Genomic DNA, 115,343 nt, shown 5'->3' on the forward strand with positions numbered 1-115,343 from the left:
GCTGCCTGGTGGCAACCTGCAATTTATGGGGCGTACCGATCAACAGGTGAAAATCCGTGGATACCGGATTGAGCTTGGCGAGATCGAGCAACAACTGCTGAAACATCCGGCCATCCGGGAAACAGCAGTTCTGGCTCATCAGGACCCGCAGGGAAATGGGGCGCTGTGCGCCTATGTTGTAGCCGAAGGTGAAACAGTGTGGACAGCTGCTACTGTTCGGGACTGGCTGGAAGCGGAACTGCCGGATTATATGATCCCGGCCTATGTGGTGCAGCTGGAGCAGCTGCCGCTGACGTCCCATGGCAAGCTGGACCGCAAGGCGTTGCCAGAGCCGGACCACCATCTGCCTGCCGGGCCGGAGACGGAAGCACCGCGCAGCGAGGTGGAGCGCATACTGGTGGACGTTTGGCGTGATGTACTGAATATGGAGGAGCTGGGCATCAATCACCAGTTCTTTGTCTCCGGGGGGGACTCCATCAAGGCACTCCAGATCGGATCACGTCTGGCTCGGGCGGGGCTGCGGATGGAGGTTCGGGATTTGTTTGCCTATCCGAAGATTCGGGATCTCTCCCCATATGTGAAATGGGATCAGCGTGAGCGTCGGAGCCAGGAGCCTGTGGAAGGGGAAGTGCAGCTGACCCCGATTCAGCAGTGGTTTTTTGCGAACAATACAGCGGAACGAAACCACTTCACCCAGTCCTTTATGCTGCACCGGGCGGCCGGATTCAAGCTAGGCGTGCTGGAACAGGTGCTGGACCGATTGCTGGAGCATCATGATGCGCTGCGGATGAGGTATGAGGTGCAAGCGGATGGCAGCATCCGCCAAATCAACTGTCCAGCGCACACGGGAGAGCGGATGTATACCCTGCATCGGTTTGATATCCGGGGCTGGGATGAACCGGAGCGTCAGGTCTATGAGGCGGCTACCCGGGTGCAGCAGGCATGTAACCTGGAAGAGGGCAAGCTGGTGCAGGTCGGGTGGTTTGAAGCCGAGGACGGTGACCATCTGCTGCTGGCGATTCATCACCTGGTCGTGGACGGGGTATCCTGGCGAATCCTGTTGGAGGATATGGAAGTGCTGTATCAGCAGGCGGAGCGGGGAGAAGCGCTGGATGCGGACGAGAAGACGGACTCTTACCAACGCTTCGCAGAAGCCGTGCAGGAGTACGCGAACAGCCCACAGGCTACGAAGGAGCGAGCCTACTGGAGCAGGCTTGCCGCGGAGGGAGCTGGACTGAACCTGGGAGAACGGGAGGAAGCGGCAGGGCCGGATCGATTTGCGGACAGCCAAACCCTGCAAAGCACTCTGAGTGCGGAAGTCACCCAGCAGTTGCTGCGTGGGAGCAACCGGGCTTACCAGACGGAGATCAATGATCTGCTGCTCAGTGCGCTGTACCTTGCGGTGCGGAAGCTGACAGGCGAGCTGAAGCTGAAAGTGAACCTGGAAGGCCATGGCCGGGAAAATGTGCTGGAGGGGATCGATGTCAGTCGCACCGTGGGCTGGTTTACGACGCTGTACCCGGTTCTGTTGGAGGGAGAAGCGGAGGACGAACTTTCGACCACCATCAAACGGGTGAAAGAGGGATTAAGGAAGGTACCGCATAAAGGCTTTAGCTATGGAGCGCTGAAATATGTGGCCCGGATGCCAGAGCTGCAGACGGAGCGTCCAGCATCCATTTCGTTTAACTATCTCGGTGAAATGGACGGAGGCATGATTGGGGAAGCCATGTTCCGGGAGTCCCGTTTCTCCACGGGACAAACGATTGGTAGCCATATCGCCCGAAATAACCCGATTGAACTGAACACCTTCGTATCTGGTGGGAAGTTACATCTCAACGTAACAGCAAACCAAACTGCGGTGGACATGCCGCTTGTAAGTCGATTTGCAGAGACGTTTTTGGAGCAATTAACGGAAATTGTAGACCATTGCTTATGTCAGCGTGAAACGACATATACGCCTTCCGACTATGGTGATCCAAGTCTGGCACTGGAGGAGCTGGATCTTATCAGATCTGCCTGTCCGGGCGTGATCATTGAACGGATTTATCCGTTAACCAATATGCAGCAAGGCATGCTCTTTCACGCAATGGAAGATGAGACATCAGCTGCGTATTTTCAGCAAACGGTCATGGAGATTCGCGGGGAAGTGAACCCGGATTACTTGCAATCCAGTTTCAATGAGCTCATGAACAGACATGAGGCATTGAGAGCTTCATTTATGCATCATGATTTGGAAGAACCGAGACAGGTCATTATGCAAAACCTCACCATTGAATTTGAATTTCAAGACTGGACAGCTTTGGAAGCACATCATTCAGCAGCTCAGTTGGAAACTTTTACTCAGCAGGATAAGGCTCGCAGTTTCCGTTTGGATACACAGCCACTTATGCGTGCAGCTCTTTTTCGCACCACAGATCAATCCTACACCCTTGTATGGAGCCATCATCATATTTTGCTGGATGGATGGTGTCTGGGAATTATATTATCGGAGCTGTTCCAGATCTATAAGGCCAAACTTGAGAATAAGGCGCACAACCTGAAGGACCCGAAACGATATCATCATTACATTGAATGGCTCATTCGTCAGGACAAGGATGAGGCCCAAGCATATTGGAGACGTTATCTAGAAAATTATGATACGCAGTCGAGTGTTCCAGGGTTACTTCTTACAGAGCATGATGTTCCATATTTGCGAAAAGAACAGATGATATCTTTGGGTCAGGAGGTAACCCATCAATTAAATGAAATAGGTGTTCGTTATGGTGTGACGTTGAATACCGTCATTCAATGTATCTGGGGTCTGGTGCTGGCCAGATACAATGATACGGAGGACGTCATATTTGGAACCGTAGTCTCTGGCAGAGAAGCGCCAGTTGAAGGCATAGAAGAGATGATAGGGTTGTTCATCAATACGATTCCTGTTCGGATTGGTTATCCGCATCAAAAGCATTTTGGCGATGTACTTCAGGCCGTTCAGAAACAAGCCGTTGAAAGTCAGCGATTCAATTATTTGAATCTGGCTGAGGTTCAGGCATTGAGTGATCTCAACAAGGAATTAATGGATCACGTCTTTGTATTTGAGAACTATGCCCTGGATCATGGAGCTGTTCATCAATCCAGCACGGGGGTTGGTTTTGAAATCACCGGACTGCATGCGGAGGAACAGAGCAACTACGGATTCCTGATTTCGGCAACACCTGGTGACAGCCTGACCCTTGTGATTACGTATGATGGTAATAAATATGATTCATCCATTATCGAGCATATGGATCAACATTTTAGGAGTGTGGCAGAACAAGTTACTTCAGCTGATCATCAGCAGCTTGCTGACATTCAACTTGTAGGTGGTGCAGAGCGTGAGGTGCTTCTGAATTCTTTCAATAACTCTGATGCGGATTACCCGCGAAATATGACCATTCATGAGCTGTTCCAGCAGCAAGTTAGACGTACGCCTGATCGAATTGCTGTCCGGGATGAGCATCGTCACATGACGTACATGGAGCTGAATAAGCGTTCCAATCAACTGGCCCGTACGTTGTTATCTCTTACAGGAGGAACAGAGCAATTTATTGGAATTATGGCGGATCGGTCAGTCGATATGATCGTTGGTATCATGGCAGTGTTAAAAGCGGGAGCTGCATATATACCTGTTGATCCCACCTATCCCGATGACCGTATTAGCTATATGCTGGAGGATTCGGGCATCCACCTGCTGATGGTCTCTGAAAAAGGAATGGATCGCGGACTTCACCGGGGTTTATGCGTTGTATTGGAGGAAGAGAACTCGTATCACCTGAATGCAGGAAATCTGGAGACATCCGTTCAATCCCATGACCTCGCCTATGTCATTTATACCTCAGGTACAACCGGGAATCCGAAGGGAACATTGATTGAACATAAAAATGTCGTGCGTTTGTTGATCAATGACCGTAATTGTTTTGATTTCAGCGAGAACGATGTATGGACGATGTTCCATTCCTTCTGTTTTGATTTCTCGGTGTGGGAGATGTATGGAGCGCTGTTGTACGGGGGGACATTACTTATTGTTCCACATCTGGTCGCCCAACAGCCTGGAGAATTCCTGCAATGGTTAATCCGTGAAAAGGTAACTATTCTGAATCAGACGCCATCTTACTTCTACCGATTGATGCATGAGGAGGCAAAACGTCCGAGGAAGGAATTGAGTTTGCGAAAAGTCATTTTTGGTGGAGAAGCGTTAAGTCCGTCTTTATTGGCAAAATGGTACAAGCGTTATCCGTCTACAAAGTTAATTAATATGTACGGCATTACAGAGACTACGGTTCATGTTACCTACAAGGAGATTACGTTGTCTGATATAGAAATGGGCAGAAGTAATATAGGTCAGCCCATCCCTACACTCAGGGCATATGTACTGAACCAGTATCGTCAATTGCAGCCTGTAGGATGTGCAGGTGAGCTATATGTTGCAGGAGAAGGGCTAGCCAGAGGATACCTCAATCGATCCAGTCTTACGGAAGAACGATTTGTCGAAGATCCGTTCTATCCTGGTGAGAAAATGTATCGTTCAGGCGACTTGGCCAGATGGCGTGCAGATGGCAACATGGAGTACTTGGGCCGGATGGATCATCAGGTCAAAATTCGGGGATATCGAATTGAATTGGGTGAAATCGAACATCAATTGCTTCAGCTTTATATCGTAAAGGATGCATTCGTTGTAGCCAGGGCGGATGAAGAGCATACACAATTTATATGTGCATATATCACCCTGAACGAGGTAGCAGATGGTGCGGTTACGCAACAGATCAGACAACAGCTGTCTCTGCAATTGCCGGATTATATGATGCCCGCCTACATTGTGAAGATGGATCAATTGCCACTAACCTCCAACGGGAAAGTGGATCGCAAAGCGCTGCCAGCCCCGGAAGCGGGCATGTCTGCACTTAGGGGTTATGAAGCTCCGGGTAGCAGGATGGAAGCGGAATTGCTTGCACTCTGGCATCAGCTTCTAAATAATGACCGTATTGGCGTAAACCACAATTTCTTTGAAGTGGGAGGACACTCGCTGAAGGCTTCGGCTCTCGTATCTCGTGTCCACAAGGCATTCGGTGTGGCCGTACCATTGAGACAAGTATTTGCAACGCCAACGGTCAGAGCCTTGTCCCAGTGGATTGAGTCTGCTCGTTCCAGCAGCTATGAGACCATAACCAAAGCGGAAACCAAGGAGTTCTACCCGCTCTCGTCCGCACAAAAAAGACTTTTTATTATGCATCAGCTGGAAGATTCGAGCCTGGCCTACAATATGCCTTATGCTATGAAAATATCTGGCAATCTGGATGTACGCCAATTGGAAAGAGCTTTTCAGGATCTGATCAAGCGTCATGAATCGTTCAGGACCTCCTTCCATATGGTTGATGGACAGCCTGTTCAACGAATTGATCAACAGGTGGAATTCAGGATCACCTCTCGCAAGCTGGATGAACAGACTTTAGAAGCGTGGCAGGCGGGATTTGTACGTCCATTCAATCTGACTCAGGCTCCGTTGCTGCGGGTTGAACTTGTGCAGATGGGGCCTGCGGAATACAGTCTGATTATGGATATGCATCACATTATTGCGGACGGTGTATCCATGGGCGTTTTGACCAGGGAGCTGAGCGCCCTGTATGAAGGACAAACGCTTGAACCACTACAATTGCAATACAGGGATTATGCCGAGTGGCAAGCACTGTCCAGAACAACGGATGTGATTCAGGCACAGAAGGACTACTGGCTAAGGGCCTATCAAGAAGAAGTCCCGCTACTGGATATGCCAATCGATTATGCAAGACCACAACACCGCAATTATGAAGGTGAACTGTTCCCATTCGAGTTATCTGAGGGTGTGTCGCAACGGTTGTCTCAATTGGCTCATCGAGAGAGCGTAACCTTATTTATGCTTCTCCTTGCTGGCTATACAGCACTGTTACATCGATACACCGGGCAAGAAGATATCATCGTGGGGACACCGGTAGCAGGTAATTCACAGCCGGAGCTGCAAAATGTAATCGGTTTGTTCATTAATACACTGGCACTTCGGAATCGTCCGGTAGGCACGTTTACGTTCAAGGAGTATCTGAACAAGATCAAGGAGAATACACTTCAAGCCTATGAAAACCAGGATTATGCATTTGATGAACTGGTTGAACAGCTTGCCTTGACAAGAGATATGAGCAGAAGTGCCTTGTTCGATACGATGCTGGTATTCCAGAATTATGACAGTGAGGAGCTTGCAATCGAGGGTGTGCAATTCAGTTCACTTCCTCCAAGTAACATCCGATCCAAATTTGATCTCACCTTAACCGCAATGGAAGCTGAGGGCCGGATCAAATGTGTGTTTACGTACTCTACGGAGTTGTTTAAGCCTGAAACAATAAAGCGTATGGCAGGCCACTTGACTGAATTGTTGGATAATATCAGTAATGATGCCACGTTGCGGTTGCAGGATATTCAATTCATCCCATCAGAAGAGACAAAGTCCATTATGCAGCTATCCTGTGGTCAGCCTGTGCAATACAGAACAGATGCAGCCCTGATCGAACTATTTGAGGAGCAAGTAAGGAAGTCATCCGGGCAACGGGCAGTGGTGTCAGGGGAAAACGAATTATCTTACGAAGAGTTGAATCGCAGAGCTAATCAACTGGCTCGCTCGCTGAGATCAAGAGGTGCTGCACCGAATTCGGTTATCGCAGTAAGCATGAATCCATCTGTGGACTTGATTATAAGCATGCTGGCCGTTCTTAAAACGGGAGCCATCTATTTACCGATTGATCCTGAGCAGACTGTGAACAGGACCAATGTTATTTTGAATGATAGCCAGGCTATCCTTGTGTTGACGGATCATCCGTTGTCCAAGGAGTTATCTTTCAGTGGGGATGTGTGTCAGGTTAACGACAGCAGTATCGAAAGCTTTGACTACACGGATCTATCTCTGCCGATTTCGCCTGAACAGCAGGTCTATATGATCTATACTTCAGGTTCAACAGGTACTCCGAAAGGGGTAATGGTTCGCAACCGAAATATTGTTAATTACACACAATGGTTCATCCGTGAAGCGGGAGTTTCTGCGGCAGATCGAACGATGCTGATGTCTTCCAGTGCTTTTGATCTTGGATACACAGGTGTATTTTCATCCTTGTTGCAAGGCGGTGAGCTTCACGTTCCAAGCAAGGAAGACTACACCAATCCGGCTAGAGTATTACAAATGCTGACTCAACAGCGTATCACTTTCATCAAACTGACCCCTTCATTATTCAATCTGCTGCTCCATGATGCTGCATTTGCAGAATGGCAGCCTGTGCTGAGGCTGGTTGTGCTTGGTGGGGAGAAGACAAATACAACGGATGTGGAAAAGTACCTTCAAGAGTTTCCAAACAGCCGGATCATGAATCATTATGGTCCAACTGAAACGACGATTGGTGTAGTTTTTCATAACATATCGTCTGTGAATGTTCGTTCCTTTATAGATCATCCGGTTATTGGCAGACCGATTGATAACACTGTGGTATACGTGCTAGATAAGCATAACCATCTGGTGCCCCGGGGGGTATTCGGTGAAATTTGTGTTTCGGGTGAAGCAGTGTCCAGCGGGTATTTCAATCAGGTTGAAATGACCCGGGAGAAGTTTGTTGAAGATCCATTCCAGCCGGGGCAGATCATGTACAAAACAGGAGATCTTGCCCGTTGGACACATGATGATGAGCTGGAACTGGCAGGTCGGAAGGATAATCAGGTGAAAGTGCGTGGTTATCGGATTGAGCTGGATGAAATCAAAAAACAAATGCTGCTTCTGGAAGGTGTACGGGAGGCCGTTATCGTACCTGGAGCAAACCAGGAACAGGCTACCGTGCTCTGTGCCTATTTCACCGCAAACAGATCGATACCATTGGACGAAATTCGCGTTCATCTAGGTGTCGAATTGCCTGAATATATGATTCCTACGCATTTTATGCAATTGGATACCCTGCCGCTGACCGGCAATGGGAAATTGGATGTACGTGCACTTCCCGAACCGGATGCAAGCATGGGTGGAGAGATGGTCTATGAGCCCCCGAGAAACGAGGCAGAGAGCCTGCTCGTTTCCATCTGGGAAGAGGTGCTTGGCTTCAAGCCAATCGGCATCAACCATCACTTCTTTGCTTCCGGTGGTGATTCCATCAAAGCATTGCAAATTATATCCAGACTGTCCAGAGCTGGCAAAAAGCTTACCATGAAAGAGCTATTTGCTAATCCACAGATCAAGCTGCTGGGGCGTTATGTTAGAGAAGATTCCCATGTAGACCGGATGAAGCAGCGTGTGACGGGTCCGGTTGATCTTACACCCATCCAGAAGTCTTATTTCTTGCAGCATCAACGTACAGGAATGAACCACTTTAATCAGTCCTTGATGTTGTACCGCGAGGAGGGATTCAATCCAGAGATAGTCCGGCAGATCATGGAAGGGTTAATGATGCATCACGATGTCTTGCGGATGTCCTATCGTGAGGAACAAGGTAAGGTGGTGCAGACCCATCTCGATTATGAAGCAGGTCTTTTCCAGTTGGACGTACAGGACATGAACGGTCTTGATGAGCAGGAACTGTACACAAGGGTGCAGCAGGCAGCCTCCAAGATACAGGAATCCATCGAAATTTTCGAGGGACCTCTGGTGCGAGCCGTCATTTTCAGGACCGATCAGGGAGATCATCTGGTCATTGTAATCCATCATATACTGATTGATGGGGTATCTTGGAAAATTCTGTTGGAAGACTTGGCCATAGGATACCAGCAGCTTCTGGAAGGACAAGATCTTTCTTTTTATCCGGTTACAGATTCGTACCCCTTCTATGCAGCTTTCCTGAGTGACTATGCGAAGGGAGGTCGTCTCGCCAAGGAGCGTGCGTATTGGATCAAGACGGATCAAGAAGAAGCCGGCTTTCTTCCTCGGAATGAAGTTCATCTGAACGAATATCGATACGGAGACAATCGAATGAGCAGCGTATCGCTGGACCGAGAGATGACAACTCAGCTTTTGAGAGAGACAAACCAGGCCTACTATACTGAAATTAATGACATTCTGCTGGCTGCTCTAGCTCTCTCCATCAAGGAATGTGCAGGAGCGAGCAAAGTTAAGGTAACGATGGAAGGTCACGGTCGTGAGCTTATGGGAGACGAATTGGATATCAGTCGTACGGTTGGCTGGTTTACAAGCAAATATCCAGTATGTATCGATCTCGGGAATGAGGAAGGGATTGGTACAACGATCAAGGAGGTAAAAGAGCAGCTAAGAAGGGTTCCAGCGAAAGGAATTGGTTACGGAATATTGAAATATATGACTACTGAATTGCCAAAGTTGAAAGAGCAGACACCACTCCTGTTGTTTAATTATTTGGGACAAATGGATCAGGATATCAACAGTGGTCTGTTTCGTTCGTCCTGGTTGCCAGCGGGCAATTCGGTTGGTGATGATGTCATTCGTGCCAATCCAATGGAAGTTATTGCCTATGTGGCTGAAGGTCAATTGATGATTAACATCACCTATAACCACAAGTTGTTTGATAACTCCATCGTAGAGAACTTTGCGACATCCTACCAAAAAATGCTCCAGTTGATCATTGAACATTGTGTGCAGCAACAGCAGGCCGAAAAAACGCCATCCGATTATGGAGATCCATATGTAACACTGCAAAATTTGAAAGTGATTACGCAAAAGTTCGGCCCAGATCGAATTGAAAAAATATATCCTTTGGCCAACATGCAGCGAGGTATGCTGTACCATGCACTTGAGAATCGCGGAGACAGGGTTTATTTTGAGCAGTTGATCATGAACATCAGAGGAAATCTTGACATTGACCGGCTTCAGGAGAGTCTGAACCTGTTGATGCAACGTCACGAAATGCTTCGTGCGTCCATTGAGTACCAAGTTACAGAAGAGCCGCGGAATATTATTTGTCAAAAACGAGAAGTTGCTTTTGTATACCGGGATCTTCGAGGTTTGCCAGAACAGGACAGAGGCGCTCGTGTATTGTCAATTGCTAGGGAGGACAAAAGAAAAGGCTTTGATCTTGGAAAAGATACACTGGTTCGATTTGAATTGTTGCAGACCAATGAGGAGCAATACTCGTTAATCTGGAGTAACCATCATATCTTGCTTGATGGCTGGGCAAGAGGCATCATTCTTGCAGAGCTGGTCCATCTCTATGAATGCAAACGTACTGGGAAAAACATTCAGCTCCACGAGCCTGTACCTTACAGTGAATATGTGGAATGGTTGCAGGCGTTGAACAAGGATGAAGCCATCTCGTACTGGAAGAATGTTCTGGGCGGATATGAGAACAAGGTTCAGTTGCCAGCAGGAATTTCTCGTTCATTGAACGATGGGGTCACTCCACAGGAGCATCAATTCCGCATTTCCAGACAGCTCACGAAGCAAATGAATGACCTTGCCAACCGGAACCATGTCACATTTTATACGGTTATGCAGTGTGTCTGGGGAATCATGCTTGCCAAGTACAACGATACTTCGGATGTCGTATTTGGAACGGTGGTATCCGGGAGAGAAGCGCAGGTAAGAGGGATCGAAAACATGGTTGGTTTATTTATCAACACCATTCCTGCACGGATTCAATGGGATGAGGGACATACCTTCAAACAACTGGTTGGAGATATGCAGGCCTTATCGATTGAAGGGAGTCAGCATCACCATCTGGGTCTGGCTGAAATTGCGTCTTTGAGCAGTCTAAAAAGAGATTTGATCGATCATATTATGGTTTTTGAAAATTACTCGGTGGATTCAAGTCTCGTTGAACAAGGCTCGAATGATATTGGGTTTGTCATTGAGGACGTCCATAGTCAGGAACAGACGAATTATGGATTCAATCTCATTGCAATACCTGGTGAAGAGCTTGTAATCAAGTTTGCTTATGATTCGGGCAAATATGATGAAGCCCTGATGAAAGTCATGGAAGACCATATGCTTACGCTGTTGAATCAAATCGTGACAGATGAAAACTTGCGGGTTGATGAGATTCAAATCATGACCAAACAAGAGCAAATCATCCTGTTGGATCAGTACAACGATACCGCATCAGCCTATCCAAAGGGCAAAATGATGCATCAGTTGGTCAGTGAACAAGTCCTCAAAACCCCTGAACATGTCGCCGTAGCGTTGGGCTCAGATGTGCTGACCTACAGACAGCTTGAAATAAAATCGAATCAGTTGGCAAGACATTTAAAGGCTATCCATGTTGGTCCAGGTTCCATGGTTGGTATTATGGTTGAACGCTCACCCGAGATGATTGTTGGCATTCTGGCTATTATGAAGGCGGGCGGAGCGTATGTGCCCATTGACCCGGAATATCCCGCAGAACGGATTGCATTTATTCTGGAGGATAGCGGTTCATCGATCATATTGGAAAGGGAAGAAGGCCATACCGGGTCGTGCAGAACATCCGTAGCGATTGATGCGGATTATAGCCATTATTCAGCAGAACCATTGGAGCAGCATGCTGGACCAGAGGATGTAGCGTATATGATCTATACCTCAGGATCGACCGGGAAACCAAAAGGCACAATGATTCCGCACAGCGGTCTGATCAACTATATTTTCTGGGCGAAGGACGTTTATTTGCAGAATCGGGAGCTTGATTTTGCCCTGTACTCCTCGTTTGCGTTTGATTTGACGATCACTTCGATCTTTACACCGTTGGTTACTGGAAATAAAATAGTGGTATATCCAACCAGCGGAGATGAACCGGTGATCCTGAATGTATTCAGGGATCGGCAAGCAGGCGTGGTTAAATTGACACCATCACATCTGAATCTGATTAAGGATATGGACAACACTCGATCTAGTATCAAGTGCCTGATTGTAGGCGGTGAGGACCTGAAATCGGAATTGGCTCGGGAAGTATATGAGAGTTTTGGAGGCAAGGTTCAGATCTTTAATGAATACGGGCCAACGGAAACGGTTGTAGGCTGCATGATCCATCCGTACAATCCCGAGACGGACACGAGAATCTCAGTACCTATTGGGAAACCTGCTGCAAATGTGCAGTTATATGTGCTGAATAAACATCAGCAACTGCTTCCGGCTGGTTCGCCAGGGGAACTATACATTGGAGGTGACGGAGTATCCCGAGGATACTTCGGACGTCCGGAACTAACGATGCAGAAGTTTGTACCCAATCCGTTCAAAGAAGGGACTACCCTATACCGGACAGGTGATCTGGTGCAATGGTTGCCAAATGGAGACATGGAGTTCCTCGGTCGAATTGATCATCAGGTGAAAATTAGAGGCTACCGTATTGAGCCGGGAGAAATTGAGTATCGTTTGCTGCAACAACCGGAAGTTAAGGATGCAATTGTGACCTCGCGGCAAGATGATGCTCAGCAAAGCTATCTCTGTGCGTACATCGTACCTGTGGACCTGAGTAAAAAGATGGACATCGTTCAACTGAAACAGGGATTGCTTGACGAGCTTCCTGCATATATGATACCTGCATTCTTTGTTGTGATGGATCAGCTTCCATTGACGGTGAACGGAAAAGTGGACTTGAAGGCATTGCCTGAGCCCGAGGGCAGTGTGACAGCTCTGCAATCCTACACACCACCGGAAACGGAACTGGAACGACAGATGACAGATATTTGGGAGGACGTTCTTCCAGTGAAGCCGATTAGCATACATGCAAATCTGTTTGAGCTGGGTGCGAATTCGTTAAATGTGATGTCTTTTGTATCCCGATTGTACAGTCTGTTGAATTTTAGAATCCCGTTTAAGGATATTTTTGAAAAACCGACCATTGCTGATCTGGCGGCCTTTGTTGAGAAAGCCAAAGATCTGCTGGAGGACTACACCGAAGATTGCATGCAGCTAACCCGGACAAGTGAGGAAAATCGGATCGTTTTCTGTTTTCCTCCCGCTGCTTCCATGGGGATTGCCTACATGACACTTGCTCAGCATCTGGACTCGTTCGGAGTTTACAGCTTTAATTTCATCACTTCAGAAGATCGGATTGCTCGTTACGCTCAAATGATGATTGATATTCAAAAGGAGGGCCCATTCACGCTGATGGGTTACTCCTCGGGTGGAGTGCTGGCCTTCGATGTAGCCAAAGAGCTTAACCGCAGAGGATATGAAGTGCGTGACCTGATTATACTGGACTCAAAATACCGAACAGAAGTGGAAGAGCATCGTCTGACTGAAGAAGAGATTAGGCAGGAGATTCAGCAAAAGTTCAACATGAGTCAATATCAGGACCTTGAGAAATTGGCGAATGACTATTTGCTGGAGCTGATTACGAAGTCTTACCTGTATGTTCATGAAGCCATAACCTTTGGTACGATTGATGGTAACATCAGTTATGTGACTTCAGGACTTTTGGATGCCAATGCTTCGATTGCATTGTGGGCCCAATCCACCACAGGACAATTCAGACAAGTGAAAGGTTACGGCAAACATATGGAGATGATTGACAAAAATTATCCGGAGATTGTGAAACAGAATGCAACGCTCATCAACGAACTCTTGCTGACAAGCACTAAATAATATTTCAAGGTTGGCGTTTCGTGAGTCAGAAACGCCAACCTTTTTTTTAGAAAGAAGGTTGAAATCATGCAAAATATTCGTGTACTCATTGCTGATGACGATAAGGAGATTCGAGACCTGATCCGAAAATACCTGGAGCGGGAGATGTATACCGTAGATACTGCCGCAGATGGTGAACAAGCGCTGCAGCTGTTTCAACAGCACAAATATAATATGGTCATTCTTGACCTGATGATGCCTCAGATGGACGGTACGGAGGCTTGTCGAAGAATTCGCAGTATCAGTAATGTACCCATCATGATGGTGACAGCCAAAGACCACGAAACAGATAAAATTATAGGTCTTGGCATCGGTGCAGATGATTACATTACCAAACCATTTAGCATTCATGAACTGGTTGCTAGAATTAAGGCACTCATGCGTAGATTTATGGTTCTTGGGACGGAGGTTCCTGACCATAGTGAGGTCATTCGCTTCAAAGGATTGATGATGAATTTGAAAACATACACAGTTGATGTCCAGGGAAAAGAGACCGATCTGACTGGCAAAGAAACGGAATTGCTCAAATTTATGATGTCCAATCCTGGCCAGGTGTTCACCAAAGCCCAATTATTCAGGAATGTATGGGATAATGGGTATTTGGATGATGACAATACCGTCATGGTACATATCCGAAAGCTACGAATGAAGATTGAATCCGATCCTTCGAATCCACAGTTTATAAAAACCGTTTGGGGTATCGGTTATAAATTTGTAGGTGAACGGGATGAATAGAGATGCCATCTTGATTTTATCCGGTCTACAGTTGATCATCGGAGCTGGGGCTCTTGCTCTGGAATACTACACGAGCTTGACGCATGGTTCACGAATGTGGTTGTTTGCAGCGTTTGTTTTCACCAGCATCTGGGTACTCGTTAATCAATATCAGATTCGAAGCAAGCAGCAATCGATTGCTTCTGAACTGCATCGGGCGGTCAATGGAGAAGGAAAAAGAAGAATATTAAGCAAAGGGAATGTACTGCTGGATGAGATCGTTTTTGCAGCAAATGACCTGATGGAGCAGCTTGAAGGCGTAAAGATCGAGGCCCAGCGCTCTCAGGCAGTAAGAAAGAGTCTGCTTTCCAGCATTTCTCATGATATTCGCACACCTCTGACTTCGATGATTGGTTATGTGGATGCGCTCAAGGATGACATTGCTTCTACAGAAGAAGAGAGAAGAGACTATATGGATATTTTGTCGCGAAAATCGAAGGACTTGAAAAAAATGATAGATGAGATGTTCACCATGGCCAAACTGGATGCAGACGAGATGCCCATGCAGGCTGAGCCGTTGGATCTGGCCGAATTGACCAGGGAGATTTTGATTGAATTTATACCCAGTCTCAAAAAAGCAGAAATGGATCTAAAGATTCAGATCCCGGATTATCCTTGTTTCGTTATGGCAGACAGGTTGAGTATCAATCGCCTCATCAGTAATCTGATTCAAAATTCTATCCAGTATGGACATGAAGGGGGCGTTCTGGGAATTGAGATAACATGTTATCATCTTAATTTCCAATTAACCGTATGGGATCAGGGACCAGGGATATCAGAGAAAGAGCTAAATCTAGTGTTTGAACGTATGTATCGCAGTGACCACTCACGTAGCCCTGTCTTTGGGGCAAGCGGGCTTGGGCTTTCAATTGCCCGGACATTGGCTGAGAAAAATGAGGGGTATTTGAAGGCAGAGAGCAAACCTGGCGTGAAAACATCCTTTATATTCACAATCCCCAAGTATAAGCGGCTGTCAAAGTCACAGCACAATTAAGAGATAGTTAAGATTTGGATAAGCGCTATTTAAAATCTGAAACCTAGAATGAAATTATCAGTTCTTGGAAGGAAGGTGCGCTAGACGTGAGTGTAATTATCAAAACAACAAATCTTACCAAACAATACGGGACTCAAAAATCAGTTAATTCACTGAACATGACCGTTCAACAAGGTGGGATATACGGCTTTCTTGGACGCAACGGGGCAGGGAAAACGACGACAATCCGTATGCTGCTCGGTCTAATCAAACCAACGCATGGTGAGATTGAGATATTTGGAGAGAACCTATTTACCAATCAAAAAGAAATATTAAGAAGGACCGGTTCGATTGTAGAGGTACCCGGGTTTTATGAGAATCTGACTGCCCGCGAAAATTTATCCATCAACGCTCGAATTATGGGGATATACAAAAAGAATGCCATTGAGGACTCGCTCGAAATCGTAGGTCTGCAAAATGAAACCAAAAAATTGGTTGGCAAATATTCTTTGGGAATGAAACAAAGGTTAGGCATTGCCCGAGCCCTGTTGCACTATCCAGAATTGCTGATTCTTGATGAACCTACCAATGGACTTGATCCGATTGGGATCAAAGAAATTCGCAGGCTGATTAAAAATTTGGCCACCGAGAGAAATATTACCATCTTGATCTCAAGCCATATTTTATCGGAAATTGAACAACTGGTTGATTACATGGGCATTATTCATGAAGGGAACCTGCTGGAGGAAATTTCATTTGAGCAGCTTCGGAAAAGGAACCGTAAATACACCGAATTTCAAGTTTCAGATGATAATAAGGCTGCGGTCATTCTCGACGGTTTGGATCAGGCTGAATATGAAATTCATGATGAACGCAATATCCGGGTGTATTCCCATTTGGGACAACAAGGTAAGTTAAACAGAATCTTTATGGAGAATGACATCAATGTAACCAAAATTATGGTGAGTGAGGATCGTTTGGAAGATTATTTCACCAAGCTGGTTGGAGGTGGAACCATTGGTTAATTTGCTTTACACTGAACTTCTCAAGCTGAAACGCTCCAAAATGTTTCTGCTTAGTATCATCGGAGCGGCCGTTGCCCCTTTGATGGTAGCTGCAGCCATGTTTGTGCAAATGAAAACAAAGGAGCCTTATCTTGTCGCACAATTCAGTGTGCTTATGTCCAACACAAGCATATATGCTGTACTGGTCATTGGAGTTCCGTTGTATGGTGTCATTACCGCTTATCTGTATAACAGGGAATATGCGGAGGATACAATGAAGAATCTGCTGACCATTCCAGTTTCCAGAGTCGCTCTGCTAATGTCCAAATGGATTATGTTGCTGGGATGGATTATGTTGCTTACATTATCAGCGTGGGCGCTGGCGATCATTTTTGGTTCACTGGGTCAATTTGCAGGTCTTACTCCACAGTTTGTGCTTAACTCGCTCAGCAATTATGTAGTGGCAGGACTGCTGTTGTTTCTGTTGTCGACCCCGATCATTCTGATTACGCTCGTATTAAAAAGTTTTGTGCCAGCGATTATCGTAACCATTATTATTACACTGGTGAATGTGATGCTGGCTACAAGTGAACATCGCGGACTATTTCCATGGACCGCAGCACTGGATATTGCGAATGGAACACTGGAGGCCAAATATCCTCCAGAGTATTCATATATTTCGATCGCTGCGACGTTCATCATCTGTCTTGGACTGGCCATTGGTTATTTTAAGAAAATAGATATTCATTAGATCTTGTCTTCAAACTCATCCAAACCTTCTCCGAAACATGCAAAATCCTAATCAATTCGGTCGCATATGACTGCGAAAAACATAATGGAGAAGCCCTGATCAGTATGGATCAGGGCTTTTTTTTCAATGATCAGGTTAACCCGTAGTTACGGGTTGGCCTTTTTTGTTCTCGTTTTACGATAGGGGAAGCTGGGTTGAAAAGCATAACGTCCACTGCCTGTTCCCCACTATCACTTAATGATGATATACTTACCTGATGGAATATGATATTGATTATCAATATCAATTATCAATCTCAATTAATGAGTGATGTATACATTGGAAAAAGTGAAACGAGGGGCGCGTATAGATGCAAGAGAAAGAAGCGACACAAGGATTTACACCGGAGATGATTGATACAATGGCCAGTATCTGGACACGTTCGATCATTACAATAATAGATGTACGTTTTCAGAATATAGCGTCACAATACCCGTTGGAGCAATACAAAATGCCTAGTAGCATGTTTATCTATGCATATGGGGGAGAAGCGCAAATCCAACTGAATGAAACCACATTTGCAATGGAACGCTTCGGTTTAGTTCACGGCGGGAAGGGGAGCCTGCTCAGTATTACGCCTAAAGAGGAGATGGTGAAGACCTTTATGGTGTTTTATAGAGCAGAATCACCTCTCTTTTTCAAGAAACATCTGCAGCAATTACTGGAGCAAGTCAATCCATTTGTTCAACATTTTGGATATACGCCAAGTAATCCCATCTTGCTACGCGATTGGTTCCAACGGATGATGAATGGCTGGAAACGTGGCAAAGCAATGGATCAGCTACAGGCCAAAAGTTTTTTATATCAATTGATTCATGAGGTGTACAGGGATTTGGAGGGTGGTGAGATTCGGTATCTCCAGCCTGATCCAGCCTCTTCTGCCAAGATATATCTCGATAAACATTACAGGGAGCCGATTATGTTTCAACAAATTGCCGATATGTTTGGGATCAGTGGTGGACAATTGACGCGGTTGTTCAAAAAAAGGGAAGGGATGAACTTACAGGAGTATCTCATTCAGAAAAGGATTGAAGCTGCCTGTCATGATTTGAAACATACAGAAGCAACGGTTAAAGAAATCGCAACAGGAGCTGGGTTCGCAGATGAGAAAAACCTGTTCCGCATGTTTAAGAAGCATTACAAGATGACGCCAAGTGATTATCGGAAAATAAACGCACTATCCATGCAGGTTGATGGTATTGATAATGATTCTCATCTCACTTACGATGAGAGGAAACTAGTGAGTCTAGTCAAGTCTTATAGAGATGGGGAATCAACGATGTTTGGATCATTAAGAAGTAAAGAAATGATTTTGGCGGCAGCGATAAGCATGATGCTCTTATTGACAGCATGTACGTCAGGGACGCCAGCGAATAATGGGGGAACGGCGAATACACCACCTGCGCAGACACAACAGGAAGGGTCGGAGACAAAAGCTTCAGAAGCAGTCACGCAGACCAGAACGATATCCACAATAAAGGGTGATGTTGAGGTGCCTAACAACCCTCAGCGAGTTGTAGTTGATTATTTGGTTGGTGATGTGGTAGCCCTAGGTGTAACTCCTTTAGGTGTGGCTAGAGCTGCACGGGGAGAGACAGAGCCAGTTTATGCTAACCAGATTACAGACTCCATAAAAGTAGCCATGGAGCCGGAAGATATCATGACGCTTGAGCCTGATCTTATCATTTTGGCATGGAGCGATGAGTCGTATGATGATTTATCCAAAATTGCCCCGACCATTTATGTTCCCTATGGTGATATGACTACAGAAGAGCGGATACAATTTATTAGCGATGTTTTGAACAAACAGGAAGAGGCTAAGGATGTTTTGAATGCTTATACCGGAAAAATCGAAGAAGCAAAGCTAGCCTTTCAGAATGCGGGCCTATCCGATGTAACGATTACGGTTGGAGAATTCAGTGATAAAAGTAACTACATAGCTGGAGCCAAGCATGCCGTTGGCGAGCTTGTTTACGATGAACTTCAATTGCAGGCACCTTCAAAAGTCCAAACGGATATTATCGATGCAGATAAATATTGGGGCGATGTCTCCATGGAAGTATTACCCGCTTACTCGGGGGATTATATGATCTTCTTAGGAGATGGAACAGTTGCTGGTGATAATGCAGTGTGGAATGCCATACCTGCTGTTCAACATGATCGGATCGTAAAGGTAGATTCTTCGCTATCTTGGTCCACCGACGTAATGACTTCCAGTGCATTGATTGATTATATTGTTAGTCAATTGCTGGCATTAGCTAAATAAGAGTTAGAACGAAATTTTAATTGAGCACTCCAAATTTTCAAACATGACCAGTCGAATTTATGGACGTTAATATCCATATTCGTTTGGATTGTCAATAGGTGATGAAAGGGAAATGAGATGAAAAGCAAGCCTGAACAAAAACGCCGTGGGGCGATGAACTTCACCATGTACATGGTAGTAGGGCTTGGATTAACGGTTCTCATGTCGGCGGCATCAATTATGTTTGGTGCTGCTGATATGAGGTTAGCAACGGTATGGGATGCTATTTTCCGATTTGATCCAATGCTCACTGAACATCAAATTATTCAAACCATGCGTCTCCCGCGTACCGTAGCTGATCTGATCGTTGGGTGCAGCCTTGCGGTATGTGGCGCTATCATGCAGGGGACGACGCGCAATCCGCTGGCTGACTCCGGGCTCATGGGGATTAGCTCTGGCGCAGCATTTGCAATTGCACTTTGCCTGGCCTTTCTGCCGGGTTATTCGTATTGGCAGATGATGTTGTTCGCTTGTCTGGGAGCAGCGATCGCCACTGGTATGACTTACTTTACCGCGTCACTGGGAAATCGCGGAATGACGCCTCAGCGGCTTGTGCTGGCAGGTCTGTCCATTTCAATGTTGTTTGGCGCACTCAGTCAGTACTTGGCGATCAATTATAACCTGGGCCGAGCATTAACATTCTGGACAGCGGGGGTCAAATGGGGTGAACTGCTGATTATCTCACCGCTCTTTGTTGGTGGTATAATGCTGGCACTGGCGCTGTCCCCTTCCGTTACATTGCTCAGTTTGGGAGATGATGTGGCAAGTGGACTCGGCATTCGTAGCGGATTGGTCAAGATTTTATCGACAATTATTGTACTCGTGCTGACTGGATTGGCTGTTGTTGTGGTTGGCCCGGTTGGTTTTGTGGGTCTGATTACCCCGCATATTGTGCGATATATGGTAGGTGTCGACTATCGATACATTATTCCGGCAGCGGCGTTATATGGTGCGTTGCTGACCGTATCGGCCGATTTGGCTGGACGTTTGATCAATAAACCGTTCGAAACGCCGATTGCCATTATATTTTCTATCATTGGTGTGCCGTATTTTCTCTTCTTGGCTCGAAGAAGACAAAGGAGGGAATATGAATGACCAAGCGGCGTTATACGGTGAAACGAGGTATTATCATCAATGTAGTGCTTATGGTGCTCATTCTTGTGTTTGCTATCATTAGTATGAATTCTGGCAAGATGAATCTTTCACCGCTAGAAGTGCTGAACGTTCTCGTGGGAAACGGTACCGATAAGCAAAATCTGATTGTGTTTGATTTTCGTCTGCCACGAATTGTACTTTCGATCTTGGTAGGTCTGGGAATGGGAGCGGCCGGGGTCGTGATGCAGAGTTTGCTGCGTAATGACATGGCTAGTCCGGGGACACTGGGAATTAGTTCGGGATCGGGTTTGTTTGTCCTGTTCTTCGTTGTATTCATTGCATCCACAGGAAAGAGTTCCTTTATTGCTCTGCCTCTGTTGGCTTTTGTTGGCGGACTATTGGCGGCGGGTTTGATCTTCTTATTATCGTATCGCCGCGGACGAGACATCTCACCAATCGGTTTGATCTTGACTGGGGTCGCGCTAGGAAGCGGGTATGGGGCGCTGACGACTTTCTTGACACTCAAGCTGGATGATTCGCAGATGAACTTCATGCTGTATTGGCTGGCGGGGATCCTATGGGGCGATGATTGGGGCTATATTTCCATACTGACACCATGGGTCTTGATCTTACTCGGCTATATTTTTTACAAGGCTCGCATACTGAATGCCCTCCATCTGGGCAATCAGACAGCACAGGGGCTTGGTGTTTCCGTGAAACGGCAGTTCTTGGGGTTATCAATCGCTGCTGTTGCTTTATCCTCTGGCAGTGTAGCCGTGGGGGGAAGCTTCTTTTTTGTTGGCTTGATCGCTCCGCATATGGCCAGAAAACTGGTCGGTCCCGATCACAAATTGCTCATTCCGGCTGCCAGCTTGGCCGGTGGACTAGTCGTGGTGTTGGCTGACACGATTACGCGCACGGTTAGCCTCATAGGAGATGTGCCGACAGGAATCGTTATTACAGTCATTAGTGTTCCATATTTTCTTTATTTACTAGCAAAAGCCAAATAACACAATCAATGATATGGTCTGAATATTTTGTAGAAAACGGTTGGTAGAACTGTGCGCTGCGTTTTAAAGCAGAATGCAAGATATGAAGTTCAACGATCGAAGCTAGCCTGCATTACCGCTATGCATCTTAATCAAATGCATATAAAAAAAGATGCCATTACGAAGATTCGTATTGGCATCTTTTGATTTTTACTCATTATTTTGATAGTCAAGTTGATTACTGGGAAATTATATCAGGATTTATATGGCAGGCTCATCCGACAGCTGGAACCGGGAAACGAAATACCAGATGAGCTCGCGACGTGAGGATACTTTGGTTTTGGCGAAAATGGATTTCAGATGATCCTGAACCGTGTACACAGAAATATGCATCGCGGCAGCAATCTCTTTGGAAGAATAGCTGCGCAGTACATAACCGAGCAGTTCCCGTTCTCGACTGGATAATCCATGGCTCTCGGCGAGCAAGGGCAGCAAATCCTGCGGCATTGCCTGCTCCAGGCGGATGGCTATCTGGTCCGGTCCCGCGAGCTGTTGCATGAGACTGGCATGAAGTATGAGGTAACGCCCATCCGGAAGTTGGATGCAAACTTTGGATGGTGAGTCGGGAGTGATCTGAGTGTCGTCAGCCCGTTCTGCCTGATTCTTGCGCTGCAAGTGGGAACTCACTGCACGTACCGGACGGGGCAGGACGTCTGGCCCTACATGTTCCAGCATACGTAACTGGGACAGCCAATAGTCAGCCGGGGAGTTCAAGGATATGAGTTGGAACGTATCCGTGGTGATCAGAATGCCTGGTTCCTCGGGACTGCTGCTCGTGATCTCATCCATCAGTGTCAGACTGGTGGACCGCAGCATGGATGCAATAGAAGCGGTCCAGGTCTGAATCATCAGCCGTTCCTCCTCTGTAAAGACAGGGTTTTCTGTCTTTCGATACAGGGTCAGGAATCCCCAACAAGCGTCTCCATTAACCAATACAGCGCGCAGTTCATCACCGAACCCCGCTGGCTGAAGAATGTTGATATAACGTGGGCTTTGTTCAGGCTGTGCGTTCACGGATGTGTGGAGTGTAGCTGTATGTTCACCGCTGCGAACTAATTCAGCGTATTTATGTATATCTTCTTCCATATATTCATTGATGAATAACCGATCATGAATGGCCTCAATGCCATCTTCTGTCACAGCTCCTGTGGAGAGAAGAGTCAGAGGATCAACGGTAGTGAAACAGTATGCGTCGTAAGATATAACCGTATGGATCTGCTTGAGAACAGCTCCCCGATAGGTACGTGAGGTCCAGGTTCCTTTTTCAAGAGAAGTGATAAGTCTGTGGTTCCGATCAATACGTGATGTCAACAAGATTACTCCTCTCTCTGTGCGCATATCCCAATGTTCTGGGATTGTAGGCTCGCCGTATCCTTCTATAATGAAATTAGACGAACAACGAGTCAAGTCTAACTTCAATTCAAGAGGAGTGCGGTGTCCATGAATCACAATCTATCACCGATGAGCTGGGAAACAGCAGATGTTCATCGTTACGAACAATCGATAGCCCTGAAAATTCCGGGTTATTCTCATATGCATGATCTAATGGAACGGCTGCTTGCAGCATCTTTTGCCGATAACAACGATATTCATATCCTTGTTGCCGGAGCGGGAGGGGGAAAAGAGATTGCTCTGCTCGGATCACGTAATGCCGCTTGGACATTAACTGGAGTAGATCCTTCACAGCCCATGCTGCAACTTGCTGAGAAACGAGTCGCGGAAGCAGGCATCGGTTCCAGAGTGAAGCTGCAACCTGTCACGGTTGAAGAATTGCCGGAGGATATTGTATATGATGGGGCGACAAGCATGCTCATGTTACATTTCCTTCAGGGGATGGAGGCCAAGAGAACGTTTCTGACCAGTCTCGCAGCAAGACTTAAACCGGGTGCACCACTGATCATTGCGGCTGTAAATGCTGATCTTCGTTCACCTGCACATCCAATCATGATGCAAGCTTGGAAGGATCACATGTTGAGTGTGGGCGTCCTTCCTGAAGAGTGGGAGCGCTTTGCTGCTTCCCTGGGCCGTGAATCCGATCCCATATGCTCTGAAGAGATGACTCAGCTACTGACCGAATGCGGTTTCTCACATATTACACGTTACTTCGGGGCGTTCTGGGTGGAGGGGTATTATGCAATTCGAAACTAACGTGAAGCCTATGAAAGATCAGATCTGGGTGGTTGGCGGTTATGGTCAAGTGGGGCAGATGATATGTACTCAACTGAGGAAATTGTTCCCGGGTAAAGTATGGGCTGCGGGTACACGCATGAACCGTGCGGAAGAATTCAGCAGGTCTACTGGTGGTGCTGTGCTGCCACTTCAACTGGATGTAACACGACCTGTAGAGCCATCCATGTTAAGGCCTGTGAAGCTGGTCATTATGTGTGTGGATCAGAGCGATACACGGTTTGTTGAAGCTTGCGCACAAGCCGGAACGGATTATATTGATATTTCTGCAAAATATGATTTTCTCGCCCAGGTGGAACAACTGCACACCAAAATGCAACGTTCCCAATCGACCGCGATCCTCAGCGTTGGCTTATCACCCGGAGTGACTAATTTGCTTGTACGCGAAGCGACCATGCATATGGATCAGGTGGAGGAAGCAGATATTACCGTAATGCTGGGACTTGGAGAGAAGCACGGGAAAGCTGCCGTGGAGTGGACCGTTGATCAGATGAATGCCACCTACCAAGTGATGCAAAAGGGCAAACTTGCTGAGGTACAAAGTTTTGGAGATGGCAAAAGGATTGATTTTGGAGCGGAATTGGGAAACCGGAAGGCCTATCGATTTAACTTTTCGGATCAGCATGTAGTTGCTCGGACGTTACGTATTCCAACCGTATCTACCAGACTCTGTCTGGACTCCCGCTGGATTACAGGTTCCATGGCGCTTTCCAAAAGTATAGGATTGTTTTCCTTGCTCCGTATCCCGTCTATTCGGAATGGAACAGTCAAGTCATTTGGCCTTATTCCCGGAGGAGAGCCAATGTATGCGGTCAAGGTCGATGCCGTAGGATGGGAAAATGGTGAGCAAATCCGCGTCGAACAACTACTGGTTGGCGCAAAGGAAGCAGATGCAACAGCGGCCGTGGCAGCAGCCGTGGCGGAACGCGTATATAGAACAAAGTCAGAGTTACCTCATGGTGTGTTTCATATTGAACAGTGTCTCTCTTTGCAGGACATTCAGGATGCACTTCCTACGCCGCTAAGCGTGATGACCACGATTACCTGAGTTCATGTTCTTTTGTTAGGACCCTCCGATCTGCTATGATGGAACAATAATCATGGCATGAATGGAGGGAGATCATGAACTGCGTTGCTGTATTACCTTATTACAAAGTGCAGAGGAAAGTGACGGGTCTCGCCCAAGAGATTGAGATGAATGCCCGCTCCATGATGCTGTATTCCGATAAAATCGTGACCAAATACCGCGAGTTCAACATCACGGAAGTGTTTGACATGTCATTTCGCCGTATGGGTGATGAAGGTGGATTTTTCTATCTGCACACAAGCACAGGAGTATATCCCTATATGGTCGAAATCGATCCTAAACCCTTTATACAAAGTTTCAGAAAGATGACGATCCAAAAATTAAAATGACTTGACCTTGCCGTTACGTAAAGGCTTACCCTCGGATAGGGAATGAACGACAACCAATCCAGAGGAGCCGTGAACGTCATGAGTATATTGATTCAGCAAGCTACGATTCTAACGATGAAAGATGCCGATGCCCCCTTTATGGGGGATATTCGTGTTGAGGGAGATCGCATTGTACAGATTGCGAACCACATTCCTCCTCAACCTGAAGATGAGATTATCGATGGCCGCAATAAGGTTGCCATGCCGGGCCTCATCAATGCACACCAACATACACCAATGAGCCTGCTCCGGGGATTCTCGGATGATCTGAAGCTGATGGACTGGCTCGAACGTAAAATGTTGCCTGCCGAAGCACGGATGAACCCGGAAGACATCTATTGGGGTGCCAAGTTATCCATCGCAGAGATGATCCGTTCGGGTACCACTGCTTTTGCGGATATGTATATCCATATGAATGAGATTGCAGATGCGGTTAAGCAAACGGGTATGCGGGCATCGCTTACACGTGGGATGGTATTCATGGAGGATGATGGGGGACGCAGATTGCAGGAGGCAATTGATCTTGTACAACGTTGGTCTGGAGCGGCCGATGGGCGGATTACAACCATGTATGGACCCCACTCACCCTATACATGTCCTGTAGAGCCGCTACGTGAAGTCATTGCTCTGGCTGTCAAGGAGGATATCCCGCTACATATTCATTTGGCTGAGACAAAGGAAGAAGTTGTGAAGATTCGTGAGCGCTATGGCATGACACCGACAGAGTATCTGGAAGAGGCGGGTATGTTCGAACAGGCACATGTGTTGCTTGCGCATGGTGTACACCTCAATCGCAGGGACATCGGCAGATTGAAGGGCATGCGCGGCGGTGTAGCACACAATCCAGTCAGCAATCTGAAGCTAGGGTGTGGAATTGCTCCAATTACTGAGATGTTGGCTCAGGGAATTAACGTGGGAATCGGAACGGATGGAGCGGGAAGTGCCACAACCGTGGATATGTTCGAGGAGATCAAAGCCGCGACTTGGCTGCAAAAGCTGGACTATGGCGATCCCACTCGCTTGCCAGCCAAGGACGTACTAAGCATGGCTACACGTGGAAGTGCTAGTCTGCTTGGTCTACAGGATGAAGTGGGTATGCTTGAGGTGGGTCGCAAAGCTGATCTGATCCTGATCGATCTGGTGAAACCACATCTTCAACCGGTACATGAGGTAGAATCGTTACTGGCTTACAGCGTAAATGGGGCGGACGTGGACACCACGATTGTGAATGGTCAGATCCTCATGAGAGGCAGAAAGCTGCTCACGATTGATGAGGATGAACTTTACCGTGAGGTGAAGGTTAGAGCCAAGCGGATTGTTGAGGGAATTTAATTTTAGGTGAATATGATCCGAACTGGAAAATGATTTGTGTTCAAAACGCTATGGAGGCTTACTCCATGGCGTTTTTTGTCGAATCAAAACTGGAAATAGTTCCATGGTCCTGTTCAGAATCGGTTCAGAATGGCTCGTTATACTGAGCATGTAGTTGTTCAAATTTGAAATGTACACGAGGAGGAACATGAATTGAAGGGGAAACAAAACAAAAAACGGCTTAAGCCGATATTGAAAAAAAGCATGTTGACTGCACTCGGGTTGGGCATTGCGTTGCCTATAGGTGGAGCGCTTCCTCAAGCTAACGCAGGAGAAATTGGCCCAGAGATTAACATTTCACGGCCTGTGCTCAACGACGGCATCCATTGGTTAAATTATTCATCGGAACAAAACGATCCTTCTTTTGTGTCCGGTGTACCCATCGAGGTAACGAACAATAGAGTTAGAATTGATTTGAGTACCCATTTACGATCTGATGAGTTTAGTATGCTCACAGCCAACTCAAGTGATAACAGTATAGCTAGGGTGTATGTAGAAACGATAGAAAATGAAAATATATTGGTTGTTATTCCTTACAAGAGCGGCAAAATCAACATCGAATTGAAAGCTCAATATACTGTATCTGATGTACCGGAAACGGTTACGGATAACTTTGAACTTAACATTAGTAAAAAAGGGGATGTAAATGCAGACGGAAAAGTGAATTCTGCGGATGCAGCAGAACTTTTGACTTATCTTCGTAATATGGTCAGTCGCCGCGGTTATTCTTATGTAGAGATGAACCGAATGGACGTGGATCGTAATGCGGAACCCACTTTGGGGGATATGAATGCGTTGTTAAACGGATATGCCAATAAAACACTTGGCGCAAAAAACAATGACTATGTGTTGACCTTTCAACAAGTGGACGATGCACCGTATGTGCTGAATGGTCAATTGAAGAATTACATGGAGAACGCAATTGCCACAGATTATGATTTAATGGATGTTGATGGTGATGTTATTGCTACTCCTTCTTATCAGTGGTATCGCGCAACAGACCCTTCAGGAGAAGATATGGTTCCAATAGAAGGGGAGACACGAGAACAGCATACCGTTACATCTGAGGACGAGGATCATTATCTTGTGCTCGAAGTGACTGCTCATTCCACTTCGGACGCGAATACGGAGCCTAGACGAGTATTCATTGTTGGAAAAGAAAAAATACAACGCCCTGATTAATTCATATTTTTTACTCTAGATAACAGTAACAATACTTTTCTATCTATACCAAACGATCTATCAATTGATACAGACATGGAGGCTAATACATGTTTCAACCGAAAAAGAAACGTCCAAGAATCAGAAGAACAATGTCAGGTCTCATCGCACTGACGTTACTCTCGTCTCTCGTATTCCCGAGTATAGCTGGGGCCGAGCCGGCAGAACCATCACAGGTGCAATTTGCAAATGTTAGTGTACAGGCGGGGCAGACGGTCCATGTCCCTGTTACATTAAAGCAGTCCTATTCTCAGGTTAGCGCTTATAATATGCAGATTGATTATGATACATCTGCCCTGGAAGTTGTCCGTATCACGCCTAAATCTGTCAGCACCATTAGCACATCTCCAGAAGAAACCGGTACAGGAGACTTCCAGTACGTAATTAATAACGAAGAAGGCTGGGTACGGATCATCTGGGTTGATTTCAATGCAGGTGAACGTTTGATTTCAGACGAACAGCAATTATTTGATATTGAGGTCAAAGCCAAAAGTAATGCGACTCCTGGAACAAAACAGCTCACAGTGGTGCAAAGCGATTCAGAACATTGGCTTTTTACAAATGTAGAACACAATAGTGGTGCTCAGTTGTCCGGTGGAACAATCACAATTACAGCAGCAAACTCAGGTGGCGACAATTCTGGCTCGACACCTACGCCGAATCCTGGTAACTCTTCAGGTGGAGGAGGAGGAAGTGTATCACCAACTTCACCAGTCGTTACCCCTGTTCCATCGACTCCGGCGGTAACCAAAGGCGTAGACATCTATGTGAACGGACAGAAACAGGAACAATCAGCGACAGCTACCACTTCAACGGTAAATAACCAGGTTACCACCACGGTTCATGTGGATAATGACAAAGTCATCAATCAGATTGGAAGTGGACTAAGAACGCTTTTGCTGCCGATTACAGGTACTGGTAAAGGTGCAGTTGTTGGTGAACTGAACGGCAAGTTGGTCAAAACAATGGAAGGAAGTAATGCCGAAGTTGTCATTCAGACTGACAGTGGTACGTACACCCTCCCAGCTAATCAGATTCAGGTAGATCAGGTTCTGAACCAATTCGGAAGCACCGTTCCATTGGAAGATATCACAATTCAAATCGCTATTGCGCCTAGTGCCACATCCAAGCAAACAGCAATTCAGGCCGCAGCGGATAAGCTGGAGAACACAACGGTGATCGCAGCTCCGATTGATTTTGAGGTAAAAGCGATCTGGAATGGACAGCAAGTTAATGTGCATCGTTTCAACTCTTATGTAGAGCGCTCGATTACTTTGCCAGAGGGTGTCGATGGTTCAAAGATCACGACAGGGGTTGTGCTTCAGTCAGATGGCAGCCTTCTGCATGTACCGACCAAGGTTATCAAAGGTAACGTGCAAGATTCTGCTATTATTAACAGCTTGACGAACAGTACTTATGCGCTGATCTATCATCCGGCAACATTCAGCGATGTATCAAGTCACTGGAGTCGTGATGACGTACAGGATCTGGCATCCCGTCTGATCGTACAAGGTACTGGTGAGAACGTGTTTGCGCCAGACCGGAGTATTACGCGGGCAGAGTTTACGGCTGTTTTGTTAAGAGGTTTGGGTCTGCACGCACCGCGCAGTGCAGAAACGGCATCGTTCACGGATGTGAAGACGGGCAGCTGGTATGAGGATGAGGTTGAGACGGCAGTGTCCTACGGACTGATCTCAGGTTATACTGACGAGAGCTTCCGTCCGAACAGCGAAATTTCTCGTGCTGAAGCGCTGACCATTGTGTCACGTGCGATGAAACTGGTCGGTCTGGCACAGGCCGACGCGTCAGAGACAACAAGTCTGCTGAGCACATACAGCGATAGCGCTAAAGTACAGGCATGGGCAGCAGAGCCGGTTGCATCGGCGATTAAACAAGAGCTGGTACAAGGTGCTGATGGCAAACTGATGTCAGATGCAGACATTAGTCGTGCACAGTCGGCGGCGATTGTGAAAAGGTTACTTGCAAAAGCTGGACTAATCTAATCAAATTTCTGGACACCTACACTTACTTGAAATGATTTATTTCAAGCAAGCTGTAGGTATTTTTTTTACATATAACTTGTGTTCGAACTTCCTCTTATAGGTACAATGGTCCAGTTCATTATCAGTTCATACTGATTTGTTACGATATGAACATCAAATAGATAGATATTGTGCATGATCAGGAGAGGAAGAGATCCATATGAAAATACTTGAAGTTAAAAATGTGAAGAAATCATACACGTTATATGGAAAAGAAAAAGTTCCAGTACTCCACGGTTTGAACCTGAGTTTTGAGACGGGAGAGTTCGTCTCGATCCTTGGCGAATCTGGGTGCGGTAAGTCGACCCTGATGAATATCATTGGTGGCATGGACTCCGACTATGAAGGGGACGTCCTTGTTCGTGGCAAGAACTTAAGTTCCATGACGGAGAAGGAAATGGATGATTATCGGAAGAATAATATCGGCTTTGTCTTTCAAAATTTCAATCTGATCCCGCATCTGTCTGTCCTCGAAAATGTAACGATTGCGATGCAAATGACAGATACGAATGAGAAGGATCGCAATAAACGTGCCGTTGATATTTTGACAGAGGTCGGACTGAAGGATCATCTGAACAAACGTCCCAACCAGTTATCTGGCGGTCAGAAGCAACGGGTTTCCATCGCACGGGCATTATCCAACAATCCGGACATTATTCTTGCTGATGAACCGACGGGTGCTCTGGATAGGGAAAACGGAGATCAAATTCTCGCTCTGCTGGACAGTATAGCCAAGAAGGGAATGCTGGTGATTGCTGTAACTCACTCGCAGAAAGTTGCTGACTCCGGTACACGTATTGTGAAGGTTGAAGAGGGGCGCATTAGTGACGATATTCACCTGAAAGATCCTTCTACGGCTGTTTACGAGAGTGGGAAGGATTCTTCCCGGAGCCTGAGCTTGCTTGCTTCATTCAAGATGGCACTTAAAAATATGAAACTCAACGGCAAGCGTAATGTACTGGTCGCTTTGGGTGGATCTATAGGTATATTAAGTGTACTCCTGATGCTCTCCTTGGGGAACGGGATAACAACGTATATGAATGACGAAATCAATTCAAGTATGGACCCTTTGCTCGTGGATATAACAAAGCCGAGTGAAGAAGCCAAGGATATGCAAGGTCCTGAGGCCTTGATGGCACCAGGTGAACCGTTCACCGAAGCTGATGTTGAGACGATTCGCAATTTTCCTAATGTGGATCATGTAGAAACAATTACAACTATTACAGGCAAATCCACGATGGTGAATGAAAAACAAAGTGTAGGACTTACACAGTTAACAACGTTAACGGATTCTTTTGATCCAGCATTGATGACAACAGGGGTCCTTCCTGTAGAAAATGAGATGTTGTTACCTCTCGATACGGCGAAACAATTAAGCGGAAATGACCAAGCTGAATCCATGATCGGCAAGTCCGTGTTTCTATATATCAATGAGATGGATGGCAATAATAAACCAGTGACTTTGGAGAAAGAAGTAACGATCTCAGGGATCTACGAAGCGGCAGATCCGCAATCTCCAATGCAACAATCCCCAGGATACATTTCATCAGAAACGCTGGAGCAAATGTATACAGACAAAGGAATAACGATCGGGCCGATTCAGGTAAACGCCTATGCTACCGATATGAAATATGTAAATGAAATCAATGAAGCTGCTGTTGACGCTGGTTTCGCAGGCTCCCAAATGGCCAAAATCATGGAGAATATCACGACATATGTAAGTATGGCTTCCATTGTACTCGCAGGTATTGCAGGCATTTCGTTGATCGTATCCGGTATTATGATATTGGTTGTACTCTATATTAGTGTCGTGGAACGGACAAAGGAGATCGGCATTCTTCGGGCGATTGGAGCAAGAAAGAAAGATATCAAGCGAATATTCTTCTCCGAATCTGCCTTATTAGGCGTATTTAGTGGTATTATTGCGGTAATCTTTGCAGTGATCATCAGTTATGTATTAAACATTCTTTTGGACAATGCGTTTGGAGCCAAACTCATTAATCTCTCGGGATATTATATCTTGTTTGGTATCGTGGTAAGTACAGCGATTAGTATTGTTGCGGGTTTGATGCCATCATCAAAAGCGGCGAAGCTGGACCCGATGGAATCCTTACGATACGAATAAAACCAATTGCGGAAAGGATAATGGCTACATGAACACAATTCTGGTGGTGGACGATGATTCCCATATCCGCAAATTAATCCGAATCTATCTTGAAAAGAATCAATTCTCCGTGCTGGAAGCACCAGACGGTCAAGAGGCGTTAGATATCCTCTCGCATACGAAAGTTGATCTGGCGATTGTGGATGTGATGATGCCACGAATAGACGGTATTGAACTGACGGAAGATATTCGGTCTTATCTGGATATCCCAATTCTGATGGTGACTGCCAAGGGAGAATCCAAGGACAAAGTCAGAGGATTTAATGCCGGGTCAGACGATTACCTGGTTAAACCGTTTGATCCTGTGGAGTTAATCCTGCGTGTAAAATCATTACTGAAACGATATAACAAAAGTTCATCAAACATGATTCAGGTCAGCGGTGTAACGATTGATTTGGGCAATCTGATGGTCATTGCGGACGGACAAACTATCGAATTGAAAAAGAAGGAATGTGAATTGTTATTTTCTCTGGCGAGTTCGCCAGGGAAAATATTCACACGTACACAGCTTATAGATGACATATGGGGCATCGATTACGAAGGAGATGAGCGTACAGTTGATGTACATATCAAGCGGTTAAGGGAGCGACTTGAACCTGTACCTGAGTTAGTGATCTCAACTATCAGAGGACTCGGTTATCGCTTGGATCGGGCATGAAAATGTTTAGGAAAAGCCTGCGACTTCGCATCGTAGCTACGTTTATCGGGATTGTTCTGGTAAGTTTAATTCTCTCCTTTATGATAAATAACGGGTCCCAGGAAAAGACACCGAATCGTTTTATGGTTACTTTTGCTGAAGACCTCGCTACACTGATTAACCTGATCGATGATCCGGAAAAAGTGAAATCAAGCTTGGATATTTTTGCTCGCTACGGCTTGAATATCACTCCCGTGAATGAACAAAGTGAAGTGTTATCTTCCTTGCCAGAGGACAAAGTTCATTCGTTATTTGATTCGGGTACAACGGATGCCATTTTTCTGTCCAGTAAAGATGGAGTCGCGACCATAGGTGTTCCTGGAACAAAAGAGGGGATTGGCACATTTCTGATTCAAAGTGATTTCTCCTCTCTTTTTCATACACTGAGAAACACGCTCTTAACCTCACTGTTAACGGTTCTGGTCATTGGCAGCTTATTAATCCTGTTCATGTCTGGGTATATTGTGAAACCGATTAAGAGATTAACGGTTGCGGCGAAGGAGATGTCATCAGGTGACCTGTCGGTCCGCCTGAAACACAATAATAAGGATGAGTTTGGGGAACTGATGGAGAGTTTTAATCATATGGCCAGTGAGTTGCAAAAAATCGATTCGGTTCGTGATGACTTTGTCAGCAACGTCTCTCATGAAATGCAGTCTCCGCTCACATCAATTAGAGGATTTACCAGAGCACTACAAGATGGTGTTATACCATTAGAAGAGCAGAAAGAGCATCTGGATATTATCTATGAGGAAACGCTGCGCTTATCAAGGCTCAGTGATAATCTGCTTCGGCTAGCCTCGCTGGATTCGGAGCATCATCCGGTTCATTTCACCACATTCCAGTTGGATGAACAATTAAGAAGGGCGATTTTACTGGCAGAGCCGCAGTGGTCACAGAAGGACATACAGATCGAACTGGATTTGTTGCCCTGCGAGATCACAGTGGACAAAGATTTGTTTGATCAGGTCTGGCAAAATTTAATAAACAATGCGATCAAATACACAGGTCCTAAAGGTACCATTCATGTCGAAATTGAGACGTCTTCTTCACATGTGAAGATATTGATTAGAGATTCAGGACAAGGTATACCTGAGGACGCCCTTCCGTATATCTTTGATCGATTCTACATGGTGGACAAAGCACGGAGCAGCTCGCTTCGAGGGAATGGATTAGGGTTGTCCATTGTGATTAAAATATTGAAGTTGCATCAATGTAAAATTGATGTAGAGAGCGAAGTAGGAAAAGGAACGCAGTTTATTGTCACGATTCCCAGATCGACCATTACACCTTAAGGCAAGTCAGAACAGAGAGAGCAATATGGAAACAATCGGTCCCTGTACGTTCAGGATTCAGATTGCTGCCATATTGCTTTTTTTGATATCTGTATTCGCGACAAAATTTCACATATAGTTTTGTTTAGCAGAGGATCATTTGTTAAAATAGAAGAGACGTTATGTGAATCTATGAACTTAATCAATTTATCATACACAGAATGGAGCCATCCAATGAAATATCGCAACATGGAAGATTGTATTAACGATCTGGAGCAGCACGGTCATTTGATTCGGGTCAAAGAAGAGGTTGATCCTCATCTGGAGATGGCAGCGATCCACATGAAAGTGCACGAGGCTAAAGGCCCGGCATTGTTATTCGAAAATGTAAAAGGCTCAAAGTTCCAGGCCGTATCGAATCTGTTCGGCACGGTGGAACGAAGCAAGTTCATGTTCCGCGGTACGCTGGAAGGCGTACAACGGGTCATGGCTGTTCGTGACGATCCCATGAAGGCGCTTAAGACGCCATTTCAGCATGTCCGTACAGGTCTTGCTGCGTGGCAGGCGCTGCCAAAACAGAAATCTATCAGCCTACCCGTGTCGGCGCAAGAGATTCAAATCTCGGACTTGCCGCTCATCAAACACTGGCCTATGGACGGTGGGGCATTTGTGACGCTACCACAGGTTTATTCGGAAGATCCGGACAAACCAGGAATCATGAATTCAAACTTGGGGATGTACCGGGTTCAACTGGATGGTAATGATTTTGAAATGAACAAGGAAATAGGGTTACACTATCAGATTCATCGCGGAATCGGTATACATCAAGCCAAAGCGGTCAAAAAGGGAGAACCACTGAAAGTGAGTATTTTCATTGGGGGTCCACCTGCACATACACTTTCAGCAGTTATGCCTTTGCCTGAAGGACTTAGTGAGATGACATTTGCCGGTCTGCTCGCTGGACGTCGCTTCCGGTACAGTTACAAGGACGGATATTGTATCAGTAATGATGCTGATTTTGTCATCACGGGTGATATCTATCCAGGCGAGACAAAACCCGAAGGTCCGTTCGGGGATCATCTGGGCTATTACAGTCTGACACATGAATTCCCGTTAATGCGTGTGCATAAAGTCTATGCCAAACCGAATGCCATCTGGCCGTTTACGGTTGTTGGTCGTCCGCCGCAAGAGGATACGGCGTTTGGCGATTTAATTCATGAGATTACGGGAGACGCGATTAAACAGGAGATTCCTGGTGTCAAAGAAGTGCATGCGGTCGATGCGGCAGGGGTCCATCCATTGCTGTTTGCAATCGGCAGTGAACGTTACACGCCGTATCAGGCGGTGAAGCAGCCGACAGAGTTGCTCACGATTGCCAATCGCATTTTGGGTACGGGTCAGCTCAGTCTGGCAAAGTACCTGTTTATTACCGCTGAGGATCAGCAGCCTCTGGACACCCATAAGGAAGTTGAATTCCTGACCTATATCTTGGAACGTATGGACATGCAGCGGGATATTCATTTCCATACCCATACTACGATTGATACACTCGATTATTCGGGTACAGGACTGAACAGCGGCAGCAAGGTCGTTTTTGCAGCATATGGCGACAAGGTTCGAGAGTTGTGCACGGAGGTTCCGGAGTCTTTGAAAAACATTCGTGGTTATGAGAATCCACAGCTCATCATGCCGGGTATCGTTTCGATCCAGACATCGGCCTTTACGAGTTATGCGGATACAGCACAGGAGATGCAAGCATTCACGTCTCTATTGAAGGAACAGGGAGGTCTGAACTCGTGTCCAATGATCATTCTATGTGACGACAGTTCGTTCCTGAGTGCTAACCTCAGCAACTTCTTATGGGCAACCTTTACTCGCAGCAACCCTTCACATGACATGTATGGGGTTAATAGCGGATATGACCACAAGCATTGGGGCTGTGATCAGGTGATTATTGATGCACGTACCAAACCTCACCAGGCACCGCCGCTGATTCCTGATCCTTCGGTGGAAAAGAGCATTGAACGTTTATTTGTAAAAGGTGCTAGTCTGGGTTCGATCAAATTCTAATTTGAGATGTCTTGAAGAAGTTCAAACGTAGCGTTTGAACTTCTTTGGCTTACTCTGGTACGGCAATGAGGCACAAAAGTGTGCAAAAGTTTAAAACCGGGACTAATTTGGATATTGGAGTGAGGATAAAGTCTTAGGTGTTCGTATTTACCATTATGATTAAGGTCGTTTGAACTATGTATGAAATGAAGAATTATAACGATATAAAGAAGTATAGGTATTTTTGTGGCCCCGTTCCGTTGGGTGCTGTTACTATAATGAATTGTTCAGGGGGAATACCGATTTGAGAATCCATATTATGAACCTGCAAGACGGAGACCGTCTAACTGCAGATACATTCAGCGATGCAGGATTACACGTTCTCGGGAAGGGAACTGTGATCAAAGGTGAGGATATCACCTTGCTTATGCAGCACCGTGTAGATTATGTAGATATTGAATCACGCGAAGAAGAAATCACTGAAGCAGAATTTTTTGCTGCAGCGGCAAAACATGCTTCCGGGATAACTACGAAGGAAGAACCGCCTGAAGAAGAGCTGAAGTCCCAATTTATTCAGACTGTACATAATTATCAAAATGCTTTTCTCGAAGCTCTGACCGTTGGCAAGTTCAACGCCACCATGGTGGATGATGCACTGCAACCGATGGTTGAGGGACTGGATGAGCAGAAAGATGTCGTTCATCTCCTGATGATGCTGGAGCGGGATGACGTTAATAACTATACACATTCAATCCAGGTAGGATTGTTGTCCTTCTACCTTGCGAACTGGCTTGGATATTCTCAGAAGGAGAGTTATCAGATTAGTCGCGGTGGTTATCTGCATGACATTGGAAAGTGCAAAGTATCCCACCGGATTCGGAACAAAACAGAACCGTTGACGGTGGATGAGCAGCTTGAAATGCAGCGTCACACCATATATGGCCATGAAATTATCAAAAATTCGATGACGGATGAAGTGACAGCGCTGGTTGCTCTGCAACATCACGAGCGGGAAGATGGTTCGGGTTATCCGATGCAACTGGAGAAAAGTGAAATTCATCCCTATACCCAGATTGTATCTGTAGCGGATATCTATATAGGTATGAGATCCGGGAATCACGGAGGAAGCAATCCAAATCTGATCAACAACCTTAGAGATATCTATGGAATGGGATTTGGTAAATTGAATGAAAAACCGGTTCAGGCATTGATGCAGCATTTGCTTCCTAATTTCATCGGGAAACAGGTTCTGCTCAGCAATGGAGAAAAAGGTGTGATTGTCATGAACAATACATCTGATATTTTCAAACCGCTCATCAAAGTGGAGTCTGAAGAATATCGCGATCTCTCCAAAGAGCGTACGCTTGCCATTGATGAATTGCTTATTTAATCTAAATATGATCTGTATTCCTTACTTATATTGAGAACGGGCCTCCTGTACGAAGACAGGGGACCCGTTTTTTGTTATATCATCCTAGATGTGTTGTTCGACCAAGGAAGCAAGCGTATACTTTGCAAAGACCTTATTTTTCCTGCCAAGGAGCGATCGCCATGATTGAAGTTTCAACCGAGATTACGATACATGCCTCGATTGAACGGTGCTTTGACTATGCCCGGGATATTGATGTACATACTCAGACCGTCTGGCAACATACGAGAGAGCGAGCAGTTGCAGGGGTAACCACAGGAAGAATTGGAGCAGGGGATACAGTTACATTTCAGGCTACTCATTTTGGGGCCAAGCAGAAGCTGAAGTCCCGAATTGTGCTGTTTGAACGACCTTTCCTCTTTGTGGATCAGATGGAGAAAGGGGCTTTTAAGAGCATGCGACATGAACATCATTTTAGCGTAATTGGGGATCAGATGACTTGCATGAGAGACACACTTCGATTCGAAGCCCCACTTGGATTGCTGGGATGGGCAACGGAGCGACTAGTGCTGAAGAGATACATGCAGGCATTTCTGGAGGATCGTAATCGTAAGCTCAAAGATATGCTTGAGCAGTAGCCAGAATTGAAGGGATAGAGGAGAGAAGACATTTGATGGATAATGAATATTTTGTAGGTTGGGGCACACTTGCCTTGATTAATGCGGGACTGGCTCAGGGAAAAAACAGAAGTGGCCGGAACTGGTTTCTGATTTCCCTGTTGTTTGGTCCGTTGGCAACTCTCTTTATTGTGGTGTGGAATAAACTGGACTAATTCAACGATCGAGATTCCGATGCATATAACGATCGATCATCCAGAATACAAGGGCTACTGCACTAACGCCAGCACCTAACCAGCATACGGCTGTCCAGCCCGCCCATGCATACACTTGGGTAGAAACGATGGAGCCAATCGCACTGCCGATGGAATAAAAGATCATATAAGCTGCCGTCAAGCGGCTCTGTGCTTCGGGGCGAACTTCGTAGATCAGGCTCTGGTTGGTAACATGTACGGCCTGCACGGCGAGATCGAGCAGGATAACACCTAGGATCAGGAACCAGAGAGAATGATGGACATAACCGATGGGCAGCCAGGATAAGAGCAGAATGACAAGGGCGACACCGGTTGTTTTCTGCCCAAGGCCCCGATCGGCGAGTTTACCTGCACGGGCAGCGGCCATTGCTCCAGCCGCTCCTGCAAGACCGAATGCACCTATGACCGTATGAGACAGGGACAGTGGAGGGCTACTTAGTGGCAGTACCATGGCAGTCCACAAGATGCTGAAGGCTGTAAAAATCAGCATGGCGAGCACACCTCGTACTCGTAACACGCGCAACTCACGGTACAGTTGCAAGACAGAACCGAGTAACTGGATATAACTTTGTTTTACTTGTGGGGATTGTTGCCTTGGGAGAACAAAAAATAAGGCGACAATTCCGAGTAATGTAAGGCTGGCAGAGAATAGATATACCGACCTCCACCCGAGCATATCGTTCAGCGTACCTGCAACCGTTCGTGCAAGTAAAATGCCAATGACGATTCCGCTGGTTACCAACCCGACAATGCGACCACGTTCGGAAGGGGCTGCCAAGTGTGCAGCAAAGGCAACGAGCGTTTGCGTAATGACGGCTAATAAACCAACGACAGCCATCCCCATGAACAACAGGGAACTGGATTGTGCGGTTCCTACGAGAACCAATGCAAGTACGGATAAGAGCATTTGAATGATGATCAGCTTGCGGCGATTTAAGAGGTCACCAAGCGGAACAAGAAGGAACAGCCCCAAGGCATAACAGATTTGAGTCACTGTGATGACAATCCCTATGGATGATGGCGAGAGACTGAATTCTTGAGCGATGGAGTCCAGCAGAGGCTGAGCATAATAAATATTGGCGACCGCAAGTCCGCTGCACACGGCAAAAAGAAGAGCAACTAACCGTGACATGGCAGGACGATCCTTATTGGATAATTGTGCATCTGGAGAAGAAGTTTGCATGAGTATTTGTCACCTTTCTATTATGTACTGATCGGTATGTTATGTTTCGGAATAACCATACTTTATTTGCGTGAATTCTGTCAACAGAGATTTAGTTGAGGGTTAAACTGAAGATTATTTACTCAGAGAATACGACAATAAAATAACCATGCGATCGCTTCTATTCCTAATTTTTCGATTCACTTATAGCTAAAAACTCCTTTTCCGGTTATTAGGTTTTGACTTTGTAATAAGAGTGAGGTTAAAATATATAAACATACTGATCGATACATAAAGAGGTGAATTGTATGGTTAGACAACGGGAATTTGATACGGATAAAGCACTCGATGCAGCGATGCATACGTTTTGGGACAAAGGGTTCGAAGCGGCATCTTTAAATGATTTGACGACCGCAATGGGCATACAACGTCCCAGTCTGTATGCGGCTTTTGGAGATAAAAAGGAATTATTTGAAACAGCACTTCGCAGGTATACCACTCAGCATGCGGCCCAAGTCAGAGTCAGACTTCAACAGGGCTCCTCCGTGCGGGAAGCCTTTCGTGGATTGTTTGAACATATTGGAGCAGAGGGGAGTGTGACCGAGCCTAGTCACGGCTGTTTTTGCATTAATACGATGGTTGAGCTGGCTCCCCATGATCCCAAATTCGCTGTCCTTACACGGGAGCATCAGATGTACCTGGGTGTACTTTTCAAAGAAACGATAGAACGAGGGCAACGGAGCGGGGAGTTGTCTACTGACATGAACGCGAGTGCGGTCGCACAGTCTCTGGTAGTATCCATGATTGGATTAACTGTATTGATGAAATCGGGGCCTGAGCGTTTGTTTGTAGAGCAGAGCATCCAGGTTACGCTGTCTTTGTTACAGTAATAGGGAATTATTCTGTTTAAAGTGATGCGGAGTTGCTACAATATGTTTAAATTGAACTTTACATTTACACAAAACGGAGAGGACAGAAATAAGCTGAGGAAGCGGAGCTAAAAGCTTTCTGAAAGAAAGCTACATCGGAAGCATAAGCTTATCCCCGGAATTTCCCTCTAGAAAATGAAATGAAAAAAATCTGGGGATAACAGCGATCAGAAGGTTGTTCTGTCATTGGAGTGACTAGTGTAAATATTCTTTAGTTTAATTTATATAGACAATAATTTAGCAGATATAGGAGGAGATCAGAAATGAATACGAAGTTGCGCTGTGCCGTTTTGGATGACTATCAGAACGTTGCGCTGACGTCGGCGGACTGGAGTTCGTTGATGGATCAGGTGGAGATTCAGACATTCAACAACTATATGGGCTCGGAAGAAAAAGTCATTCAGGAATTGCAGGATTTCGATATCGTGGTGCTGATGCGGGAGCGTACACCGTTTCCGGAGAAGGTCATTTCGCAGCTCCCTAAGCTAAAACTTCTGATTACAAGTGGTATGCGCAACGCGTCGATAGATCTCAAGGCTGCAGAGAAGAACGGGATTATTGTGTGTGGAACCGAGGGAAGCTCTAATCCGCCGACGGAGCTTACATGGGCACTGATTTTGGGGCTGTCCAGACAACTGGTTACGGAAAATAATGCACTTCGCTCCAATCGAAACTGGCAGAGTACGGTCGGGTTGGATCTGCATGGGAGAACACTTGGACTGCTTGGTTTGGGCAAAATAGGTACTCGCATGGCTGAGATCGCACAAGCATTTGGCATGAATGTGATGGCCTGGAGCGAGAATCTAACACCAGAAAAAGCCGAAAAACATGGTGTGATCTGGGCCGAGACCAAGGAGAAATTGCTTGCAGAGAGCGACATCGTATCCATACATCTGGTATTAAGTGATCGTACGCGGAATCTGATCGGACAAGCCGAATTTCAACTAATGAAATCAAGTGCGCTACTCATCAATACATCGCGAGCGGGCATTGTCGATCAGGAAGCCATGGTGGAGGCATTGCAGAGTGGTGTGATTGCTGGTGCAGGTCTGGATGTATATGAACAGGAACCGCTACCAGTTAACCATGTGATGCGAACATTACCCAACGTCCTTGCAACACCGCATCTGGGTTATGTGACTCGTGGCAATTATGAGATCTATTATAATCATACCGTAGAGAATATAGCGATGTTCCTGAAGGGAACGCCGATCAGGCAACTGCTTTCTTAGAATGAACGTATGCGGAGTATGACTCTACTATACTTATATAGAATCAACGACAAATAAGGTGCTGCCAGGAAAGAGTTAGACCTGAGCAACACCTTTTTAGTATATCTGTCTAGCAGAACAAATGAAGGGATGGAGGTAAAATACATCCTATCCTGCTGACCCATCCCTCTCATCAAACTTAACTGTGTGGTCCTCGCTGGGAGGAATGAATCATGGCGACGCTTGATTCACGAACGATTAAGCGCGGTTCAAATTGGATGTGTTCGTAATCGGTCGTGCTCATCTCCCGAATTCGTTTTAACAACAGCTCGGTAGCAAGTCTGGCGACTTCTTCGCCCATAATGGAGACGGAACTAATCTGAGGAGACGTGACGGTTGTCCATTGATTGTTATCCACACCCACAACTGCCACATCTTCAGGTACACGAACCCCTAACTCCTTGAACCGATTAACCAATCCGATAGCAACCATATCATTAATGGCATAGACAGCATCTGGCATATGCGTAAGTCCATAGAAATAATCTGCAGCATTGGCACCTGTATTTAATGAAAAGTCCTCACCAAAGTAGACGAGAGAAATGTCCACATGGCCTACAGCTTGCTCATAAGCACGGAAGCGCTCTTCAATAATGTCTTTGGGTGCACCGGCATATGCGATTCGAGTCCGGCCGATTTTGAACAGATGTTCCATCACCAGTTTGCCTTCAGGTTGAGACAAAGAGACGATATCTGCCTTCATGCCCGGTTCCAGTTTTTTGCCGTAATTAATCATGGAGATAGGGAGCGGCGCTTTATCAATCAGTCCGGGTAACGTTTTGGGGTACGCAAGAGGCATGAAAATCAGTCCGTCCACATGCAATTTTTTGACATTACGAATGGTTTCCAGCTCCGTTCTGGCATTGCCTGCCGTATTGATCTGCACGACATGGTACCCATGCTGCTTCGCCGTTTGCTCTACAGACCAGGAGATTTCCGGAATGATGGCGTTACGTATGTCAGGTACCACAAGCGCGATCTGGTGCGTTTGCCGGATTTTTAGACTCTGTGCCGAGGTGTTGGGTACAAACCCCAGTTCTTCAATGGCCTGCATCACTTTATCCCGTGTTTTACTACTGATGCCTTCTGAATTGTTGATGGCCCGGGATACGGTAGCGATGCCCACGCCGGCACGCTCTGCAACGTCCTTGATCGTAAGTTTCTGTTCTTTCCTCAATGTACGGTTACCTCACTTTATCGGAAACGATTCCGAATTATTAGGAATATGTATGAACTTCACGATAGTTATATAACTTGATTATAACATTTGAACAATGAAGTAACCCGTGAAAGGACCAGATTTATGGCGAGACCTGATTAAATTTTAATAGATCTACAATATAACAAGGATTACATCGTTTGTAATACCGCTAAGATCACTTTAATTAAAGTATAAGCATTCTTAAAGTAACTCGATATGATCACGAAATAGACATATTAGTGGAGAAATATGTTTGACAGCGTATCTAAAATGTGACATATTTAATTTACGGAAACGTTTCCGATTATATCACAAATTATGATCTGGGAGATGAAATGAATGAAAGCATTACGTTGGCATGGAGTCAAAGATTTACGTCTCGAAAATATTAATGAACCTCACCCTGAAGAAGGGAAGGTCAAAATAAAAGTGGAATGGTGCGGTATCTGCGGCAGTGATTTGCACGAGTACACAGCAGGTCCAATCTTCATTCCCGCTCAAGCACCGCATCCGCTAACAGGGGAACAAGCGCCTATAGTTATGGGGCATGAATTCTCAGGACAGGTGGTTGAAGTAGGGGAAGGCGTTACACGTTTCAAGGCAGGTGATCGTGTTGTGGTAGAACCCATCTATGCATGTGGACACTGCGAAGCTTGTAAACAGGGCAGATACAATCTGTGCGATCAGATGGGTTTCCTTGGACTCGCTGGAGGCGGAGGAGGATTCTCCGAGTATGTAACTGCTGCAGAAAACATGGTACATGCCATTCCGGATTCAATTTCGTATGAGCAAGGTGCGTTGGTTGAACCTTCAGCTGTAGCACTTCACGCTGTGCGCCAAAGCAAGCTGAAAGTCGGAGATACGGCAGCCGTGTTTGGTGCAGGCCCAATCGGACTACTGGTCATCGAAGCGCTTAAAGCTTCGGGAGCGTCGGATATTTATGTGGTGGAGTTATCGGATGAACGGAAAGCAAAAGCCGAAGAGCTCGGTGCCATTGTGATTGACCCAATGCAGTTTAATGTCGTGGAAGAGATCCATCAACGTACACAAGGCGGCGTTAACGTAGCCTATGAAGTAACCGGTGTTCCACGTGTTCTGCAACAAGCTATCGATTCGACATGTATTGGTGGAGAGTTGATGATCGTCAGTATTTTTGAACAGGAAGCACCGATTCACCCGAACTCTATTGTTATGAAAGAACGTACAGTTAATGGCATTATTGGTTATCGCGATGTGTTCCCGGCGGTTATCAGTCTGATGGATAAAGGTTTCTTCCCAGCTGACAAGCTGGTGACCAAACGAATTTCGTTGGATGAAGTAGTAGAGCATGGATTTGAAGCACTGTTGAAAGAGAAAAATCAGGTTAAGATTTTGGTAAAAGCTGAATAGAAATCACAGATAGTATGAACAAGTAGACAGCACATCAACAGATGTGATTGTCTACTTTTTTTGTATAAATAGGGCGGAATTTGTTGCATGTGCGGGTGGTTTTACATAGTATAAAAAGATACAAATTGTATCATCTTGGTGTGAAGGTAATGATGATGAAAAAATGAAGGAGGAAGCGGACATGCAGAGACATACAAAATGGACAGCCGTAATTTTGACCATTGTCGCAGGAATGAGCTGGATGCTTATGGGGAACTCCAAGCCGAAAAACGCCACCTCAACGAGTCAACCCCCTGCGACGGAACGTGGGCTTGCCAAGGTGTCGAATGCACCGATCAGTTCAGCCGATGTAACATCGAAGATCGAACTGCTAGGCAGACCTTTTACCAAAACACCATATGCTAATAACGTCTGGGACATGCAACTGTACAACGGCAAAATATATTTGGGCCACGGAAATAGCAGCAATCTGGGCGTAGCTCCAAATTCAGGCCCTATCCCAGTCATTTATTATGATACAGCGAATGCAAAATTTAAGACCCAGTCGGTGACTAACAGCAACCCGGGCATCTTGCCATCAACGAAGATGTATGTGGATGAGGAACAGATTGATATCTACAGAGTATTAAACGACAAGTTATATATTCCTGGCAATGATTCCGATAGTGAACAGTGGGAACTGGGTAACTTCTATCGTCTAGATGGAGATGTGTGGACCAAATATCGCAATCTGCCGTTGGGTGTACACGTATACGATTTGGCATCTTATCAGGGCAAGATGTTTGCCGCGCTGGGGACAGATTCCAAACCAACAATATTAATCTCTCATAATGAAGGTGAAACTTGGCAGAAATATGCGACCATTAATACGTTTGGTTTCCGGGCCTATACCATGTTCCATCTTAATGGCAAGTTATATGCATCTGGCATGATGTATCCTGCCAATAAAATATGGAATGACAAAACTAATATTCTGGAGATTAACGAAAAGCTTGAGAAACGGGATGTTGTCATTTATGGCAGCAAAATGCTGCCTGGACTAACCTATCAAATGGGCACGATTCCTTATAATAAAATAGGCAAAAATGTTAACTTTAATAACAAGTTGCTCTATATAGCGGGAGGCGTGTTCAATGATGGGCAGCTGCTGCCCAAATCTTTGAATGTCATGACCGACATTAATCAGGCAAGGCGAGTTAATCTCCCAGATGCCAAGGCGCTCCCAACCGATGTGCTGTTGCGTGATGGCAAGGTGTATGTGCTTACGTACACTCGCCAAAGTGCCAATCTGTATATCAATCGGGTCTACCAATCCACGGATCTGACCACATGGAATGAGATTTTACGTTTTAACCAGGACACCTATGCCAAGTCTTTCGAAGAGAACGAGGGTGACTTCTACTTTGGTCTGGGTACCGATCCGGATGTGTTATCAACTTCATCAGGGAAATTGCTTCGAGTGAATCGCAGTGATATCCCCGTGAATGCTAATTAAATTGGAAGGAAGATTATGGATTATATACTATGCTACATCCACATTATTGGTGACCGGGAAAATACTTTAAGATGTAGTAGAGTGCATGTCAGACTGCTTCGGTAGTGTGATCCAACAGAGGCTGCCGTAAGGTAGCTTTCTTTTTTTTCTATAAGAGTAGTTTGAAAGCCCAACTTCGAAAATTTGAAAATAAAATTAAGAAACTATAAAATGGATAGAGAAATAATCCTAAACCAGTCAACTGGATTACACGTGTTACAATATACAAAAGCATGTCGCATTTCATGTGGATGCGGAGTTCCACACTTCCAATTGCAAAGGAGCAATGTACTATGAACGTACCTTCAGCATTATTCAAACCTTTCACCTCGGACAAGCTAACATTGTCTAATCGAATCGTTATGGCACCCATGACTCGCGGATTCTCACCAGAGGGTGTACCTGGACCAGAAGTTGCTGAATACTATCGTCGCAGAGCAGCAGGTGGAGTGGGGCTCATCATAACGGAAGGTACAGGCATTAATCATCCATCTTCGGTTAGTGGAGCGAGTATTCCATTATTCCATGGTGAGGATTCGTTGCAAGGATGGGCTAATGTAGTGAAAGCAGTGCATGAAGCGGGTGGCAAAATCATGCCACAATTGTGGCATGTGGGTACAGCGCGTCGTTCCGGTGACTTACCTAACGCAGAAGCTGAGCCTGTAAGTCCGTCCGGGGTAAGCATGGCAGGTGAACCATCACGTGAACCATTAACGGAAGAGGAGATTCAAGGTCTTGTACAGGCATTTGCCCAAGCGGCAGCGGATGCACAGCGAATTGGGTTTGACGGCATTGAACTGCACGGAGCCCATGGATACCTGATTGACCAATTCTTCTGGGAGCAGACGAATCGACGGACCGACAATTATGGTGGTGATTTGGTACGTCGAACCCAATTTGCGGTTGAAGTGATTAAAGCTTGTCGTGCGGCGGTTGGTCCTGATTTCCCAATTGTGCTCCGGTTCTCCCAATGGAAGATGGGGAATTATGAGGCACGTCTGGTGGAAACGCCAGAACAATTGGAGCAATTCTTGGCCCCACTTAGTGCTGCTGGCGTGGATATATTCCATTGCTCTACACGCCGGTTCTGGTTACCGGAATTTGAAGGATCTGAGCTGAATCTTGCGGGTTGGACACAAAAAATAACGGGTAAACCAGCTATTTCCGTTGGATCGGTAGGTCTTGAAGCTGAATTCGTAGACAGAGCAACCGAGAACCAAGGAACAGGTGATGCCCATTTGGATCAATTAAATGAGAAGTTGGAGAACAATGAATTTGACTTGATCGCCTTGGGTCGTGTTCTGCTTAGTGATCCCGAATGGCCTGCCAAAGTTCGTGAAGGTCGCATATCCGAAATCATTCCATTTACAACGGAAGTGTTGCAAACACTCCATTAATAGAAGCCTAAGAACGTTTGGTGAAAGGTGAACTAACGCTGAACGGCAACGATTTACAACGAAAAGTAAAACAAAAACGAACAAATAGGCCGCCTTTGGGCGGCTTTTTGATTTTCCTATACTAATAATTTCAACATATGAAAAATTCACAATAGGAATTCATTTCCTGCACCGTTACTCCTTTTTATTCTCCACATACATCGCACACGCGCCTAGTCACAACACCATTAAGTTTCACATCTCAGGTTCCAGTGCAACCCCTTTATTTGCCGCTTAAGTGTCTGAACAACGATTCGATATTCAGAAGCGCTCATTTTGAAAATCATTCACCTTGTGATAAGGTTAGGCCTGAACCTTTAGATTACCAAGATGACATTACATAAGGAGGATGAATATCCTTGCACAACTATAGGTACAACTCGAACAATAAATGGAGAAAACCACTGCAGATGCTGTGTCTTCTGCTGGGGATCGCTCTGCTTTTATCCGCATGTGGCCAAGCACAGAAACCTTCCTCCGCAACGGACTCGAACACCGGATCGAACGCTGGCTCCAACTCAGGGCAATCTTCTTCATCGCCGGAGCAGAATACCGCTCCACCGCAGGAAGAAGTACCAGAGGAACCGCAAGAAGAAGTCGATCCGGTGCAGGAGCAGCTCAATTCATTAACGTTAGAAGAGAAGATTGGACAGATGATACTGGCCGGTGTTCAAGGGACAACGTTGGATGATCAAGCCAAACAGATGATTACGAATCAAAAGGTAGGGGGCATTATTTTCTATGCCAACAATGTATCAACACTCGAGGGAACAGCCAAGTTTGTGAAGTCCATCAAGGAAGCGAATCAGTCCAACCCGGTACCGATCTTCATGAGTGTGGATCAGGAGGGCGGCAAAGTGAGTCGTATGCCGGACACGGTGGAATCCATTCCTTCCAGTGGAAAAGTAGGCGAGACAAAAGATAGTGCGCTTGCTGAAACGATGGGCGAATTGTTGGCGAGACAAGTTCAGCTTGCGGGTTTTAATGTGGACTTTGCTCCTGTGCTGGATGTGAACAGTAACCCGAAGAACCCGGTGATTGGAGATCGTTCATTCGGCAGCTCGGCAGAACTGGTGTCACGTATGGGGATTGCAGAGATGAAGGGACTACGTAGTGAAGGCATTATTCCGGTAGTGAAACATTTTCCGGGTCATGGTGATACGTCTGTGGATTCCCATCTTGATCTTCCTGTCGTGAATAAAACGGAAAAACAACTGGCCAAGCTTGAATGGATTCCATTCCAGGCCGCAGTGAAGGAGCAGGTAGAGGCGGTCATGGTTGCACACATTTTGTTCCCGAAGCTGGACCCGGATCATCCAGCCTCCTTATCGGATGTCATTATTGGTGAACATCTGCGTGGAAAGTTCAATTATGACGGTGTAGTCATCACAGATGACCTGAGTATGGGTGCAATCGCGAAGAACTACAAGCTGGATGAAGCTGCCTTGGCAACTGTTAAAGCAGGAAGTGACATTCTGTTGGTAGCTCACAGTTATGAGAGTGCCAAGACGATTTTTGATACGCTAATAAGTGCAGTGAAGTCAGGTAAGATCACCGAGTCCCGAATTGATGAAAGTGTATATCGTATCCTGGCATTGAAGCAACAATACAAGTTATCCGATGATCAGAAAGCTTCCGGAGACCTGAAGCAATTGAATGCAGATATTGTGGATTGGCGTAAGCTAATCGATGCTAGATAATAAATCCTGTGTTATGATTTTGCCAGAGGTGAGATCCAATAATGTATACCATTATGATAATAGAAGACGATCCCAAGATTGCGGGATTATTGAAATCTCATATTGAGCGTTATGGAGACCGGGCCGTTCTGGTCGAGGATTTTGAGATGATTGTGCAACAGTTTGAGCAGGTACAGCCGCATGTGGTGCTGCTGGATATCAACTTGCCCAGCTACGATGGTTTCTATTGGTGCCGCCAGATTCGTACACTGTCCACATGCCCCATTTTGTTTATCTCCGCGCGGAGTGGGAAGATGGATCAGGTCATGGCACTGGAGAACGGGGCGGATGATTATATCACGAAGCCATTTGAGCATGAGATTGTTATAGCGAAAATTCGCAGTCAGCTGCGCCGGGTATATGGGGACTATGCTGCACGTGACGAAGAACGCAAGGTGGAACTGGACGGCTTGGTCGTATACTTGGAAAGACTGGAGATTCAGCTTGGTGATCGCAAAGTGCAGCTGACAAAGAAGGAAACGATTCTGCTGGAAACGTTGCTGCGCCGCAGTCCCAAGCTGGTGAGCAGAGAGACTATCTTGGAGAAGCTGTGGGATGACTCTTTTGTGGATGACAACACACTCAGTGTTAACGTTACTCGGGTGCGTAAACGATTAGCTGAGCTTGGTATTACGGATGCACTGGAAACGGTCAGAGGTTCGGGTTACCGATTGAACAATACCTGGAAGGCCTCTTCAACATCATGAGATTGTTTATACGAGAACATCTTGCTTTAACGTGCTGGGTTGTTGCCATCTTGTTCACCGTTGTTGCAGTGTTCTGGTATGACGGTTACAACGATTGGGTCACGGCTGCTTATGCCGTAGCGTTGGGATTATTTTTGTACATCGGATATTTGGTGTATCGTTTTTATTCACATCGCTCCTTTTATACCCGGATGTCACGATCGATGGATTCGCTGAAGGAATTTGTACCATTGAACGAAACAAGTCCATTATCACTGGCGCTGGAGAAGCTGCTGGATTCTCAATACGGACAGTATCATGCTCATCTCCATCGGCTGGAACAACGGCAGCAAGAATATCTGACATTCATAAACCAGTGGGTCCATCAGATGAAGACACCTTTATCCGTCATCGAGTTGACCGTGGAAGGTCAGGAAGATGATGATCCTCGGCTTGTAAGCATTCGAGAGGAAGCGGACCAGATGAGACGGGGATTGGAGACTGTGCTGTATGTAGCGCGGTTGGATACCTTCGAACAGGATTTCAGTGTGGAACCTGTGATACTGAAGACCGCTGGGGAAGAAGCGATCCATGAGCTCAAGCGATTCTTTATTCGAAATCACGTCTATCCAGAGATGCATATAGAACCTTCGCTGGTTGTACAATCCGATGCCAAGTGGATTCGGTTTGTCCTGGTACAGTTACTGTCGAACGCAATCAAGTACTCCGCGGGCAACGGGCAGAAGATCTATGTGCGTGCATATGAAGCGGAACGCTCTATCATGTTGGAAGTGCAGGATCAGGGCATCGGGATTCCGAAGTCTGATCTAAACCGGGTATTCCAACCTTTCTTCACCGGGGAGAACGGGCGGCATTTCAAAGAGTCCACAGGCATGGGGCTGTATATTGCCAAAGAAGTGTTAACACGGATGAATCATCGGATTGATCTTGAATCTGTGTACGGCGAAGGAACGACTGTCCGAATTACATTCAACTCTTGAAGTGACAGGTTGAAGATAAGATTGGGACGTGAGGTCTGTATTTTTGTTGAAGAAGTGTGAGTGGAGTATATATTACAGTGTAAGTGTAAGTATAGACGTCTATTGCCTGATCGGGGCGAAGGCGTCTTTTTGATTTTCATGATGCAACCTTACAACATTGTCATGTTGGTGAAAGGTTAAACCATAGGAGAATGGCCAAAACTTCGATAGACTGTAGTCAGAAGAGTACAGGAAAGGCCACGCACAATACACATGCACACAGCATGAATGTAACTTGATTTTGAATTCATACATCACTAAGGAGTTGTAACCATGGAGATTTGTTCTGTGAAACAGATCAGTAAAATCTACAAAGGCATCGTATCTTATGAAGCTTTATCAGGTATTGACCTCAGTATTCAGGAAGGTGAGTTTGTTGGCATCATGGGACCATCGGGTAGTGGCAAAACAACGCTGCTGAACATGATCTCAACCATTGATCATCCAACTTCAGGCGAACTGCGGATTGCAGGGAAGAATCCGTTTGAATTGAATCAGGACGAACTCGCGCTGTTCCGGCGCAAAGAGCTTGGATTCGTTTTTCAATCGTTCAATCTGTTAAATACCCTGACAGTCAAGGAAAACATTGTGCTGCCACTGACTCTTGACGGTGTTTCGCTAGCAGAGATGAACACACGTGTCGAACAGCTGGCAAGCAAGCTGGGGATCGAGGGTATTCTGAACAAACGGACATATGAGATATCAGGAGGACAGGCACAGCGTACGGCCATTGCCAGAGCGCTTATCCATTCCCCGAAGCTGATTCTGGCCGATGAGCCAACAGGCAACCTGGATTCGAAGGCGGCAAGAGATGTCATGGAGATTCTCGAAACTCGCAATCAAGAGGATCAGGCTACGATGCTGCTGGTCACTCATGATGCAGTAGCTGCAAGTTATTGCAGTCGGGTTGTCTTTATCAAGGATGGCAAACTGTATAATGAAATTCACTACGGCGATAATCGCGCAGCCTTTTACCAGAAGATTATTAATGTATTATCCCTAATGGGAGGTTCAGGACATGAATTTTCGCCAGTTCGCCATTAATAACGTTGTTCGCAACAAACGAATTTATCTGGCTCATTTTCTGAGCAGTACATTTTCCGTCATGATCTTTTTTACTTATGCATTGCTCTTGTTCCATCCTGATCTGAAAGCGGGGTTAAAAGGTTCAAGTGGTACGGTTACGTTGCTTGCGAATCAGGGGTTTATGATTGCAGAGATCATTATATTCATCTTTTCATTCCTGTTCCTGCTCTATTCTGTTGGTTCATTTCTGAAGACGCGCAAGAAGGAATTTGGTATTTTCCTGATCATAGGCATGACACGTAAACAGATGAACAGACTTCTGTTTATGGAGAACATGTGTATCGGATTAGCTTCCATCATTACCGGGATTGGACTCGGAATTATTTTCGGCAAATTAATTCTGCTGATCTGTGGCTCCATGCTGGCTGTTGAGAACAGCCTACGATTCTATTTTCCGCTAAAAGGAATTGCCCTGACGGCTGGTGCATTTCTGCTTCTGTTTGTTGTAATCGCGATGTCCTCATCCTTGCTCATTCGCAAAGGAACTCTCATTGACCTTGTGAAATCAGAGGAAAAACCGAAACCGGAACCCAAAGCCTCACGTCTACTCGCCTTGTTATCCGTATTGTTGATTGGTGGGGGTTATGCAGGAGTATTCACTTTTGTATGGATAAGCTTCTCCTTTCCGTTATTACTCGCAAGTGTCGTGGTTGTTATTGCAGGTACGTACTTTCTGTTCACACAGCTCAGTGTATACATCATTCGGGCACTGAAAAGAAATCCAAGGTTGTTTTTCCGTAAAACCAATCTGCTCTTCCTATCTGAACTTACCTATCGAATGAAAGATAACGCCATCATGTTTTTCATGGTAAGTATCATCTCGGCTTCTTCATTTACGGGAATTGGTACCATGCTCGCGATTGCTGATCCAGGTTTGTCGTCCATGTCGAATCCATACGCATTCAGTTATATGAATAACTGGGATACTCCCAACTCCGAGCGACATATTCGGAAGATTGAAGAAACGTTGATTGATCATCAAGTTCCCTACGTGAAGGGCAGTTATGCTCCTATAGGTGAAAATAATAATGGGAAGATTATCAAACTGAGTGATTATAACCGTCTTGCGAAGGCACTGGGGTATGAAGAACGTAAGTTGAAACAGATCGATGAGTCATTTATGACACCAAGCAATTTGGCGATGCGCAAGGAGTACCGTGAACAGGTTGAACAAGGAGCCTCGGGAGGAAAGGTCAATCTGGAGGTTGATAATCAGCACATACCTGTCCAGCTATCGACACCTGGTACCGATATTGTGATTCCTTTTCAATATGAAATTTATCTCTACGTCGTAACCGACGAATTGTTTAATAAGATGAGACCTGCGTACAACGAGGAAGTTGGCATGCCTGAAGGTTTCTATTCGAGTCGAACGATACAATTTATCGTGAAAGATTGGATGGGTACACGCAGCTTTGCTCCTGAATTGATCAAATCCATTCAAGATGATCATTCCGACAGAGGTTATTACGAGGTCAGCGCGCTTGTGGTAGATTGGCTTAATTCCAAGCAGACCAATGGCATCATTCTAATTTTGAGCGGCCTGATTGGCATTGTTTTCTTCACCTTTGCAGCAAGTTTCACGTATTTCAGACTTTACGCAGATCTAGAACGGGATGAAGCGCAGTATCGCATGATTGGCAAAATGGGACTGAGTCGTCCCGAACTCCGTAAGATCGTAACAAGGCAGCTATTGCTTATGTTCTTCCTGCCGATTCTGGTGGCGGTCATCCACAGTTCAGTTGCCTTTGTGGCGTTGCAGCAACTGGTTGATTTCTCGGTCTTTGGATACAGCCTGCGCATCTTCTTGGTGTTTGCTTCCATGCAAATTTTGTATTTTGCACTCGTGCGCTGGCGGTATCTGCGTCATATGTATTCCAAATTAGTCTAAAATAGCATGGCCCAACAGACACCGGACTCATCGCTCGGTGTCTGTTGACTTTTCTAGCTAAGGCACAGTACTATTTCATTAGATACAGAATGTATCATTACATAGTTTCTCAAGCAGTTAGAAGGATGGAGTTACAGAATGTCAGGCCGGTGCCTGAGAGGGAGGAAATATCATGAGTATCACGATGTCTCGAGGACAAGCTTACATTCAACGTTTGAATGATGAGCGGAATGTATGGCTGGATGGAGAGCGTATCCAGGTAACTGGGCATCAGGCCTTTCAGGGAACACTTCGAACCATAGAAGGTTTGTTCAATCTGGTGGATGACCCGGAGACAAGGGAAACCGAGGCCTATTGGGACGAACAGACGGGAAGTTACGTGCATCGCTCTTTTCTTGTGCCTCGTTCACTTCCTGACGTAAACAGCAGGGCGGATGCTTTTCGGCTGTGGGCCGATCGGACGTATGGGGTGATGAGTAGACTGTCTGATTATGCCCGATCCCGCCTGACCGGTTGGTATGCAACACGACATGAGATGACAGCACATGACCCGGCATTTGCAGACAAAATATCGGATTATTTTGCACAAGCCAAACGAAACGATGCCTTCCTGACAATTGTACAGCGTGACCCGCAGATTAATCGCTCCTTGCCTGTTGGTGAAGATGAGGATTCCATGCTGCGGATTATCAAAAGTAATACGGAGGGCGTAGTCATTCGCGGGGCCAAAATGGTGGCAACAGCAGCTCCTTATGCGGATGATATCATTGCTTATCCCGTTCAACGAATTCCAGGCCACCTGACAGAGCTGGCCCATATGGTAATTGTAGCCGCGGACAGTCCGGGTTTGCACATGATGTGTCGTGAATCTTTTGCCACAAAAGATACAGATAAATCACATCCACTCAGTGCGCAGTATGATGAGATGGATGCCGTATTATTTTTTGACGATGTATTTGTGCCCTGGGAACGTGTATTACTGCACAATAACCCTGAAGCTGTATGGCAGATTCGCTGCAATACAGCTTCGGCCAGTCTGGCCTATCATCAGAGTGTGATTCGATTACACTCGAAACTGGAGTTCATCACAGCCGTGACCTCATCCATTGCCAAGGAGATTGGGGTGGACTCTTTCCTGAATGTGCAGGAACAACTTGGAGAGTTGATCAGTCAGATGCAGACTATCGAGGGACTGATTATTGCTGCTGAAGCACAGTCCAAGCCGGACGCATTTGGCAACTGGCTGCCGGAATTCAAATATATTGAAACCGCACGTAATCTGGGCAGTCGCTATTACCCCCGCGCGGTGGAGATTTTGAAGACCATTGCTGCGGGGGGGCTGATTCAGATTCCTTCAGGTACGTTTGAGATGAATGAAATGATGGGTTCCATGATAGGCAAATATCTTGGTGGAGTAACGTTACAAGCCCCGGAGAAGATTCGACTCTTTCAACTCGCATGGGAGCTGACCGGAAGTCCACTCGGAGCAAGGCATGATCTGTATGAACGTTTCTACGCGGGTGATCCTGTGCGCAATCGGGCGAACCAATATGTGCAGTATGACAAGGAACGTTTATTGGGAAAAGTTGAGCCGTGGCTACGTTCGCTTAAGGACTGATCTGATGGTCTAATAAAATGGTCCGAATGAAGAATGGAAAGCTTGAATGAAGAACGGAAAAGCTTGAATGTAAGCTGAAAACAGCCCTATTTTAGTTAATGCCTTGGCCTGAGCCAGGGCTCTATTTCTATTTATTTAGATTATCTTTAGAAATGATTTAGGTTGAATTAAGAGACGTAGTATATAGTAATAATGTAGAGATAGGCATAGAGTATAGGAAATGAGAGGAATAACATGAGATACACCGTATTAATTGCAGATGACGAACCAGAGATTGTTGAACTGCTTCAACTATATCTGGAGAAGGACTATACCATTAAGACTGCGGTGAATGGAGCCGAGGCGTTACAAACCATACGTTCAACACAGATCGATCTGGTCATACTGGACATCATGATGCCTGTAATGGATGGATTGCAGTTGATCAAACAGATCAGAGCCACACATCATATGCCTGTTCTGTTTCTATCCGCTAAAAGTCAGGATCACGATAAAATCCTTGGACTCGGACTTGGGGCAGACGATTATATAGCGAAGCCGTTCAACCCGCTTGAGATTGTCGCCAGAGTAGAGGCGTTGCTCAGAAGAGTCAATCATTTTGATGCAACGGAGATCCCTGAAGCGCAAGAACAGAATCTGGTTTTAGGTGATCTGACGCTGGATCGATCCCAATGTATCCTTTTTCGTTCAGGAAGTCCTGTAACATTGACCTCTACAGAGTATAAAATTATGGAATTGTTGCTTGATCAACCTGGCCGAGTGTTCACCCGTAAAAAAATATACGAAGCGGTCTGGGGCGATTATTATGCGCACGAGGACAGCACGATTATGGTACATATCAGCAACATTCGGGAGAAGATCGAGCGTGACTCCAGACAACCGGAATATCTCAAAACGATAAGGGGACTGGGATACAAAATTGAAGCGCCCATGGAAAGCTAGAGAAAAGCGACTGTTGCAGACATCCCTGACACTGGACTTCTTGCTGTTCAACTTCTTTTTGCTGTTACTGGTATTGATTGTGTACCTTATGGTTTCACTGGATGTCGTGGATTTTCGCATTTCGGATCAGGTGGTTGATCCGGATCTGAATGTTGAAGCCCACGTGTATGTGGCAGAGCTGGAGAACGAATTTTACTCCGGTGGAGGTTCGGTGTCGAAAGGCAAAGACACAGAGATTCAACGTCTCAAGGACAGCGGTGGCTGGATTGAAATTCTGGATGCGAATCGCAATGTCATTCATCATGTGGGAGACAAGCAAGATGCGTTCACGCAATACAGTGAAGCCGATCTGTATGATGGACTGGAAAATCGGAGTGACCAGGAATACTATTATTCGATCACTCCTCTCTCGACAGAAGGAGCGGCAGCGTATGTATTGCTCAAAATTCCGCGTGATCTGGTCAGCGTGCGAATTAATGATAATCAGTTGATTACCAATCTGAAACATCCATTATCCTTTTACATTATGATTGGCATCGGTTTGGTTTTATTGTTGATCTTTGTCTATAGCTATTGGGTCGCACGGAGAATCAAAAAACCACTCAGTATCCTCTCCTCGGGTCTTACGCAGATGATACAGGGGAATTATAGTACACGGATGTCGATTTCAGCTGAGAGAGAGTTTGTCCAGATAGGTGAGACCTTCAACTACATGGCGGATGTCATTGAGAACACCTCTGCAGAGAAGCGTTACGCCGAAGAGAGCAAGCAGCGACTGATTGTAGATTTATCACATGATCTGAAGACACCGATAACATCCATACAGGGGTACGCTCAGGCTCTGGTGGAAGGACGTGGAGATGACAAGGACAGGCAGCAAAGATATCTGGGATACATCTATAACAAATCTGTTCAAGTTGCACGCATGATACAGAATATGCTGGAGCTGCTCAAGGTGGATTCGCCCGATTTTCGCATGCATATTCAGAGAAGAGAGATTGGAGAATTCCTGCGCGAGATTATGGCAGATACCTATGGGGAGATTGAACAGAAACAGTTTGTCCTTCATGTACTTGTTCCTGATGAGGTGATCTACGCGAGGTACGATCCGGAGCTGTTATCCAGAGTCATCCAGAATCTGATTACCAATGCTCTGTCTTATAATCCAATCGGGACCGAACTGCGCGTCGAACTCATTCCGCTTCATACCCATGTAGTGATAGAGGTGGCAGATAACGGAGTGGGCATACCTCAAGAACTATGGTCAACGATCTTTGACCCGTTTGTTCGAGGGGATGAGGCGCGGACAGCGACCGGAGGCACCGGACTTGGTTTGTCCATCGCACGACGTAATACGGAGAAAATGGGCGGACGGCTGATCCTTTCCCGGCGTGGGCGAGAGACCACCGTGTTTACCATTGAGATTCCAAATTAAATAAGAGAAGAAATGTCATGTGGAGGGAAATATTTTGTTCAAAGTAAATACGTTTGTCCGGTTCAGTATTGCACTGGCGCTGATATTGGTTAATATCTATTTATTATCACGTGTTAGCTTCATCTTTCAGCCGCTCGTCACCATGATCACGGTCATTACCGTGCCAATGATGTTGTCGGTGTTCTTTTATTATCTGCTTCGACCACTTGTGAATTATATGGAGAAAAAGAAAATAAATCGCACGCTAAGTATTTTGCTAATCTATCTGGTTATTGCTATTCTGGGAGTGTTCTTCATCATTGGGTTATGGCCATCGTTACGTGAGCAACTGATCAACCTGGTTGATAACGCGCCGAATCTGATCAATTCATTAAGTGAACAGCTGAGAGAGCTGGAGCAAAATGGTGCGATTCAGGACTTGTTCCCTGAGGGCTCGACACCTTTCTCCCAGATCACGGAGTATATCAACAAAGGATTTAACTTTGTGACCAACTACGTAAGTGGATTTTTCTCACTCGTTTCCAGTTTTGCGATCATCTTGTTTACACTACCGATCCTTTTGTTCTATATGCTGTTACAAGGCGAGAAATTTGGACGTAAATTGGCACATATCGCTCCAAAACGTTTCCAAAAGGACAGCCGTGAAGTCGTAATTGAGATTGATCAGGCGCTGAGTGGTTTTATTGTGGGAAGAGTCTTGGTCAACCTGGCACTGGGTGTACTGATGTATATCGGTTTCCTCATCATTGGACTGCCGTACGCATTACTGCTCACGGTGATCGCGGTTATTATGAACTTTGTTCCGTTTATCGGAGCGATTGTGTCGTCCGTGCCTATTGTGATCATGGGTCTAGTGGTCTCACCATCGGTTGCCATCTGGTCCCTGATTATTATTCTTGTCGCTCAGCAGATTCAGGACAACCTGGTTGCACCGTACGTATTCGGCAAAAAGCTCGATATTCACCCGCTCACGACCATCATTTTGGTATTGGGTGCAGGGGACTTGGGTGGAATTATTGCCATCCTGATTATTATCCCGGTTTATATGATCGTTAAAATTCTTTTGGTTCGAATCTATAACATGTTCTTCAAGGACAAATGGCAGAATGCATAGAATTTAATTATTCGAAGGAGTGGAGCACATGTCTGAAATTATCGAAAAACAATACAACGAACCTGAATATATCGCACCTCAATCTGTTCAAATGGGTACCATTCACATCTCGAACGATGTGTTATCCAAGATCGTGGGGATGGCCGCTCAATCAACGGCTGGCGTATCCTCCATGTCCGTTGGACTGACTGAAGGGATTGCCAAGAGTATCAGCGGCAAGAGTCTGCAAAAAGGGATTGACGTACACGTCAAAGACGATCAGGCAACCATCCAGCTGCGAATTAATATTCAATATGGCAACAAGATGCACGAGGTTTGCCGTGAACTTCAACATAATGTTCAACAGGCTGTAGAACAATTAGCCGGCGTCATGGTCAATGAAATCAAAGTACAAGTTGTCGGCATATCCATGCCGGAGATGGTATAAACCAATGAAAAGAATGTAAGGAATCACGACTGTAAGGATAACGATTGGCACAAACAGCACCTTCCCAATTAACAACTTAACTGGGAGGGTGCTGTTTTATGTTTGCGGTAATAGGTGGGCGCTTCGCCCATCACTTTTTTGAACATTTTGGAGAAAAGCAATTGATCCGTATAGCCCACAGAACGGGCAATATCACCAATGGTCAGACCGGGATCAAGCGTCAGTTCGGCTGCCCTGCGCATCCGATAATGGACCAGATACGACTGAATACTGCTTCCCATCTGGTCCTTGAAGAGAGAGCACAGATAACTGCGCTGCAAACCGACATGGGCCGCAATGGATTGTACGGTAATGGCATTGGCATAGTTCATTTCAATGAAGTCCATTACCTGCGTTACGTACGTTTCCTTCGAATAATCCTGCATCGGTTGAAGATGCTCTGAATTAGCCTGATCAATCAAAATGGAGAAGAATTGATACAGCAAACCAGTCATGCTAATCTCCCAGCCTTTGTGGGTATTGCGGGAATTGATCATTCGGTGCAGGCAGGATCGCATCTCGTCATCCTCATTACCCAACTCAAAAATCGGGTGATGCTCGGACAGACAGGCCTGCTGTAAAAAGGAAGAACTATTGCTGCCTTGAAAAGCAACCCAGCTGTATTCCCATGGATCATCCTGATCTGCTTCGTAATGCACGACGGAATGCGGAACGATTAGAAATCCTTGTCCTTTGTGCAGGGTATACGTTGTGCCACCAACTTCGAAGGTGCCTTTGCCATTCAAAATATAATGAATTTTGTAATAGTCTCTCATCGCGGGGCCAAAGTGGTGACCTGGTGTACAGGCTTCGGTTCCATAATGAAGGAGCTGAAGCTCCTGAAAATGATTGTTCTTGAACATATACGTAATCAAGGGTATTCACTCCTGTACGATTTCGTCTCATCTTGCATTTTAACATACTACATATCTGAAAAGATTAATTATTTAACATTAGTATATATAGATAACAATCATTATTCCATATGTTTAAAGTGAAATGCCATATCGTTTATTCAGGAAAATGTCTAAGATGAAAAGGAATTCAACAAACCTTACAGGAAAGTGAGAATAACGATGCCCTATACTGCGAGTGAACAACGATATGATGAGATGAAATATGTACGTTCCGGCAAATCCGGAATCAAACTGCCGCAAATTGCGCTGGGTTTATGGCAGAACTTTGGTGGCAACCGTACATTGGATATTCAGGAAGAGATGATTTTGCGTGCCTTTGATCTCGGAATTAACCATTTCGATCTGGCGAATAACTATGGTCCACCTCCAGGATCAGCCGAAGAGAACTTTGGTGTGATTTACAAAAAACATCTGCGTCCTTATCGGGATGAACTGCTTATCTCGTCGAAGGCAGGCTATCACATGTGGAGTGGACCTTACGGCGAGTGGGGCTCCCGCAAAAACCTGATTGCCAGTCTGGATCAAAGTCTTGGTCGGATGGGACTGGATTATGTGGACATTTTCTATCATCACCGTCCAGATCCGGACACGCCATTGGAAGAAACGATGACGGCGCTGGATCACATCGTGCGGCAGGGTAAAGCACTGTATGTGGGCTTGTCCAATTATAATGCAGAACAGACGCAAGAAGCGGTAACCATTCTCCGTCGTCTGGGTACGCCATGTCTGGTTCATCAGCCAAACTACTCGATGCTCAATCGTTGGATTGAAGACAGTTTGCAGGACGTACTGGATGAGCAGGGCGTAGGTTCCATTGCATTCTGTCCACTTGGCCGCGGTCAGTTGACGAATAAATATGTCGACAAGATCAAGGAAGAACGAGCCAATCCAACAGGCAATTTGAAAAAAGAAGCATACACGGACGAACGGATTGCCAAGTTCGATGCGCTTCAGGCGGTTGCCGAGCGAAGAGGGCAGACGATCTCTCAACTGGCTCTGAACTGGATTTTGCGTGGTAACCGTGTAACCTCTGCATTAATTGGTGCAAGCCGTGTGTCCCAGATTGAAGAAAATGTAGCTGCCCTTCAGGCACCGGATCTGACAACGGAAGAGTTGAATGAGATCGAAAGCATTTTGGACGGAATGGGTAATTATCCGTGGTAACGTACACAGTATAGCTGTGTGAAAATTATAGTTAGGTAAACTTAATGTAACATAATTTAAGAATGAAATGGCGCCTTACCTGATCAATCAGGAAGGCGCCATTTTGTATATGTCATTTTCTTTATAGGATAAGATCTATTATAATAGTTCATTAATTGACCTATGTTTATTTTTTCAGAATGAACCTAGTTCATAGCACCTGGTCCTAGGATTTAGGGTATAATATATAGAAGCTATACAATTGAACTACGAAGGAGAGGCTCCATTTGAACTTTGAACAGTGGATTTCGCCTGAAAGCTATAACCTGACATCCGAGATGGAGAATCATCCATCAGACCGGATTGCACTTAGATGGCTCAGCGATCAACGAGAATTGGAAGAGATCACGTATGGTGATTTATTCAAGCAGGCGAATCGTCTTGCTGGAGGATTGCGTGAACTTGGACTAGAGAAGGGTGATCGGGTGTTGGTCATGGTACCACGCCGTATTATTGCCTATGTCATTTATATCGCTTGTCTGAAACTGGGGATTGCCGTTATTCCTTCCTCCGAGATGTTACGGGCAAAAGATCTGGAATATCGTCTGCGTCACTCTGAGGCGCGGGCTGTTATTGTATGGTCCGAGACGACCTCGGAAGTGGAAAAAATGGACGCGGATCTGCCGTCACTGGCACATCGCATCGTGGCATCACCGAATGGAGAAGTTAGCGTACCTGCTGAAGGTTGGGTCAATGTGCATCAGTTAATGCAGAATCAACCCGATGAGATGGCTGCGGTGGAAACACACCGTGATGATACGGCTATCCTTGCTTATACTTCGGGTACAACAGGTAATCCCAAAGGAGTTGTACATAGCCACGGTTGGGGATATGCCCACCTGCGGATTGCTTCTTCATTATGGCTGGATATTCAACCTTCAGATACCGTATGGGCAACGGCTGCACCTGGCTGGCAAAAATGGATCTGGAGTCCGTTCCTGTCGGTACTCGGAAGAGGCGCGACTGGACTGGTCTACAATGGATCATTCCAGCCCAAGCGTTACCTGGAACTGATGCAAGAACATCAAATTAATGTCCTTTGCTGTACACCAACGGAATATCGGTTGATGGCCAAAGCCGATGATCTTGGACATTATGACCTGTCCCATCTGCGCAGTGCAGTTTCAGCAGGTGAACCGCTCAACCAGGAAGTTATTGAAATCTTCCAGCGTCACTTTGACCTGACTATTCGGGACGGATATGGACAGACCGAGAGCACGTTGTTAATCGGCAGTCTCAAAGATGCGCCTGTACGTATTGGCTCGATGGGTCAGTCGATTACACCTGGATTGATTGAAATTATTGATGAAGAGGGACAACCTGTGCCTGCGGGTGAAGTGGGAGATATCGCGGTACACAAAGAGATGCCAGCTTTGTTCCGGTCCTATTATCAGGATGAGGGACGGAAGGAAGCGAGTCAGCGTGGCGATTATTTTGTAACTGGGGACCGTGCACGCAAAGACGAAGAAGGATACTTCTGGTTTGAAGGTCGCAGTGACGATATCATCATCAGTTCGGGTTACACGATTGGACCATTCGAAGTGGAAGAAGCACTTATGAAACACGCCAGCGTGAAGGAATGCGCGGTGGTTGCAAGTCCGGATGAGATCCGTGGCAATATTGTTAAAGCATTTGTTGTACTGCGAGATGATTCACTGGCTTCACCAGAACTGATGCGTGAATTGCAACACCACGTCAAAGAAATTACAGCACCTTATAAATATCCACGTAAGATCGAATTCGTTACGGATCTGCCAAAGACCAACTCTGGTAAAATCCGCCGGATCGAGTTACGTGAGCAAGAAAAACGAAATGGTTAGATCATTTTTATAGATGAAATTTTGGGGATTGTGCCTGCGTAGTGAAAGAGAAGGAATCGATTCTGCAGAAGCGAAAGCGTTCGTACAATATATGAAACAGGAGTGAACACAACCATGAGTCAATTTGAACAAACCTTTGAAAAGTCATTGGAACAATACGCAGAGCTGGTTGTTAAAGTCGGCGTGAATATCCAAAAAGGACAGGATCTGCTCGTTACTGCACCGATCGAAACGCTTGAATTTACACGTCTGATTGTGCAAAAAGCCTATGCGGCTGGTGCAAACTATGTACAGGTGGACTTTGATGACGACAACATTACCCGCAGTCGTTTTGAACATGGTTCCAATGACAGCTTCGACTATTATCCAGCCTGGAAAGCGGATATGATGGAGAATTTTGCAGCAGCAGGCGGCGCTACCCTGACGATCAAAGTTCCAGATCCTGAACTGTATAACGGAATTGACTCCGATAGCGTTTCCCGTGCTACCAAGGCAGCTGCACACGCACGTCGCGGATATGCCAAATACACACGCAACCATGAAATTAGCTGGTGTCTGATCAAGGCCCCGACCAAGGCTTGGGCGAACAAAGTATTTGCCGACATCCCGGAAGAAGACCGAATCAACGTGATGTGGGAAACCATCTTTAAAATGAACCGTGTAGATGGCGGAGACGCTGTACAAAATTGGAGAGAGCACCTGAATACCTTGACTGCAATGGGAGACTTGTTGAACAAAAAGAACTATAAGAGCCTGCACTACCGTGCGCCAGGTACAGACTTGAACATTGAATTGGTCCACAACCACATCTGGGGTGGCGGTGGTAGCGAAAATAAACAAGGTGTATACACGGTCGCCAATATGCCGACTGAAGAAGTATTCACCATGCCTAAGCGCAGCGGAGTGAATGGGTATGTTAGCAGCACCATGCCTTTGAACCTGAACGGGCAACTGGTAGACCAGATGAGAATCACATTCAAGGATGGACAGGTTGTAGCGTTTACGGCAGCATCTGGTGAAGAGCATCTGAAGAACCTGTTTGCTACTGATGAAGGTGCACGTTATCTGGGTGAGGTCGCACTCGTACCACATGACTCTCCGATCTCCAATCTGAATCGCATTTTCTACAATACGGGTATTGATGAGAATGCATCTTGCCACTTGGCTGTGGGAAGTGCGTATCCATTCAACATGAAAGATGGCACAACCATGTCGAACGAAGAGTTGCTGAAGCATGAGTGCAATGTGAGCTTGACTCACGTCGATTTCATGATCGGTTCCGCTGAACTGGATATCGATGGTGAGTTACAGGATGGTACAATCGAGCCGGTATTCCGTAAAGGCAACTGGGCATTTTAATTTCTAATCTAGTTATATAAGTTGAACTAAAGATTATTTACACTGACACTACGATGACAGAATAACCTTCCAATCGCTGTTATCCCCAGAATTTTTTTGATTCCCTTTTCCGAAGGGGAAAATCCGGGGATAGCGTATGCTTCCGATGCAGCTTTCTTTCAGAAAGCTTTTAGGCGAACGCTTCGCTTTTTCAGGTTTTTTCTGTCCTCTCCGTTATCGTGTAAATGATTAGTTCAACTTAAATAGTAGCAGTAATATTACTGAACGAAAAAAGTGACTTCAACTTGAAGTCACTTTTTTCGTTTCCTCGTAACATGGGTTACACAGGTTTCACAGGCACACATATCTCGCAATAATGCTGATGGAGCAGTTCCCAACGATATCGTTCTATAACCGGCTTGTTGTCCATCCGATAACCACTTGTTTGTAAATGAGGGATGATCACATTCCATGCATGCTGAATATCTTCTGCCGTGTGCTTCACTTTACAGATGAGATAATCTCCGCCTGTTAACTCGCCAATCTTAACAAACTCATCTTCCAGACGTTCAGATTCAGTGATGACAATACAGGCATCATATCTACATTTCTCGGGCGGTGTGGTAGTAGGGTCATCTTGGGGTATACCCAGTAATGTTGCTGATTCATGAAGCAATTGATTTTTGTCTGCCCATTGTTTCAGCGTATTCATCGCGTGAGCATTGGTTGGACCGTAAGGACCAACTTGTCGAACATAGGCGATACGGTATGACGGGAGGTTTTCGATAACCATTTCCATGAAAATCTTCCTCTCTGTACGATTTCTCTTACATGTTGGATGCTAACATGGTATAAAAGAATTTGCTTAGGTATTTGTTGAATCCCGGTGACGAAACTCATAGAATAGGGATAATATGTTGGAAGAATGTTCCAATAGAGCAAAACGAGAGGGGGAGGCGCTATACATGGATATTACTTATGCCTTCAGGGATGAACATTTCAGGCAAGTTGTGTTGGATCGCTTTTGTGATCAGCGGGATTTCATTCAGGAGAGTGACGTTTGTGAGGTTGAGATATTAGAACTTTCAAATCACAATATTAGCAATTTTGATGGAATCGAGTATTTCAGGGGTCTTCAAGAGCTGGATTGTGCCTATAATCAATTGAGCGGTCTGGATCTTACTCAGAATCACAAGCTGAGGACGTTACGTTGCAGAGAGAATCAGCTTCTTACACTGGACCTCCGCTCCAATTCGGAATTGCAGGTGCTGGATTGCAGTTTTAATCGACTTCGCAAATTGGATCTTTCTCATAATTCCAAACTTATAACGGTGGAGTGTCATTGGAATATGTTGTCGGAGCTGGCTTCAGAGCCCCTTGAGCAGTTGGAGGAACTTAGTTGCAGTTATAACGCTCTTTTCTCACTTGAACTTGAACACAATAAGCAACTGCGGCGACTTGATTGCGCCAACAATTACATGTTGGAACATGATGTAACAAGTTGTCCAAACTTGATTGAACTTTGTTGTAACCACAATCATATCAAACAGTTGGATTTTCGTTCAAATATGGTTTTAGAGAGTGTCCGTTGTTTTAACAACCATATTAGCAAGCTGGATATTTGCCATAACGTACAACTAAAAGAGTTGTACTGTTCCGAGAACAAATTAAACGAGTTGGATTATAGCGCTAATCCCAAGCTGGAGAGACTGCAATATGCAGATAATTTGATTTTTAATCCAATCATGAAGTTCAGGGGATGGGTGTGTTTCAGTATGACGCATCGATGTCCAACTATCAGATGCGCTTACTTACTCAGGATAAAGAACTGGTAGTCACTGCACAGGTTTCAACCAAGACAGAGATGGAAATATTGTCCCTATATATGGAAGAGACGTGGAAACGGTGGGACATGCTAGGTGAGCAGGCACTTAAAACCATTGCCGAGGCTCATCCGGACGAAGATATCAATGCATTGATTTTGGCTGATGCAGAATTTCAGGGAGATCAATATTTCCGATTGGGTTATGATGCGGGGGATACACCTGCTGGTCGACTGTACATATATGCGGAGTTTGACGATGAATTTAACATGTTGGATACGTTGATCTATGAAACGTATTAAAGCCACGAGATCGTGGCTTTTTTGCTGTGTTGAACTAAAGATTATTTACACTGACACTACGATGACAGAACAACCTTCCAATCGCTGTTATCCCCAGATTTTAATTCCATTCCTTTTCTAAAGGGGAAAATCCGGGGATAAAGGCGTACGCTTCGCTTTTTCAGGTTTTTTCTGTCCTCTCCGTTATCGTGTAAATGTTAGTTCAACTTATATAATTTGTTATATTATATGTTATTCAGCGTGCATTTTGTTGAAGCTAACATATTCGTTAATCGGTTTACGGTAACCGCGTGGGCGCTGTTTGGCTTCCGACTTTTTGCCGATGGTGATCAGCATAACGGGTACGTAATGGTTAGGAATTTCCAAACTCCGTTGCAGTTCTTCCGAATCAAAGCCAATCATTGGACAAGTGTCCCAACCGCGATCCTGAGCGATCAGCATCAATTGCATGGCAGACAGGCTGGCATTGCGAATCGCATCCTCACGTTGGAAGAATCTGCCCCGAGATTCGTAAAATTCAGTGACACTTTGGGATTCCTGCTCGTATTGGAATGGAGTAAGCGCGCCCAGGTTCAGCAAGCCTTCGTTAATCGTGCGGATATGATGATGGGCGTTGACGTCGCCCAGTACCACGATGACCGCAGAAGCTGTTTTTACCTTATATTGCTGGGAAGCTTCATGGACTTTCTCTTTCTGTTCCTCGTCTTTAATCACAAGATAGTGCGTGTGTTGTAGGTTAAAGGCAGATGGTGCAAATTTGTTAAGGGCAAACATCTCTTGCAGTTCCGAATCTGAAATTTCAATTGCTTCTTCAAAAATAACGGCCGAACTACGGTTTTTGACCAGATTCTCCAACTCACTCATGGTAGTTTCCCTCGCTTATGTATGATTTATAAACTGACTATAACACACTTAGTTACTTTATGTAAGTATTATTTTAGAATAAGACAAGGATTGTCTGCCATACGCTAAAATAAAACACTAGAGGTGATTCATGAAAGCATTGATCGCAAGGTATATGGGAGGACATGACCCTCATGAATTTCGGGTATATGTAATCCAATCTTCGACGTTAAAACGTTTTGTAGTCGTGGAGATTATTCTAGGCCCCATCGTGTACAATGTCGCACTTTATTTGTGCCAAAATGCAATACTTGCTGGAGTAGGCTCTTGGGCTGGAACAGAAGGTCTGAAGAGACTGCCACTGGTCTTCAGAAAAATCGTTGGGACATGATGAAGTGTGTAAATGAAAAATTGAAGCAGAAGAGGGCCAGTTGCGGCCCCATCTTCTCCTTCAGTCATGTTATCTATAGTCACGCTTCTTTTATCTAATCCAATAACTGTCTAGGCTTTGGGCTCAAACCTGCCTTATTTGGCACGTTCCAAATACTGCTCCAGCGTAAGTTTCTGGTTGGTAATCTCACCAGCAATATACACCCCTACATAACGTACATGCCATGGCTCATACGAGTAACCAGTCAATTTCTCCTGATCTTTGCCATAACGGATGATGAAACCGTACTTGTGGGCATTGGCTTTCAGCCATTTGCCTTCTTTGGTGTTGCCAAAGCTTTGCTGAAGATCATAACCAGCCGAAGCGCTGGAGATATCCATAGCTAGACCGGTCTGATGTTCGCTTTGTCCTGGCCGAGCACTTGTTTTATTGGCAACAGCTTCGCCTTTGATGCTGGCATTACGGTCAAAGATCGATTTCTGAGTCGCATACGAGCGATAGCCAGACACCGCTTTGATATCGATGCCGTCTTTTTTGGCAGCCGCAAATAGTTTCTCTAGCGCTGTTGCAGCTACTTTACGCATTTGTTTCTTCGGACTGGAACCTGAGAAGCTAAAAGGAATATTAGGTACAACCAAATCTTGTGGTGCATAAGTTGAAGGTAGATTTCTCTTTTTATTGACAAGTACAACTGTACTGGACACATTGGTCACAGTTGCCACATTTTTAATCGTTTTGATCGTACGACCAGGTGCATTATCATGCAGAAATTGAGTGAAGCTGGAGCTTGCCGCAGACGCGACGGGATTCAGGCTTGAAGTGATGGGAAACGTAGTAAAGGCAGAACCTGCTACAACAGAGCCTACGAGAATTGTAGATATGATGGTTTTACGAGTAAAAGGTTTCATGATGTGTGTTCCTCCTCGGAATATATGAATCTATATACCGAGTATACTAGAGGATTATATCCATAGGTTCTCCAATTGTTTCTGAGTTGTAAACAAAGTTTGCTATAAAATCTAACTAGAGGATATTTACCTTGCCACTTCGATGACAGAACAACCTTCCGATCGCTGTTATCCCCTGATTTTTTTGATTCAATTTTATAATGGTGAAAATCTTGTGATAGCCTATGCTTACGAAGCAGCTTTCTTTCAGAAAGCTTTTAGGCGAACACTTCGTTTCTTCAGGTTCTTTCTGTCCTCTCCGTTTCGTGTAAATGTTTAGTTCATCTTTTATAGAGTCTTTTTTGCAACTCTGATAGAGGCATATAAGGAAAAGAACGTTAAAAAAGCCGTTGCATTAGATGCAACGGCTTTTGATGTGAAGAGAGATAATACTAGATAACTTCAAGTATGCTAGAGACTGTATTACAACATGCAAGCATCGGATCCACCGGAGCTTCCCGCAATTACTGCACGGGTGTCACGAACGCGAACGTTGGCGCTGAGCACACCAGAATCACTGCTTAATTTGAAAGAAGGATAATTCTCTTCTGTATCCAGCTTCATGTGTTGTTCTAGGTTCAGCTGCTGCTTCGGATCAACATAGAACGGAACCAGATTGGTTTCAATCTGCGCGTCGAGAGCCGCAAGTTCATCAACAATGATAATAGCGATAACTCCGTTACATCCGCAACCTTCCAGGTCATAGATCACTTTGAAATATCCAGGTTGGTCATTCAGGCTTTCCGTCAATCGTTTTGCAGCCAAATCTGTAATTTGAATATACATATAGGTACACTCCTTTATATGTGGTCATGGTTGTAAGTGGTAAAAGAATTCATTCAGCTTCTATTCCCATTATACCACTTTAGCAAAAATCAAAGCATTTATTTTCTTGACTGATTAGTCTGGAAAAGGTATTCTTTAGTTAATGAGTAGGGAGGTGAGGTCTGAAATTGGGAAGAGCCAAGGAGTTTGACACGGAGACTGTTCTAAGAAAAGCAACGTCTGTATTTGGAGCGTACGGTTATGAAGGTACATCTTTGAGTTTACTGCTGAGTGAACTTGGCATTGCGCGGCAAAGCCTGTATGACACCTACGGAACTAAACATGATTTATTTGTCTCTGCTCTTAAATTCTATATTCAGCAGAAGACAGAGGCGGGGATCAGACTATTAAACGAATGCACAAGTGTGAGGCAAGGCGTGACGGAGTTGTTCAACGAAGCGGTTAACGTGTTGACAGACAACGAACGTCGTAATGAATGTTTCATCATTAATAGCGCGGTTGAACAGGCACCACAAAATCACGAAATCGCGGCTTTTATTCAAACTACTAATCAACAAATGGAAGATGTTTTTCATACTGCGCTGTTACGAGGCCAGAGGAGTGGCGAACTGAGGCACACAGAGGAAGAATTGCCCGGGCTTGCCCGTTTTCTAAATTATTCCCGACTCTCATTGACCTTTACGGCGAAGAGTGGTGCAAGTGCAGAAGCGCTGCGGGATTTTGTACAGATGACCCTAAGGGCTATGGATTAACGTTTTACTTGATTTGAGCAAGAAATTTAATGGTTTTTTGAAAATGAACGCTTAGGGCGTTTATTTTTTGACTATTCCAGACCGATTGGTCTGGAAAGAGAACGCCAAACAAACTGAAGGAGGAAGTAAGGATGACACAATCTCAGCAGTTGGAAGCGGGCAATAGTATACCGCATCGGATCATGCATGGATTCACTAATTTGCTACTGGATGGAAAACTGGAACAATGGTTGGAGCTATATACATCTGAAGCTATCTTCGAATTCCCATATGCACCAGCAGGATACCCTCAGATACTGGAAGGCAAAGCCGCAATTAAGAATCATCTTCATAATCTGCTGGGGATGATTGAAATTCAGCAGTTTTCTGAACCGGTGATCTTGGCTGATTCCACGAAACAACAGTTTGTGGCTGAATTTACTTGTAAAGGGCGTTCATTAGTTACAGGCAAGCCATACAACCAAACTTACATCTCTGTAGTGAGCCACTCTAATGGAAAAATTACACATTATAAAGACTATTGGAATCCAATGGTCGTACTCGAATCGGACTTAGGAGGAAGCAAGCATGATCAATGATAAACCGTTGACACTTATTACGGGAGCTAATGGAAAAACAGGAAGCCGTGTTGCGGCCATACTTCAAAAGCATCAATATCCGGTGCGTTTGGCAGGAAGAACGAAAACATCTCTTTCTGGTTCTGCCGGTAATTATGTTTATTTTGATTGGTATGATTCCGAGACCTATGCGCCGGCGCTGAAAAATGTGAACCAGGTGTATCTTGTCGTGCCAATCATGGACATGACTCCAGAAGACGTCATGATTCCATTCATCAAGTAAGCATTGTGGAACGGTGTTAAGCGATTTGTCTTGCTTGGCAGTGCTTCAATTGATGAGGATGGTCCTATTTTTGGCAAAGTACATCAATATTTAAAAGTTCATGCTCCTGAGTGGGCTGTATTGCAGCCTTCCTATTTTATGGAGAACTTTACGGAGGGGCCGCATCGGGAGACGACGAAACAACTTGGGAAAATATACAGTGCTACGGGTGAAGGGAAAATTGGATTTGTTAGTGCAGATGATATCGCAGCGGTGGCCTTCCATGCTCTGACAGATGTTGTCCCTCATAATACGGAGCATATCATTACAGGGCCGGAGTCGTTGTCCTATGGACAGGTTGCAGACGTCTTGAGCCGTGTACTGGGTCAGCCCATCCAGCATGAATCTTTGTCCGATGATGAATTGAGGAACAGCATGATTCGCGCAGGAATGTCAGAAGAATACGCTGCTGCCCTCGCAGGGCTGGATGTGCCTATCCGGGAGGAGGGGAGAGAAGATCAAACGACGGATACGGTGAAAAAATTAACGGGGAATAACCCGATTTCATTCGAGCAATTTATTCAAAATCATATGGAAGTATGGAAATAATGGAAGAAACATTTTCATATTATGAGAAGACGGTGCCTAGTGCCCGTCTTTTTGTATGTCTACCAGCATGTTGACATCGTTGATTCGAATATGGATCTCTCTCTAACCAGGGTCACTACGGAAAGCAGTGATTATACGAACACACTTTTGGGGAAATAGATGAGAATGAATGTTAGGGCGTGTCTGAAACACGCCCTAGATAAAGGGGCGAAGAGAGCGAATGATTCAGTTCGAAAATGTATCGAAACAATATCCTGATGGAACAACGGCTTTGCGTCAGGTTAACCTCAACATTAACAAGGGAGAATTGTTTGTCATGATTGGTCCGAGTGGATGTGGCAAAACCACCATGCTCAAAATGATCAATCGCCTGATTGAACGAACAGATGGAACCGTGCGCATTAATGAACGCCCAATCGATGAATACAACATTCACGAATTGCGCTGGAATATCGGATATGTGCTGCAACAGATTGCACTATTCCCGCATATGACCATTGCCGAAAATATTGCAGTTGTTCCTGAACTGCGAAAATGGAAGTCAGATCAAATCAAGGAGCGTGTACATACGTTACTGGACATGGTGGGTTTGCACGGAGATACGTACAGTGAGCGTAAACCGTCCGAGTTATCCGGAGGACAACAGCAGAGAATTGGTGTGTTGCGTGCACTCGCTGCTGATCCTGAGATAGTTTTGATGGATGAACCGTTCAGTGCACTCGATCCAATGAGTCGGGAGAAATTGCAGGACGATATTCTGGATATCCAGCGTCAGATGAAAAAAACAATTGTGTTTGTCACCCATGATATTCAGGAAGCGATGAAGCTGGGGGATCGCATCTGCATTATGAAGGATGGACAGGTTTTGCAGGTAGGCACCCCGGAAGAACTGATCCGACAGCCAGCTAATGACTTCGTACGTGAATTTGTTGGAAGTCCTAACACCGATACGAGTTCACAATCTGATTTTGATCTCGAATCTATCATGTCACCACTCTCACCGGGTCATGTGCCAAAATCAGCCAAAACCGCCGTCCCCGCATCCATTACGTTGACGGAGTTAGTTGATATCATGGCTTCCCATGACCATCTGCTGGTTGAAAGTAACCGCCAGATTATTGGCGAGATCAGTCGAGTTGATCTGATGAAATACTGGTCTGGTCAGTTACAGGAACGAGGTGAAGGACATGAATAGATTCTCGGAGGTGTTCAGTGAGCGCAAAGGTCAGTTGTTGTCTGCTCTGCTGGAACATATTCAGATCTCATTTATCGCCTTGTTCTTTGCTGTCCTCATCGCTATTCCGCTAGGTATATACCTGACACGCAAGCCAAAAGTCGCTGAACTGATTATTGGGGTTACGGCTGTGTTGCAGACGATACCTTCCTTGGCGCTTCTCGGATTGCTCATCCCGTTATTCGGCATAGGAACACTTCCTGCAATTATTGCATTGGTGGTGTATGCGCTGCTTCCCGTACTTCGCAACACGTACACAGGCATATCCGAAGTTGATCCTTCCATGGTGGAAGCAGCGAATGCGATGGGCATGAATAGCTGGCAACGTCTAATCAAAGTGGAACTGCCACTGGCGATGCCTGTTATTATGGCCGGAATTCGGACCGCTATGGTGCTTATTGTAGGAACGGCGACACTTGCTGCCTTGATTGGCGCAGGAGGCTTGGGTGCATTAATCTTGCTGGGCATTGATCGGAATGATACGGCACTGATCATCCTTGGAGCCATTCCGGCCGCCTTGCTGGCGATTTTGTTTGATGTACTATTGCGTCAGTTCCAGCGGTTATCCTTTAAGAAAACATTGGTTACCCTTGGTTCGCTGGCAATAATCGCACTACTTGTGATTACCATTCCCTTCGTGGCACGTGGTGGACAGAAGGATCTCGTCATTTCCGGGAAATTGGGGGCGGAACCCGAAATTCTCATTAATATGTACAAATTGCTAATCGAGAAAGATACAGACCTGACCGTTGAACTAAAACCCGGATTAGGCAAAACGCCATTCCTTTTCAATGCACTCAAGTCGGGTGATATTGATATCTATCCTGAATTCACCGGGACAGCGATCTCCGAATTTATGAAGGAAACAGCAGTCAGCACCGATCGAACAGAGGTCTACGAACAGGCAAGAGATGGAATGCTGAGCCAGTTCAACATGGTGCTTCTGAACCCTATGGATTACAACAATACGTATACGTTGGCTGTTCCAAAGAGCATCGCAGATCAATACAATCTCAAGACCATTTCGGATCTCAAACCGGTTGAGCAGCAGATCAAAGCAGGATTCACACTTGAATTCTCGGATCGGGAAGACGGATACCTTGGCATACAGAAAAAGTATGGGATTGAATTCCCGAACGTTGCAACAATGGAACCCAAGCTTCGTTATGGTGCTCTTCAGCGCGGAGATATCAATCTCGTTGATGCTTACTCCACAGACAGTGAGTTGAGACAGTATGAACTCGTTGTGCTGGAGGATGATCAGGAGTTATTCCCACCGTATCAAGGCGCGCCGATGCTTCGTCAAGAAACGGCAGATCAATATCCACAACTGGTTGAGGTGCTGAATCAGCTGGCTGGAAAAATTACGGATGACGAGATGCGTCAAATGAACTATGACGTGAACGTAGAGGGAGAGAATCCTGAACAGGTTGCAACAGAGTACCTTAAACAGGCTGGATTGCTGTAACTTCAGGCATCCCTACAATAGATGCACCAAAAGGATGAGGAGGAACCATGATGACACAAGAAACGTATGACTTGATTGCGATTGGCACAGGAAGCGCGGCAAGCTCTGTAATCACCCGTTGCGCTGAAGCTGGCTGGAGAGTTGCTGTAATTGATGAACGTGAGTTCGGCGGAACGTGTGCACTGCGTGGCTGTGATCCCAAGAAAGTGCTGGCTGGAGCGGCTGAGCTGATTGACTGGAATGAACGGATGCAAGGGAAAGGAATTCAGGGACAGGCGACCATCAATTGGTCTGAACTTATGGCCTTTAAACGCACCTTTACCGAGAGCATACCTAGAGCAAGTGAAGATCAATTCAAACAGGCTGGAATGGATACGTTCCATGGTAAAGCTTCATTTGTCGATGAAAATCATATTCAAGTGGGAGAAGAAATCCTTCATGGCAAACACATCCTGATTGCTACTGGTGCAAGACCTGCACCACTTGAGATTGAGGGCTCAGAGCATCTCATATATAGTGATGACTTTCTGGATCTGGAACGGTTGCCGGATCGTTTAGTTCTGGTAGGCGGTGGATACATTGCATTTGAGTTTGCACATATTGCGGCCAGAGCCGGGACGGAAGTCCATATCCTGCATCGGAGTGAGCAGCCTCTGAAGTCGTTTGATGCGGATCTGGTAGAATCTTTGTTGCAAAAATCAAAAGAGATCGGTATTCATGTTCACTTGAACGCGGAGGTGAAGTCCATACGGCAAGAAGGGAACACCTACGTCGTTCATGGCACACGTAATGGTGCAGATCACCAGTGGCAGTGCGGGCTTGTCGTTCATGGAGCCGGGCGTGTTCCTAATGTGGATGGGCTGGAATTGGAGAAAGCCAACGTCAGCTACAGCAAAAAGGGGATTACGGTGAACGAGTACTTGCAAAGTGAAAGTAATCCGAGAGTGTATGCTGCTGGTGATGTAACCGATACAAAAGGGTTGCCTTTAACCCCGTTAGCAGGTCAGGAATCCCGGGCTGTATCGCTCAATTTGTTGGAGGGAAATCAACACAAACCTAATTATAAAGTGATGCCTTCCATTGTGTTTACTATCCCTGCCCTTGGAGCTGTAGGTATGAGCACGGAACAAGCCAAGAAAGAGGGCTACGAGGTGCAGGTAAATGATATGTCGAAATGGTATACTTACAAGCGAACTCATGAAAAATTCGCCATGGCCAAAGTGGTGATCGATAAATCAACCGGACGTATTCTGGGCGCGCATGTGCTCGGGAGCAAAACAGAAGAATTGATCAACCTTTTTGCAATGGCGATTCAGTTCAATCTGACTATCGATCAGTTAAACACCATGAATTTTGCATATCCTACTGCTGCATCGGATCTGGGTTCTTTAATTTAGAAGTGATGATGAACTCCCCTTTGGGACGGAAGGAAGGATGAAAACAACGATGTCATCGGATTTTATTGGGCTTCATGAAGGCAAGTGGACAAAGGAACCCGTTGCTGCACGGATGGATGGGGATCGTTTCGTTGTGGAAGCTCGGGAAGGCAGTGACTTCTGGGAGAACACATTCTACGGGTTCTGTCATCGGGATGGACATGCCATGCTTGCTCCATGGGACGGAACGGAAGCGATTGAGGTATCGTTTGATCTAAGCTCATTCACCGAGTTATATGATCAGGCGGGACTAATGTTATGGTACGGAGAAGACCAATGGATCAAGGCCGGAGTTGAGGTCAATGATGGCGTGGCACATGTTGGAGCCGTCGTGACGGATACGTATTCGGATTGGTCACTCTCTCCTGTGCCAGAGTGGGGTGGACGAATCGTAACAATCAGAGCCTCCTACAGCAATGAGGCTGTTGTCATTCGTGCTCGCACAGATGAGCATCCTTGGCGTACGATTCGGGTTGCACGGTTTGCCTATCCGACGAACAAACACGCAGGTCCATTTTTGTGTTCACCAAAGCGTGCAGGGTTCGAGGTAGCCTTTACCAAGTGGAGATCCACGACACCCGATCAAGACTTGCATACAGATCCGCCGATTACAGATTAAAACAAGTTCAGATGCACGATAAACAATGAAACATGAACAGGTGTATCTGGCTTAGAAAGCAAGACAACACAAATAAGCAAGTCTTCCATTAACGGAGGACTTGCTTATTTGTGTGTTTAAACTTTGGACTGTGAAAAGTCTCCCGTTTACCCATTTCATCATTCACCGGGTTCAGTGAGTTCTTTTCGCACATACAACAGAGTGCTTGCGAACTTTACTTGAGTTTAACGTTTATTTACTCGTGTCCGTATCCAGGGACTGGGGGGTGGTCTCTTTTTCACCCTCATCATCATTGGACTTATTGAACTCAAGCATACGCTCCTCGTAATCCTCCAGGAACCATAACGGGTCCATGCTGTCTTCCTCACCGTTGTAATTGATGACGATTTCTTCGCCAGCCTTGATGTCTGTATACGCGTAGAAGTCAAAGGTGTGGTTATCAAAATTGATATCATAAGTAGCGTTAGGTTCATAGGAGTGGTTGATCAGACTGCCGTAACCGAGCAAAATAGCGGTATGATTCGCCCCATATTCGAACACGTAATCTTCCAGAATCGTTTTTTCCACATGCTCATGATCTTCATTTGGGTAAGGCACAACGGGTGCCTGGTGAATAAGCGTTCCTTTGGCAATATCAACGGTAGCAAATACCCCGCGGTTAAACTCACCACCATCACCCAACTTGGATTGTTTCACTTCAATCATATTGTTCACCTGATGCTCTTCGAAGAGCTCCGTTCTATATAATAGTAATTCGTTAAGGCAAAATTTTAACCCATACTTTCATATAAGGCAAATTTCAGACAAAAAGGTGCAATATTTTTAATATGGCGTTGAGTTGTGCAGGATATAACGCTTATAATATACAAAGAATTAAGTCTATATAGAAAAGGTGTCATGAATGAGCATATTAAATGTAGAAAAATTAAGTCACGGTTTTGGTGACCGTGCTATCTTTAACGACGTTTCATTCCGCCTCTTGAAGGGCGAACATATTGGTCTGATCGGGGCCAATGGTGAAGGTAAATCCACCTTCATGAACATTATTACAGGAAAACTTCAGCCGGATGAAGGCAAGGTAGAGTGGTCCAAACGGATGCGTGTTGGTTATCTGGACCAGCATGCTGTATTGAACAAAGGCCAATCAATCCGTGACGTACTTCGCGGCGCGTTCCAGTATTTGTTTGACATGGAACAGGAAATGAATGATATGTATGGCAAAATGGGAGATGTGACTCCTGAGGAGCTTGAACAACTTCTTGAAGATGTGGGTACGATTCAGGATACACTGACAAACCAGGATTTCTACATGATCGATGCCAAAGTGGATGAAACCGCACGTGGTCTGGGTCTGACGGATATCGGTCTGGATAAAGACGTCAATGACCTGAGTGGTGGACAGCGTACCAAAGTCCTGCTTGCCAAGCTGCTGCTGGAAAAACCCGATATTTTGCTGCTCGATGAGCCTACGAACTATCTGGATGAATTGCATATCGAATGGCTGAAACGTTATTTGCAGGAATATGAGAATGCTTTTATTCTGATTTCTCATGATATTCCGTTCCTGAACAGTGTTATCAACTTGATCTATCACATGGAGAACCAGAATCTAACTCGTTATGTGGGCGATTATGATCATTTCCAGGAAGTGCATGAGATGAGAAAACAGCAGTTGGAGTCGGCTTACAAACGCCAACAACAAGAGATCGCTGACCTCAAGGATTTTGTAGCGCGTAACAAAGCAAGTGTAGCTACACGCAATATGGCGATGTCCAGACAGAAGAAACTCGACAAGATGGATGTCATCGAGATCGCCAAGGAGAAACCGAAACCGCAGTTCAACTTCCGTGATGCAAGAACATCCGGCAAGCTCATTTTCGAAACCAAAGGTCTTGTAATTGGATACAACGAACCGTTGTCCAGACCACTGGATCTGCGTATGGAGCGGGGACAGAAGATCGCCCTCGTTGGTGCGAACGGAATCGGTAAAACAACCCTGATGCGCAGTATTCTGGGTGAAATTCAAGCTCTGGAAGGAACCGTTCAACGCGGTGAACATCTGGAGATTGGTTACTTCCAGCAAGAGATGAAGGATGCCAACTACAATACCTGTATTGAAGAGATCTGGCAGGAGTTCCCTTCCTATACCCAATTCGAGGTACGTGCTGCACTTGCAAAATGTGGTTTGACTACAAAACACATTGAGAGCAAGGTAGCTGTACTAAGTGGTGGCGAGAAAGCCAAAGTCCGTCTCTGTAAGCTGATCAATAATGAAACCAACTTGCTTGTGCTCGATGAGCCGACGAACCATCTGGACGTTGATGCCAAGGAAGAGTTGAAACGTGCGCTCAAGGCTTACAAAGGCAGTATTCTTCTGATTTCCCACGAACCGGAATTCTACCGTGATGTCGTTACGGAGACGTGGAACTGTGAGTCGTGGACAACAAAAGTATTCTAAATAGAGGTTGTTCAAAAAGTCCGCTTTTGATTACGAATCATGTGCGAGCTTGCGAACAAGCTCGAAGCGTGAGAAAAGGCGCGAATTTTGCTTGCAAAACAAGCAGAACTCGCGCCTTTTTTGCGTGGTTTTAACGAAAAATGTTTGAGCTCAATTCACAGTTGACAGCTTGAATAAGGCAATAATATAATTCAGGAAAGCGATTACATTTATATATTAAAAACCTGTTTCACTGCATAGGGGCAAGTAAGACACGGTATTCCGTATGGGTATCATTGCACTTAGAAGGGAAGACGGGTCTTTTTTTTGCACTCCAATGAAACCGGTTTCATTAAAATGAGGAGGTGGACAAACGCTCGTTACTGACAACTGGTTGCTGAGGATAGGCTGAACAACAACACCGCGTATACATGAACCATGCTTTCATCTTTCATGCCAAAGGAGAGAATGAACATTGGATAAACTCAGGAAACCCATGATATTTATGTTATCTGCAACACTTGCGCTGTCTTCCGGACCGTTGATGCTGCCGAGTAAGGCGTATGCCGATCTGAACAGTATACCCGCCACGTTGTTGCAGGACGATTTTTCGGATGGGAATTACACGGAATCACCCGCGTGGAACGTAAGCTCAGGCAACTGGGAAGTGTTCGCTGACCCGACAGATGCGTCCAATTCCACGCTTTTCCAGAGCGATACCAATGAAGGCATCATCTCTACTGGAGAATCCATCTCGGACATGACCGTGTCCATGCGCTTTTATACAGGAGAAGGTAAAGGATATCCGGGCATTTTGCCGCGGTTCCAAGATAAGAGCAATTTTTACTATTTTCAAATGCAGGTACCCAACAATAAACTCGTTTTCTCGAAAAGGGTGAACGGGACAGATACACCTCTGAAAACGGTGGACTATGCGTTTGCCAAAGATACATGGTACACACTCAAAGTGGTGTTATCAGGTACCACCATTCGCGGGTATATCGCGGAAAACGGCTCCGATCGCTTGGTATTTGATCTGGTCGATCCTACATACGGGTCAGGTACAGTTGGCATTCGAAATAAGTGGCAGTCGGTACATGCAGATGACGTGATCATTGCCGAGCAGCCGACTGGGAACGATATTCAGCTCTCCATTGCTGAGCAGACGGCTTCTTCGGTTTCCCTGCAATGGTCTGAAATCGCGGGAGCATCAGCCTATCGCTTGTATCGTTCCTCTACGCCTGAAGGCGGCTATGCCCTAGTAACCAATACGGGAACTTTGGGACACACGGATGAAGGATTAAGCGGGGATACGGTGTATTATTACAAGCTCGCTTATGAATACGGAGGTCTAACCGAATCATTATGGACTGCTCCTCTGGAAGTTCGGACAACTGCGGCGGCACCACAGGCTCCTGGCGAATTAAAGGCCGAGGCACTCAATGCCACAAGCGTGAAGCTATCTTGGTCCGCTGTGGACAAGTCAACTGGTTATCGCGTGGTTCGGGCCAAAGCTGGCAGTGAGCAATACGCGCAGATCTATGAAGGGAAAGGGCTTACTTTTACAGATCTGGAGCTTGAGCCTGGCACTAGCTACAGCTATCGCGTAACAGCTTATAACGCAGCTGGAGAGTCAGCATTCACTGTTGCAGAAGCCACGACATACTCCATTGACTCTCCAGCAGAGTTCGCTGCGACAGCTGTGACGGACACATCAATCTCTCTGGGGTGGAATGTCCTGCCTGGATCTGATGTAACGTATACCGTGTCCCGTGCAACCAGTGCTACGGGTACGTATCAGCAGGTCTATAGTGGCAATGAAAGCACGTATAACGATAGTGGCCTGATGATGGGCACAGGATATTTTTACATCATTCAGGCGACCGTGGACGGTGTAACTTCTCCAGCATCCGCACCGCGTGGTGTTGCGACGATTCGTACAAGTATTACACCGGGGCAACTGTGGCCGGATCTGGACGGTAAGCCGATTGATGCGCATGGGGCAGGCTTTTTCTATGATGAACAGACTGAGATGTATTACTGGTATGGTGAATACCACACGGGCGGATGGCCAGCGGTTGGTGTGCGCGTGTATTCATCCAAGGATCTGATGAACTGGACAGACGAGGGCATGGCTCTGACAACACTTCAATCCATGGATGATTTTGACAATGACCCGTTGATCTCCAAATTGTATGCGGGGCGTGAAGACCGCGTGGATATCTGGGCAGATATCCGCAAAGGACGGATTATTGAACGACCAAAGGTCATCTACAACGACAAAACGAAGAAATACGTGATGTGGGCCCACATGGACGGCGACAAGGACCCCTATAACGATAATGCGAATTATGGTAAGGCACGGGCCGGTTATGCGATCAGCGACTCTCCAACAGGGCCTTTTGTGTATCAGAAGAGTTACCGGATGGACAGAGCTCCCCAAGGGGAGAAAGATTTCTTCCCAAGCGACCGGGGTATGGCACGTGACATGACGTTGTTCAAGGACGATGACGGTACCGGTTATTTGATCTACTCCAGCGAAGAAAACCTGACGTTATATATCTCCAAACTGAATGAAGACTATAGTGACGTAACAGGGTGGCATAAGGAAGGACGAACGGATGACAAAGGCAATCCGGTACGAGATTCCACCTATCAGGCGGAATACGGCGTCGATTACGTGCGTGTGTTCCCGGGAGGGCAACGTGAAGCACCAGCGATGTTCAAGTATCAGGGGAAATATTATATTTTGACTTCCGGAGCTTCCGGTTGGGCCCCTAACGAAAACAAAGTGACGGTGGCGGACAACATCTTTGGCCCGTGGTCAACGCAGACCAATCCGTTCGTGCGTACGTTGCCAACCGATCCCGATCCAGGCAAGGCATTTGGCACACAGACCACTTCCGTCATTCCGGTCGATCCGGAAAAAGGCAAATTCATTTACGTAGGGGATACGTGGAATGGTGGCAATTTCTCGAATGATGCTGCAAAATACGTGTTCTTGCCAATTGAGTTTGGAATAGGCTCCGACATCGCGATCAAGTGGTATAACAGCTGGACACCTGATCTGCTGAATTCAATGGGCAAGGTAGATATTGCTGATCCGTTGCCAGAAGCCGTGGCGCTAGGCAAAGTACCATCCCTGCCAACAACATTGAATGTGCGCGAGGGTGGAGCACTGGTATCAACGCCAGCAGTATGGACGATTGATAACCGGGCCATGACGGCAGAAGATTTTGCCAAGCCAGGACCGCTCACTTTACAGGTAACCACACCGGAATATAACAACAAAAAGCAGGCAGTTCGCGTAAATGTCATTCCGGAGAATACACTCTATTTCGTGAATAGCGGAGGTTACGAAACGGCTGATTATAGTCTCATGGGTGCTTATATGAAAGGAACGCTTGCGAACCCGGGAACGGCGGACCAGATGTACGCTCCGGCTGAGGGACGTAATTGGGGTTATGTCAGCGCAGATGCACTGGCATCCGGTTCGAATGGCGGGGATATATTCTCGACCGTACGTTATCTGAACGGTGGCAATGTCAGCAATTCCCCTAAAGGCACGGACTTAACCTATAGATTTGATGTGCCAAACGGGACATACGATGTGTACGCCGGATTCAACGATCCGTGGACCAATACATCGCGCAGAGCGAATTTAATCATCAATGGCACCAATACCGGAGCAGTTACTTTTACGCCTGCCAGTGTTAGAGCCCATAAAGGCATCAGCGTGTCGGACAACAAGCTGGAGTTGACCGTGCGCAATACGGCATCGCAGGACCCGATGATTAGTTGGATTATGATCGTTAAACCTGACGCCGCGCCACCTGCAAATGATAGTGCTGGCCTTAATGCTGATGCGTTAGATTCAACGAGCGCAACGCTTCGCTGGGATGCTCATCTTGGTGCAGCAAGCTACAAGCTCTACCGCTCAGATCGTGAGCAAGGAGAGTATAAGGTGGTCTACAGCGGCAATGGACGGGAGTACACGGACAGTGAACTGAACCCCGGCACGGAATATTATTACAAAGTGGAAGCTTTGGATGCCACGGGGCAATCCTTGAGAGGTGTATCTTCCGCTTATCAGGTGCACACGGCTCAGCAGACCGCTGTCGATGTAGCTACAGGGATTACGGCACTGGAACAGCCTTCCGCAGGTGCAAAAAAACTGAAGTTACCATTCGTGCCGCAAGGTTTCACGGTGAAGATCGCTTCCAGTTCGGTACCGTCGGTCATTCAAACCGATGGAACGATTGTCCCACCATCCAAGGAAACAACAGTAACACTGGAGTTGGAAATTACTCGAACTTCTGACGACAGTAGAGCCCTGACTATACCGTTGACAGTGAAGGTGCCAGCATCTGTTCCTTCCCCTGGAGGCACGGACCCTGGTTCGGGTGGTAATTCAGGTGGCAATTCCGGTGGAAATCCAGGAAATGGTTCTGGTTCATCCAGCAATGGTGGACAATCCGGAAGTGGTAACTCAAGTGCAGAGAATGCGGTACCACAACCTAAACCGGAGAAGGACCGTTCTGTTCTGGAGTTGCAGGGACAGTCTGATCAGAAGGGTGTAGTGCAGTCCAACGTGGATGTTTCAACGATTAAAGATGCTTTTAAAGTTGCCCCTTCAACGGATGCTGGTCTGCGCTTGGTCGAACTTCGGCTGAAGCCGGTTTCGGGAGCGACGGCATATGAATTGTCTCTGCCTGCCTCCGTGTTGATAGATGAGGGTGAATCACATGTGTTTAACATTGTTACAGAGCTGGGGATGTTGGAGCTTCCTGCGACACTGTTAACAAAGGATATAGTTGGTGATGGGATTGCATCAATCCGATTGGTCAGAACGGAGTTACCACAAACAGTCGCAGATCAGCTTGGCACAAAATATGGAGTCCAGCTTGAACTTCAACTGGATGGTCAACCATGGCCATCGGAAAGCGAGTTGAACCTTCGTCTGCCTTTCCAATCCTCACAAAATGCTCAGCAGGATCGGATTGTAGCATTTGCCATTGGCTCGAACGGTGTGGCAACCCCATTGCCGCAAAGTTACTACGATCCAAAAAGCGGGCAACTTGTATTTTCCGTAACATCACTCACAGGAAATTATGCTGTTGTGCCTATAGAGCAGACATTCGCAGATCTTGCAGAAGTGCAGTGGGCCAAGAAAGCAATGGAGGCTTTGGCTATCAGAGGTGTAATTGATGCAGAGGCAAGCGGTGATTCCACGCAGTTACATCCAAAACAGGAGATGACCCGCGGCCAATACATGCAATGGTTGATGACTGCGCTGGGTTTGAATGCTTCTTCGGGGAATGCGTTCTCTGATGTAAACGAAAATGCTCCGTATTACGAAGCAGTTACAGCTGCGCGTTCGCTAGGTATCACCAGTGGCACCGGTGACGGGCGCTTCCTGCCAGAGTCCACAATCACTCGTCAGGAGATGATGACATTGACAGTGAGGGCACTTGCAGAGGCTGGACTGGTTGACTCCGAGACGGCTGCAACTGATAACCTTACTCGTTTCCGCGACGCTTCCGAGATTCGCTCCCTATGCCCGGGATAGTGTGGCTTTACTTGTGGATCTGGGCATCGCCCACGGGTACAACGGTGAGGTGAAACCACTTGCCGAAGCAACCCGAGCCGAATCGGCTACGTTGTTATATGCGATGATGAGCAAATTGGTATGGAATAAATGATGATACACCAGAATCGTAACGTATGAAAAAGAAGGCTTACTTTGACCTGGAACTCAGGTTGGAGTAAGCCTTTTGGAGTTAGCCTTGTTCATATATTCCACTTTCCACTTCAACTTGAGCTGGCCGCCAAATTAAAAAATAAAACAAAACCGTCCTTGATTTGAAAGTGGTATTATCCCCTTTAAGTAGACACTTGAAAAAGCCTTCATGTTATCATGAGGGTTCAAGTGACACTTGGAGGGGATATTTTTATGGCAAAAAAAGGACAAACATTTCAGACGTATACCGAAGAATTTAAATTGAATGCGGTTAGATCCTATGTCGAAGGGTCTTCAAGTTATAAAGTGGTAGCTGAACGCGAAGGAATTCGAAACTGTTCACAACTGAAGGTGTGGGTGAAAAAGTGGAAAAACGGGGAATCGTTCGATGAGCGAAAAAACAATGTTCCGAATCCAATGAAAGGACGTCCCCGTACTGCCTTTAGCAGTGTAGAAGAAGAACGTGACTACCTTCAAGCACAGGTGGATTATTTAAAAAAGCGGTATCCAAATCTAGTAAAGGAGAAGCGCTGAGCCAACGGGAGAACTACGATATCATAGACGAATTGCGCTGCTCGCATAGCATTACACGCCTATTATCGATTACAGGAATACCCCGTTCCAGTTATTACAAATGGCGAGCAACACAGCCGCAGCGAGACGCAAGACAAGACCGTGATCGTGAGATCAAAGAACACATGATGGCTATTCATTTTGCAAACCGAGAGTTTGGTTATCCTCGCATGACAACGGCGCTCTGGGAGGCTGGTCTGAACGTTAATCACAAGAAAGTATGGCGAATCATGCGGGAACTATCGATCCAATCGGTCATTCGTAAGAAGCGGAAGAAGTCCAGCTATACGCCATCTGTGATTTATCCGAATCGCCTGAAGCGCAAATTTCATGCCACAGCCCCCCAGCAAAAAATGGTGACGGATATTACTTATATTTCGGATGGAAACACATTCGTTTATCTGTCTGTCATTCAAGACTTGTTCAACAACGAAATTGTAGCTTGGCAATTATCTAAACGGAACGATGTTCAGCTCGTATTGGATACGGTGGAACAATGGACACAAAAAAGAGACGTTTCGGAAGCCGTGCTCCATTCGGATCAAGGCTTCCAATACACATCTCAGGCGTACAACACACGATTAGAAGCATTCGGCGTGAAGGGCAGCCACTCTCGCAAAGCAACCTGCCTGGATAACGCATGCATCGAATCCTTCTTTTCGCATCTCAAGACAGAGAAGCTGTACCTTAACCAGTGTAATTCAGAAGCAGAGATTCGACAAGCCGTGGAAGATTATATGTACCATTACAACTACCGACGATTTCAAGCCAAACTCAAACAGCGCGCACCGATTGAATATCGATGCGCACTGGCAGCATAGCTTTTTTCCATCTGTCTACTTGACAGGGGTAAGACCAAAAGGAGGGTTTTTGTTGTTTTTTGTCCTTTATCAGCGAAACTGATAAATGCTATAAAATCATTGAAATTGACCCTCAACACCCGGTGTGTTAGGTTTTAGAGAGAAGAAATTAAATTAATGTGATGATTTTAGTCGGAATTAAAATCGAAGCAATGCGCGAGGTGGCAAACAGTGGAACTTCAAGTGACAAACAGCCCTTTTAATCAAGAACAAGTTGAACTGCTTAATCGTCTTATTCCTACATTGACCGATGGACAACGTACTTGGTTGAGCGGATATATTGCAGCAATTCAGACAAGCGCGACTATAGCGGCTCCAGCTAACCTGGTACAGGCTGCACCAACTACAGGTATTGCACCTGTCAGTGCTCCGCCAGTATCCCGGGAAGTTACCGTGCTTTTTGGTTCACAAACCGGGAATTCCAGTGGCCTATCGAAGAAGATGGCCAAGAAACTTGAAGAGCAAGGTCTTCAGGTAACGTTGTCATCGATGGGAGATTTCAAACCGAACGGACTCAAGAAAATTGAAAATCTTCTCATCATCGTCAGTACGCATGGCGAAGGCGAACCACCGGATAATGCGATTCCGCTGCATGAATTCCTGAACAGCAAACGGGCTCCAAAGCTTGAAGGACTTCGTTACTCGGTGTTGGCTCTGGGAGATACCTCCTATGAGTTCTTTTGTCAGACAGGTAAGGATTTCGATAAACGATTGCAGGAATTGGGGGGTACAGCTCTTGTACCGCGCGTGGACTGTGATGTTGATTTTGATGAAGCAGCTGCGGAGTGGATGAATGAAGTACTGGCATCCTTAAGCAGTACATCTGCTGGTGCGAGTAAGGTAACCACTCAGGGTGTCACAGCTGCGGTGAGCGGCGGGGAATCCGAATATGATCGCACGAATCCATTCAAGGCTGAAGTTTTGGAGAATCTCAATCTGAATGGCAGAGGATCGGACCGTGAAACACGCCACATTGAGTTGTCTTTGGAAGGCTCCAGCCTGGACTACGAGCCAGGTGACAGCCTTGGGGTATTCCCTGAGAATCATCCGCGCCTTGTGGAGGAATTGATTGCAGCCATGGGATGGAATGCCGATGAACGCGTGACCGTGAATAAAAACGGCGATCAGGCATCTGTGCACGAAGCATTGCTGCGTTATTTTGAAATTACAGCTGTGACGAAACCGGTCGTGGAACAACTTGCGAAACTGAATCCTGGGAGTGGCCTGACGGCGTTACTCGCAGATGATTCCGAATTCCGCACAGTCATGAATAGCTGTGATCTGCTGGATCTGGTTCAGGATTATAATCTGAAAGGGATTCCTGCCGGAGAATTTGTAGCTGCTCTTCGCAAAATTCCGGCACGTCTATACTCCATAGCGAGTAGTTCGAAGTCTTTCCCGGATGAAGTTCATCTTACTGTTCGTTCGGTACGTTATGAAGCGCGTGGCAGAGAACGTTACGGTGTATGCTCGGTACATCTGGCTGAACGAATCGAAGCTGGCGACACCTTGCCTGTATATATACAGCATAACCCGAATTTTAAGTTGCCTGAGAACCCGGATACACCGATCATCATGGTTGGCCCAGGTACAGGTGTGGCGCCGTTCAGATCTTTCCTTGGTGAGCGTGAAGAAACAGGAGCAGAGGGCAAGACATGGCTGTTCTACGGAGATCAGCATTTCGCCACGGACTTCTTGTACCAGACGGAATGGCAACGTTGGCTCAAAGATGGTGTGCTCACGAAGATGGATGTAGCCTTTTCACGTGATACGGAACAGAAAGTGTATGTACAACATCGCATGCTGGAACACAGCAAAGAACTGTACCAGTGGCTTCAGGAAGGTGCAAGCGTATATATCTGTGGCGACGAGAAAAAAATGGCACATGATGTGCATGCTGCGCTCACCACGATTCTTGAACAAGAAGGCGGTCTATCGCCTGAGCAGGCATCGGAATATCTGACACGGTTACAGCAGGAGAAACGTTATCAGCGGGACGTCTATTAATTACCGGCCCAGCCGGATTGCACCATCCCGCAGAGACGAGAGGAGAAAGCAGCATGGTTTATAATAACTTACTTAACCCACAGCGCACGAATAGTGATGTGGAAGATATAAAGATCAAAAGTGATTACTTGCGCGGAAGTCTGACCGAAACGTTGGCCGATCGCATCACGGGCGCAATTCCTGAGGACGACAACCGTCTGATGAAACACCACGGCAGTTATATGCAGGATGACCGCGACCTGCGTAATGAGCGTCACAAATCTAAACTGGAGCCTGCATACCAATTCATGTTACGTGTGCGTGCTTCCGGTGGGGTTGTAACCCCGGAGCAGTGGTTGATGATGGACAGAGTGGCACATAAATATGCGAACGAGACGATTCGTCTGACCACACGTCAGTCTTTCCAACTGCATGGTGTACTGAAGTGGGATCTTAAGAACACCATTCGCGAAGTGAATGATTCGTTGTTAAGCACACTGGCTGCATGTGGTGACGTAAACCGTAACGTGATGTGTAACCCGAATCCGAATCAATCCGATGTGCATGCTGAAGTGTATGAGTGGGCATGTCAGGTGAGTAATCATCTGGACCCTCGCACCCGGGCTTATCATGAGCTGTGGCTGGACGGAGAGAAAGTGATTGATTCCCAGGACTCGGACGAAGAAGTTGAACCAATCTATGGCAAAGTGTATTTGCCACGGAAGTTCAAAATCGGTATTGCTGTACCACCATCCAATGATGTGGATGTCTATTCACAGGATCTTGGCTTTATTGCTATTGTGGAGAACGGCAAGCTGCAAGGCTTCAACGTTTCCGTTGGTGGCGGCATGGGGATGTCTCATGGTGACGCCAAAACCTATCCTCAGGTGTCCAAAGTCATTGGTTTCTGTACGCCAGAGCAAATGATTGATGTTGCAGAGAAAACAGTTATGATTCAGCGTGATTATGGAGATCGTGCCGTTCGTAAACATGCTCGTTTCAAATATACGCTGGATGACCGTGGTGTGGAGTGGTTCATTGAAGAGTTGACTACCCGTTTGGGTTGGAAACTGGATGCAACACGTCCGTATCATTTTGAGACTAACGGAGATCGATATGGTTGGGTAAAAGGTAATAATGGCAGATGGCACTACACGCTGTTCATTCAGAATGGTCGTGTAAAAGATGTAGACGGCTATCCGCTCATGACGGGTCTACGTGAAATTGCCAAAGTGCATACGGGTGATTTCCGACTGACTGCGAACCAGAATCTGATCATCGGTAATATCAGCAGCCAGAAAAAGAAAAAGATTGAAGCGTTGATTCAGCAGTATAACCTGACTGATGGTGCACATTATTCTGCGCTGCGCAGAAGTTCCATGGCTTGTGTTGCGCTTCCGACTTGCGGTCTCGCCATGGCTGAGTCCGAACGTTACTTGCCGTCCCTGATCGATAAACTGGAGCCTGTACTCGACGAAGCCGGGCTGAGAGACGAAGAGATTGTCATTCGCATGACCGGCTGCCCGAACGGATGCGCAAGACCGATGCTGGCAGAGATTTCATTTATCGGTAAAGCACCAGGTAAATACAATATGTATCTCGGTGGCAGCTTCACCGGACATCGCTTGAATAAGCTGTACAAAGAAAACATTGGCGAAACCGAGATTCTGGATACGTTAACTCCAATGGTGAACCAGTATGCCAAAGAACGCAATGAAGGGGAACATTTCGGAGACTTTGTCATTCGTGCGGGTTATGTTCCTGAAGTGTTGGATGGTCGACAATTCCACGCTTAATTGACCGGGTAAGATAACTGAAATTAGGACTGATTTAGGGCGGAAGCATTCCTTTATGGGGTGCTTCTTGTCTGCTATATATGGGGTGAATAGAGGTAACGTTAGTTGCTGCTGAGAGATTTATGAGAGGATAAACTGAGGCTAATCTTCAAATGGAGATGGATAATCACCGTAGTTAATCCCATTATTTCGTGTGTATTAACTTGTTGAAGTACGCTCAACAAGATATAATGGCATAGTAGAAAGCAGATTACATGTTGAAAGTGAGCGGAAACGATATGGGTCGTAAGTGGAATAATATCAAGGAAAAGAAAGCTTCAAAAGATGCAAACACGAGCCGGGTCTACGCTAAATTCGGCGTTGAGATCTATGTAGCTGCCAAGAAGGGCGAACCGGACCCGGAAGCGAACCGTGCACTGAAAGTCGTGCTGGAACGTGCCAAAACGTATAATGTACCCAAAGCCATCATTGATCGTGCGATGGAAAAAGCTAAAGGCAGCGGGGATGAGAACTATGAAGAGTTGCGTTATGAAGGTTTCGGACCGAATGGTGCGATGGTCATCGTTGATGCACTCACCAACAATGTGAATCGTACTGCGCCGGAAGTGCGCTCTGCGTTTAACAAAAACGCGGGCAACATGGGTGTCAGTGGTTCTGTTGCTTACATGTTTGATCCAACAGCGGTTATCGGTATAGAAGGCAAAAACTCCGAGGAAGTACTGGAACTTTTGCTTGAAGCAGATGTGGATGTACGTGATATCGTGGACGAAGACGATGCTGTAATTGTATATGCAGAACCGGATCAATTCCACGCTGTACAAGAAGCATTCAAAGCTGCGGGTATTACTGAGTTCACAGTAGCCGAGCTGACGATGCTTGCGCAAAACCATATTGAACTTCCAGAGGATGCACAAGCCCAGTTCGAGAAACTGATCGATGCGCTTGAAGACCTTGAAGATGTTCAACAAGTCTACCATAACGTAGAGTTCGTATAAGATAGCGATACGATATGTAGTAGTATGATTGCAAAAAAAGAGTGTCTGACCAATCTCCTGGATTGGACGGACACTCTTTTTTTGTTCGTTTATGAGTTGGACTGTAACGTTCCAGGGGACTGATCTGATTTTTTCGATTTACTTCCACCGAACTTGAACAATACAATTCCGCCAACAATGACAAGTACACCGAGCAGCTGATTCCACGAAAAAGGAATTTGCTCCAGACCGAGCCACCCCATGGAATCAAATAGTAGCGCAAAACTCAATTGAGATGTTAGCACGATCGAGATGGCGTACGTGGGACCAAGCAGCTTCATCCCTTGCACGAGACAGAAGACCACGCCAACCCCGATGGCTCCACTGAGCCAGTACCAGGGTTGCATATGCTGGAAGCTGAATGTATTTTTGCCCTCTACCAGCAGAGAGATGAGGAAAGAAGCAAGGAATCCGGTGAAAAGCACCATCGTTGTTGTGGACCATGAACCGGTGCGTTCATTGACTTTGCTATTAAAAATCGTTTGCAGACTGACAAGTGCACCTGCCAGTAGTGCAAGCGAAATACCTGTGATTAACATGGTTGTCGAACTCCTTATTCATAAATATTGTGACCTGTTATTTCACGTAGACCCGCCCGGTCCTTAATCATAATCAATCCCTGATGTCGTTCAATTAACCCGTCTGCACAGAGCTTCTGGATGACCCGGTTCAGGTGTCGGTAACTGGTGCCGATCAGATTCGCGATGTCGGTCAGATTGAACGCGTCCAGCTCTTCGTGAACGATACTGCCCGCTTCTTCTGTCGAGATGGAGAGCAGGTAGCTGGCTAGACGAACCTCAACGGGATACATCAGGTTGAAATTGGAAAAGTTCGAGTCAATGTAGAATTTGTGTGAGATGATTTTAAGCAGAAATTTAAGCAAAGGTGCATAATCGCTGGCAAGCTCAGCGAGCCACTGATAATGAATGCGAAGCATCACCACAGGTGACACGGCCTGAACCGTATTAACAATATCGCTTTCACGGACATACTCTATGTCACCGACCACTTCAAGCGGTGTTTTGAAACAAAGCACCAGCGTTTTGTCCTGAGCGGAGGTGGTGAAAATCTTGATTTTACCCTCAACCAGTACGTACAAATATTCGGAAGTTTCCCCTTCACGACAGATCAGTTCACACTTCTCAAAGTGGCATAACGTCATATGTGCACGCAGGGGCTCGTGAAATACAGTTTCGAGTTGATATTGCTTCAAATATTGCATTAATTGTTGCTCGTTATGGAACTCTTGCACGCTGTGATTCACCCCCGACGATATGTTTCAATCCTTCTCCAAAAACTATAGTTTCATAATAATGACACCAGTCACCATTAAGGCAATGCCCAGAAATTGCGGCAGTTTCATCTTTTGTTTCACGACACCGAACCATCCGTTACTATCCACCAGAAAAGTCAGGAACAGCTGGGCAATGAGCAGAGCCGAGATCGTGAATGTAACCCCGATTTGCTGAATGGCCGTCACTTCGCTGAAAATAATGACGGCGCCAAAAGCACCTCCAGCCAAGTACATAGGTTTTACTTGTTTGAGTCCTTGAAAGTTGGTGTCTCTAACAAATATTAGGATCAGCGCCGCTAAGATGAATCCTGTCAGTTGTGTAATCGTAGCGGCCTGCCATGTGCCCATGTCGGTGCTAATCCGAGTATTGGCAACCCCTTGGAGAGTGATACACGCGCCGCCCAGTAATGCAAAAATAATTCCTCTCATATGTACGCTCCTTATTCAATCACTTCGACTTCTATTATTAAATGATAAATTGACTCTGAACGCCAAGGACAAATGTCCTGAGCTTTGAAGTCACAGCATCTAGAGTACTATAAAGAACTCGGTAAATCCAGATGGGGCATGCAGAGATGCGTGGCATATGTGCTCAGTACTCAGTTTTCATCATAATCTAACGAATGTCAGCGATGCTAATTGGGCTATGTTGGGTAGAAATGGACGGTAAACAGGGGGGATGGAGGAATAGGGTGTCTACGATTCGTTACTTTTGAAAATCAGCAATTATTCGCTAAATAGAGTGTGTCAGGTTCGTTAGCTATCCAAGAAATGAAACGAGAGTCTGCCCAGCGTACCCCGGAGCATAGAAAATATCCAAGTCTCCAGGGTAGGATAGGCAGTCAGATTAGAAGCAATCAGCTAAAAGATCCTCTCCGTTCAAATCCAATGATTCTATTAGATCAAAGTGTACACAGGCTTCTCGCCTACAAATCTGACAGACAATTCGGGAAAACGTTCTGCCAACCTGTCTGCTAATAGCTTCATTCCCGGAGCCTCACTCTCGGCATGTCCCATCATGATTAGTGCCTTGGACTTGCCCTGCTGCGTGGCATCACGGATATATTCCGGTGTCTCCCATTCGAATCCTTCTCCAGCAATGATGAGATCCAATTGCTCGTTCTGAATCAAGGGAATCGTCACATGTCCATTACCACGAAAACCTACCAGTACCGCTGCGCGTCTACAGACTATTTCCGCATTGCCTGCAACGCGTACATAATCGATCCCCAGGGAACTTTTCACATGGTGAGCAATAACTTCAACGGTGCTTCCTTCCGGAAAAGAAAGGACGTCTGCTTCCGGTAGTCGTTCCTTCACATAAGAGGACCACCCCAATGCCCGAATCAGTCCTTCAGTAATGCCATCCGGTTGGAAGCGGTGGATGATATCATGACATCGATAGATGGAAATGCCTGCTTCGTTGATCAACTTTCTTTTGTCCGCATAAACCGAATCATTTGCAAGCCAATCCGTATGACTGTGATGGTTATAAAATGGAGATTCATGCGCAATGATCAAGTTTGCACCTTCCTGTATGGCTTGTTCAATAACATAATGTGTGGGCATAAAAGCAATGATAATCCCTGTGACCTTACGATCAAGTGAGCCCGTAATGAGCTGATCTACCGTGTTTTCCGGCAATTTAATGTTATCTGTGAGATGAAGTACAACGTCTTGAACAGTAAGATCCATAGAATGCATTCCTCCAATGACAGGATATAAAGTTAGTGTACCATGTTGGCATTTGAAATCTACTGCCTTCCAGATTATAGGGTCGTTTTTATTGTTTTCGGTTAATACTTAAACATACAGATTACAGTCGGTTAAGATAACAACGGAGCAATGAATTGTGCTGTACACGGATGTTGGATTCATATAGTTTTCTCAAACAAGAATAAGTATACTTACATAGAGCCTTTGCTTGTATTAAATGGAGCTGAGTGCAAGGAAAGCAGTTTCCATTTCAATATACTGAGAATCAGTTGAGGTCCGCATTCATTTGCAACAATAGAACAGATTGTGAAAGGGGATAACTACGATGACAGCAACAACTATTATGGAACGTCTGAAGAGCGAGACAGCTCATTATCACAGACAAGTAGAACAGAACCCTTATGCAAAAGCCATTATGAGTCAAACCGTGAATATAGAAGAATATAGAACATATTTAGAGAAATTTTATGGATTCCTGAAACCGCTGGAGGATCAGGCTGTACAGCAGCCTTTCTGGGAAAGTACGGGACTGGATATTGAGATTAGAGGCAAGGCTGGACTTTTGGAAAAAGATTTACGAAATCTGGGTGCCAGTGAAGAGGAAATCAGCCAACTTCCACTCTGTGAAGAACTGCCGGATATTTCAACACCTGCCCGTTTGTTCGGATATCTGTATGTAATTGAGGGGTCCACGAACGGTGGACAGATTATGACCAAACGTTTGTCGCAGTTCCTGCCGATTGAGGCGGATCGTGGATTGGAATATTTCAACGCCTACGGCTCAGAGACAAGAACAAGATGGAGCGAGTTTACAGGTTTGCTGCAGCAGTCCATCAGTACTCCAGAAGATCATGACAACATGGTACACAGTGCATCAGAGACATTCCGACTGCTGGACCAGTGGATTAATACGGACAAGTAACATCCCTTATATAACATCATGAGAGGAGATTTTCCTGGCCATGGCCGAACCGAAGTCCAAGAAATAACAAAAAGTGAAGGGAAAAATCGTGCAATTGTCGTGTGATTACGTCTGTGCAACGTTCGATTTGACCAAGATATCATCAATTTGTGAAAAAGTTAAAAATACTTGATAAAAAGAGGGCAGAAATGCCTTCTTTTTTGTGTCCAGGAATGTCTAAATTTCGTCACCGCAGACACAGGACAAGTGATATAATGATCCCTATGGATACACTTGTTCGTATTATGTCTTGGAGGAGGGTGAGATAACGTTCTATGAAAGACAACTCAAGACAATTGGAATTTATGGAGATAGATCTGAGTGAAGAACCTGAAACAGCAGCAGTTCCGGTTCCTGATCGTTCAACCATTGTGCAGTCTGCACATGATACGATGCAGCATCGTGGAGGCATATTGTCCTCAGAGAAACGTTTTGTAGAGGAAGCAAAACAGTGGGCAGAGATGAAGGGGGATGTATCCCCGTGGGTTCCCTTTATGAGTTACTGGCCAACGTATGGCGTGATGAATGAAGCCCAGCGCAAGTGGTATTTGTTTTGGAGGAAGGAAGTGCGTCAGGGGAGATACCCGGATACCGATCTGTCCTATCTATTTGTTCATATCTACGAGTTAATTAACGGCATTGGCTGGCAGAATCCTCAGGATGGTTATGATCAATTAAAGCAGCTATGGGTGAACTACCGTGAACGGTTGCCTCAATTAAATATATATATGCAAGAGTGGATGGTCGATTATGTGCTGGTCCATCAGATGGAAATGTCCTTATCCGAGGTCATGGTCCTTTCGGGCGGATACCTGCCAGCAGAGATGCTGGATAGGGAGCTGCAACGTATTTTACAGGATAATGTATCGGATATATCGCTGAATATGCTGCAAAGATACTATGATTACGATATTACGCTCAGTAAATTCTACAGAGATGGCGGCAAAGAAGTGATGGAGCAGTACATCCCGCGGGTCATGGCCTTGGTTGATTCGTACCTGGAACGTACGCGACAAGTTGGACTGTTGCCTGAGTGTGATCCTAACGATGAACGCACGATGGAGCGCATTCTGTTTCGCAAAGCAGTCTATGATGATTCGATCTATGGAAGATCGGTATCGTTCAGATATATGCCCATAGGTGAACAGGCTGAATTTGTGCAGATGGTTACGCGGATCTATCGATGTACTGAAAATAAACTTCGTGAATTGCGCGGATTCAGAGGCCGATTGCGAGGACAGACTCTTGAACCTGAACTTGCAAATCTGATTGAACGTTACCTGGACAAAACATATGCGACCGAGCAGGCGGAGTCTGTGGAACAACCGGTGATTCGTATTGATACGGAGAAATTGACATCGTTACAGCAGGAAAGTGAGTACGTGCGAATGGCACTTACGATTGAGGATGATCACGCTTCTGAAGTGAAGGATGAAGAGGTTAACAGTGCAAATGTTGCAAGTAATCCAATAGATGCGCTGGAAGCAAGGGATGAGATCACTCCAACTGAAGATTCCACGGTGCCGGACCCATCCTTAGAAGAGATTGTAACAGGAGCGTCAGCAGAATCGATTGAGTTGCAGTGGGACGAGTCTGTTGAGGCTGATCTGGATGAAGAATGGCTGCTCTTTGCCAATGAACTCTCCCCTCAGCAGGTGCAAACGATTCATGTCCTACTTGGCGCAAGTCCAGATACGGAGCTGATGCGTCTGGCTGAGCAATATGGAACGATGCCTACGCTTCTGCTGGATGAAATTAATGATGTGGCTATGGAAACGATCGGTGATCTTCTGATTGATGGTGATCGGATTGTTCCTGATTATATAGATGTGTTCGAACATGTGAAGAGGTGATACGCAGTGACAGAACTTAAAATACCAAAGCGGCTGACCACCGCACTTGTAAATTCATTGACGGCGGGTGTTGTCCCACGAATTGGGCTAGAGCAGATTGCTGTTGGTCGGAAACCGGAAGTGGAAGCCATTTTGCGGGATATGGACAATATTGCGGAGGGCGGCGCAGCGTTTAAACTCATTACGGGTCGTTACGGCAGCGGTAAAAGCTTTCTTTTGCAAATGATTCGTAACTATGCGATGGATCGGGATTTCGTTGTGGCAGATGCCGATCTTTCACCAGAGCGTCGATTGGTGGGAACCAAAGGGCAGGGACTTGCCACATACCGCGAACTGATGACTCGTCTGTCTACACGCACACGCCCGGATGGGGGAGCGCTGGAGCCTATTTTGCAAAAATGGATCGCAGGGTTGCAACAATCCACGATGCAGCGTCAGAATCTGCGCCCGGATGATCCCACTTTGCCACTGGAAGTAGAGAAACAGATCTATGCGGTGACGGGTGAGATGCAGAATCTGGTTCACGGTTTTGATTTTGCCAAAGTACTGGCGTCGTACTGGAACGGATACAAGCTGGCTGATGATGATCGCAAACAGGCGGCACTTCGCTGGCTTCGAGGAGAATTTGCAACCAAAACGGAAGCGAAAAAAGAACTGGCTGTTGGCGTTATCATTGACGATGACAACTGGTACGACTACTTCAAATTGTGGTCTGAATTCACAGCGCGCATTGGTTACAAAGGATTGCTGTTGTTCATTGATGAAGCGGTGAATCTGTACAAAATTACAAACAGTGTCTCCCGCCAAAGCAACTATGAGAAATTGCTGACCATGTTCAATGATACGATGCAGGGCAAGGCGGAGCACCTGGGCATATTTGTAGGTGGTACGCCGCAATTCGTAGAGGATGAACGGCGCGGATTATACAGTTATGAAGCGCTTCGCTCCAGGCTTATTGATGGTCGTTATGCAGCCAAAGCGTATGCGAATTACACAGGTCCGATCCTGAAGCTGGCGATGTTATCACATGAAGAGATTCTGATTCTGCTCCAGAAGCTGCGGCAGATTCATGCTCTGCATTTTGGATACAGCGCAAGTCTGACGGATGAACAATTGGTTGATTTTATGCAAACGGCGGTGAACCGACTGGGTGCGGATGAATTGCTGACCACGCGTGAAGTGGTACGGGATTTTATGGATGTACTGCATACGTTACACCAGAATCCTGAAGTGACTTATACTCAATTACTTGGCGAGCGGGCTGCGAAACCTCAGGAAACGGGTAAAGGGGCAGATGCTTCCGCAAATACGGATGATCTGGACGACTTTCTGGCGGAGTTTGAATTATGAGTGATAATTCGTTCTATCGGCTGGCGCCGTTTGTTCAGGAATTTATTTATAAAAAAAGATGGGAGTCGCTTCGTCCTGCCCAGATTGAGGCCTGCAATATCTGTTTTCATACCCCGCATCATATGCTGATTGCGGCGGGAACGGCCTCCGGCAAGACGGAGGCGGCTTTTTTTCCTGCATTGACCGAGCTGTATGAACGGCCTTCCAAGTCGGTTGGCATTTTGTACATTGGACCTCTGAAAGCCCTGATTAATGACCAATTTGAACGTCTTAAGGATCTGTTATCCGAAGGAAATATTCCGGTTTGGCATTGGCACGGGGACGTACCTCAGGCGGAGAAAACAAAACTGATGAAGAATCCGTCTGGTGTGCTCCAGATAACGCCAGAATCGCTGGAAGGTCTGCTCATGAATCGACCGAATGCAATCCCGGCGCTGTTTCATGACTTGCGATATGTCATCATCGATGAGGTGCATGCCTTTATGGGAGCAGATCGAGGTATTCAAGTACTCAGCGAACTTGCCAGAATCGAGCGTATGGCTGGCTGTGCACCGCGAAGAGTGGGCTTGTCCGCTACACTTAGTGACTATGATGCGGCTACATCTTGGCTTGCTGCCGGAACGCAGCAGGGAGTGGATGTGGTCTCTTCTCCAGGTGGTCGCAAGCTGCGCCTGCGAGTGGAACATTTCTCTTTTCCAGATGCGCAGGACGAGGAGCAGGCGGAGCAGCTTCATAACGCACGTAAAGCGTACTATGACTTCATCTATGAGAGCACACATCGCAAAAAAGCGCTGATCTTCACCAACAGCCGCACAGATGCTGAAGTTACCATTCTTGAGATGCGGCGGGTCGCGGCTCGCAGGCAGGAACGTGATGTGTTCCATGTGCATCATGGAAGTATCTCCGCCATGTTGAGGGAAGAGACGGAAGCTGCTCTGCGCACCGGGTCGGGGCCCGCGGTTGCTGCGGCAACGGTCACGCTTGAACTAGGCATCGATCTGGGCGAACTGGAACGTGTGGTTCAGCTCGGTGCACCGTATAGTGCGTCCAGCTTTGTACAGCGTCTGGGACGATCAGGCAGACGAGAGGACATGGCATCAGAGATGCTTTTTGTATGTCCGGAGGAAGAGGATGAGGAAGCGCAATTGCCAGCGCGTATGCCGTGGACTTTGATGCGTGCGATTGCTGTTATCGAACTATATGTAAAAACGAAGTGGGTCGAGCCGCTTGAAGCCCGCAAAATGCCCATAGGTGTGCTCTATCATCAGACGATGAGCATGTTGAAAAGTATGGGGGAGGCGGAGCCGAGAGATCTTGCAGAAGCCATCCTTTCGTTGGCTCCATTTGCGTTGATTAGACCTGATCAATATCAGGTTTTCCTGAATTACCTCATTGAGACGGATCACCTGCAATGGACAGAGGATCGAACATTGATTATCGGTCTGACAGGTGAGAAAATCGTGAATAATTATCGCTTCTACGCGGTGTTTAAGGATGATGAGGAACATAAAGTTTTAAACGGATCGGAAGAGATTGGTTCGATTACAACCGTACCCCCACCTGGCTATTGCTTCTCGCTCGCAGGCAAACTGTGGAAAGTGGAAGAGGTCGATCACAAGCACAAGGCTGTGTATGTGAAGTCAGCAAAAGGTAAAGTAGATACGTTATGGCTTGGAGCGGGAGGAGATATTCATACGTCGGTGGTACAGAAAATGCGTGAAGTGTTGTCCGACTCCGTGATCTATCCCTACCTGTCACCACAAGCCGTCAATCGACTTGAACGGGCGCGCCGCCTAGCTCGTGAAAGCGGACTGTTGAAGCAGGTCGTGATTCCGGCAGGGGGAGATTCGTTGTATGTTCTTCCTTGGGTGGGAAGTAAATCTTTCCGTACATTGGAGCGCTTGATGAAGCATAATCTGTCCAAGAAACTTGCCTTGCGTTCGGTTGTGCCCATGGAGCCATATTATTTTGTAGTGTCCGGCAAGGTCGATGAACGAACATTGTTAGCTGAGATTATGAGTGAGTGTCGAACGGCTGAAGACGCATCTACGTTACTGGCTGAAGATGAAGCGCCTTATCTGGGCAAGTATGATGAATTTGTCGCGCCGCCTTTGATCCGTGAGGCTTTTGCCGTAGATGGGCTGGATCTGGATGGATTGAAGGCAGGTTTACAACAAACATTGGAGTGGGACTCCTCAGGCTCCAATCGGACATGACGTTTTTACGTAATCAGAGTACTCGAAGTATAGTACAGCGATCGAAGCGACTCGGTGTAATAATGTAGTTCAACTTTTTAGACGGAATAGGGTTGACACCATCTCACCTCCCATGTAATATATGAAAAGTCGTCACACACGAATTACATCAAATTGCATATATCATTTCGTATAACCTCGCAGGCCGAAAGTGTACACAGGGCGAGGGTCTCTACGGGAAGCCTATACTTCCTAACTACGATGCCAAGGAATCAATGTATTCCTTGCTCGTAGTTAGGATTTTTTGCATTTAGATGGTGTCTGTGACATTGGCATGAACCAACATGCGGGCGTATTTTTCTTATCATCAGGAGGTTTATTCACAATGAAATATTATCTGTCCGTTCTCGCGGGAGCGATGAGCTATGGCATATTATCCACGATTGTGGTTCTGGCGTACGGCGAAGGATATAAACTTGGAGAGGTTGTGGGAGCACAGCTGATCACGGGTTTTCTTCTATCCTGGATGCTGGCGCTATACACAAGATTTAGAACAAAACGTAAGTCACAGGCAAATGGCAAAGCATCAGGAGCCGTGGCACAGGTATTCAAGCGGTTGACGTGGAAACAACGTCTGATATTGATGGCTGCTGGAACACCAACCGTAATTACAGGTCTCGTGTATTATCAGTCTTTGCGTTACATTCCGGCTTCACTTGCCATTATCCTGTTGTTCCAGTTCACTTGGATTAGTGTATTGATTCAGGCGATAAGCAAACGACAACGTCCAGACAAAGTCACGTTCCTGACGTTGATCATTCTGTTCGGTGGAACCTTGCTGGCAGCGGGTTTCCTGGAACAAGGATTGGGTGAGTTCAACGGTCTGGGTATTGCTCTTGGGCTAATGGCAGCCGTAAGTTATTCCCTGTTTGTCTTGTTCAGCGGCAAAGCGGTTCCTTCAGCGCATCCAGCCTTCCGCAGTGCGTGGATGGTTACAGGCGGATTGATCCTGCTGTGCATTTTGTTCCCGCCGACATTCCTCTTTAACGGATTGATCTGGAGCCAATTGCTTGTATTTGGATTGCTACTCGGATTCTTCGGGGCATTCATTCCACCAGTACTGTTCGCTATCGGCGTTCCGCATATTGGTGGTGACATGGCCGGAATCCTGGGTGCAGTGGAGCTTCCAATTGCAGTTTTGTTATCCTCAATCGTGCTCCATGAGCATGTCAGCGGATTGCAATGGTTCGGAGTTATTATAGTGCTCATTGGTGTAGCCCTGCCAGAGTTGTATAAATTACGCATGAGACGAAGTCGGAATACACCGATATATTCCTGAGTTATACAAAAAGGGATATTGCAAAGCATGAACGGGAATACCCGTAGATAAGCCTGAGAAATCAGGCTTTTTCTATTGAAATATTCTATATAAATTGAACTAAACATTTACACGAAACGGAGAGGACAGAAATAATCTGAAGAAGCGAAGCGTGCGCCTACAAGCTTTCTGCAAGAAAGCTACATCGGAAGCATACGCTATTCCCGGATTTTACCCTTTGAAAAAGGAAATCAAAAAATCTGGGGATAACAGCGATCGAAAGGTTGTTCTGTCATCGGAGTGTCCAGTGTAAATATTCTTTAGTTCCACTTATATAGCTCAACCGCAATAGCCCAGAGGGGTCATTTTCATTGTCATGCGAATCAGGTATGCTTAAAGAATACATCCGTCTGTGGATTGAATATTGATGGGACATCGAATGAGGAGTGTTTATATGAAAAGCTGGTTTGGAAAAACATGGCCTTGGTTAACGCTGGGTCTGACCGTTGTTGTACTGCTTGGATCATTTTTGGTTTATTTTATGGGCAAAGACGTATCCCCGGGATCGGGAAGTGCAGTAACAGCACAAGCCGAGACTGCGGAGGATTTGAAGGGATATGAAGTCATTGATGTGGACGTGAGCAACGATGGTTTTGGACCAGACGTTATCGAGGTGAAAGCTGGCGTACCGACCAAAATCAACTTTATTCTGACCCGGTCGGTTACACATGTGAAATCAGTAGGATCACAAAAGCTTGGCATGGATCTATACATGCAAAAGGGACCCAATTATTATACGGTCGACAAAGATCTGCCCAAGGGAGAATATGAGATCCATTGCGGCATGTACATGATATATGCAACGATTAAGGTCGTATAAACAGAAGGAGCAAAGTTTCGGGTCACCGAGCTTTGCTCCTTTTTTTGGTGCGTGATATCATGGAAAAGTGGGTAAAATCGATCAGGAGGTGGCGAAATGAAAGCGCTATTTATTGGAGGGACAGGCACCATCAGTACGGCCATTACGGAGATGCTTGCACAGCAAGGCTGTGAACTGTATTTAATTAATCGCGGCAATCATAACGATGACTTACCTAGTGAGGTCAACGTACTTCAAGCGGACATTAATGACGAGACACGTGTAGCGGAACTGATAGCTGATCTGGAATTTGATGTTGTGGCAGACTTTATCGCTTTTGTACCGTCTCAATTGGAGCGAGATTACCGTTTGTTCAAGGATAAAACCAAGCAGTTTATATTTATAAGTTCAGCATCAGCGTATCAGACTCCTCTGGCTGATTACCGGATCACGGAAGGTACGCCCTTATCGAATCCATACTGGGAGTATTCTCGCAACAAGATTGCCTGTGAAGACTATCTGATGAAACAATACCGCGAGCATGGGTTTCCTGTTACCATCGTGCGTCCGAGCCATACGTATGGCGACAAATCGGTACCTCTCGGTGTTCATGGTGCTCAAGGCAGCTGGCAGGTTCTCAAGCGTATCCGTGAAGGAAAACCCGTTATCATCCACGGAGATGGCACCTCACTGTGGACCATTACGCACAATACTGATTTTGCCAAAGGGTTTATCGGGCTTATGGGAAATATCCATGCCATTGGTGAATCGGTACATATCACCTCGGATGAATCCGTCACCTGGAATCAGATTCATGAGATTATAGCTGGTGTGTTGGGCGTTAAGCTTCATGCGGTGCATGTACCCTCTGAGTTCTTGGCCGCATGCAGTGATCAGGATCTTCGCGGCGGATTGCTGGGTGACAAAGCCAATACCGTTGTCTTTGATAACAGCAAGCTGAAGCGGCTTGTTCCGGAATTTGTAGCAACGACAAGAGCTGATCAGGGCATTCGACGTACGATTGAGCACATTCTGGCGCATCCTGAATTACAGACCGAAGATCCGGAATTTGATGTATGGTGTGACAAGGTCGTTGGCGCACTAGACGAAGCGTTATTAAAGATCAGAGATGAGAAATGAGAAGTAAGGCGTTCATGATCAAGTGTTTACATTCATGCGCTTAATCGTTATAATCAAGAAAAAATGACACTTGTTAGGGGAGGCACCCCAACTTAGGACATCGTTCCTTTGTTGGGGTGCCTCCTTTTTTTTGTGTGCCAAAAAGGAGAGTAGACGTTGAAGAAATCAGGAAAACGTGTGAAGAAACAAGCGGAACAATTAACCAAAGTGGTACTGGCATTTGCGTTATTATCACCTCAAGCCCTGTTGCTTGAATGGGGCGCAACGACGGTAATGGCTGAAACGGTTGAAACCATCGGGATTGTATCCGATACGTCCAGCATGAAGGCTGTACAGTCCTCCAAGGTGAAAGTGGAGATGAACAGTGATGGTAAATACAGAATTGTATTACTACCAAACACAAATGTATTTTACGGTGGTGATACAGGGAATGTATCCACCATTATCGACCATAATGGATCACCCGTGAACTTCAAAACATTGCCGCTTAATTATTACCGAATTAACAATAATGTGATTGAAATGTCCCGGCAAAAGGACAATGTCGAATATATTTTGCGTGTATCTATCGTTAATGCTACCTCACAAGGTGGATACATGAAGGTTGAACTGGAAGCCATCAACCGCAGTGGATCGGCACTGAATTTGGGTGGAACATTTTATTGGGATACGATGGTGAATGGCAATGATGCATCTCCGTTTGAAGTCATCGAGAATGGATGGCGCAATTACAGCGGCGGCGTTCAGGTCACGGCTTTTTATGCGAATACGTACAATGTTGTGAATGCAGATCGCATATACATGGGACAGTACAGCGGTCCGGACAATGCGCAGCTAACAGGGGGTTCTTCACCTTCGTCATTCACTACAGGGCAGACCGTTACGGCGAGTGATACAGCTGCGCAATTCTGGTGGAATGCCAAAGCAACAGCGAATCAGGCTTCACGCAAATTTTCAACGATCGTGGGAATCGGCCCTCAGAACGTTCCGCCTTCATTTACACTAACGGCTCCTTCTTCGGGGCAAACGTATTACAAAGGCGAGCAACTTCAGATCTCTGGTACAACGCGAGATACGGATGTAGGAGACCTATTGACCGTGAAATGGTCCATTGATGGTGGGTCTGAGAACATTTTGACCCAGATGACCGCGACGGGTTCAAATCAGTCTTTCAACACTAACTACACATTGCCTGACACCCTGCCAGATGGTACGCACACATTGCAAGTATGGGTCATGGATGACAAAGGTGGGGTGTCCTCAGCAGGAACCGTTAACTTTACGGTTAGAAGTTTTGTTGTGCCTGGAACGCCGACTTATACACTGGTTAACCCTAATAACTTGACGGTCAACTGGGATAAGAAGGCCAATGACGCCTCTGTTACATATGAGCTGAAGAATATGACCACGAATCAGATCGTGGATACAGGTGCGTCAAACAGTCGGCAGGTGACAGGGCTCACTCCGAATACCAGTTATTCTTTTGCTGTACGTGCCAAAAATTCAAGTGGTTCCTTCACGGGGTACTCCAGTCCATCCACCAAATATACATTGGCGAATCCACCCGCTGCTGCGGCTGTGACACAATCAGGCAACTCTGTTACAGCGAGTTGGAATAATAATAGTAACCCTGCGGGCACTCATTACAAAACGGAAATACGCAGTCCAGGTGGGCAAGTCCTCGCAACGGGAACAACAACTTCCACACGTACAGAATTTGCCCTGACCGGACTCGCGGATGGAAAATATGAAGTTCTTGTGGCGGCACTGAATGGTGAAGGGATACAGACCCCGTTTATATCCGCTGGAGAGATGATTAAAGATACAACGGGTCCAACTGCTCCTTCCGTTACAGTTACTCCATCCTCATGGACCAAGGAAGATGTTCTCGTCACGGTTGAAGAAGGAAAGGATGCTTTGAGCGGAACTCAGAAGACTGAAGTTAAAGTTGGTCCGGCAGGAGAATGGCGTGAATATAGCGATCCGTTTACCGTAAACAGTGAAGGCAACACAACTGTTATGGCACGCAGTATTGATGCGTTTGGTAATACAGGACAGGAAACGGCTGTGACAGCTAGGGTAGATCGGACGGCACCAACGCCTCCCGTTATCTCGCTGAATCCGCCCGATTGGACAAAAGCGGCGGTAATCGTGACATTAACGGTGGGTACGGACGAAGCAAGTGGCATTGGTCTGACACAATATAAGCTGGGAAGTGAGGGAGAATGGATCGACTATAAGGCTCCTCTTACACTAAGTGAAGAAGGGATAACCGAGATTTACGCACGAAGTGTTGATCGGGCCGCCAATGTCAGTGCTTCCACTTCGGCAACAGCCAGAATCGACAAGACTGGGCCTGAGCAACCAACGATTGCGTTAAGTGAAGAGGATTGGACGAATGAGGATGTAACTTTTGCGATAAACAGTGGTGAAGATGCGGGCAGTGGGCTTGCCAAGAGTCAATATCGACTTAACAAAGAAGGTCCTTGGATCGATTATACGGGTGAAGTGACGGTTACCGATGAGGGAGAAACGATCGTATATGCACGCTCAATTGACCGTGTAGGCAACATAAGCACGTCCGCTCAGGCTACAGTTCGAATTGACAAGACAGCTCCAACCGAGCCGGTGATTAGTTTAAGTCCTTCTGGATGGAGTAAAGAACATGTGCAATTCACTATCGCTGGAAGTGTGGATGAACAAGCGATATCCTATGAATACAGCATGAATGATGCCCCGTATATGACAGGAAGTAGCGGTACAGTTAGTACAAACGGCGCTACCACCATTCGGGCCCGAGCAAGAGATACCGTTGGTAATGTGAGCAAGGAAGTGAGTCGAATCGCCTATGTGGATCAGATGGCTCCAACGATTACATTTGCACCGAACGGACATGGCTGGACGGACACGGACATATCCACTACCATTCAGTATGCCGATGCCCACTCAGGCATTCAGGAACTGGAACGATTCTATCAAGTTACGAACAGTGCAGAATCACCGGAGCATTGGCTTGAAGCTCGCTCTGATGAGCATCAAATATCCATCGAATCGGAAGGCATCTGGTACATCCATGCCAAAACCATGGACAGAGCAGGGAATACATATGAGACAACTTCATCACCTTACCATATTCAACGCAAGCCCCAGCAACCGAGTCATGTGAGAATGACACAGATCGCTGAGACATCAGCTGAACTTACAGTGGATTTGCCGACTGGGGAAAGGTATACCGATGGATATCAGTATGAGATAACGAATAAAACAACAGGACAGTCATGGACACTGGATTATCCTAACCACAGTATAATCGATCACTCCCTAAGCGGTGGTCAGGTCTATGAATATGAAGTTAGAGTGAGAAACCATACCGGAGTAAGTGATGCAGTAAGCGCTCAAGTATTAACTACCCCGGCAGCTCCCGGAACATTGCACGTTCGAAAAGTAGATTCACAGCCCAATCTGGCCGAAATTCATTTTGATTCAGTACGAGGAGCAGATGCTTACCGCATCATCGTGACTACTTCGGACGGTGCCACCGTATTTGATCAGACGGTATCTGATCCTGGCAGCCTTCCCTATGTTAGCAACCTCGTTCCAGGAACCATTCATAACATTTCGGTAACGGCAATGAATGAAAGTGGCGCAGGTGGTAGCAGTAGAACCGGATTCCTCACACTGCCGGCAATGCCCGGACAATTTATGGCCGTTCAAATTCAGGAGCATGATATTTCATTAGAATGGCAGACAGTGACTTCTGCAACGTATTATGGTCTTTCACGTGATGGAGCAGCCATATATGAAGGAGAGCAGACGGAGTATCTGGACTCGGGTCTGGATAGCGGAACGGAGTACAGCTATACGTTAATTGCCGGAAATGAGACAGGAACAGGACCGTTGGCAGGATTACCTTTGCTCAAGACTTTACCTGGGCAAGTGTCCGGCTTACAGGTATCCGATGCTTCCACAGCGAGCCTTCGTCTGAATTGGGAAGCAGTACGAGGAGCCGATCGTTATGAGTTATGGTTGAATGGAGAGATGTCGGGAACGGTTTCTGCCGGAACCCAAGAATGGGTCTATGCGGGACTGAGTTCAGGAACATCTTATCAACTGGATGTACAAGCAGTGAACGGAAGTGGACAGGGGATACGCAGTTCGGTATCAGGAACAACACTACCGGAGAGCCCGTCGGGACTTCACGTTGTTCAAGTAACTGAACAGGGAGCAATCTTGAGCTGGGAACCTGTAGCTGGGGCAACGAAATATCGGGTGGTCATCGATGGACAGAGCCATGAGATATCAGATACACAACTCGCAGTTCACCACCTGTCAAGCAGTCATGAGTATACCTATGAAGTACAGGCAGGCAATGCTGCCGGGTACGGTGCATCCACCAGTAGTACAATTCTTACGCTACCTAGCAGGCCGGAAGGACTTAATGTCACATCGACTGGTGAGACAAGTATGGGACTTGCTTGGCAAGCTGTAGATACGGCGAATCTCTATATTGTGAAAATCAATGGAACAGAAATGGGTAGAACATCAGAACTGGCCTACATGCTTGAGGGATTGTTGCCAGGTACAGAGTACGCTTTGGAAGTACAGGCTGTGAATGCTTCTGGATCAGGTGAGACAGCGCAGCTCATCCGATTGTCCAAACCTGTGTCGCCTGCCGAAGTACTTGTTGATTCAGGAGTACATCATGCAAAAGTTTCCTGGTCTGTCGTGGAAGGTGCCGCTGAATACGTGATTGAGCAGAATGGCAAGGAGATCTATAGAGGAATGGAGAATGGAGCGACGATTACAGGTCTCCAGGGTGGAACGTGGCATCGCTATCAACTATGGGCAGTCAATAGACAAGGGACTCGTTCTGAAGCGACGGATGTATCTCTGCTGACTTTGCCTGAGAAACCCGTTAAGATTGCGGTATATGATGTGGCAAAAAACAGCCTGGGTCTGGATTTCAGTAACACTGGTGTCCAAGGGGCAGATTATTATGTCATTGAAAGGGATGGAAGAGAGATCACTCAGATGGATTCAAGTGAAACCCATTTCGTAGACAAGGATCTGTTGCCAGGAACGAAATACACTTATGTGATTCGGGCAGTCAATACGAGTGGAACGAGTGCGCCGCTTACTTTCAGTGTAATGACTCAAACGTTGCCATTGGTTGCAGAAAGTATAACAGTGAAAGCCGGAACACATGTGGTGGATCTGGCTTGGGATGTTGTTCAGGGAGCAGCAGCATATGAGATTCGTAATCGGGTAACGGGAGATGTGCAGAGCGTGTCTGAACCGTCTGTACATCTCAATAGTATGCTGGATGGCACGGCGTATGAATTCGAACTTGTTGCGATTAATGAAGATGGGCATCGGTCAGAGTCTATTCAGATTCAAGTTTTAACGAAACCCATATCACCTCAGACGGCAGGCATAACACATATTGCAGATCAGACCGCGGTACTGGACCTGACTGGAAGCTCAACACGGGGAGCAGAGCAATTCATTATTATGCGGGATGGTGTTGAAGTTGCTAAGGTTCCAGCAGATCAAACTTCATTTGAAGATGATGGACTGACACCAGGAGAGCATTACACGTATACCATCAAAACATCCAATGCAACGGGAGAGAGTGATTCCGGTTTCGAAGTTCACTTGAGAACGTTGCCTGCGACCATTCATGAACCTTTACATGCAAGCAAGATTGGGGAAAAGGAGGGATGGATCTCTTGGCCAAAGGTACAAGGTGCGGAGGGATATACTATACGTATCGGAGATCAGATGTTCACCACGATTGATGAAGGAGATATCACAGATGTGAAGTTAACTTATCTGGAAAGTGCAACCCGATATGATCAGGTGCAGATTATTCCTTATAATACGGCTGGTTCAGGAAGCCCAATGGCCGTGACTCCTTTTTACACCTTACCTCATGTGGATTCACTGGAAATGAAGATATACCCCGAGACTGATCACGCTAATTTGGAATGGGATTTCCCTTATGTAAACGAAACATTCGTTGTATTGCTGGATGGCATGGAAGTATATCGAGGCAAACAAAAAGAGTTTATCATTGATCAACTGGATGCAGGCAAGCAGTACTCGATTGAAATCTACACAGAGAATGATCAGGGAGATGCATCGGAGAAGCTGGCGTATTCTGTCCTGACCAAACCAGCAGCTCCTGTCAAAGTCGAGTATCATTCGGCGAAGGACCACATTCGTCTTCTATTGGAACAGAGCCGGGTGGAAGGTGCCGAGCAGTTTATCATTGAGCGGGATGGTGTGGAGATTGCTCGTGTTCCTGCAGACGAACTGTTCTATGATGATGAGGAACTCGAACCGGGCGTGAACTATATCTTTACAGTGAAGACCATGAATGCCTCCGGCAGTAGTGATGGTGGTTATTACCTTCAAGCAATGACTTTGCCCGGTAGTGCTTCTCCTCCTCCTGTAGTAGAGGGGCGTTCAATGTATGGTGCAGACATTGTATGGGAACTGATTCCTGGTGCTGCGGGTTATCGAGTTTATCGAAATGAGGAGCTTGTGGGAACGACAACGGAGACATCCATACATGTATCTCAATTAAATAGTGCAGAGCGTTATACTGACTTTGCAATCATTCCATTTAATGAGGCAGGGGAGGGTGAAGCGCTCCAGGTTCCGGAATTCGAGACGTTTCCTTCCGAGGATCTGACAGTTGCAGCCGTAGCGCAAGGCACAAGTACGATTAAGCTCACTTGGGAACTGGATTCAATGAATGAGGTGATTGTGATCACCCATAAAGATCGTGAGATCTACCGTGGCACGCAGCGCAGTTATGTATGGACAGGACTGAATGCCGAGCAGCATTATGAGGTGGAAGTATGGACGGAGAATTCAGCGGGTGAAAAAAGTGAAGGCAAACGGGCAGCAGCCATGACTTTTCCGTATACACCATCCGCCTGGAGCGGTAGTAGTACAGCTTCAAATCCAGCAGATACTTCGGTAAAAGCCGATGAGGTGAGTTCACAACCTGAACCTTCTGAGGAACAACCTGAGGTACCTGTGAAAAAAAATATCAAATTTATCGATATCAGCCAAACATTCAATAAAGATCAGATTACCTGGCTGGCGGAACAAAATATTATTCAAGGTGTAAGTGAAACCCGCTTCGAACCACGCCGTCCGATCACGCGTGCAGAATTTACCGCATTAATCGTGCGTCTGATGGGTGTGGATACAACGGTTAATGAACAGCATGAATTTCAGGATGTAAACGACGATGATTGGTTCGCTCCAGAGATTAAGGCAGCCGTTCACCATGAGATGGTTCAAGGGATGGGGAATAGGAAATTCGCTCCACATGCACTGGTAACCCGTGAACAGGCATCCAAGATTATAGCAAATGTTGTCCGTAAAATCAGACCGGAACCGCTGACTTCCCCAAGAGCATTTACCGACCAGACTGATGTATCTGATTGGGCTAAAGAAGAAGTGCAGGAACTTGCAGGTTTGTACATGATTACCGGATATGAAGACGGCAGCTTCCGTCCCATGCAGCACTTAAGCAGATCCGAAGCTGCAGCGCTGATCTTCCGCTTAAATAAGCTGATTCAAGTCATGGATGAGAACGGTACAGATCAAGTGGAGAAAGCGTCAGCGTTCGATCGTCATATCTAGATTGAATTGATTCTTACATGTGATACTACATTCATCGGAAGTGATGACATTACCGCTTGATTGGTTTTTAATGTTATAATAGGTTGCCAATATGATAAAAAAGGGTAATGAACAATGGTGATGAATAATGAATAATAAATTTATCCGGATATATGAAGATATTGCAGATCGTATTCGGACTGGAGAGATTGAGGCAGGTACGCTGCTTCAATCGGAACTGGATCTATCGGAAAGTTATCAAACGTCTCGAGAGACTATTCGCAAAGCATTGAAAATGTTGTACGAAGAAGGTTATATTCAGAAGATTCAAGGCAAGGGCTCGATTGTACTGGACATACGCAAGATCGATTTTCCCATCTCAGGTCTGGTTAGCTTCAAGGAATTAGCCAAAAAAATGGGACATCGCGCTAAAACGTATGTGAAGGTATTTGAGGAGAAACAGGTGGATCAGGCGTTACACAAGAAAATTAACTTTGGTCTGAATGAACAGGTCTGGGAGATCAGACGTGTGCGCAAAGTGGATGGAGAGCATGTCATACTGGACAAAGATTACATTAGCCAGCGGCTTGTTCCTGGACTCAGCAAAGAGATCTGTAATGATTCCATCTATGAGTACATTGAGCAAGAGCTGGGGCTTTCGATTTCGTTTGCCAAAAAAGAGATTCTGGTGGAAGAACCCACTGCCGAGGATAGGGAACTGCTTGACCTTGAAGGTTTCCACAATGTAGTTGTGGTGAGGAGCCAAGTCTACCTGGAGGATGCCAGTCAATTTCAGTATACGGAGTCGAGGCACCGGCCGGACAAGTTCAAATTTGTGGATTTTGCACGTCGCAGATAAGTTAATCAAGATCGATCAGAGAGTACCTTTCACTGCATCATTTGGGTGGATCGGTACTCTCTTTGGTTATGGGGGAATCCGAAGATCGTCCATCAAGAACCGCTTAATGTCAATGTTCTTCCTGCATGTCGGAGCGTATGATCACAATATATACGAGGCCGAGGAGTGAGGGAATTGAATCACGTGACAGCGACATCCAATGTTCGCATATGGGAAGAAACCAGGGATATTCCAACCTATGGTACAGGTAAACCGGACAAAAATCCGATGTTTCTTGAAAAGCGAATCTACCAGGGAAGTTCGGGTAAGGTGTACCCACATCCCGTGATCGACAGCATTGAAGATGAAGCCCAAATGAAGTCGTATCGATTAATTATTCTTGAAAATGAATATGTACGTATCGAGATGATGCCCGAACTGGGGGGACGGATCTATCGCGCGCTGGATCGGACCAATAACTACGATTTTGTATATTACAACCGGGTGATTAAACCTGCACTTGTGGGTCTGGCAGGGCCATGGATTTCAGGTGGAATTGAATTCAACTGGCCACAGCATCATCGGCCCAACACGTTTGGTCCAGTCGATTATACATTTGGCAGTAATGAAGATGGAAGCGCTACCGTATGGGTGGGTGAGATTGATCGCATGTATGGTACCAAAATGACCGCTGGCTTCACACTACATCCTGGCAGAGCCTATCTTGAAATCCATGCCGAGGTATACAATCGCACCAGCGCACCTCAAACTTTTCTATGGTGGGCCAACCCGGCTGTAGCTGTTAACGATCATACACAATCCGTGTTTCCACCTGATGTAACGGCTGTGCTGGACCACGGAAAACGGGACGTATCCCGCTTTCCCATCGCAACCGGCACTTATTACAAGATGGACTATTCCGAAGGTGTGGATATCTCGCGATACAAAAACATACCGGTTCCAACATCCTATATGGCTTATAAGTCGGATTATAATTTTGTGGGGGGGTATGACCACGGGATTCAGGCAGGTTTGTTGCATGTAGCCAATCATCATATTTCTCCGGGCAAGAAACAATGGACCTGGGGGAACGGGGAATTCGGTCAAGCCTGGGATCGTCAGTTAACGGACGAGGATGGACCTTATATTGAATTAATGACCGGAATCTATACCGATAATCAGCCTGATTTTACGTGGTTACAGCCCTTTGAAGCGAAATCATTCTCGCAGTATTTTATGCCGTATAAAGGAATTGGTATGGTCAAAAATGCAACAATTGATGCAGCGGTTAATTTGGAAATGGACGAAACGACAGGAATGGTAACCGTGATGGTATATGCGACGTCGGTTTTTGAACAAGTGACCGTTGAAGTGATAGGACCAACCACGGTATATCTCCAGGAGAGATGTAATATCTCACCTACGAAGCTATATAAATCTTCATTCCCGTGGAGCGGACAAGATGAATGGCATCAGGTGAAGTTAAGTGTTCGAACTGCGGAAGGAAAAGTACTTGTGGCCTATCAGCCTGAACGTTCTGAGATTCAGGAAGTGCCAGATCCGGCCACACCACTCCCGCTACCATCCGAGATTCGTACGAATGAACAACTATATCTGGCTGGTCTTCATTTGGAGCAATATCGGCATGCCACGTATGAACCGGAATCTTATTATCTGGAAGGGTTGAAGCGTGATGCAACGGATATTCGTCTAAATATTGCGTATGGTACATTGCTGCTGCGGAGAGGGTTGTTTCAAGCTGCAGAGAGACATTTCACACAGGGGGTAAAATCACTTACGTGGAAAAATACGAATCCATATGATAGTGAAGCTTATTATCAACTCGGTCTGAGTTTGAAACTACAGGGGAAACAGGAAGAAGCCTACGCAGCACTGTATAAAGCCGTATGGTCTGCACAGTATCAGGATACAGGTTATTACATGCTTGCTCAGATCGATACGGTGTTACATCGAGACATCGAAGCGTTGGATCACATCGAACGTTCGCTGATTCGTAACTCCAGAAATTATAAGGCTCGGCATCTGAAGGTGGCTCTGCTGCGCAGATTGGGTCAAGATAAACAGGCCATTCAATATTCGCGTGAGACATTGGAACTGGACCCGGTTGAATTTGGAGCTGCATATGAATTAGTCCTGATCTATAGCGGAGCGACTACACCTTTAGAGAGAGAACAAGCGGGGCAAACACATGAGCATTTCCATCGTCTGATGCGAGGAGACGTTTATAATTATCTGAATCTAGCCGCAGACTACGCGGATTGTGGATTGTGGGAAGAAGCACTGACGGTACTCTCTTATGTTGAATCCGAAATTGCACAGCCGTATCCTATGGTTGGTTATGCTCAGGCTTACTTATATCGTCAGCTGGGGGATGTGAAGCAGGCCCGGGAATGTCACAAGCAGGGGAAAGCTGCTCCAACGGATTATTGTTTTCCTAATACGATATTTGAATTCATGGTGCTTCAGGATGCATTGGCAGTGGATTCAAATGATGCGCGTGCTCACTATTACCTGGGAAATTGGTTATATGATCATAAACGCTACGAGGAAGCAATCACCCATTGGGAAACTTCACGCGAGGTGGATGCTTCATATTCGACTGTACATCGGAATCTGGGCCTGGCTTATTATAACAAGTCGAATCGGCCCGATCTTGCACTGGCATCATTGGAGGAAGCTTTCCGGTTGGATTCGCAAGATGCACGGATCTTCTACGAGTTGGATCAGCTGCGCAAGAAGATGGGGTATTCCTGCGAGCATCGAATCAAACAGCTGGAAGATCACATGGAGCTGGTTCATCATCGTGACGATCTGTACATTGAGTGGGTAACTTTATTGAATATGCAGGGTAGCCATCAAGAAGCATGGAATGCCCTTCAGACTCGGCGGTTTCATCCATGGGAGGGTGGAGAAGGCAAGGTAACAGGACAATATGTTACGGCACTGACGGAACTTGCAAAGCAAAAACTGGAGAAACAACAACCTGAACTAGCATTGGAGCTGCTGCAGAAGGCTTTGGTTTACCCGGAGAACTTAGGTGAAGGTAAATTGGAGGGAGCAGGAGATAATCCCGTTTACTTTTATCTTGGCTGTGCCTACAAGCAACTGAAGAATGATCAGGCGGCAGAGGAGAATTTCCACAGAGCATCCATCGGTTTGAATGAACCGGCAAGCGCGATGTTTTATAATGATCAACCGCCGGAATCCATCTATTAT

The 115,343-nt window shown here is 46.0% G+C and carries 78 protein-coding genes, 1 pseudogene and 1 riboswitch (2 of these 80 running past the window's edge); of the genes and pseudogenes, 66 read left to right on the forward strand and 13 right to left on the reverse strand.

What is annotated here, in order from left to right; genetic code table 11:
* The 8 genes from MKZ13_RS13255 to MKZ13_RS13290 all read left to right on the forward strand — a co-directional run.
* Positions 1-13,540, forward strand: partial view of a non-ribosomal peptide synthase/polyketide synthase gene (locus MKZ13_RS13255; RefSeq protein ID WP_339184552.1) — the 3' portion only. The gene continues 5,693 nt to the left of window position 1, outside the view; only the last 13,540 of its 19,233 coding nucleotides appear in the window; its start codon lies beyond the left edge, outside the window; it ends in the stop codon at positions 13,538-13,540.
* Positions 13,541-13,606: 66 nt separating this feature from the next.
* Positions 13,607-14,314 carry a response regulator transcription factor gene (locus MKZ13_RS13260; protein ID WP_221819610.1) on the forward strand — a complete coding sequence of 236 codons (708 nt, stop codon included), beginning with the start codon at positions 13,607-13,609 and terminating at the stop codon, positions 14,312-14,314.
* Complete coding sequence (locus MKZ13_RS13265) at positions 14,307-15,347, forward strand: HAMP domain-containing sensor histidine kinase (protein WP_260632643.1); 1,041 nt, start codon at positions 14,307-14,309, stop codon at positions 15,345-15,347. Before MKZ13_RS13260 ends, MKZ13_RS13265 begins: the two co-directional genes overlap by 8 nt.
* Before the next feature lie 86 nt (positions 15,348-15,433).
* Positions 15,434-16,351 carry an ABC transporter ATP-binding protein gene (locus MKZ13_RS13270; protein WP_076214666.1) on the forward strand — a complete coding sequence of 306 codons (918 nt, stop codon included), beginning with the start codon at positions 15,434-15,436 and terminating at the stop codon, positions 16,349-16,351.
* Positions 16,344-17,081, forward strand: coding sequence for an ABC transporter permease (locus tag MKZ13_RS13275; RefSeq protein ID WP_076214667.1), 738 nt, complete (start codon positions 16,344-16,346; stop codon positions 17,079-17,081). Before MKZ13_RS13270 ends, MKZ13_RS13275 begins: the two co-directional genes overlap by 8 nt.
* Positions 17,082-17,430: 349 nt before the next feature.
* Positions 17,431-19,386: an AraC family transcriptional regulator gene (locus MKZ13_RS13280; protein WP_221819609.1), complete on the forward strand. Its 1,956-nt coding sequence runs from the start codon at positions 17,431-17,433 to the stop codon at positions 19,384-19,386.
* A gap of 117 nt (positions 19,387-19,503) precedes the next feature.
* Positions 19,504-20,520, forward strand: coding sequence for an iron ABC transporter permease (locus tag MKZ13_RS13285; protein WP_339184556.1), 1,017 nt, complete (start codon positions 19,504-19,506; stop codon positions 20,518-20,520).
* Positions 20,517-21,530, forward strand: a complete 1,014-nt coding sequence (locus MKZ13_RS13290) for an iron ABC transporter permease (RefSeq protein ID WP_221819607.1) — start codon at positions 20,517-20,519, stop codon at positions 21,528-21,530. Before MKZ13_RS13285 ends, MKZ13_RS13290 begins: the two co-directional genes overlap by 4 nt.
* Before the next feature lie 240 nt (positions 21,531-21,770).
* Here the strand turns inward: MKZ13_RS13290 and MKZ13_RS13295 are convergent, their stop codons facing one another.
* A complete protein-coding gene (locus MKZ13_RS13295; RefSeq protein WP_339184560.1) occupies positions 21,771-22,907 on the reverse strand; it encodes a LuxR C-terminal-related transcriptional regulator in 1,137 nt (378 codons plus the stop codon).
* 102 nt (positions 22,908-23,009) lie between these two features.
* On the opposite strand from MKZ13_RS13295, the gene MKZ13_RS13300 reads away from it, so the two are divergent.
* From MKZ13_RS13300 to MKZ13_RS13360, 13 genes are all read left to right on the forward strand, one after another.
* The gene (locus MKZ13_RS13300; RefSeq protein WP_339184563.1) at positions 23,010-23,717 is read left to right on the forward strand and encodes a class I SAM-dependent methyltransferase; all 708 of its coding nucleotides are present in this window, start codon (positions 23,010-23,012) and stop codon (positions 23,715-23,717) included.
* Positions 23,701-24,804, forward strand: a complete 1,104-nt coding sequence (locus MKZ13_RS13305) for a saccharopine dehydrogenase NADP-binding domain-containing protein (RefSeq protein WP_339184566.1) — start codon at positions 23,701-23,703, stop codon at positions 24,802-24,804. Before MKZ13_RS13300 ends, MKZ13_RS13305 begins: the two co-directional genes overlap by 17 nt.
* A gap of 74 nt (positions 24,805-24,878) precedes the next feature.
* A complete protein-coding gene (locus tag MKZ13_RS13310; RefSeq protein ID WP_221819603.1) occupies positions 24,879-25,172 on the forward strand; it encodes a hypothetical protein in 294 nt (97 codons plus the stop codon).
* Between the two features lie 78 nt (positions 25,173-25,250).
* Positions 25,251-26,543 carry an amidohydrolase gene (locus tag MKZ13_RS13315; protein ID WP_221819602.1) on the forward strand — a complete coding sequence of 431 codons (1,293 nt, stop codon included), beginning with the start codon at positions 25,251-25,253 and terminating at the stop codon, positions 26,541-26,543.
* Positions 26,544-26,735: 192 nt separating this feature from the next.
* Positions 26,736-27,764, forward strand: a complete 1,029-nt coding sequence (locus tag MKZ13_RS13320; protein WP_339184570.1) for a dockerin type I domain-containing protein — start codon at positions 26,736-26,738, stop codon at positions 27,762-27,764.
* 89 nt (positions 27,765-27,853) lie between these two features.
* Positions 27,854-29,806 carry an S-layer homology domain-containing protein gene (locus MKZ13_RS13325; RefSeq protein WP_339184573.1) on the forward strand — a complete coding sequence of 651 codons (1,953 nt, stop codon included), beginning with the start codon at positions 27,854-27,856 and terminating at the stop codon, positions 29,804-29,806.
* A gap of 199 nt (positions 29,807-30,005) precedes the next feature.
* A complete protein-coding gene (locus MKZ13_RS13330; protein WP_339184575.1) occupies positions 30,006-31,970 on the forward strand; it encodes an ATP-binding cassette domain-containing protein in 1,965 nt (654 codons plus the stop codon).
* Between the two features lie 28 nt (positions 31,971-31,998).
* Positions 31,999-32,667, forward strand: a complete 669-nt coding sequence (locus MKZ13_RS13335; RefSeq protein ID WP_339184577.1) for a response regulator transcription factor — start codon at positions 31,999-32,001, stop codon at positions 32,665-32,667.
* Positions 32,668-32,747: 80 nt separating this feature from the next.
* Entirely contained in the window at positions 32,748-34,001 is a 1,254-nt protein-coding gene (locus tag MKZ13_RS13340) for a HAMP domain-containing sensor histidine kinase (RefSeq protein WP_339184579.1), read from the forward strand.
* A 213-nt stretch (positions 34,002-34,214) separates the two neighbouring features.
* Positions 34,215-36,050: a UbiD family decarboxylase gene (locus MKZ13_RS13345; RefSeq protein WP_339184581.1), complete on the forward strand. Its 1,836-nt coding sequence runs from the start codon at positions 34,215-34,217 to the stop codon at positions 36,048-36,050.
* A 283-nt stretch (positions 36,051-36,333) separates the two neighbouring features.
* A complete protein-coding gene (locus MKZ13_RS13350; protein ID WP_076214705.1) occupies positions 36,334-37,419 on the forward strand; it encodes an HD domain-containing protein in 1,086 nt (361 codons plus the stop codon).
* Between the two features lie 161 nt (positions 37,420-37,580).
* On the forward strand, positions 37,581-38,036 hold the full coding sequence (locus tag MKZ13_RS13355) for an SRPBCC family protein (RefSeq protein ID WP_339184585.1): 456 nt from the start codon (positions 37,581-37,583) through the stop codon (positions 38,034-38,036).
* A 32-nt stretch (positions 38,037-38,068) separates the two neighbouring features.
* Entirely contained in the window at positions 38,069-38,230 is a 162-nt protein-coding gene (locus MKZ13_RS13360; RefSeq protein ID WP_155985038.1) for a hypothetical protein, read from the forward strand.
* 1 nt (position 38,231) lies between these two features.
* Here MKZ13_RS13360 and MKZ13_RS13365 read toward each other — a convergent pair whose 3' ends face one another.
* The gene (locus MKZ13_RS13365; protein WP_339184587.1) at positions 38,232-39,452 is read right to left on the reverse strand and encodes an MFS transporter; all 1,221 of its coding nucleotides are present in this window, start codon (positions 39,450-39,452) and stop codon (positions 38,232-38,234) included.
* Between the two features lie 287 nt (positions 39,453-39,739).
* On the opposite strand from MKZ13_RS13365, the gene MKZ13_RS13370 reads away from it, so the two are divergent.
* Complete coding sequence (locus MKZ13_RS13370; RefSeq protein ID WP_339184589.1) at positions 39,740-40,321, forward strand: TetR/AcrR family transcriptional regulator; 582 nt, start codon at positions 39,740-39,742, stop codon at positions 40,319-40,321.
* A gap of 302 nt (positions 40,322-40,623) precedes the next feature.
* A complete protein-coding gene (locus MKZ13_RS13375; RefSeq protein WP_339184591.1) occupies positions 40,624-41,592 on the forward strand; it encodes a D-2-hydroxyacid dehydrogenase family protein in 969 nt (322 codons plus the stop codon).
* A 178-nt stretch (positions 41,593-41,770) separates the two neighbouring features.
* Here MKZ13_RS13375 and MKZ13_RS13380 read toward each other — a convergent pair whose 3' ends face one another.
* Positions 41,771-42,808, reverse strand: coding sequence for a LacI family DNA-binding transcriptional regulator (locus MKZ13_RS13380; protein WP_036608611.1), 1,038 nt, complete (start codon positions 42,806-42,808; stop codon positions 41,771-41,773).
* A gap of 363 nt (positions 42,809-43,171) precedes the next feature.
* On the opposite strand from MKZ13_RS13380, the gene MKZ13_RS13385 reads away from it, so the two are divergent.
* The 13 genes from MKZ13_RS13385 to MKZ13_RS13445 all read left to right on the forward strand — a co-directional run bounded on the left by MKZ13_RS13385 (position 43,172) and on the right by MKZ13_RS13445 (position 59,169).
* Complete coding sequence (locus tag MKZ13_RS13385; RefSeq protein WP_221819591.1) at positions 43,172-44,221, forward strand: 2,3-butanediol dehydrogenase; 1,050 nt, start codon at positions 43,172-43,174, stop codon at positions 44,219-44,221.
* Between the two features lie 181 nt (positions 44,222-44,402).
* Positions 44,403-45,716 carry a hypothetical protein gene (locus MKZ13_RS13390; protein WP_339184594.1) on the forward strand — a complete coding sequence of 438 codons (1,314 nt, stop codon included), beginning with the start codon at positions 44,403-44,405 and terminating at the stop codon, positions 45,714-45,716.
* A 332-nt stretch (positions 45,717-46,048) separates the two neighbouring features.
* Entirely contained in the window at positions 46,049-47,152 is a 1,104-nt protein-coding gene (locus MKZ13_RS13395; protein ID WP_339184596.1) for an NADH:flavin oxidoreductase, read from the forward strand.
* Positions 47,153-47,550: 398 nt separating this feature from the next.
* Positions 47,551-48,891 carry a beta-N-acetylhexosaminidase gene (gene nagZ, locus MKZ13_RS13400; RefSeq protein WP_339184598.1) on the forward strand — a complete coding sequence of 447 codons (1,341 nt, stop codon included), beginning with the start codon at positions 47,551-47,553 and terminating at the stop codon, positions 48,889-48,891.
* A gap of 41 nt (positions 48,892-48,932) precedes the next feature.
* Positions 48,933-49,637, forward strand: coding sequence for a response regulator transcription factor (locus tag MKZ13_RS13405; protein ID WP_339184600.1), 705 nt, complete (start codon positions 48,933-48,935; stop codon positions 49,635-49,637).
* Positions 49,634-50,617, forward strand: a complete 984-nt coding sequence (locus MKZ13_RS13410; protein WP_339184602.1) for a sensor histidine kinase — start codon at positions 49,634-49,636, stop codon at positions 50,615-50,617. The genes MKZ13_RS13405 and MKZ13_RS13410 overlap by 4 nt, the downstream gene beginning before the upstream one ends.
* A 312-nt stretch (positions 50,618-50,929) precedes the next feature.
* Positions 50,930-51,700: an ABC transporter ATP-binding protein gene (locus MKZ13_RS13415; RefSeq protein ID WP_036608600.1), complete on the forward strand. Its 771-nt coding sequence runs from the start codon at positions 50,930-50,932 to the stop codon at positions 51,698-51,700.
* The gene (locus MKZ13_RS13420) at positions 51,675-53,633 is read left to right on the forward strand and encodes an ABC transporter permease (protein ID WP_339184603.1); all 1,959 of its coding nucleotides are present in this window, start codon (positions 51,675-51,677) and stop codon (positions 53,631-53,633) included. Before MKZ13_RS13415 ends, MKZ13_RS13420 begins: the two co-directional genes overlap by 26 nt.
* A 172-nt stretch (positions 53,634-53,805) precedes the next feature.
* Positions 53,806-55,251 (forward strand): 4-hydroxyphenylacetate 3-hydroxylase N-terminal domain-containing protein, encoded by a 1,446-nt coding sequence (locus tag MKZ13_RS13425; protein WP_339184604.1) that lies wholly within the window; start codon positions 53,806-53,808, stop codon positions 55,249-55,251.
* 234 nt (positions 55,252-55,485) lie between these two features.
* Complete coding sequence (locus MKZ13_RS13430; protein WP_339184606.1) at positions 55,486-56,193, forward strand: response regulator transcription factor; 708 nt, start codon at positions 55,486-55,488, stop codon at positions 56,191-56,193.
* On the forward strand, positions 56,171-57,628 hold the full coding sequence (locus MKZ13_RS13435; protein ID WP_339184608.1) for a HAMP domain-containing sensor histidine kinase: 1,458 nt from the start codon (positions 56,171-56,173) through the stop codon (positions 57,626-57,628). The genes MKZ13_RS13430 and MKZ13_RS13435 overlap by 23 nt, the downstream gene beginning before the upstream one ends.
* A gap of 34 nt (positions 57,629-57,662) precedes the next feature.
* Positions 57,663-58,742 carry an AI-2E family transporter gene (locus MKZ13_RS13440; protein WP_339184611.1) on the forward strand — a complete coding sequence of 360 codons (1,080 nt, stop codon included), beginning with the start codon at positions 57,663-57,665 and terminating at the stop codon, positions 58,740-58,742.
* A 28-nt stretch (positions 58,743-58,770) separates the two neighbouring features.
* A complete protein-coding gene (locus MKZ13_RS13445; protein WP_221819580.1) occupies positions 58,771-59,169 on the forward strand; it encodes an Asp23/Gls24 family envelope stress response protein in 399 nt (132 codons plus the stop codon).
* Between the two features lie 68 nt (positions 59,170-59,237).
* Here MKZ13_RS13445 and MKZ13_RS13450 read toward each other — a convergent pair whose 3' ends face one another.
* Complete coding sequence (locus MKZ13_RS13450) at positions 59,238-60,083, reverse strand: AraC family transcriptional regulator (RefSeq protein WP_339184614.1); 846 nt, start codon at positions 60,081-60,083, stop codon at positions 59,238-59,240.
* Positions 60,084-60,284: 201 nt separating this feature from the next.
* On the opposite strand from MKZ13_RS13450, the gene MKZ13_RS13455 reads away from it, so the two are divergent.
* The 3 genes from MKZ13_RS13455 to MKZ13_RS13465 all read left to right on the forward strand — a co-directional run bounded on the left by MKZ13_RS13455 (position 60,285) and on the right by MKZ13_RS13465 (position 64,507).
* Complete coding sequence (locus tag MKZ13_RS13455) at positions 60,285-61,289, forward strand: aldo/keto reductase (protein ID WP_339185389.1); 1,005 nt, start codon at positions 60,285-60,287, stop codon at positions 61,287-61,289.
* Positions 61,290-61,606: 317 nt separating this feature from the next.
* Entirely contained in the window at positions 61,607-63,148 is a 1,542-nt protein-coding gene (locus MKZ13_RS13460) for an acyl--CoA ligase (protein WP_237175779.1), read from the forward strand.
* A gap of 114 nt (positions 63,149-63,262) precedes the next feature.
* Positions 63,263-64,507, forward strand: a complete 1,245-nt coding sequence (locus MKZ13_RS13465) for an aminopeptidase (protein WP_221819576.1) — start codon at positions 63,263-63,265, stop codon at positions 64,505-64,507.
* A 319-nt stretch (positions 64,508-64,826) separates the two neighbouring features.
* Here MKZ13_RS13465 and MKZ13_RS13470 read toward each other — a convergent pair whose 3' ends face one another.
* On the reverse strand, positions 64,827-65,285 hold the full coding sequence (locus MKZ13_RS13470; protein WP_339184616.1) for a GyrI-like domain-containing protein: 459 nt from the start codon (positions 65,283-65,285) through the stop codon (positions 64,827-64,829).
* 966 nt (positions 65,286-66,251) lie between these two features.
* Here MKZ13_RS13470 and MKZ13_RS13475 point away from each other — a divergent pair.
* Complete coding sequence (locus tag MKZ13_RS13475; protein ID WP_339184618.1) at positions 66,252-66,611, forward strand: hypothetical protein; 360 nt, start codon at positions 66,252-66,254, stop codon at positions 66,609-66,611.
* Positions 66,612-66,842: 231 nt separating this feature from the next.
* On the opposite strand, the gene MKZ13_RS13480 is transcribed toward MKZ13_RS13475, so the two are convergent.
* The gene (locus MKZ13_RS13480; RefSeq protein WP_339184620.1) at positions 66,843-67,475 is read right to left on the reverse strand and encodes a nitroreductase family protein; all 633 of its coding nucleotides are present in this window, start codon (positions 67,473-67,475) and stop codon (positions 66,843-66,845) included.
* A gap of 130 nt (positions 67,476-67,605) precedes the next feature.
* Here MKZ13_RS13480 and MKZ13_RS13485 point away from each other — a divergent pair, with 130 nt between their 5' ends.
* Complete coding sequence (locus tag MKZ13_RS13485) at positions 67,606-67,845, forward strand: hypothetical protein (protein WP_260632639.1); 240 nt, start codon at positions 67,606-67,608, stop codon at positions 67,843-67,845.
* Positions 67,846-67,979: 134 nt separating this feature from the next.
* Here the strand turns inward: MKZ13_RS13485 and MKZ13_RS13490 are convergent, their stop codons facing one another.
* Complete coding sequence (locus tag MKZ13_RS13490; protein WP_339184623.1) at positions 67,980-68,753, reverse strand: M15 family metallopeptidase; 774 nt, start codon at positions 68,751-68,753, stop codon at positions 67,980-67,982.
* Positions 68,754-69,215: 462 nt separating this feature from the next.
* Positions 69,216-69,578: an iron-sulfur cluster biosynthesis family protein gene (locus tag MKZ13_RS13495; protein ID WP_339184625.1), complete on the reverse strand. Its 363-nt coding sequence runs from the start codon at positions 69,576-69,578 to the stop codon at positions 69,216-69,218.
* 167 nt (positions 69,579-69,745) lie between these two features.
* Between MKZ13_RS13495 and MKZ13_RS13500 the strand changes: the two genes are divergently transcribed.
* From MKZ13_RS13500 to MKZ13_RS13535, 8 genes are all read left to right on the forward strand, one after another.
* Positions 69,746-70,330, forward strand: coding sequence for a TetR/AcrR family transcriptional regulator (locus tag MKZ13_RS13500; protein WP_339184627.1), 585 nt, complete (start codon positions 69,746-69,748; stop codon positions 70,328-70,330).
* 131 nt (positions 70,331-70,461) lie between these two features.
* Complete coding sequence (locus MKZ13_RS13505; RefSeq protein WP_339184629.1) at positions 70,462-70,908, forward strand: nuclear transport factor 2 family protein; 447 nt, start codon at positions 70,462-70,464, stop codon at positions 70,906-70,908.
* Complete coding sequence (locus tag MKZ13_RS13510) at positions 70,898-71,170, forward strand: hypothetical protein (protein ID WP_339184631.1); 273 nt, start codon at positions 70,898-70,900, stop codon at positions 71,168-71,170. Before MKZ13_RS13505 ends, MKZ13_RS13510 begins: the two co-directional genes overlap by 11 nt.
* A 3-nt stretch (positions 71,171-71,173) precedes the next feature.
* Entirely contained in the window at positions 71,174-71,758 is a 585-nt protein-coding gene (locus tag MKZ13_RS13515) for a hypothetical protein (RefSeq protein ID WP_339184633.1), read from the forward strand.
* A gap of 220 nt (positions 71,759-71,978) precedes the next feature.
* Positions 71,979-72,953, forward strand: coding sequence for an ABC transporter ATP-binding protein (locus MKZ13_RS13520; protein WP_339184635.1), 975 nt, complete (start codon positions 71,979-71,981; stop codon positions 72,951-72,953).
* Entirely contained in the window at positions 72,946-74,460 is a 1,515-nt protein-coding gene (opuFB, locus tag MKZ13_RS13525; RefSeq protein WP_339184637.1) for an osmoprotectant update ABC transporter permease/substrate-binding subunit OpuFB, read from the forward strand. Before MKZ13_RS13520 ends, opuFB begins: the two co-directional genes overlap by 8 nt.
* 50 nt (positions 74,461-74,510) lie before the next feature.
* Complete coding sequence (locus MKZ13_RS13530) at positions 74,511-75,857, forward strand: NAD(P)/FAD-dependent oxidoreductase (RefSeq protein WP_339185390.1); 1,347 nt, start codon at positions 74,511-74,513, stop codon at positions 75,855-75,857.
* Between the two features lie 37 nt (positions 75,858-75,894).
* Positions 75,895-76,515 carry a DUF1349 domain-containing protein gene (locus MKZ13_RS13535; protein ID WP_235200736.1) on the forward strand — a complete coding sequence of 207 codons (621 nt, stop codon included), beginning with the start codon at positions 75,895-75,897 and terminating at the stop codon, positions 76,513-76,515.
* A 231-nt stretch (positions 76,516-76,746) separates the two neighbouring features.
* Here MKZ13_RS13535 and MKZ13_RS13540 read toward each other — a convergent pair whose 3' ends face one another.
* Complete coding sequence (locus MKZ13_RS13540) at positions 76,747-77,220, reverse strand: SET domain-containing protein (protein ID WP_221819565.1); 474 nt, start codon at positions 77,218-77,220, stop codon at positions 76,747-76,749.
* Positions 77,221-77,416: 196 nt separating this feature from the next.
* Between MKZ13_RS13540 and MKZ13_RS13545 the strand changes: the two genes are divergently transcribed.
* The 7 genes and pseudogenes from MKZ13_RS13545 (at position 77,417) to MKZ13_RS13575 (ending at position 90,902) form a co-directional block, all read left to right on the forward strand.
* Positions 77,417-78,973, forward strand: a complete 1,557-nt coding sequence (locus MKZ13_RS13545; protein ID WP_017688769.1) for an ABC-F family ATP-binding cassette domain-containing protein — start codon at positions 77,417-77,419, stop codon at positions 78,971-78,973.
* A gap of 484 nt (positions 78,974-79,457) precedes the next feature.
* The gene (locus tag MKZ13_RS13550; RefSeq protein WP_339184640.1) at positions 79,458-84,521 is read left to right on the forward strand and encodes a fibronectin type III domain-containing protein; all 5,064 of its coding nucleotides are present in this window, start codon (positions 79,458-79,460) and stop codon (positions 84,519-84,521) included.
* 1 nt (position 84,522) lies between these two features.
* Complete coding sequence (locus tag MKZ13_RS13555) at positions 84,523-84,654, forward strand: hypothetical protein (protein ID WP_339184642.1); 132 nt, start codon at positions 84,523-84,525, stop codon at positions 84,652-84,654.
* A gap of 251 nt (positions 84,655-84,905) precedes the next feature.
* Positions 84,906-86,086, forward strand: a pseudogene (locus MKZ13_RS13560) (IS3 family transposase).
* A gap of 210 nt (positions 86,087-86,296) precedes the next feature.
* Positions 86,297-88,132 (forward strand): assimilatory sulfite reductase (NADPH) flavoprotein subunit, encoded by a 1,836-nt coding sequence (locus MKZ13_RS13565; RefSeq protein WP_339184645.1) that lies wholly within the window; start codon positions 86,297-86,299, stop codon positions 88,130-88,132.
* Positions 88,133-88,185: 53 nt separating this feature from the next.
* The gene (gene cysI, locus MKZ13_RS13570; RefSeq protein WP_339184647.1) at positions 88,186-89,907 is read left to right on the forward strand and encodes an assimilatory sulfite reductase (NADPH) hemoprotein subunit; all 1,722 of its coding nucleotides are present in this window, start codon (positions 88,186-88,188) and stop codon (positions 89,905-89,907) included.
* Positions 89,908-90,185: 278 nt separating this feature from the next.
* Positions 90,186-90,902: a YebC/PmpR family DNA-binding transcriptional regulator gene (locus MKZ13_RS13575; protein WP_036608916.1), complete on the forward strand. Its 717-nt coding sequence runs from the start codon at positions 90,186-90,188 to the stop codon at positions 90,900-90,902.
* Between the two features lie 89 nt (positions 90,903-90,991).
* Here MKZ13_RS13575 and MKZ13_RS13580 read toward each other — a convergent pair whose 3' ends face one another.
* From MKZ13_RS13580 to MKZ13_RS13595, 4 genes are all read right to left on the reverse strand, one after another.
* The gene (locus MKZ13_RS13580; RefSeq protein WP_339184649.1) at positions 90,992-91,480 is read right to left on the reverse strand and encodes a DMT family transporter; all 489 of its coding nucleotides are present in this window, start codon (positions 91,478-91,480) and stop codon (positions 90,992-90,994) included.
* Positions 91,481-91,494: 14 nt separating this feature from the next.
* Positions 91,495-92,193: a helix-turn-helix domain-containing protein gene (locus MKZ13_RS13585; protein WP_339184651.1), complete on the reverse strand. Its 699-nt coding sequence runs from the start codon at positions 92,191-92,193 to the stop codon at positions 91,495-91,497.
* A gap of 45 nt (positions 92,194-92,238) precedes the next feature.
* On the reverse strand, positions 92,239-92,664 hold the full coding sequence (locus MKZ13_RS13590; RefSeq protein WP_339184652.1) for a DMT family transporter: 426 nt from the start codon (positions 92,662-92,664) through the stop codon (positions 92,239-92,241).
* Between the two features lie 468 nt (positions 92,665-93,132).
* Positions 93,133-93,930, reverse strand: a complete 798-nt coding sequence (locus tag MKZ13_RS13595) for a Nif3-like dinuclear metal center hexameric protein (protein ID WP_339184655.1) — start codon at positions 93,928-93,930, stop codon at positions 93,133-93,135.
* A gap of 346 nt (positions 93,931-94,276) precedes the next feature.
* On the opposite strand from MKZ13_RS13595, the gene MKZ13_RS13600 reads away from it, so the two are divergent.
* The 10 genes from MKZ13_RS13600 to MKZ13_RS13645 all read left to right on the forward strand — a co-directional run.
* On the forward strand, positions 94,277-94,873 hold the full coding sequence (locus MKZ13_RS13600; protein WP_339184657.1) for a biliverdin-producing heme oxygenase: 597 nt from the start codon (positions 94,277-94,279) through the stop codon (positions 94,871-94,873).
* Positions 94,874-95,187: 314 nt separating this feature from the next.
* On the forward strand, positions 95,188-96,765 hold the full coding sequence (locus MKZ13_RS13605; protein ID WP_339184659.1) for a TerB N-terminal domain-containing protein: 1,578 nt from the start codon (positions 95,188-95,190) through the stop codon (positions 96,763-96,765).
* 6 nt (positions 96,766-96,771) lie between these two features.
* Positions 96,772-98,115, forward strand: a complete 1,344-nt coding sequence (locus MKZ13_RS13610) for an ATP-binding protein (RefSeq protein WP_339184661.1) — start codon at positions 96,772-96,774, stop codon at positions 98,113-98,115.
* Positions 98,112-100,331, forward strand: a complete 2,220-nt coding sequence (locus tag MKZ13_RS13615; RefSeq protein WP_339184663.1) for a DEAD/DEAH box helicase — start codon at positions 98,112-98,114, stop codon at positions 100,329-100,331. Before MKZ13_RS13610 ends, MKZ13_RS13615 begins: the two co-directional genes overlap by 4 nt.
* A gap of 147 nt (positions 100,332-100,478) precedes the next feature.
* A riboswitch (purine riboswitch) is annotated at positions 100,479-100,589 on the forward strand.
* A 106-nt stretch (positions 100,590-100,695) separates the two neighbouring features.
* Positions 100,696-101,649, forward strand: a complete 954-nt coding sequence (locus tag MKZ13_RS13620; RefSeq protein WP_221819555.1) for a DMT family transporter — start codon at positions 100,696-100,698, stop codon at positions 101,647-101,649.
* A gap of 433 nt (positions 101,650-102,082) precedes the next feature.
* On the forward strand, positions 102,083-102,508 hold the full coding sequence (locus MKZ13_RS13625) for a cupredoxin domain-containing protein (RefSeq protein ID WP_074094860.1): 426 nt from the start codon (positions 102,083-102,085) through the stop codon (positions 102,506-102,508).
* Positions 102,509-102,604: 96 nt separating this feature from the next.
* A complete protein-coding gene (locus tag MKZ13_RS13630; RefSeq protein WP_221819554.1) occupies positions 102,605-103,627 on the forward strand; it encodes an SDR family oxidoreductase in 1,023 nt (340 codons plus the stop codon).
* A gap of 156 nt (positions 103,628-103,783) precedes the next feature.
* Positions 103,784-111,289 carry a fibronectin type III domain-containing protein gene (locus MKZ13_RS13635; protein ID WP_339184667.1) on the forward strand — a complete coding sequence of 2,502 codons (7,506 nt, stop codon included), beginning with the start codon at positions 103,784-103,786 and terminating at the stop codon, positions 111,287-111,289.
* 127 nt (positions 111,290-111,416) lie between these two features.
* Entirely contained in the window at positions 111,417-112,127 is a 711-nt protein-coding gene (gene treR / locus MKZ13_RS13640; RefSeq protein ID WP_339184669.1) for a trehalose operon repressor, read from the forward strand.
* 174 nt (positions 112,128-112,301) lie between these two features.
* Positions 112,302-115,343: the 5' portion of a DUF5107 domain-containing protein gene (locus MKZ13_RS13645; protein WP_339184672.1), read on the forward strand. The gene runs 297 nt beyond the window's last position; 3,042 of the gene's 3,339 nt are visible here — the first part of the coding sequence; the start codon lies at positions 112,302-112,304; its stop codon lies off the right edge, out of view.

Origin of the sequence: Paenibacillus sp. FSL R5-0701 (assembly GCF_037973995.1) — a bacterium.
Classification (GTDB): domain Bacteria; phylum Bacillota; class Bacilli; order Paenibacillales; family Paenibacillaceae; genus Paenibacillus.

Coding starts and splice junctions, on each gene's coding strand:
- MKZ13_RS13445 (WP_221819580.1), top strand. CDS start 58,771: ATGTCTGAAATTATCGAAAAACAATACAACGAACCTGAATATATCGCA.
- MKZ13_RS13510 (WP_339184631.1), top strand. CDS start 70,898: ATGATCAATGATAAACCGTTGACACTTATTACGGGAGCTAATGGAAAA.
- MKZ13_RS13405 (WP_339184600.1), top strand. CDS start 48,933: ATGTATACCATTATGATAATAGAAGACGATCCCAAGATTGCGGGATTA.
- MKZ13_RS13345 (WP_339184581.1), top strand. CDS start 34,215: ATGAAATATCGCAACATGGAAGATTGTATTAACGATCTGGAGCAGCAC.
- MKZ13_RS13285 (WP_339184556.1), top strand. CDS start 19,504: ATGAAAAGCAAGCCTGAACAAAAACGCCGTGGGGCGATGAACTTCACC.
- MKZ13_RS13540 (WP_221819565.1), bottom strand. CDS start 77,220: ATGATTGAAGTGAAACAATCCAAGTTGGGTGATGGTGGTGAGTTTAAC.
- MKZ13_RS13330 (WP_339184575.1), top strand. CDS start 30,006: ATGAAAATACTTGAAGTTAAAAATGTGAAGAAATCATACACGTTATAT.
- MKZ13_RS13310 (WP_221819603.1), top strand. CDS start 24,879: ATGAACTGCGTTGCTGTATTACCTTATTACAAAGTGCAGAGGAAAGTG.
- MKZ13_RS13535 (WP_235200736.1), top strand. CDS start 75,895: ATGAAAACAACGATGTCATCGGATTTTATTGGGCTTCATGAAGGCAAG.
- MKZ13_RS13340 (WP_339184579.1), top strand. CDS start 32,748: ATGATAAATAACGGGTCCCAGGAAAAGACACCGAATCGTTTTATGGTT.
- MKZ13_RS13305 (WP_339184566.1), top strand. CDS start 23,701: ATGCAATTCGAAACTAACGTGAAGCCTATGAAAGATCAGATCTGGGTG.
- MKZ13_RS13545 (WP_017688769.1), top strand. CDS start 77,417: ATGAGCATATTAAATGTAGAAAAATTAAGTCACGGTTTTGGTGACCGT.
- MKZ13_RS13430 (WP_339184606.1), top strand. CDS start 55,486: ATGAGATACACCGTATTAATTGCAGATGACGAACCAGAGATTGTTGAA.
- MKZ13_RS13615 (WP_339184663.1), top strand. CDS start 98,112: ATGAGTGATAATTCGTTCTATCGGCTGGCGCCGTTTGTTCAGGAATTT.
- MKZ13_RS13295 (WP_339184560.1), bottom strand. CDS start 22,907: ATGCGCACAGAGAGAGGAGTAATCTTGTTGACATCACGTATTGATCGG.
- MKZ13_RS13300 (WP_339184563.1), top strand. CDS start 23,010: ATGAATCACAATCTATCACCGATGAGCTGGGAAACAGCAGATGTTCAT.
- MKZ13_RS13550 (WP_339184640.1), top strand. CDS start 79,458: ATGTTATCTGCAACACTTGCGCTGTCTTCCGGACCGTTGATGCTGCCG.
- MKZ13_RS13355 (WP_339184585.1), top strand. CDS start 37,581: ATGATTGAAGTTTCAACCGAGATTACGATACATGCCTCGATTGAACGG.
- MKZ13_RS13605 (WP_339184659.1), top strand. CDS start 95,188: ATGAAAGACAACTCAAGACAATTGGAATTTATGGAGATAGATCTGAGT.
- MKZ13_RS13280 (WP_221819609.1), top strand. CDS start 17,431: ATGCAAGAGAAAGAAGCGACACAAGGATTTACACCGGAGATGATTGAT.
- MKZ13_RS13370 (WP_339184589.1), top strand. CDS start 39,740: ATGGTTAGACAACGGGAATTTGATACGGATAAAGCACTCGATGCAGCG.
- MKZ13_RS13315 (WP_221819602.1), top strand. CDS start 25,251: ATGAGTATATTGATTCAGCAAGCTACGATTCTAACGATGAAAGATGCC.
- MKZ13_RS13385 (WP_221819591.1), top strand. CDS start 43,172: ATGAAAGCATTACGTTGGCATGGAGTCAAAGATTTACGTCTCGAAAAT.
- MKZ13_RS13530 (WP_339185390.1), top strand. CDS start 74,511: ATGACACAAGAAACGTATGACTTGATTGCGATTGGCACAGGAAGCGCG.
- MKZ13_RS13290 (WP_221819607.1), top strand. CDS start 20,517: ATGACCAAGCGGCGTTATACGGTGAAACGAGGTATTATCATCAATGTA.
- MKZ13_RS13595 (WP_339184655.1), bottom strand. CDS start 93,930: ATGGATCTTACTGTTCAAGACGTTGTACTTCATCTCACAGATAACATT.
- treR (WP_339184669.1), top strand. CDS start 111,417: ATGAATAATAAATTTATCCGGATATATGAAGATATTGCAGATCGTATT.
- MKZ13_RS13575 (WP_036608916.1), top strand. CDS start 90,186: ATGGGTCGTAAGTGGAATAATATCAAGGAAAAGAAAGCTTCAAAAGAT.
- MKZ13_RS13420 (WP_339184603.1), top strand. CDS start 51,675: ATGAATTTTCGCCAGTTCGCCATTAATAACGTTGTTCGCAACAAACGA.
- MKZ13_RS13620 (WP_221819555.1), top strand. CDS start 100,696: ATGAAATATTATCTGTCCGTTCTCGCGGGAGCGATGAGCTATGGCATA.
- MKZ13_RS13630 (WP_221819554.1), top strand. CDS start 102,605: ATGAAAGCGCTATTTATTGGAGGGACAGGCACCATCAGTACGGCCATT.
- MKZ13_RS13365 (WP_339184587.1), bottom strand. CDS start 39,452: ATGCAAACTTCTTCTCCAGATGCACAATTATCCAATAAGGATCGTCCT.
- opuFB (WP_339184637.1), top strand. CDS start 72,946: ATGAATAGATTCTCGGAGGTGTTCAGTGAGCGCAAAGGTCAGTTGTTG.
- cysI (WP_339184647.1), top strand. CDS start 88,186: ATGGTTTATAATAACTTACTTAACCCACAGCGCACGAATAGTGATGTG.
- MKZ13_RS13455 (WP_339185389.1), top strand. CDS start 60,285: ATGCCCTATACTGCGAGTGAACAACGATATGATGAGATGAAATATGTA.
- MKZ13_RS13600 (WP_339184657.1), top strand. CDS start 94,277: ATGACAGCAACAACTATTATGGAACGTCTGAAGAGCGAGACAGCTCAT.
- MKZ13_RS13505 (WP_339184629.1), top strand. CDS start 70,462: ATGACACAATCTCAGCAGTTGGAAGCGGGCAATAGTATACCGCATCGG.
- MKZ13_RS13265 (WP_260632643.1), top strand. CDS start 14,307: ATGAATAGAGATGCCATCTTGATTTTATCCGGTCTACAGTTGATCATC.
- MKZ13_RS13490 (WP_339184623.1), bottom strand. CDS start 68,753: ATGAAACCTTTTACTCGTAAAACCATCATATCTACAATTCTCGTAGGC.
- MKZ13_RS13335 (WP_339184577.1), top strand. CDS start 31,999: ATGAACACAATTCTGGTGGTGGACGATGATTCCCATATCCGCAAATTA.
- MKZ13_RS13410 (WP_339184602.1), top strand. CDS start 49,634: ATGAGATTGTTTATACGAGAACATCTTGCTTTAACGTGCTGGGTTGTT.
- MKZ13_RS13590 (WP_339184652.1), bottom strand. CDS start 92,664: ATGAGAGGAATTATTTTTGCATTACTGGGCGGCGCGTGTATCACTCTC.
- MKZ13_RS13470 (WP_339184616.1), bottom strand. CDS start 65,285: ATGGAAATGGTTATCGAAAACCTCCCGTCATACCGTATCGCCTATGTT.
- MKZ13_RS13485 (WP_260632639.1), top strand. CDS start 67,606: ATGAAAGCATTGATCGCAAGGTATATGGGAGGACATGACCCTCATGAA.
- MKZ13_RS13495 (WP_339184625.1), bottom strand. CDS start 69,578: ATGTATATTCAAATTACAGATTTGGCTGCAAAACGATTGACGGAAAGC.
- MKZ13_RS13465 (WP_221819576.1), top strand. CDS start 63,263: ATGAGTCAATTTGAACAAACCTTTGAAAAGTCATTGGAACAATACGCA.
- MKZ13_RS13390 (WP_339184594.1), top strand. CDS start 44,403: ATGCAGAGACATACAAAATGGACAGCCGTAATTTTGACCATTGTCGCA.
- MKZ13_RS13415 (WP_036608600.1), top strand. CDS start 50,930: ATGGAGATTTGTTCTGTGAAACAGATCAGTAAAATCTACAAAGGCATC.
- MKZ13_RS13460 (WP_237175779.1), top strand. CDS start 61,607: ATGGAGAATCATCCATCAGACCGGATTGCACTTAGATGGCTCAGCGAT.
- MKZ13_RS13425 (WP_339184604.1), top strand. CDS start 53,806: ATGAGTATCACGATGTCTCGAGGACAAGCTTACATTCAACGTTTGAAT.
- MKZ13_RS13395 (WP_339184596.1), top strand. CDS start 46,049: ATGAACGTACCTTCAGCATTATTCAAACCTTTCACCTCGGACAAGCTA.
- MKZ13_RS13375 (WP_339184591.1), top strand. CDS start 40,624: ATGAATACGAAGTTGCGCTGTGCCGTTTTGGATGACTATCAGAACGTT.
- MKZ13_RS13325 (WP_339184573.1), top strand. CDS start 27,854: ATGTTTCAACCGAAAAAGAAACGTCCAAGAATCAGAAGAACAATGTCA.
- MKZ13_RS13625 (WP_074094860.1), top strand. CDS start 102,083: ATGAAAAGCTGGTTTGGAAAAACATGGCCTTGGTTAACGCTGGGTCTG.
- MKZ13_RS13520 (WP_339184635.1), top strand. CDS start 71,979: ATGATTCAGTTCGAAAATGTATCGAAACAATATCCTGATGGAACAACG.
- MKZ13_RS13260 (WP_221819610.1), top strand. CDS start 13,607: ATGCAAAATATTCGTGTACTCATTGCTGATGACGATAAGGAGATTCGA.
- MKZ13_RS13580 (WP_339184649.1), bottom strand. CDS start 91,480: ATGTTAATCACAGGTATTTCGCTTGCACTACTGGCAGGTGCACTTGTC.
- MKZ13_RS13480 (WP_339184620.1), bottom strand. CDS start 67,475: ATGAGTGAGTTGGAGAATCTGGTCAAAAACCGTAGTTCGGCCGTTATT.